This window comes from Pedobacter suwonensis, assembly GCF_900111825.1.
In the GTDB taxonomy this organism is placed as follows: domain Bacteria; phylum Bacteroidota; class Bacteroidia; order Sphingobacteriales; family Sphingobacteriaceae; genus Pedobacter; species Pedobacter suwonensis.
Genome location: NZ_FOJM01000012.1, coordinates 115,344 through 217,455 on the forward strand (window position 1 = coordinate 115,344; position 102,112 = coordinate 217,455).

General features: G+C 39.1%; 83 protein-coding genes (1 of these 83 running past the window's edge). 46 read left to right on the top strand and 37 right to left on the bottom strand.

From position 1 onward, the window contains the following. The 7 genes from BM107_RS16115 to BM107_RS16145 all read right to left on the bottom strand — a co-directional run. On the bottom strand, nt 1–471 hold the 5' end (the start) of the coding sequence (locus BM107_RS16115) for a Gfo/Idh/MocA family protein (protein ID WP_090985176.1). Its footprint begins 723 nt before the window's first position; the window shows 471 of its 1,194 coding nt (coding positions 1–471); the start codon lies at nt 469–471; its stop codon lies off the left edge, out of view. Nucleotides 472–794: 323 nt separating this feature from the next. Then, nucleotides 795–2,159: a 3-keto-disaccharide hydrolase gene (locus tag BM107_RS16120; protein ID WP_090985178.1), complete on the bottom strand. Its 1,365-nt coding sequence runs from the start codon at nt 2,157–2,159 to the stop codon at nt 795–797. 95 nt (nt 2,160–2,254) lie between these two features. Beyond that, complete coding sequence (locus tag BM107_RS16125) at nt 2,255–3,610, bottom strand: Gfo/Idh/MocA family protein (protein WP_090985180.1); 1,356 nt, start codon at nt 3,608–3,610, stop codon at nt 2,255–2,257. A 226-nt stretch (nt 3,611–3,836) separates the two neighbouring features. Beyond that, nucleotides 3,837–6,515 (bottom strand): valine--tRNA ligase, encoded by a 2,679-nt coding sequence (locus tag BM107_RS16130; protein WP_090985182.1) that lies wholly within the window; start codon nt 6,513–6,515, stop codon nt 3,837–3,839. A 250-nt stretch (nt 6,516–6,765) separates the two neighbouring features. Beyond that, nucleotides 6,766–7,401, bottom strand: coding sequence for a Uma2 family endonuclease (locus tag BM107_RS16135; protein WP_090985184.1), 636 nt, complete (start codon nt 7,399–7,401; stop codon nt 6,766–6,768). Nucleotides 7,402–7,440: 39 nt separating this feature from the next. Then, complete coding sequence (locus BM107_RS16140) at nt 7,441–8,079, bottom strand: Uma2 family endonuclease (protein WP_090985186.1); 639 nt, start codon at nt 8,077–8,079, stop codon at nt 7,441–7,443. Between the two features lie 168 nt (nt 8,080–8,247). Next, entirely contained in the window at nt 8,248–10,239 is a 1,992-nt protein-coding gene (locus tag BM107_RS16145; protein WP_090985188.1) for a heavy metal translocating P-type ATPase, read from the bottom strand. A gap of 360 nt (nt 10,240–10,599) precedes the next feature. Between BM107_RS16145 and BM107_RS16150 the strand changes: the two genes are divergently transcribed. Then, nucleotides 10,600–12,633 carry a M13 family metallopeptidase gene (locus BM107_RS16150; protein ID WP_090985189.1) on the top strand — a complete coding sequence of 678 codons (2,034 nt, stop codon included), beginning with the start codon at nt 10,600–10,602 and terminating at the stop codon, nt 12,631–12,633. A 314-nt stretch (nt 12,634–12,947) separates the two neighbouring features. Beyond that, entirely contained in the window at nt 12,948–13,748 is an 801-nt protein-coding gene (locus tag BM107_RS16155; RefSeq protein WP_208864398.1) for a DUF2625 domain-containing protein, read from the top strand. Between the two features lie 63 nt (nt 13,749–13,811). On the opposite strand, the gene BM107_RS16160 is transcribed toward BM107_RS16155, so the two are convergent. Next, nucleotides 13,812–14,150: an MmcQ/YjbR family DNA-binding protein gene (locus BM107_RS16160; protein ID WP_090985191.1), complete on the bottom strand. Its 339-nt coding sequence runs from the start codon at nt 14,148–14,150 to the stop codon at nt 13,812–13,814. A 230-nt stretch (nt 14,151–14,380) separates the two neighbouring features. Between BM107_RS16160 and mnmD the strand changes: the two genes are divergently transcribed. The 6 genes from mnmD to mazG all read left to right on the top strand — a co-directional run bounded on the left by mnmD (nt 14,381) and on the right by mazG (nt 19,099). Then, nucleotides 14,381–15,046, top strand: coding sequence for a tRNA (5-methylaminomethyl-2-thiouridine)(34)-methyltransferase MnmC2 (gene mnmD / locus BM107_RS16165; protein ID WP_090985194.1), 666 nt, complete (start codon nt 14,381–14,383; stop codon nt 15,044–15,046). A gap of 329 nt (nt 15,047–15,375) precedes the next feature. Beyond that, the gene (locus BM107_RS16170) at nt 15,376–16,323 is read left to right on the top strand and encodes an aldo/keto reductase (protein ID WP_090985196.1); all 948 of its coding nucleotides are present in this window, start codon (nt 15,376–15,378) and stop codon (nt 16,321–16,323) included. Between the two features lie 30 nt (nt 16,324–16,353). Beyond that, nucleotides 16,354–17,511, top strand: coding sequence for an AI-2E family transporter (locus tag BM107_RS16175; protein WP_244278835.1), 1,158 nt, complete (start codon nt 16,354–16,356; stop codon nt 17,509–17,511). Between the two features lies 1 nt (nt 17,512). Then, nucleotides 17,513–17,809 (top strand): hypothetical protein, encoded by a 297-nt coding sequence (locus tag BM107_RS16180; RefSeq protein WP_090985198.1) that lies wholly within the window; start codon nt 17,513–17,515, stop codon nt 17,807–17,809. A 13-nt stretch (nt 17,810–17,822) separates the two neighbouring features. Next, a complete protein-coding gene (locus BM107_RS16185; protein WP_090985200.1) occupies nt 17,823–18,272 on the top strand; it encodes a DoxX family protein in 450 nt (149 codons plus the stop codon). A gap of 20 nt (nt 18,273–18,292) precedes the next feature. Beyond that, nucleotides 18,293–19,099 carry a nucleoside triphosphate pyrophosphohydrolase gene (gene mazG, locus BM107_RS16190; RefSeq protein WP_090985202.1) on the top strand — a complete coding sequence of 269 codons (807 nt, stop codon included), beginning with the start codon at nt 18,293–18,295 and terminating at the stop codon, nt 19,097–19,099. A 126-nt stretch (nt 19,100–19,225) separates the two neighbouring features. On the opposite strand, the gene BM107_RS16195 is transcribed toward mazG, so the two are convergent. Beyond that, complete coding sequence (locus BM107_RS16195) at nt 19,226–19,609, bottom strand: YchJ family protein (protein ID WP_244278836.1); 384 nt, start codon at nt 19,607–19,609, stop codon at nt 19,226–19,228. 73 nt (nt 19,610–19,682) lie between these two features. On the opposite strand from BM107_RS16195, the gene truA reads away from it, so the two are divergent. Further along, complete coding sequence (truA, locus tag BM107_RS16200; protein WP_090985204.1) at nt 19,683–20,489, top strand: tRNA pseudouridine(38-40) synthase TruA; 807 nt, start codon at nt 19,683–19,685, stop codon at nt 20,487–20,489. Between the two features lie 416 nt (nt 20,490–20,905). Here the strand turns inward: truA and BM107_RS16205 are convergent, their stop codons facing one another. Further along, nucleotides 20,906–22,126 carry an ABC transporter permease gene (locus tag BM107_RS16205; RefSeq protein WP_090985206.1) on the bottom strand — a complete coding sequence of 407 codons (1,221 nt, stop codon included), beginning with the start codon at nt 22,124–22,126 and terminating at the stop codon, nt 20,906–20,908. 170 nt (nt 22,127–22,296) lie between these two features. Here BM107_RS16205 and BM107_RS16210 point away from each other — a divergent pair, with 170 nt between their 5' ends. Continuing rightward, on the top strand, nt 22,297–23,565 hold the full coding sequence (locus tag BM107_RS16210; protein WP_090985208.1) for an exo-beta-N-acetylmuramidase NamZ family protein: 1,269 nt from the start codon (nt 22,297–22,299) through the stop codon (nt 23,563–23,565). A gap of 152 nt (nt 23,566–23,717) precedes the next feature. Continuing rightward, nucleotides 23,718–23,924, top strand: coding sequence for a hypothetical protein (locus tag BM107_RS16215; protein WP_090985209.1), 207 nt, complete (start codon nt 23,718–23,720; stop codon nt 23,922–23,924). 40 nt (nt 23,925–23,964) lie between these two features. Here BM107_RS16215 and BM107_RS16220 read toward each other — a convergent pair whose 3' ends face one another. Then, the gene (locus BM107_RS16220; RefSeq protein WP_090985211.1) at nt 23,965–25,815 is read right to left on the bottom strand and encodes a PAS domain-containing sensor histidine kinase; all 1,851 of its coding nucleotides are present in this window, start codon (nt 25,813–25,815) and stop codon (nt 23,965–23,967) included. 32 nt (nt 25,816–25,847) lie between these two features. After that, a complete protein-coding gene (locus tag BM107_RS16225) occupies nt 25,848–26,891 on the bottom strand; it encodes a DNA topoisomerase IB (RefSeq protein WP_090985213.1) in 1,044 nt (347 codons plus the stop codon). A gap of 89 nt (nt 26,892–26,980) precedes the next feature. Between BM107_RS16225 and fmt the strand changes: the two genes are divergently transcribed. After that, complete coding sequence (gene fmt / locus BM107_RS16230; RefSeq protein ID WP_090985215.1) at nt 26,981–27,889, top strand: methionyl-tRNA formyltransferase; 909 nt, start codon at nt 26,981–26,983, stop codon at nt 27,887–27,889. A 621-nt stretch (nt 27,890–28,510) separates the two neighbouring features. Here the strand turns inward: fmt and BM107_RS16235 are convergent. Next, nucleotides 28,511–29,350, bottom strand: coding sequence for an aminotransferase class IV (locus BM107_RS16235; protein ID WP_090985216.1), 840 nt, complete (start codon nt 29,348–29,350; stop codon nt 28,511–28,513). A 3-nt stretch (nt 29,351–29,353) separates the two neighbouring features. After that, nucleotides 29,354–30,382 (bottom strand): RluA family pseudouridine synthase, encoded by a 1,029-nt coding sequence (locus BM107_RS16240; RefSeq protein ID WP_090985218.1) that lies wholly within the window; start codon nt 30,380–30,382, stop codon nt 29,354–29,356. 104 nt (nt 30,383–30,486) lie between these two features. On the opposite strand from BM107_RS16240, the gene BM107_RS16245 reads away from it, so the two are divergent. After that, complete coding sequence (locus BM107_RS16245; protein ID WP_090985219.1) at nt 30,487–31,518, top strand: DUF6588 family protein; 1,032 nt, start codon at nt 30,487–30,489, stop codon at nt 31,516–31,518. Nucleotides 31,519–31,537: 19 nt separating this feature from the next. Further along, on the top strand, nt 31,538–32,455 hold the full coding sequence (locus BM107_RS16250; RefSeq protein ID WP_244278837.1) for a 1-aminocyclopropane-1-carboxylate deaminase/D-cysteine desulfhydrase: 918 nt from the start codon (nt 31,538–31,540) through the stop codon (nt 32,453–32,455). A gap of 10 nt (nt 32,456–32,465) precedes the next feature. On the opposite strand, the gene BM107_RS16255 is transcribed toward BM107_RS16250, so the two are convergent. Further along, nucleotides 32,466–32,858: a winged helix-turn-helix transcriptional regulator gene (locus BM107_RS16255; protein ID WP_090985221.1), complete on the bottom strand. Its 393-nt coding sequence runs from the start codon at nt 32,856–32,858 to the stop codon at nt 32,466–32,468. A gap of 97 nt (nt 32,859–32,955) precedes the next feature. Between BM107_RS16255 and BM107_RS16260 the strand changes: the two genes are divergently transcribed. The 3 genes from BM107_RS16260 to BM107_RS16270 all read left to right on the top strand — a co-directional run bounded on the left by BM107_RS16260 (nt 32,956) and on the right by BM107_RS16270 (nt 35,442). Continuing rightward, nucleotides 32,956–33,486 (top strand): NAD(P)H-dependent oxidoreductase, encoded by a 531-nt coding sequence (locus tag BM107_RS16260; RefSeq protein WP_090985223.1) that lies wholly within the window; start codon nt 32,956–32,958, stop codon nt 33,484–33,486. A 220-nt stretch (nt 33,487–33,706) separates the two neighbouring features. After that, the gene (gene lat / locus BM107_RS16265; protein ID WP_090985349.1) at nt 33,707–35,038 is read left to right on the top strand and encodes an L-lysine 6-transaminase; all 1,332 of its coding nucleotides are present in this window, start codon (nt 33,707–33,709) and stop codon (nt 35,036–35,038) included. 2 nt (nt 35,039–35,040) lie between these two features. After that, nucleotides 35,041–35,442, top strand: coding sequence for a hypothetical protein (locus tag BM107_RS16270; RefSeq protein WP_090985225.1), 402 nt, complete (start codon nt 35,041–35,043; stop codon nt 35,440–35,442). A gap of 625 nt (nt 35,443–36,067) precedes the next feature. On the opposite strand, the gene BM107_RS16275 is transcribed toward BM107_RS16270, so the two are convergent. From BM107_RS16275 to BM107_RS16305, 4 genes are all read right to left on the bottom strand, one after another. Beyond that, on the bottom strand, nt 36,068–37,429 hold the full coding sequence (locus BM107_RS16275; protein WP_090985227.1) for an acyl-CoA dehydrogenase family protein: 1,362 nt from the start codon (nt 37,427–37,429) through the stop codon (nt 36,068–36,070). Nucleotides 37,430–38,791: 1,362 nt separating this feature from the next. Continuing rightward, nucleotides 38,792–39,508 (bottom strand): bacillithiol biosynthesis deacetylase BshB1, encoded by a 717-nt coding sequence (gene bshB1 / locus BM107_RS16295; protein WP_090985235.1) that lies wholly within the window; start codon nt 39,506–39,508, stop codon nt 38,792–38,794. A 108-nt stretch (nt 39,509–39,616) separates the two neighbouring features. Continuing rightward, nucleotides 39,617–40,129, bottom strand: coding sequence for a glutathione peroxidase (locus tag BM107_RS16300; protein ID WP_090985237.1), 513 nt, complete (start codon nt 40,127–40,129; stop codon nt 39,617–39,619). A gap of 6 nt (nt 40,130–40,135) precedes the next feature. Then, entirely contained in the window at nt 40,136–40,750 is a 615-nt protein-coding gene (locus tag BM107_RS16305; protein ID WP_090985239.1) for a DUF4294 domain-containing protein, read from the bottom strand. A 109-nt stretch (nt 40,751–40,859) separates the two neighbouring features. Here BM107_RS16305 and BM107_RS16310 point away from each other — a divergent pair, with 109 nt between their 5' ends. The 4 genes from BM107_RS16310 to BM107_RS16325 all read left to right on the top strand — a co-directional run bounded on the left by BM107_RS16310 (nt 40,860) and on the right by BM107_RS16325 (nt 46,682). Beyond that, on the top strand, nt 40,860–43,067 hold the full coding sequence (locus BM107_RS16310; protein WP_090985241.1) for a RelA/SpoT family protein: 2,208 nt from the start codon (nt 40,860–40,862) through the stop codon (nt 43,065–43,067). A 177-nt stretch (nt 43,068–43,244) separates the two neighbouring features. Then, a complete protein-coding gene (locus BM107_RS16315; protein WP_090985243.1) occupies nt 43,245–43,742 on the top strand; it encodes a Fur family transcriptional regulator in 498 nt (165 codons plus the stop codon). A 38-nt stretch (nt 43,743–43,780) separates the two neighbouring features. After that, nucleotides 43,781–45,061: an adenylosuccinate synthase gene (locus BM107_RS16320; protein WP_090985245.1), complete on the top strand. Its 1,281-nt coding sequence runs from the start codon at nt 43,781–43,783 to the stop codon at nt 45,059–45,061. 361 nt (nt 45,062–45,422) lie between these two features. Next, nucleotides 45,423–46,682, top strand: coding sequence for an anthranilate synthase component I family protein (locus tag BM107_RS16325; protein ID WP_090985247.1), 1,260 nt, complete (start codon nt 45,423–45,425; stop codon nt 46,680–46,682). A gap of 173 nt (nt 46,683–46,855) precedes the next feature. Here BM107_RS16325 and BM107_RS16330 read toward each other — a convergent pair whose 3' ends face one another. The 4 genes from BM107_RS16330 to BM107_RS16345 form a co-directional block, all read right to left on the bottom strand. Then, complete coding sequence (locus BM107_RS16330) at nt 46,856–47,662, bottom strand: M48 family metallopeptidase (RefSeq protein ID WP_090985249.1); 807 nt, start codon at nt 47,660–47,662, stop codon at nt 46,856–46,858. Between the two features lie 101 nt (nt 47,663–47,763). Further along, the gene (plsY, locus tag BM107_RS16335; protein WP_090985250.1) at nt 47,764–48,411 is read right to left on the bottom strand and encodes a glycerol-3-phosphate 1-O-acyltransferase PlsY; all 648 of its coding nucleotides are present in this window, start codon (nt 48,409–48,411) and stop codon (nt 47,764–47,766) included. 49 nt (nt 48,412–48,460) lie between these two features. Next, the gene (nadC, locus tag BM107_RS16340) at nt 48,461–49,303 is read right to left on the bottom strand and encodes a carboxylating nicotinate-nucleotide diphosphorylase (protein ID WP_090985252.1); all 843 of its coding nucleotides are present in this window, start codon (nt 49,301–49,303) and stop codon (nt 48,461–48,463) included. 129 nt (nt 49,304–49,432) lie between these two features. Then, nucleotides 49,433–49,831: a DUF4783 domain-containing protein gene (locus BM107_RS16345; RefSeq protein ID WP_090985254.1), complete on the bottom strand. Its 399-nt coding sequence runs from the start codon at nt 49,829–49,831 to the stop codon at nt 49,433–49,435. Nucleotides 49,832–50,003: 172 nt separating this feature from the next. On the opposite strand from BM107_RS16345, the gene gpmI reads away from it, so the two are divergent. Then, the gene (gene gpmI / locus BM107_RS16350) at nt 50,004–51,527 is read left to right on the top strand and encodes a 2,3-bisphosphoglycerate-independent phosphoglycerate mutase (RefSeq protein ID WP_090985256.1); all 1,524 of its coding nucleotides are present in this window, start codon (nt 50,004–50,006) and stop codon (nt 51,525–51,527) included. Next, complete coding sequence (locus BM107_RS16355; RefSeq protein WP_090985257.1) at nt 51,527–52,057, top strand: hypothetical protein; 531 nt, start codon at nt 51,527–51,529, stop codon at nt 52,055–52,057. The genes gpmI and BM107_RS16355 overlap by 1 nt, the downstream gene beginning before the upstream one ends. 55 nt (nt 52,058–52,112) lie before the next feature. Here BM107_RS16355 and BM107_RS16360 read toward each other — a convergent pair whose 3' ends face one another. Further along, a complete protein-coding gene (locus BM107_RS16360) occupies nt 52,113–52,733 on the bottom strand; it encodes a tetratricopeptide repeat protein (protein ID WP_090985258.1) in 621 nt (206 codons plus the stop codon). Between the two features lie 319 nt (nt 52,734–53,052). On the opposite strand from BM107_RS16360, the gene lon reads away from it, so the two are divergent. Both lon and BM107_RS16370 read left to right on the top strand, forming a co-directional pair. Then, entirely contained in the window at nt 53,053–55,524 is a 2,472-nt protein-coding gene (lon, locus tag BM107_RS16365; protein ID WP_090985260.1) for an endopeptidase La, read from the top strand. An 83-nt stretch (nt 55,525–55,607) separates the two neighbouring features. Next, the gene (locus tag BM107_RS16370) at nt 55,608–56,558 is read left to right on the top strand and encodes a lipid A deacylase LpxR family protein (protein WP_090985261.1); all 951 of its coding nucleotides are present in this window, start codon (nt 55,608–55,610) and stop codon (nt 56,556–56,558) included. Nucleotides 56,559–56,654: 96 nt separating this feature from the next. On the opposite strand, the gene BM107_RS16375 is transcribed toward BM107_RS16370, so the two are convergent. Both BM107_RS16375 and arfB read right to left on the bottom strand, forming a co-directional pair. Beyond that, a complete protein-coding gene (locus BM107_RS16375; protein WP_090985263.1) occupies nt 56,655–57,689 on the bottom strand; it encodes an MAC/perforin domain-containing protein in 1,035 nt (344 codons plus the stop codon). 128 nt (nt 57,690–57,817) lie between these two features. Continuing rightward, nucleotides 57,818–58,225 (bottom strand): alternative ribosome rescue aminoacyl-tRNA hydrolase ArfB, encoded by a 408-nt coding sequence (gene arfB / locus BM107_RS16380; protein ID WP_090985265.1) that lies wholly within the window; start codon nt 58,223–58,225, stop codon nt 57,818–57,820. A 74-nt stretch (nt 58,226–58,299) separates the two neighbouring features. On the opposite strand from arfB, the gene cmk reads away from it, so the two are divergent. The 6 genes from cmk (at nt 58,300) to BM107_RS16410 (ending at nt 67,439) form a co-directional block, all read left to right on the top strand. Next, nucleotides 58,300–58,980, top strand: a complete 681-nt coding sequence (cmk, locus tag BM107_RS16385) for a (d)CMP kinase (protein WP_090985267.1) — start codon at nt 58,300–58,302, stop codon at nt 58,978–58,980. A gap of 255 nt (nt 58,981–59,235) precedes the next feature. Beyond that, nucleotides 59,236–60,066 (top strand): 3-keto-disaccharide hydrolase, encoded by an 831-nt coding sequence (locus BM107_RS16390; RefSeq protein WP_090985269.1) that lies wholly within the window; start codon nt 59,236–59,238, stop codon nt 60,064–60,066. Nucleotides 60,067–60,114: 48 nt separating this feature from the next. Then, entirely contained in the window at nt 60,115–61,611 is a 1,497-nt protein-coding gene (locus BM107_RS16395; protein ID WP_090985271.1) for a TPM domain-containing protein, read from the top strand. Between the two features lie 188 nt (nt 61,612–61,799). After that, on the top strand, nt 61,800–62,777 hold the full coding sequence (locus BM107_RS16400; protein WP_090985273.1) for an SH3 domain-containing protein: 978 nt from the start codon (nt 61,800–61,802) through the stop codon (nt 62,775–62,777). A 690-nt stretch (nt 62,778–63,467) separates the two neighbouring features. Continuing rightward, on the top strand, nt 63,468–65,402 hold the full coding sequence (gene rpsA / locus BM107_RS16405; protein ID WP_090985274.1) for a 30S ribosomal protein S1: 1,935 nt from the start codon (nt 63,468–63,470) through the stop codon (nt 65,400–65,402). A gap of 369 nt (nt 65,403–65,771) precedes the next feature. Then, nucleotides 65,772–67,439 carry a beta-N-acetylhexosaminidase gene (locus BM107_RS16410; protein ID WP_090985276.1) on the top strand — a complete coding sequence of 556 codons (1,668 nt, stop codon included), beginning with the start codon at nt 65,772–65,774 and terminating at the stop codon, nt 67,437–67,439. Here the strand turns inward: BM107_RS16410 and BM107_RS16415 are convergent. Further along, nucleotides 67,436–68,362 carry an AraC family transcriptional regulator gene (locus tag BM107_RS16415; RefSeq protein WP_090985278.1) on the bottom strand — a complete coding sequence of 309 codons (927 nt, stop codon included), beginning with the start codon at nt 68,360–68,362 and terminating at the stop codon, nt 67,436–67,438. The two genes, BM107_RS16410 and BM107_RS16415, sit on opposite strands and share 4 nt — an antisense overlap. Before the next feature lie 330 nt (nt 68,363–68,692). Between BM107_RS16415 and BM107_RS16420 the strand changes: the two genes are divergently transcribed. The 3 genes from BM107_RS16420 to BM107_RS16430 all read left to right on the top strand — a co-directional run bounded on the left by BM107_RS16420 (nt 68,693) and on the right by BM107_RS16430 (nt 71,072). Beyond that, nucleotides 68,693–70,198, top strand: coding sequence for an aldehyde dehydrogenase family protein (locus BM107_RS16420; protein WP_090985280.1), 1,506 nt, complete (start codon nt 68,693–68,695; stop codon nt 70,196–70,198). Between the two features lie 152 nt (nt 70,199–70,350). After that, complete coding sequence (locus BM107_RS16425; RefSeq protein WP_090985283.1) at nt 70,351–70,725, top strand: DUF779 domain-containing protein; 375 nt, start codon at nt 70,351–70,353, stop codon at nt 70,723–70,725. A 140-nt stretch (nt 70,726–70,865) separates the two neighbouring features. Continuing rightward, nucleotides 70,866–71,072: a hypothetical protein gene (locus BM107_RS16430; RefSeq protein ID WP_090985285.1), complete on the top strand. Its 207-nt coding sequence runs from the start codon at nt 70,866–70,868 to the stop codon at nt 71,070–71,072. Here BM107_RS16430 and BM107_RS16435 read toward each other — a convergent pair. Next, on the bottom strand, nt 71,069–71,470 hold the full coding sequence (locus tag BM107_RS16435) for a thiol-disulfide oxidoreductase DCC family protein (RefSeq protein WP_090985288.1): 402 nt from the start codon (nt 71,468–71,470) through the stop codon (nt 71,069–71,071). The two genes, BM107_RS16430 and BM107_RS16435, sit on opposite strands and share 4 nt — an antisense overlap. A gap of 268 nt (nt 71,471–71,738) precedes the next feature. On the opposite strand from BM107_RS16435, the gene pyrR reads away from it, so the two are divergent. From pyrR to BM107_RS16455, 4 genes are all read left to right on the top strand, one after another. Beyond that, a complete protein-coding gene (gene pyrR, locus BM107_RS16440) occupies nt 71,739–72,293 on the top strand; it encodes a bifunctional pyr operon transcriptional regulator/uracil phosphoribosyltransferase PyrR (RefSeq protein ID WP_090985290.1) in 555 nt (184 codons plus the stop codon). A 93-nt stretch (nt 72,294–72,386) separates the two neighbouring features. Then, the gene (locus tag BM107_RS16445) at nt 72,387–73,316 is read left to right on the top strand and encodes an aspartate carbamoyltransferase catalytic subunit (protein WP_090985292.1); all 930 of its coding nucleotides are present in this window, start codon (nt 72,387–72,389) and stop codon (nt 73,314–73,316) included. Between the two features lie 354 nt (nt 73,317–73,670). After that, nucleotides 73,671–76,694 carry a tetratricopeptide repeat protein gene (locus BM107_RS16450; protein ID WP_090985295.1) on the top strand — a complete coding sequence of 1,008 codons (3,024 nt, stop codon included), beginning with the start codon at nt 73,671–73,673 and terminating at the stop codon, nt 76,692–76,694. 5 nt (nt 76,695–76,699) lie between these two features. After that, complete coding sequence (locus BM107_RS16455) at nt 76,700–78,397, top strand: TonB-dependent receptor (RefSeq protein ID WP_090985297.1); 1,698 nt, start codon at nt 76,700–76,702, stop codon at nt 78,395–78,397. A gap of 61 nt (nt 78,398–78,458) precedes the next feature. Here the strand turns inward: BM107_RS16455 and BM107_RS16460 are convergent, their stop codons facing one another. From BM107_RS16460 to BM107_RS16490, 8 genes are all read right to left on the bottom strand, one after another. After that, on the bottom strand, nt 78,459–79,598 hold the full coding sequence (locus BM107_RS16460) for a vWA domain-containing protein (RefSeq protein WP_090985299.1): 1,140 nt from the start codon (nt 79,596–79,598) through the stop codon (nt 78,459–78,461). Nucleotides 79,599–79,607: 9 nt separating this feature from the next. Further along, nucleotides 79,608–81,830 carry a DUF5682 family protein gene (locus BM107_RS16465; RefSeq protein WP_090985302.1) on the bottom strand — a complete coding sequence of 741 codons (2,223 nt, stop codon included), beginning with the start codon at nt 81,828–81,830 and terminating at the stop codon, nt 79,608–79,610. 1 nt (nt 81,831) lies between these two features. Beyond that, entirely contained in the window at nt 81,832–82,914 is a 1,083-nt protein-coding gene (locus tag BM107_RS16470; RefSeq protein ID WP_090985304.1) for an ATP-binding protein, read from the bottom strand. A 12-nt stretch (nt 82,915–82,926) separates the two neighbouring features. After that, on the bottom strand, nt 82,927–84,387 hold the full coding sequence (locus tag BM107_RS16475; protein ID WP_090985306.1) for a DUF5691 domain-containing protein: 1,461 nt from the start codon (nt 84,385–84,387) through the stop codon (nt 82,927–82,929). After that, a complete protein-coding gene (locus tag BM107_RS16480) occupies nt 84,384–85,574 on the bottom strand; it encodes an SWIM zinc finger family protein (protein ID WP_159435256.1) in 1,191 nt (396 codons plus the stop codon). The genes BM107_RS16475 and BM107_RS16480 overlap by 4 nt, the downstream gene beginning before the upstream one ends. Continuing rightward, the gene (locus BM107_RS24720; RefSeq protein WP_159435257.1) at nt 85,520–85,693 is read right to left on the bottom strand and encodes a hypothetical protein; all 174 of its coding nucleotides are present in this window, start codon (nt 85,691–85,693) and stop codon (nt 85,520–85,522) included. Before BM107_RS24720 ends, BM107_RS16480 begins: the two co-directional genes overlap by 55 nt. A 378-nt stretch (nt 85,694–86,071) precedes the next feature. Continuing rightward, complete coding sequence (locus tag BM107_RS16485; RefSeq protein ID WP_090985310.1) at nt 86,072–87,574, bottom strand: outer membrane beta-barrel protein; 1,503 nt, start codon at nt 87,572–87,574, stop codon at nt 86,072–86,074. Beyond that, nucleotides 87,571–88,146, bottom strand: coding sequence for an RNA polymerase sigma factor (locus BM107_RS16490; protein ID WP_090985312.1), 576 nt, complete (start codon nt 88,144–88,146; stop codon nt 87,571–87,573). The genes BM107_RS16485 and BM107_RS16490 overlap by 4 nt, the downstream gene beginning before the upstream one ends. A 163-nt stretch (nt 88,147–88,309) precedes the next feature. Here BM107_RS16490 and BM107_RS16495 point away from each other — a divergent pair, with 163 nt between their 5' ends. The 8 genes from BM107_RS16495 to BM107_RS16535 all read left to right on the top strand — a co-directional run bounded on the left by BM107_RS16495 (nt 88,310) and on the right by BM107_RS16535 (nt 100,714). Next, nucleotides 88,310–89,212 (top strand): class I SAM-dependent methyltransferase, encoded by a 903-nt coding sequence (locus BM107_RS16495; RefSeq protein ID WP_090985314.1) that lies wholly within the window; start codon nt 88,310–88,312, stop codon nt 89,210–89,212. Nucleotides 89,213–89,865: 653 nt separating this feature from the next. Then, a complete protein-coding gene (locus tag BM107_RS16505; protein WP_090985318.1) occupies nt 89,866–91,680 on the top strand; it encodes an HU domain-containing protein in 1,815 nt (604 codons plus the stop codon). Then, nucleotides 91,680–92,384 carry a MotA/TolQ/ExbB proton channel family protein gene (locus tag BM107_RS16510; RefSeq protein ID WP_090985321.1) on the top strand — a complete coding sequence of 235 codons (705 nt, stop codon included), beginning with the start codon at nt 91,680–91,682 and terminating at the stop codon, nt 92,382–92,384. The genes BM107_RS16505 and BM107_RS16510 overlap by 1 nt, the downstream gene beginning before the upstream one ends. Beyond that, on the top strand, nt 92,384–92,785 hold the full coding sequence (locus BM107_RS16515; protein ID WP_025144642.1) for an ExbD/TolR family protein: 402 nt from the start codon (nt 92,384–92,386) through the stop codon (nt 92,783–92,785). Before BM107_RS16510 ends, BM107_RS16515 begins: the two co-directional genes overlap by 1 nt. Beyond that, nucleotides 92,785–93,624, top strand: coding sequence for an energy transducer TonB (locus BM107_RS16520; RefSeq protein WP_090985324.1), 840 nt, complete (start codon nt 92,785–92,787; stop codon nt 93,622–93,624). The genes BM107_RS16515 and BM107_RS16520 overlap by 1 nt, the downstream gene beginning before the upstream one ends. A gap of 350 nt (nt 93,625–93,974) precedes the next feature. Beyond that, nucleotides 93,975–95,264: a bifunctional folylpolyglutamate synthase/dihydrofolate synthase gene (locus tag BM107_RS16525; RefSeq protein WP_090985326.1), complete on the top strand. Its 1,290-nt coding sequence runs from the start codon at nt 93,975–93,977 to the stop codon at nt 95,262–95,264. A 67-nt stretch (nt 95,265–95,331) separates the two neighbouring features. Further along, nucleotides 95,332–96,990 carry an alkaline phosphatase PafA gene (pafA, locus tag BM107_RS16530; RefSeq protein WP_090985327.1) on the top strand — a complete coding sequence of 553 codons (1,659 nt, stop codon included), beginning with the start codon at nt 95,332–95,334 and terminating at the stop codon, nt 96,988–96,990. A 328-nt stretch (nt 96,991–97,318) separates the two neighbouring features. Then, nucleotides 97,319–100,714, top strand: a complete 3,396-nt coding sequence (locus tag BM107_RS16535; protein ID WP_090985329.1) for a methylmalonyl-CoA mutase family protein — start codon at nt 97,319–97,321, stop codon at nt 100,712–100,714. 63 nt (nt 100,715–100,777) lie between these two features. Here BM107_RS16535 and BM107_RS16540 read toward each other — a convergent pair whose 3' ends face one another. Next, nucleotides 100,778–101,758 carry an acyl-ACP desaturase gene (locus BM107_RS16540; protein ID WP_090985332.1) on the bottom strand — a complete coding sequence of 327 codons (981 nt, stop codon included), beginning with the start codon at nt 101,756–101,758 and terminating at the stop codon, nt 100,778–100,780. Nucleotides 101,759–102,112 lie beyond the last annotated feature (354 nt).

The following is a 102,112-nucleotide window of genomic DNA, read 5'->3' on the forward strand; positions in this document are numbered from 1 at the left end:
GTACTGATAACCCACCTGAAAAACCTGATTAGGATGTTTTTTAACCAGTTTCTTAAGTTCGAGTGCCTGGGCAATGTTATAAGTCATGGTTTTTTCCACATACACATGCTTGCCGGCCAGCATTGCATCTTTTGCAATTCTAAAATGTTCGCTTAAAGGTGTGGCAATAAAAACTGCATCGATTGTTTTATCATCTAAAACTTTGCGATAATCTTTTATCGCCCTTGCTTCAGCAGGAACATATTTTTCAGTTTCCTTTAGCCTAAAATCGAGAAGATCGCAATAGGCTTTAATTTTATATTTTGCAGACATAGACTTAATGACCGACAAAACACCTTTGCCACGATCTCCACAACCGATCATGGCCACATTAACAACTTCTTCAGCTGCTAAACTGGCGAAACCCTCATGGCCTAAAAGTAAACCAGAACCTACTAAAGCTGATGTTTTAACAAAAGATCGACGATGCATGATATCTTAATATTTTATTCTTTTAATGTTGATTTGAAGCGCTAACTACTGTTGCTATTAAAGGTAGTCCCGCCAATGCTGCAATCTTTTTGTTCAAGGTAGCTGCTGTATGGCCTAACATGCAACAAAAAGTATTTCCGCGTATGTCGGGGCTAATTACCATCCGTCAGTGCTCATAGGCTTGTTTCAAGGCACAAACGTTAATGATAAACCCGATCCCAGCTACCAGATGAGCTAAATAGCCCACAGCGTAGCGAGGACTATAAGTGAAAGCGGGACTGCAGGCCGCCATACTGAACCAATGCCCGTTTTCAGATCAAAACTTATATTTTTTTGATCTTAATCGTTCTGAAATCTACTTTGTTACCATGATCCTGCAGTAGGATATGCCCTTTTGGCGCCTCACCAAAATTTTTCCAGTTTTTATACTTACTCATAGCAACGAGTTTTTTAAACTCTGCTGAACCACGGGTATATTCCAGCACTTTTACGCCATTTAAATAATGCTCTACCCGGTTATCCGGATAAACCACTACACGTCCATTGTTCCAGCTGCCGATTGGGCGCAGGTAACGGGCTTCTTTTTTCGAAGTGATCAAATCGTATAAAGAGGCCAAAGTACGGTTTCCATCTCTGCCCAATTTAGCGTCAGGATGTAATTCATCATCCAAAACCTGGTACTCCAAACCAATGGCCGAACCTGAATTGTTTTCACTTAAAGTAACAAAATATTTCACACCGCTATTGGCTCCGGGCGTCAGCTTAAACTCAAATGATAAGTCAAAAGCAGCATATTCATCCTTCGTTACAATATCTCCTCCATTAGTCGATTCTGCACCTCCTGAAGGTTCAACACTGATGATACCATCCGCAATCTTCCATCCTTTGGCAGGGAAAGCAGTTTTATAGGCACCAACCCAGCCTGCATTGCTTTTACCATCAAATAACAGTTTATAACCTTCCGATTTTTCATAAGCTGATAAGGCATTTGGCGTTAAGTTAACGGTGTAAATGCCTTTTGGAAAAGCTTTGGCTTTCAAGCCTTCAGTTTGGATATTGATATTTTTAAAATAAACTTTCTTGCCATCGTTATCCAGGTTGTTGCCAATACCATGAACCTGTAAGCCAATAAAGCCAGATTGGTCCAAAGTATCGATCACATAGGCAACGGGCGTTCCGTTTACCCAGGTTTTGGTTTCATTACCAATACATTCTATTCTGTAATGGTTAAATTCATTCTTTTTATACAATGGTTTGGCCGATGGGTTAAGTTCTAAAGGATAAAGCCACAACCTTCTGGCTTCATCATAAATTCCTCCCGTCCACGCCCGCGGTGAAGGGTCTATTTCTACCTGCCTGCCAAAAACCAACCCTTTACCGCCGTTCCCTTCGGGTTTAATATGGCTACGGGTTTGCACACCCGAGTTGGTCGTTTCGCCTTCCAGCTTCACATCCAGTTCTAAAATGAAATCGCCGTATTCTTTTTCGGTAATCAAAAATGAGTTGGGTGTGCCTTTGGTCATCGTTCCCACAATCATTCCATCTTCAACCTTATATGGAGCAGCACCTGCAACGGCTTTCCAGCCGGTAAGCGTTTTACCATCAAATAATGGTTTTGCTTTTTGGGCAGCTGCTGATAAACTGATTAGCGAAAACGCCAGAATACTATATTTTTTTAAATTTAACATGATAGGTTTTTCTTGCCGTCATTGCGGGTAAGAATGACGAAGCGATCTTTTTGCAAAATAGATGGCTTGTACCTCGCAATAACGATATTTTTATTTTAATACTTAAATACTTTTCCGTTCGCCATTACTTCCTGTTTTCCTTCATCGAAAATGGCTTTTGCACCTGTGTGTACCGCAGCATTGGTCATGATATTAGCAATAGAATGCGAATAACCTGCTTCCACAGGCGCATTTGGTGTTTTACGGCTGCGCACACATTCCATCCAGTTGCGCATATGACCGGAGGTTAAGCTATCACCACCCATATTGGCACCGGTTGCGGCTTTAATTTCGGTTTTACTTAAATCAAATTCAGGCAAAAGATTGGCTTTCAATCCCATGGCTGCAGCTTCTTTTTCCCTTAAACCACCCTTTGGCGATACTTTATTGGTTATCAGGTTGAGTTCACCACCATTCGAGTAATAAACTTCACCTACATCACCAACACTGTTCTGCATCCTTGAAGTAAAGGTAACCTGGAAACCATCGGTGGTATCCGGCTGGCCGTAATCAAATACAGCTACCATCGAATCCCAGTTCCTCCTGCCGTCTTTCCAGGTGTAAATGCCTCCGTTTGCCACTACGCTACGCGGGTGTTTTAAATTGGTAAACCAATGCACGGTATCAATCTGGTGGCTCATCCATTGCCCGGGCATTCCTGATGAATAAGGCCAGAATAAACGATATTCCAGGTATTTTCTTGGATCAAAAGCTTCCTTTGGCCGATTAAGTAAAAATCTTTTCCAATCAATATCTTCTTCCTTTAATTTAGCCACTAAATCCGGTCTACGCCATCTGCCGGGCTGGTTTACATTCCATACCAGATCTACCGCAGTGATGGGCCCGAATTTTCCATCCTGGATAAATTTTGCAGCATTGATATAATTTTCACCGCTCCTTCTTTGGGAGCCAATCTGTACAATCTGCTTGCTGGCTTTAACCGCTTTAAATGCAGCTTTAGCGTCATCCATCGTCTCAGCAAACGGCTTTTCCACATAAGCATCGCAACTGGCTTTTACCGCCTCAATGGTGTGTAGCGCATGCTGAAAATCGGCTGTACTGATAATTACGGCATCCAGATCTTTTGTGGCATAAAGCTCATCATTGTTACGGCAGGCTTTAATATCATGCCCGAATTTTTCTTTTAAATGGGCAATTCCTAAATCTCTTCGGTAGTTCCAAAGATCGGAAAGACCTACGATATCGAAGTTAAGTTCTTTATTATGGTTCAGAAAGCAAGGCAGAAGCGTATCTTTAAAACGATCAGAAAATCCAACAACACCAACTCGTACCCGATCATTTGCGCCAATAATACGGCCATAACTTTTAGCACTCATACCCATGGTACCCGCATAGGTTGCTGCAGCAAATATTGCTGATTGTTTTATAAACTTTCTTCTGGAATTTTCCATAGAATATAACGGTTTAATAAGGTTAGATAGATTGCAAGTTAAACGATTTAATGCACGTTTAACAGCATCCAAATTAGCGTTTCTAGTTTAATATAAGGCTACGCTTAGGTAACAATTTAGAAAGGAAGGTAGTAAGAGGGTGTATGATGGGAAATGAAAGGAAAAAGAAAATCCCTTTTTAAGACCTATAAGGTTTTGAAAACCTTATAGGTCTGAGAAGTTGTAACTAGCCTAAAACCGCTAAACTTTCTTCAATAATTTTGATTTTTGCCTCAGCATCGGCTTTTTTATTTCGCTCGTTGGCAATAATTTCAGGTTTCGCATTCTGCACGAAACGCTCATTGCTCAATTTGGCATCAACTGACTTCAAGAAACCCTGAAGATAAACCAGATCAGCATTTAGGCGTTGGCGCTCAGCCTCAACATCAACATTTTCGGTCAGTGGAATAAAGAATTCATCTTTACCTGCCATAAAAGCTGTTGCACCAACAATTTTATCATTTACAATCTCCGCTTCTGAAACATTGGCCAATTTGAAAACAATGTTTAACCATTTTTCGTAATCAAGTTCAGAATTTATTTTGATATTTAAAGGCAAGGCTTCTTTAGGAGAAATCTGTTTCTGATTCCTTACGTTTCTAATTTCGGCTACAACGGTTTTAATAACCTCTGCATCTTTCAATAATTGCTCATCAAAAGCCCCCCCTTTCGGAAATTCGGCCACAATACAGCAATCCATTTCTGCACGATCACCAAACAAATCATCATGCCATAATTCCTCAGTAATGAAAGGCATATTCGGATGCAATAACTTGATGATATTTTCAAAAAAGGCAATCGTAGCTTTGTAACTCTCCGCATCAATCGGCTGTTGGTAAGCCGGTTTAACCATTTCTAAATACCATGCACAGAAATCATCCCAAACCAATTTGTACGTAATCGTTAATGCTTCCGAAAGTCGATATTGCTTAAAATTGGCTTCAATTTCTACCAATGCCTCATTAAAACGGTTTTCAAACCAGGATATAGCCTGCGTATTCGGGTTTACCAGGTTTTCATCAACTTCCCATCCCTTTACCAAACGAAACGCATTCCAAATTTTGCTGGCGAAATTACGGCCTTGCTCACAATAACTTTCATCGAACATCAAATCGTTACCGGCAGGTGATGACATCAACATCCCAACACGAACCGCATCGGCACCATATTTTTCAATCAACCCGATCGGATCTGGTGAGTTGCCCAGCGATTTAGACATTTTACGGCCTAATTTATCGCGTACAATACCAGTTAAGTATACATTTGTAAACGGCTTTTTGCCCATAAACTCATGTCCGGCCATAATCATACGGGCCACCCAGAAGAATAAAATTTCAGGTGCCGTAACCAGATCATTGGTTGGGTAATAGTAATTGATATCTTTATTTTCCGGGTTTTTAAAGCCATCGAAAACAGAAATTGGCCACAACCATGACGAGAACCAGGTATCCATCACATCATCATCCTGCCTTAAAAATGGCGCTAACTGATGTTTGAATCCAGCTTTTTCCTCATCTGAACAATTTTCATCCAGATGTTTTTTCTTCCAGAATTCCTCTAAAGCTTCATCTTTGGTTTTGGCAACTACCCAGTTTCCTTTATCATCATACCAGGCCGGAATTCTTTGCCCCCACCATAACTGGCGACTAATGTTCCAGTCGCGCACATTCTCCATCCAGTGACGGTAGGTGTTTTCAAATTTATTGGGAATCAGGTTTACTTCGCCGTTCGAAACATCATCCAATGCCGGCTGAGCCATTTCTTTCATCTTCACGAACCATTGCATCGATAGCTTCGGTTCGATAGCGGCATCGGTACGTTCAGAAAAACCTACCTGTGATTTATAATCTTCTACCTTTTCTAAATGACCGGCCTCTTCCAACATTTTGGCAATTTTTTTACGGGCAACAAACCTGTCTTCACCTACTAAAATTACCGCCAGTTCGTTTAAGGTACCATCATCATTTAAAATATCAGTAACAGGCAAATTGTGCTTAACACCCAGTTCATAATCATTCAGATCGTGCGCTGGGGTAACTTTTAAACAGCCCGTTCCAAATTCAATATCTACATATTCGTCTTCAATAACCGGAATTTCGTGGTTAACCAAAGGCACAAAAACCTTTTTGCCTTTTAAATGTGTAAAACGTTCATCATTTGGGTTGATACAGATGGCTGCATCGGCCATAATGGTTTCCGGACGCGTTGTAGCAACAGTTAAATATTCAGGCTCATCCTGATTCTTGCTGCTTGATACCTGATATTTAATGTAATATAATTTCTGGTTTACTTCCTTACGGATTACCTCTTCATCAGAAACTGCTGTTTTACCAGCCGGATCCCAGTTCACCATACGGATGCCGCGATAAATCCATCCTTTTTTGTATAAATGGATAAATGAATCGATAACTGCCTCAGAAAGATCCTCCTCCATGGTGAAACGGGTACGGTCCCAATCACAGCTTGCTCCCAATTTCTTTAACTGTTCTAAAATAATACCACCGTACTTCTCTTTCCATTCCCAGGCATATTTCAAAAACTCTTCACGCGAAAGATCTTTTTTATCTATACCCTGCTCTTTTAACATGGCAACCACTTTTGCTTCAGTAGCGATAGAAGCATGATCGGTTCCGGGCACCCAGCAAGCATTTTTACCCTGCATACGGGCTTTGCGGATCAATACATCCTGAATGGTGTTGTTGAGCATATGCCCCATATGAAGTACACCTGTGACGTTTGGAGGCGGAATGACGATGGTGTAAGGTTCGCGCTCATCAGGTTCTGAGTGGAAAAACTTTTTAGATAGCCAGTAGCTATACCATTTATCTTCTGTTTCTGCAGGATTGTACTTGGTGGAAATGCTCATGAAAAATTGTTATAAAAGCCCAAAAATAGCTAATTAAGCGCAAAGCTGAAAGACTAAAGCAGAGAAAGCCAAAGACTAATACAGATGAAGTATGGATGTGCTTTATTTGGCAGATATAAGTATGAGTTTTTAGATAGCAGGTAAAGTATTTTATCTATCCTTGCTTTGTTCTACAATTCAGACGTCAAGCTGGGCTATCAATCAGTTTTGAAAAATTAGGCTGTACAAAATAAGACTGGTCATAAAGTTATTAATCCACATCTTCAAAAATATCATCCAATGCCAGTTCAAAACCTGGCAATACGGTTGAAGTGATTTTTTCGCTTAGGGCAAATATTTTAGAGGGCTCGAATTTACCCATCTCATTTAAGGTATAAATTAAAATACTTTGATCGCCATGGCTCACTACCCAATATTCCTTAACGCCAAATTCTTCATAAATGCGATATTTATGAAGCAATTCCGTTTTGGTATTGCCAGGTGATAAAATTTCGACAACCAGATCGGGCGCACCGATACAACCACGGGCATCCAGTTTGCTCTTATCGCAGATGACACAAATATCTGGTTGTAATACAGTATATACATTCTTATCAGCCTTGCTCTCTTTAGGAAAACGAACATCAAATGGAGCCGAATAAATCTTACACTGTTTGCCTTTTAAGAAGTTACCGATTTTCAAGAAAATACGACCAGCGACTTCCTGATGTGCTCTTGATGGCGCTGGGCTCATCTTAAAGATTTTACCGGCGATCAGCTCTACCCTTTCAGGAAAAAGCCAGTTTAAATAATTGGCATAGCTATAAGTTAATGACGCATCAAGCTCATTGAACTGCCTTATAGGCTCATCATCATTTAAAACAGGATATGGAACTGGTTCAGACATAAACGAATATACTAAAAAAAGTAGCAATCCAAAAATTGTTTATGGATTTATATCTTCAAAAACATCATCCAAAGCCAGTTCAAAACCTGGTAATGTGATTGATGTAATTTTTTCGCTTAATGTAAATATTTTAGAGGGTTCAAATTTACCAATTTCATTTAAGGTATAGATCAAAATACTTTTATCGCCCTGGCTCACCACCCAATATTCCTTAACGCCAAATTCTTCGTAAATGCGATATTTATGAAGCAATTCCGTTTTGGTATTACTTGGCGATAAAACCTCCACAACCAAATCGGGTGCACCGATGCAACCACGGGCATCAATTTTACTGCTATTACAAACTACACATATATCGGGCTGTAGAACGGTAAAAATAGCTTCATCATTTTGACTTTCCTTAGGAAAACGAACATCAAATGGAGAGATAAAAACCCTGCAGGGTAGTTTTTCAAGAAAGTTACCTAATCTACGGTATATTTTGCCCAAAATCAATTGATGAAAACTTGATGGCGCAGGACTCATCTTAAAGATTTTACCTTTAATCAGTTCTACCCTTTCAGGAAAAAGCCAGTTTAAATAATTGGCATAGCTGTAAGTTAATGACGCATCAAGCTCATTAAGCTGCCTTACAGGCTCATCATCGTTTAAAACAGGATATGGAACTGGCTCAGACATAATCAAATATACTAATTTTTATAGTAATCTGATTTTCTATTTTTCAACATATCTTGCTAATCACCAATAAGTTTTTCAGTTGGCAATTAGCAGTTACTATTGAATCAGTGAAAAAATGTTTTATTCTGAAGACAGTTAACCGATTAACCAATTTAAACAATTAATCCATCAAAAAAACTTCATTTTCTGAATTCTCACTGCATTTAAAATCGCCAGGAGTGCTACACCAACATCAGCGAAAACAGCCTCCCACATGGTCGCGATTCCGCCTGCACCTAAAATTAAAACAATTGCTTTCACAGTAAATGCCAATATGATATTCTGGATCACTACATTTTTCGTGGCTTTACCTATTTTAACAGCGGTCGCAATTTTAGAAGGTTGATCAGTTTGAATGACTACATCTGCTGTTTCGATAGCTGCATCACTACCCATTGCACCCATGGCCATACCGATATCGCTGAGCGCCAATACCGGTGTATCATTAATTCCATCGCCCACAAAAGCCACAACCTTGCTTTTATCGTTTTTAATTTCTTCCAGTCTGGCAACTTTATCTTCGGGCAATAAATCTCCGAAATAAGTATCGATCCCCAAACTTTCGGCAACTTTTCTAACGATTGAGGTTTTATCGCCACTTAACATCACCACCTGTTTTATTCCGTTTTCGTGAAGCTGTTTGATGGCATCGGCGGCATCTTCTTTTATTTCATCTGCAATTAAAACATAACCCACGTATTTCTGGTCAATAGCAACCACAACGATACTTTCTTCTATCGAAGTAATTTTAGGATCAAAATCAATATTGTATTTCTCCAGAAGTTTAGCATTACCTGCCAGAACCTCTTTGCCATTAACCAAACCCTTTAAACCCATCCCGGCAATTTCCTCGATATTTTCGGCAGGATGGATTTCTTTCTGGCCTGCATATGCCACAATAGCTTTCGCAATTGGATGGGTAGATTTTGCTTCTACAGCCGTTAGTAAGCTTAAAAAATCTTTTTCATCTATACTGCTTTCTACTTTCTGAACATTAAAAACACCTTTTGTTAAGGTGCCCGTTTTATCCATCACAACAGTATTAAGCTTGGTAATTAAATCAAGAAAATTTGAGCCTTTAAAAAGAATACCATTTGCTGATGCTGCACCAATTCCTCCAAAATAACCCAGTGGAATAGAAATCACCAGCGCACATGGACAAGATATAACCAAAAAAACCAACGAACGATACAACCAGGTTTGGAAGTGATATTCACTTCCCAAAACCAAAATTGGAAGAGTGATCAGCGCAAGGGCCAAAAAGAAAACAATCGGCGTATATATTTTCGCAAATTTGCGGATGAAGAGTTCGGTTTTGGCTTTACGTGTAGTGGCATTCTGAACCATTTCCAAAATGCGCGACAATGCACTGTCAGCAAAAGCTTTGGTAACTTTAACTTCAATTACCTTTTCTAAATTAAGCATTCCGGCCAAAACCGATTCGCCTTTAACAATCGTGCGGGGTTTGCTCTCGCCCGTTAAGGCAGCAGTATTGAAACTGCTTTTATCGTTGATCAATTCGCCATCCAACGGCGTTTTCTCACCAGCCCTTATCTGTATCGTTTCACCAATCTCTACTTTTTCGGGATCGACATCTTCATATTTTCCATTTCGGAATACATGCGCCACTTCTGCCCTGACATCAAGCAATGCTTTGATATTTCTTTTTGCGCGGTTTACCGCAGCCATTTGAAACAGTTCGCCAATAGTATAGAAAAGCATAACCGTTACGCCTTCAGGATACTCGCCGATAGCAAAAGCACCAATAGTGGCAATAGACATTAAAGAGAACTCGGTAAAAAAATCTTTCGCCTTAAATGTTTCCCAAACTTCGCGTAAAACCGGAACACCTACGGGTAAATAAGCCACAATGTACCAGTAAGGACGAATGACCTGAAATGCCGGCAAATTAAAAAGGTTATCAAACGCAATTCCAACCAGCAGCATAACCAATGTTACAATAGCTGGCAAATAAGTTTTAAAGGCTGATGGATCACCCCCATGATCATGGTTATGCCCGTCACCCTCTTCGTGTGCATGACCATCATGATGTGCATGTTTTGATCCGGCATTTTCTTTACTGCTGCAACAGCTATCTTCGTTATCATGTGAGTGGGTCATTATATACTGTATCTAGTGCATTACCTTCTTAATTACTTACTAAACTTTGAAACTTCAAAAAACATGCTAAGTTTAATCAGTATTTCAAATTTATGGAAAATAATAGGTTTTATTCTGAATCATTCTTGATAGCAATATTTTTCACAAGCGCACAATAAATTTTGTTAAAAAATGTTAATAGTGATATAAAGATTTAAAATCATGAAATCTATCAAAATTCCTTTTTCAGCTTCCGACTTGATCAGACGTCTTGGCTTGGCAAAAATTTATTACTGGTTTAACAAGTAATATTCTTAATATATTACACCAGTATCAATTAGTATTTCCTAAATTTCGCATCATTATTAACTTATTAAGCGAATGAAATACCAAAATTTGAAAAGATATTTTGCGGCGCTGGGTATAATCGCTGCTGGCTTTTCTGCAAATGCACAAACGAAAAAATTTATCGACCCTGCTAATATGGATTTATCCGTTAAACCAGGCGACGATTTCTACACCTACGCGAGTGGTACGTGGATAAAAAACAATCCGGTTCCTGCTAAAGAAACGCGCTGGGGTTCATTTAACGAACTCCGCGATTTCAACATCAATGCTGTTAAATCTTTAGTGGAAGATGCAGCTGCCGATAAATCTGCTCCTGCAGGTTCGGTTAAGCATAGAGTTGGCGATTTTTATACAGCCGCCATGGATAGTGCGACCATTGAAAAATTGGGTTATACACCTATCAAAGCCGATTTAGCGAAAATCAAGCAAATCAAAAACATCCAGGGTGTGCTTGATCAGGTGGCCTACATGCGCACCAATGGTTTGGGCGGCGGAATGTTTGGTTTGGGTGTTGGCCAGGACCGCAAGAATGTGAACAAATACATGGTGAATATCAGTCAGGGTGGTACAACACTTCCTGACCGTGATTATTACCTTAAAGACGATGCGCGAAGTGTGAAGATCCGCGATGCTTACAACACCTATATGGTAACTTTGTTTACCTTAACAGGAAGTACCGCTGAAGAAGCCAGACAAAAAGCAACAACTGTTTATAAAATTGAAAAGCAATTTGCTGAAGCGCAGATGAGCCGTTTGGAAATGCGCGATCCTTATGCCACGTATAACAAACTTACCGTTGCAGAGCTGAACAAAAAAACACCTGACATTAACTGGACGACCTATTTACCTAAGTTCAAAATCAAAAATCAAGATACTGTTCTGGTTTCATCGCCTAAATTTATGGCAAGCCTAGATGGAATGTTGAAATCAATTCCTGTTGAAGATTGGAAAACCTATTTAGAATGGAATATTTTAAAAAGTTCAGCTTCTAGTTTAAGTTCTCCGTTTGTAAAGGCAAGCTTCGCTTTCACACAAGCTCAAACCGGTCAGAAAGTGCAAACGCCGCGTTGGCAACGCATGTCATCTCTAACAGACGGCACCATTGGCGAATTATTAGGCCAGCTTTATGTAGATAAATATTTTAAGCCGGAAGCTAAAGAACGCATGAACCAGATGATTGTGAACCTGCGTAAAGCATTCGAAATCCGAATTAAAGGTTTAGAATGGATGAGTCCTGAAACCAAACAAAAGGCCTTAGCTAAATTAAATGCATTTACACCCAAAGTGGGTTATCCCGAAAAATGGAAAAACTACGATGGTTTAGTGATCAATAAAGATACTTATTTCCAGAATTTACGCAATGCAAGCGTTTGGGGTTATAATGAAATGGTTAACCAGTTAGGTAAACCGGTTGATCGTAAACGCTTTGGCATGACGCCTCCAACGGTTAATGCTTACTACAGCCCTACATTAAACGAAATTGTTTTCCCAGCGGGTATTTTACAGTTCCCTTTCTTCGACCCAAATGCTGACGATGCCGTTAACTATGGCGGTATCGGTGCGGTAATTGGTCACGAAATGAGTCATGGCTTTGATGACAGCGGTAGCCAATATGATGCCGCCGGCAACTTAAAAAACTGGTGGACAGCTGAAGACAAAGCTAAATTTGATGCTAAAACCAAAGCTTTGGGCGAGCAGTTTGACGCCTATACGGTGTTAGATACGGTTCATGTAATCGGTAAGTTAACCATGGGCGAAAACATTGGCGATTTAGGCGGTTTAAATGCTGCTTACACGGCTTTTAAAATGACCAAACAAGGTCAAAGTAATGAAAAAATCGATGGTTTTACACCAGATCAGCGTTTCTTCTTGGCCTGGGCACAGGTATGGAGGGGTAATATTTTACCAGAAAGTGCAGCCCAGTTAATTAAAACAGATCCGCATTCTCCAGGTCCTTACCGTACCATTGGTGCGCCTGTAAATATGGATGCCTGGTATGAAGCTTTTGATGTTAAACCTAGCGATAAACTATACAAAAAACCTGAAGACAGAATCAGAATGTGGTAGATTTGAGGTTGAAGGCTGGAAGGTGTAGAGTGTAAGGCTTTTTAAGTTCGATCATTTAATAGAGGTTGAAAGTCGAATTTATAAGACTCTGCCTCCCTCAACTTTAAAATTTCCATTATCATAAATTTAAATATTATAAGCGCCCCGATTATTTCGGGACGCTTTTTTTTCAAATGCGGTGCAAGGTCGCCTTGGTTTGTGTCCCCACAAACCAATAACTAATTCAACACTTACCTCAATCAAAAATTAATCCTGCTCGTTTAAACAATTCTTAATTATCATCCTATCTTTGAAAAAACATAATTACCCTATCCATGAAAAGTCCAATTTCCTACCTCTTTATCTTTGCGTTATCCTTATTTTCCCTCTCAGGTTTTGCCCAGGAAAATAACATGATCAGTATTGAAAAATTAATCAACAAAACAGATCCTGCATGGCCATTGGTAAAAAAATGGATTGACTCTGCAAAAAACAAGGTAGAGGTTCTGCCCGTTGATTCTGCAAGGGCGAAGGAGGTTTTGTACCACTCGCAAATGACAACCTATGCCACACTTGGTTCGGTAATTTACAATACCGGAGGCATTATGGTAGATAACGGCTGGATTAGAATTTTAGGCTCCGGCAGTGAAAGATTAAACAGAAACGTAGCCGATTGGAACAAAGGGAAAACCTTAAAGGAGTATGGCGATAACATTCCCTACCTCTTAGTTGCCGATGATGCAGTAGGCGGTTTTTTTGCCATCAACTACGGCGGTTTGGGCAAAGACATTAAAAATGTGTATTATCTTGAACCCAATACCTTAACCTGGCAACCACTTGGAGCTGGTTATGGGGAGTTTCTCGTTTTTTGCTTCGACAGTGATCTTTCCAAATTTTACAAGGGATTACGCTGGAGCAGCTGGAATCAATTCATTGCCAATTTGGATGGGACCAAAACCTATAGCTTCCGTCCCTATTTATGGGAAGAAGGTACAGACATTGATAAATGCACGCGAAAACTGGTTGGTATTGAAGAAATGTACCGTTTTAATATTATGAAGTCGAAAGAACTGAATGCAGATAAAGGCAAAAAAAAAGACGAAACAACAAAAGAAGAAACTAAGGGCGAACAATAATTCCCAGTCAATTTACAGTATAATCCTGTACCTAATGCACGTGAAAGTTACTTAGCATAGATATTAAGCGTACTTTGCCTGTGTTTTCTTTGGTAATTTGGCTAACACCATCGCTCTTGAATCGGCCACCCTTCTTTTTAGCTCATTATCGTTCAATACTTCTAAATTCTCGATCTGGATCCATTGCCGCTTTGCCATATGATATGCTTGTGAAATGCCGTCTATCGCAGAAAGTTCGTCAAATTCATCCGGATCACATTTGATGGAAAATCGATTTCCCTCATCAATAGCGATAATGACATAAATTTTTTCTTCTATCATAAAACACAAATGCTCCCATTTCATGCCTTCTGTAGTACCGGGTAAACTTAAACAATATTCTCTGAACGATTCGATATCCATATTTGCTAGGGTTTAGGGTAAGATCAAAGCTAATCACAAAAGATTAAAAGTTAAAGACCAAAGATACTAGTAGCAAGATACAAGTAGCAAGATGAAAGTATAAAGACAGATAAGATCTTTAAATAATTCTTGATCATTGAATTGCTAATTGATCCTGAAAATCCAAAAATCCTATCCATCCTGTTCCTATATTTGCACCATTACCTTCGAAAATCAAATAATCCAAGCCCATGAATATTATAACGCCTACTGCCGACGGTTCCAATACACTTTATAACGAAACCATAGGCGAACACTACCACAGTAAACATGGTGCACTGCAGGAAAGCAAACATGTGTTTATTGATGCAGGTTTGAAATTTGCTTCCACCAACCAGGATGAAATTTCCATTTTAGAGGTTGGTTTCGGCACGGGGTTAAATTTTATTTTAAGTTTCGAATATTGTGCGGAAAACAATATAAAACTGAGTTATACCAGTATTGAAGCTTTTCCACTGACTACAACAATAATTGAGCAAACAGGTTATGCAGCATATGTTTCTGAAGAAATATGGACCAGTTTTATTTCCAACTACCCAGAAGCATTAAAAGGCCCTCAAAAACTATCACCACTTTGCACATTAGAAATTCCGTATACTACATTGGCCGAATACCGCGGCAATAAAAAATTTGACCTGATTTATTACGATGCATTTTCGGTACAGCACCAACCCGAAATGTGGAGTGATGAAATTATTGCACATGCCTGCAGTTTCTTGAAGCCTGGAGGAACTTTTGTTACCTACGCCATTACGGGAAAATTAAAAAGAGCGGTTAAAGCCTGCGGATTTAACATAGAAAAATTGCCTGGCGCCCCCGGAAAAAGAGAGATGCTGAAAGCGGTTAAAGGGATGTAAAAGATGGGAAATGGATGATGAAAATAGAGGATGTAAAATGAACGATGTGAAATGGAGGATGGATATGGAAGAAGTTGGGGTCAGAATGTCCGGAGATGGCATTGCATAAGAATAGTCTCCAAGTTCTGTGCTCTCCGTGCCTTACTCTTAGTGTCTTCATGCCTCGTGGTAAAAATATGCACAACAAGAACAGCCACCGAACTCCGTGTGCTCTGCGCCTTTCTCTTTGCGCACTCTGCGGTTAATCTATAACATCATTTTACATAATTTAGAGCACCTGCCAAACCAGTACAATCTAAATTTGTTAGATTAACATTAACATTCGTATCATGGAAAAAAGAATTTTAGGCAAAACAGATTTACATATTGCACCAATTGTATTCGGAGGAAATGTTTTCGGCTGGACGATTGATGAAAAGAAATCATTTGAAATATTAGACCAATTTTTAGCAAGTGGCTTCAATTTTATCGACACGGCAGATGTATATTCCCGTTGGGTGCCTGGAAATAATGGAGGCGAATCGGAAAAGATTATTGGTAACTGGCTGAAAAAACAAAACAAACGCCACGAAATTATTATCGCAACCAAAGTAGGTTCAGATATGGGACAGGGCAAATCGTTGAAGAAAGATTATATCATCAATGAAGTAGAACATTCTTTATCTCGCTTGCAAACCGATTATATCGATCTCTATTTTTCGCACTTTGACGATGAAACTACCCCTGTTGAAGAAACTTTAAATGCCTACGAAACTTTAATTAAGGCAGGCAAAGTCCGCTGGATCGGTGCTTCAAATTTTTCTGCCGATCGACTTAGGGAATCTTTAATTTATGCTACCGAAAATGGCTTGCCCCGTTATGAAGTCTACCAACCAGGGTATAACCTTTATGATAGAGTAGACTTTGAACAGGAACATGAAAAAATCTGCCTGGATTATGATTTGGGTGTTGTGGTTTATTATTCGCTTGCCAGTGGTTTCCTAACCGGCAAATATCGCAGCGAAAACGATCTGAACAAAAGCCAGCGTGGCGGGGGCGTAAAAAAATTCCTGAATGAACGTGGTTTTAAAATTTTAGCAGCCCTTGATCAGGTTGCAGCGCAACATCAGGTGGAGCCGGCTTCTGTAGCTTTGGCCTGGTTAATCAACCATCCGTCTGTTACTGCCCCAATTGCAAGTGTTACTGATTTAAACCAACTAAAGTCGTTTACTGAAGCTGCTAATTTGAAATTGTCAGCAGAAGAAATTTCTCATTTAGATCAAGCGAGTAGTTATTAAAAATATCTCTTATATTTAAATGCCCGATTAATGAAACAATTATTCGGGCATTTTGTATTAAACAGGATTTTAATAAATATGAAAGAAAAACTATCTTTTCTACCCAAACTGGCACTGGTTCTCTTCTGTTTAATCAGTTTAACCTACATTGCCATTTTAGGCCACTCTTTGCTGGCTCCTTTGCTTTTTTCTTTTTTAATGGCAATCTTACTATTACCTGTAGGCAATTTTTTAGAGCACCGTTTAAAATTCAAAAGAAGTTTGTCAACCTTACTATCGGTGATTCTGATGATTGCTGTTATTGGCGGAATTGTATACTTTTTTGGCAATCAACTCAGCGATTTATGGGCAGATTGGCCGTTACTTAAAGAGAAAGCAAACGTTTCCTATCACGAACTGCAAAAATGGATTTCGCATACTTTCGGCATAAATTCTCAGAAACAGCTCAGTTATTTAAACGATAGCACGGAAAAAGCTTTGGCTACCAGTGCTGCAATTGTAGCTACAACCCTATCAACCTTATCTTCTACCCTATTGTTCTTAGGTTTCACATTACTATTCACCTTCTTTATTTTAAATTACCGCAGGGTATTATTTACGTTCTTAACTTCTGTTTTTAGCGAAGAACATAAAGAAAAAGTCGCAGAAATTGTGAGCCAGATTCAGTACATCATTAAAAAATACATTATAGGTTTGTTCTTGCAAATGCTTATTGTTACGGTATTAATGATTACGGTGCTGAGTTTATTGGGCGTTAAATACGCTGTTCTATTGGGCTTGGTGGCAGGGATTTTCAATGTGGTTCCTTATTTGGGAATATTCTTCGCCTTACTGGTAAGCTGCCTGATCACTTTCGCTACCGCAGGTGCTGGTAAAGTACTGCTGGTTTTAATTGCGTATGTTGGGGTGCATGCCATAGATGGAAATGTGCTGATGCCATTAGTAGTAGGTTCTAAAGTAAAAATAAATGCTTTATTTGCTTTTATCGGTATCGTTGTTGGCGAAATGATCTGGGGTATCTCAGGCATGTTTTTATGTATTCCATATTTGGCCATCTTAAAAATAATTTTCGATAGAGTAGATGGCTTAAAACCCTGGGGCATATTAATGGGAGAAGAACACAGGCCCGATAAAAAGAAACGGGTTTACCGGATTACAAAAAAGATTAAATTAGAAGAAAAAGATTAAAATGGCCGAAAACAGATCGCCTCATATTTTAAGCACTTCTGCCAATCTCCTGGGTATTTGCTTTATTGTACTCACGTCTTTGAAAAAACTCGCACTCAACGATGGCTCCCTAATTGACGAATTTGCCGTAGCTGCGGTAATGTTTTTTATGACCAGCTGCATCTTATCTTTTATCTCAATGAGAAGACAAAAAACAACAAGCCAGCGGCTGGAAAAAGCCGCCGACTTCATCTTCTTATCCGGCCTTTTGGTATTGTTTGTTGCTACAATACTAATTGCATTTAATTTAATAAAGTAAATCGGTTAAATTAATGAAACCCCTATTTGTCCTGGTAATCGTTTATGTTGCGCTGATGGCTTTTGGCCAACACACCACCTTTGATAAAGGAGATATTTTTGCAGGTAATATGGCAATGGCCGCAATGCTGGTATTTACTGCTGTTGGCCATTTCAAATTTAAAACCAGTATGGCAGCAATGGTTCCACTATTCATTCCCAAAAAAGTAGAACTTGTAATGTTAACAGGAATGCTGGAAATCTTATTTGCAATCGGATTGGCGATACCAGGCACCAAGCATTTTACCGGAATAGCATTGATTATTTTTTACATAGCCATTCTACCTGCAAATATTTATGCAGCCAGACACCGCATCAATTACGAAAATTTATATAAACCAGGCCCCGGACCAAAATATTTATGGTTCAGAATTCCTTTTCAGTTTTTCTTAATCGCCTGGGTTTGGTACTTTAGCGTTCGATAAATCTATTTCAACCATAAAATATGCCTAACAATCCAATTCCTGCAAGCGCCAATAATCCAGCTGATGCCTTTACACGTTTACTTACCGTTTTAGATACCTTGCGCACGCAATGCCCCTGGGATAAAAAGCAGACCATGGAAACGCTGCGCCATTTAACTATTGAGGAAACTTATGAGTTAAGCGATGCCATTTTAGACGGCGATTTAGACGAAATTAAAAAGGAACTTGGCGATGTGATGATGCACCTCGTTTTTTATGCCAGAATTGCTTCAGAAACCAACGATTTTAACATTACTGATGTTTTAAACGGCGTTTGCGATAAACTGGTAAACCGCCACCCACATATTTATGGCGATGTTGAAGTAGAGAATGAAGAAGATGTTAAACGCAACTGGGAACAGATTAAGCTAAAAGAAGGCAACAAATCGGTATTGGCTGGTGTGCCCTCTTCACTGCCCGCATTGGTTAAAGCTGCCCGTATTCAGGAAAAAGCACGTGGAGTAGGCTTTGATTGGGAAGATAAAAACCAGGTATGGGAGAAAGTAGAGGAGGAATTGCAGGAGTTTAAAACTGAATTTAATGTAGCAGACAATACGGCAATCGATATCGAAAAAGCTGAGTCAGAATTTGGCGATGTATTATTCTCATTAATCAATTATGCCCGTTTTATCAATATCAACCCGGAGAATGCATTAGAGAAAACCAATAAAAAATTTATCAAACGTTTCCAATACCTGGAAAATAAAGCAAAGGAAAACGGAAAGGCCTTAGCCGATATGACACTTGCAGAAATGGATGTATATTGGAACGAAGCGAAGAAAATATAGCTAAAAAGAGTGAATTCGCAAATTTAATATAAATTTTGCGAATCGATTCGCAAAATTTATATCAAATTTGCGATTATGATTCAAGAGCAATAGCTGATTAAGCCCGATAACCTGAATGAATTTTTATCATGAGTAAAAATCCCCATCAACATAATACCATTTACCATCTTCTAACCTAAAGTTAGATTTTTCATGCAACACTTCGGTCTGAAATTTTTTGTTCAGATAGTAGGCCTTAAACTCTACCACATCAAAAGCGGAAAAAACAATCTCGAGCTTTAGCCATCTGGTATTTTTCGCACTGCTTAAATAACCCCTTCTAGAATGGTTCTTTCTTTTGCTGATATGCGTAGTTTCATAAAGATAATCTGCATCAGTGACTACAAAGGCCGAATATCTGGAACGCATTAAAGCCTCGGCAGTTGGCGCTGTTTTCGTTTTTAAGTGATAAGGCTGGCAACATTGCTGAAAAGTTATTCCGCTTCCACAAGGACAGTTTATTGAATCCATATTAAAATTTACAGCACAAAAGTATCATTTAATATTCCTGCTGCTAAAATTTCCGTAAAATTGCAGCAGAATAATGAGGTATTTCTTTCATATTGCCTATCAAGGCCAGCACTACAATGGGTGGCAAAAACAACCTGGTATAAAAAGCGTTCAGGAAGTTATAGAACAAACCCTGTCGAAGATTTTAAAATCGCCAATTGCCATTAACGGCTGCGGCCGTACTGATGCACACGTGCATGCCAGTCAGTTTTTCTTCCATGCTGATATCGAAAAAGAGATCAATCCCAATCTGCTTTACATTTTGAATAAAGCTTTACCTTCCAATATCGCCGTGTTCGACATTATTAAAATGGAAGGCAAGCCGCATGCCCGGTTTGATGCTGTACAGCGTAAATATGACTATTTTGTCCATACCTACAAAGATCCTTTTTTAACTAACCAAAGTTCTTTTTATCTATTAAACGATTTAAATTTTGATAAAATGAAAGCTGTGGTAAAATTATTACCTCAATATAAAGACTACAGGGCTTTTTGTACGCATCCGGATAAATATGAACATACCATCTGCAACGTAATGGAAGCCGATTTATTTGTAAACCCAAAGGGCGACAGATTAAGGTTTCATATTGCCAGCAACCGCTTTTTGGGTAAAATGATCCGCTTGATTATGGGCAAAATCCTGATGGTAGGCAAAGGACAGCTCAGTTTTGATGAGTTTGAAAGCGAACTCATTACCCTTAAACCTTCCAAAATATCATTACCTGCCCATCCCACCGGTCTATATCTTTCCAAAGTTACTTATCCCTATCTAAACCTCGAACCACGGACTGAATTTATCCACAGTACACAAGGTACAGAATGGATTTCGATTGGAGTGTAGCGTTTTTATTATCAACTCCGTTTAAGGGGTATGAATGTCCAAATCTGTATTGTCCTTTTCATCCTCATTCTATCTTTAGGCTCAAAAAAAACACCAATGTAAATGTTTATGGAGTGGAGTATCGATGATCACGATGTTTGCACCTGAAATCAGCCGGTTGCATTATGGGATGGAAATTCAATATTGCACCAGATGCCAATTTACAAATCTTTGAAAGGAATCCATACTTTCAAATATGACCTTGGCAATTTGAGGATATCAGTGTATGGACAGCAGCTTTTGACTGGAATATGATTTGAGACGGGGTTCTTCATCAGAAATGTAATATTGCACAAGCCGTAAAGGTGTGAGTAAGCAAGGGCATAGTTTAGGTTGCTTGGGCATCGGGAAATGATCTGTCCGGTGTCCCAAGTTTTTTATTTAAACCGGATTGCCTTAAGTGGCGAAACCTTACTCACCAGCAACGAAGGAATAATCAAAACGGCTAAACAAACCACTACCGTAACGATATTAAGCAACAGCACATCAATAAAATGAAACTCTATGGGTGCATACGCTAAAAAGTATGAGGCCTGGTTAAGCTTAAAAATGTGCGTAGACTGCTGTAAAAACCCAAGACCTAAGCCCAGAATATTCCCTAATAACAATCCTATACCGATTAAATAAGCCGCATTGTAAAGGAAAATTTTCATAATGCTCCAGTTGCTTGCCCCGAACGACTTTAACATACCGATCATGTTGGTCTTTTCCAGAATCATAATCAACAAGGCTGTAATCATATTAATTACACCTACTATGAGCATCAGAATCAATAATACTTTGGTATTTACATCAAGAAGGCCTAACCAGGTAAAAATATTAGGAAAATTTTCTTCAATGGAATATGAGCGTAAACTACGCGGGAGACTTTCATAAATATGATCGGAAATGGGTTTAAGTCTGCTGAAATCCTTAATCCTGATTTCTACGCCACCAATTTCATTAGCTTTCCAGTTATTCAGGCGTTTAATGATATTCAGATTGCCCAGTACAAAACCCTTATCAATATCTTCAACACCAATATCGTATATACCTACAATTTTAAATTTACGCGGGCGTAACTGGTTTTGAACAAAGTACATGATAAAATCATCGCCTGTTTTAAGTTTTAACCGGTTAGCTGTGTATTTCGAAATCAGTAGCTCCTGCATGGCCGCCGTACTATCAGAAAAATCGATAATGGTGCCGCTGATAATATGCTGTTTAATGTAATCCCATTTATAGCTTTTATCTATCCCCTTAAAGTTTATGCCCTCAATTTCATTATTGGCCGATAGAATACCAGGTTTTGTAGCAAAAGGGTAATAATATTCAACATCAGGATTATTTTTGAGCATCTTTTCCGTTTCCCGGTCTAAAATAAAGGGAGAATGCTCAAAAGAATTATTCAGATCGTAGCGGGTAATTTGTATATCGCCTAAATATCCCCTCACTTTATCCTGAATTTCAGTTTTAAAGCCCTTGATAATGGCTATGGAAAGAATCATAACAGCCAGGCTCAACATCACGCCTGCTATTGCAATACGTACAATGAGTTTTGAAAAGGTACGTTCAGATTTAATGGCTATCCGCCCTGCTATGAAATATTCGAAGTTCAATTTAATCGGTTTGTATTAACAAAAATGCTCAATTCCTTTTTAAAAATGGCATTTTCGAAAATAAATAACCAACTTTAAATATCAATCGTTAACTTTTAAAAAGAAAACGCCAATAGCATAATTAAAATATGCTGTAAATTGTTTTATTATAATATCCAGAATACACTAAAATGAAAAAATACATCAGCTTTACGTTAACCAGTTTAATTGCTTTATCTGCATGTGGGCAGCCCAAACCGCAGGAGCAAGAGGTTTTAGGCAAGAATAGCCCTGAAAACAAAAAACTGATGATTAAGACAGCAAAGTTACCAACAGCCATTAAAACCGGTGCAGAGCAAACCGAAAAATATCTGCCGTTGTTAAAGGGTAAACGTGTTGGCATGGTGGTTAATCCGACCTCTGTTATTGGTACGCAAACATCAGTTGATAGCCTTTTGAAAAGAGGAGTAAAAATCCAGAAGATATTTGGTCCTGAACATGGTTTTAGAGGCAATGCCAGCGCTGGTGTGAGTGTTAATGATGATATTGACACTAAAACAGGAATAAAAGCCGTCTCCCTTTATGGCAAACATAGTACGCCTACAGCTGAAGATTTAACTGATATTGATATTATGGTTTTCGATATTCAGGATGTAGGTGTGCGTTTTTACACCTATATCAACACTTTGCAGCATGTGATGGAAGCCTGTGCCGTAAACCATAAGCCTTTACTGATTTTAGACCGACCAAATCCAAACGGTTATTTAATCGACGGACCGATTTTAGATCCTAAATTTAAGTCGGGCATTGGCATACAACTTATACCTATTGCGCATGGTTTAACAGTTGGAGAATATGCACAGATGTTAAATGGCGAAGGCTGGTTGAAAGATAAGGTGAAATGCAAAATTACCATTATCAAAAATGCCAATTACGATCATAACATGGAATATACTTTACCGGTTAAGCCCTCTCCTAACTTAAACACGCAGCAATCTATTTTACTTTATCCATCTACCTGTTTATTTGAGGGAACTTACCTAAATCATGGCCGTGGAACCATGTTTCCTTTTACTATTGTTGGGGCGCCTTACCTAAAAGGTAAATTCGATTTCAGTTTTACCCCAAAAAGCATAAAGGGGATGGCAGAAACACCATTATTTCAAGATCAGGTTTGTTATGGCTTAGATTTAAGAACTTACGACACAGCCGAACTGCGCAAAGCCAAACAGATTAATTTATCATGGTTAATTTCATTGTATCAGGCATCGCCCAAAAAAGATGATTTTTTTAATACCAAACTGAGTAAAGAAATGGGCGTTATTGAAAGACTGGTGGGCGTAGCTGATTTCAGGCAGCAGATAATTGACGGTAAGAGTGAAGCAGAGATCAGAGCCAGCTGGGAACCAGGCTTAAGTGCGTATAAAACCATGCGTAAGAAATACTTGCTTTATAATTAATGTGAGAATGATTGAATGAGGGCGTGAGAGAATGAAAAAATGATAAATTTTAGAAGATTTTAAACTTAACGTATTCTGATTTGTTATGATTTAAAGGGATAAAGATTTTCTTTATTCAATCATTCAAAATTCATTCATTCAATCATTATAACATGAGCGGTCCAAAAGTTAAAAGCGATAAACCAGGAAGCAATTACGAGAAAGAGGTGCCTAAAGGAAGGGAGCCTGTTGACCATAAAACCGTCAGACACGAAAACGACAGCACCCCCAACAAGCCGGTTCGCACCAATAATCCCGCTAAACACCGCGAAAACGAAGAGCAACCGGTACAGCCGATCAAGAAAGCACCTAAAGCATAAATTATCGTTCAGACTCCATCTGATGGTATGAGCTGAACGATTATTTTATTTTTAAAGCAAAGAAAAAAGTGGCACCCTCTCCAGCAGTGCTTTCTACCCAAATCCTGCCGCCCTCACTTTTTATAATTTCAGCTGAGATGTAAAGGCCTAAGCCCAAACCCGGGTAGGTATGTTGCAAGTTACCATCTACACGGTAAAACTGGTCGAAAACCAGGTGTTGCAAATCCTCTGAAATACCAATACCATAATCCCTGACACTTAATATTACTTCACCGTTTTGGCTATAGGTAGCAACATCTATTTCATCGGCATCGGTGGAGTATTTAATTGCATTAGATAAAAAATTAGTAATAACCTGTCCAATGCGTTCTTTATCAGCGAAAACGATGGCATTACTTTCCAGGTTACAAATGATCTTATGTTTTGAACTGATATGCTGCATTTCATCTACAATATCTTCAACAACAGCATCAAAATCAAATTCAATTGGGTTGAAAGTCATTTTACCGGATTGAATTTTGGTTACATCAAGTAAATCGCCGATCAGGCCCGTTAACCGGTTCAGCTGCTGGTCCATTTTACGTACCATTGTCGCCTTTTTTTCGTCTCCCTCACTCCTGATCATGCGTTCAAGCACCTGGGCATACGCTTTGATACTGGTTACGGGTGTTTTTAACTCATGACTGGCGATCCCTAAAAATTCATCTTTTTGCTGTTGCAGCTGCACTAGCTTTGTCACATCCGTTGCAGCGTGGATAATGGCATACACTTGCCCATTAGCATCTTTTATCGGTTTATAGGTAAAGCTGAACCAGCGCTTTTGTTCTTTACCATCAATAATCACCAGGAATTCTTCCTGATCAGCATGGTAACTTATTCCTGTTTGATATACCTTTTTCAAAGTTTCAACTGATGGCTGTAAGTTTAATTCAGGTATGGCCTCAGCAACGGTTTTACCGATTACGCTTTTATCCTTTCCCCAAAACCGGAGCATTTCATCGTTCGCAAGGCTGATTACCATGTTTTCTGTTTCATAGTAGGCCGTGGCCATCGGTATATCATACATAAAGTTGCGAAAGCGTTCTTCGCTTTTAGCAGCCTCCATTTTTGATACAACCTGTAAGGTAATTTCGTTAGCGACTACCATAATGCCGGTAACCTCTCCATCCTGACCAAATATTGGATCGTAAACAAAGTTGAAATAAAAATCATCTTCAACCCCGTTATGCTCCAATCGGGCTTTCGTTTCGTAGCCATAGTGAGCAACACCGCTGTTGTAAACCTGCTGTAACAATTCTGGAAAAGGCTGGTTGGCAATTTCAGGCAATCCATCTAAAAGTTTTAAACCGATTACAGCTTTACTTTTCCTCCATATCTTTAACAGATCATCATTGGCATCTTCTATAATCAGGTCTCTGCCTTTTAAAATTCCAATAGCCACAGGCGCATCGTAAATCATCTGCCTTAACAAGGCTTCACTCTGCTCTACTTTAAACTTTGCATTTACTAATTCGGTCACATCTGTAGCATTATTTAAAATACCCCATACATTACCATCTGAATCAAGCAGCGGTTTATAAGTAAAATCGAAATAAAAAGTTTGGAGTACATTATCATTTAATAGCACGGCCTTGTCTTCTTTAGCTTCATAAGGCATGCCGGTACTTCTTACCTGTTTAAGAATATCAAGAAAGGGTTGATCTTTCAACTCCGGCAGCGCAAGAGCCAATTCTTGACCTATTACAGATGCGTCTCTTCCCCAGGCTTTAAGCATAGCCTTGTTGGCTACCTCTATAATCATATTTTCTCCGGTATAAAGCGCAATGGGCATTGGAGACTCCTCTATAAGCGTATTAAAAATATTGGCTTTATCGGCGAGATTAGTTTGCATAATTGGGATAAAAGACAAATATAGTTGCTTTTTTACTTGCTACCAGATTTTAAAAAAGATAATAACACCTTTTCATTATGCTCTAAACTCACCTTTCCTTTAAGTGCATGGTTATTCATTTTTTTAAGGTATTTTTCAAGCTGATTATTCTCGTAAGCCGTAAGCAAAAGCGGATAAACGTAAGAGCTTTTACATACCGCCCGGGTGTTACCTAATTTTTTGGCTACACAATCTAAAACGGCAACAATTTGTTTTTTACTATTTAAACCTGCATTTTCATTCACCTGGCATTGGGCAAACTGCCGAAGGGCTTCGAGGGTACCTCCCCAGGTTCTGAAATCTTTCGCCGTGAAATCATCGCCTGTAATTTCTTTAATATAGGCATTTATTTTACCGGAATCGATGCTTTTATGTTCGCCATCAGGTGTATAAAACTGAAAAAGCTCCTGACCAGGAATATCACGGCATTTTTTAACGAGTTTTGCCAGCGAACGATCGTTAAGTTCCAGTTTTTGCTGCACGCCTTTTTTTCCCACAAAATCCATGGTAATTTTACTTCCGTTTATTTTTACATGCTTATCACGTAGGGTGGTAAGGCCAAAAGATCCATACAGCTGTTTGTAGCTTTCATTTCCTACCCTGATTAATGTTTTTTGAAGTACATCTACCGAAATAGCCAGTACCTTCCGTTCGTCGAAATCTTTGCGGCGGAGGTCTTTCTGTAGATTTTTCCTGGCTTTTGGCAGAGATTTCCCAAACTCAAGCAGGCGGAAATATTTATCCTCCGCACGTCGGCTGGTCCATTTTGCATGGTACTTGTATTGTTTTCGTCCCGCAGCATCAATTCCCGTCACCTGTAAATAAGCATTGGGTTTATTGGCAATCCATACATTTTGCCATGCTGGCGGAATAACCAGCGTTTTAATACGGTCCAGGTGTTTGTCATCTGTAACTTTATTACCGTCTTTATCTACATAATAAAATTTTCCTGGTTTTCCTTTACGGTAAATACCAGGCATGGCATCAGTTACATATACCAATCCGCTCGCTTTTACAACATCTTTACCTTGTACCATTTTTTGGCTATAAGTATGGGTTTATTTTTAGTTATTTTGCAAAACTAAACGTGGATGACCACGTTATTTCAGAAACACAACACTTTCATATGAAAATAGTTTTTATGGGTACGCCCGATTTTGCGGTAGCCTCTTTAGATGCCTTGGTACAAGCCAATTTTGATGTGGTTGCAGTGGTTACTGCGCCAGACAAGCCTGCAGGGCGTGGGCAGAAACTAAGTGAAAGTGCGGTAAAAAAATACGCGGTAGAAAAAGGGATTCCTGTTCTGCAACCCGAAAAATTAAAAAATCCTGAATTTATTGAGCAACTCAAATCATATCAGGCAGATTTACAGGTAGTGGTGGCTTTTAGAATGTTACCAGAAGTGGTATGGAATATGCCGCCAAAAGGAACCATTAATCTTCATGGATCGCTCTTACCGCAATACCGGGGTGCGGCTCCAATAAACCACGCCATCATAAATGGAGAAAAAGAGAGTGGCGTAACCACTTTTTTCCTCACACATGAAATTGATACCGGCAATATTATCCTAAGCGAAAGTACCCCAATCGCTGATAACGAAACCGCTGGCGACCTGCATGATAAACTGATGCACATTGGTGCTAACCTATTAGTAAAAACGCTTAAAGCCATTGAGGCCGGTGAGGTTAGCGAACAACCGCAGCCACAAAGTGGCAACTTAAAACATGCGCCGAAAATTTTTAAAGAAGATTGCAAAATCGACTGGAACAACCCGGTACAAATGATATATAACTTAATCCGCGGGTTAAGCCCATATCCTACCGCCTTTACTTTTTTAAATGATAAAACCTTAAAAATATTTAAGGCCGAAATAGAGCATAAAGAACCAGGTATTGTTGCCGGAGGCTTTTTAACCGACGGCAAAACTTTTTTAAAATTCGCCGCTAAAGATGGTTTTATCAAACTATTGAATATTCAGTATGAGGGCAAAAAACGCATGCCGATAGAAGATTTTTTAAGAGGAATACGGTTGTAGGTAGTCCTTAGTCTAAAGTCTTTAGTCCGAAGTCATCAGTCTGGAGTCGAATAACTTATATTACATGTCATCCTGAATGCAATGAAGGATCTTTTAAATAAAGCTAGATTTTTTATTTAAGAAATCATACTTCGATCATCCGCCTGCAACGGGCAGCGTTATCCCGATTAGGAACTGTTTATCCTGAAGGAAATTTTATCGGGATTAAGCAAAAGGCGGGACTAGCGGAACCGAAGCACCACAAACATTGCTTTCTAAAAAAGAAGTGGGATAAACCTGTGCATGAAGACCTTAGTTCATTATTCTTTTTGGAAAGCAGTAACAGTAGCTTTTACGTTAATACAGCCCCGCTCCCGCTTCTGCCAATTTGAAGGAATTGGCATCCCGCTTTGATCGGGTTTAGGTGGCGCAATCTGTGCATGGTCCAAAGTCAAATAAACCCGACCGACAGCGTTATCCCGATTAGGAACTGTTTATCCTGAAGGAAATTTTATCGGGATTAAGCAAAGGGCGGAACTAGCGGAACCGAAGCACCACAAGCTTTGCTTTCCAAAAAAGTAATGAGTGCTTCAGTAAATAAACAACCAAACACAAATAAATCAATGACTAATGAACTTATAACTAAATGGCGTTCAGCTTCTCCGACAAAAACTTCGAAACCTCGTTAAAATAACGTTTCCTACCATAGCCCATTACCCATTGTATGCCTTGCGTAGCATTGGTAATAAAAACTTCTTCAGCTTCTTTTAAGATTTCCGGATTGATCTGCGCCTCAATCAAAGGCATATCGTTCATTTTGCACAACTGCATAATAGCTGTACGCATTATGCCGCTGATGCAACCTTCGGCAAGGGCTGGTGTATAAATCTGTTTGTTGTACACCACAAAAACATTTGCACTGATGCTTTCGCAAAGAAAACCATATTGATTCAGGATCATGGCCTCATCCAGGCGGTGCTGACTTTTAAAAAGCCCGGCCATAACATAAAGCAGTGCATTAGCTGTTTTAAAATTCGAGAGTTTATTAACTGGTTTGGTCATTTCGTCAAAAACATCAATGATCAAGCCTTTGCTGTTTAACTCGTATGTAGAGGCTTTTAGCGGAATACCCTCCAGAATATAACCAGCTTTATTAATTTCAGGTGTGTATACTCCAGCCCCTCCCCTGTAAACAGAAAGTCGGAACCGAACATTGCCGTTCCATTTGTTCCTTTTTGTCAAATCAGCTGTTTTCTGGCGCAGAAAATAATCGTCCATCAAAGCATGTCCGTCTATTTTTAGTGCTTTCATGCCAGCACTTAACCGATCAGCATGTAAGTCCGCAAATTGCAGCTTATTATTGATCATGCGCATACTTTCAAACAATCCATCGCCAAATTTGAAACTTCGGTTAGCCGCTGTCAAAATTGGGGCATCAACCGCCTGAAATTCATCATTAAATAAGAGGTACTCTTGAAGCATATTTTATGATGTTGCGATATAATTTTCCCATTTGGTTAATCCGGCTTTAAAATCGGGTGGTAACGGCGATTCGAAATACATGTACTCTTTAGTAGTGGGATGGATAAAACCCAAACTTTGCGCATGCAGGGCCTGACGGGGCAGCAATTCAAAACAATTATCTACAAACTGTTTGTATTTATTAAACGTAGTACCTTTTAAAATCTTATCACCACCATACATGGCATCGTTGAACAAGGGATGACCAATGTGTTGCATGTGAGCCCTGATCTGGTGCGTACGACCAGTTTCGAGTTCGCAACTGATCAAAGTAACATATCCCAACCGCTTTAGTACTTTATAATGCGTTACAGACCATTTGCCTTTTTCTTCATCATCGTAAATATCCATTACACGGCGATCCTTTACACTACGGCCAATATAACCTGTAACGGTACCATCATTTTCAATATCGCCCCAAACCAACGCAATATATTTACGGGTAATGCTGTGATCGAAAAACTGGCGCGCAAGGTGTGTAATCGACTTTTCATTTTTACTGATCAACAGTAAGCCTGAAGTATCTTTATCAATGCGGTGCACCAGGCCCGGGCGGCCGTCATTTCCGGGTAGCTGAGGGAGTTGCTCAAAATGGAATGCCAAAGCATTAACCAATGTTCCGGTATAATTATTGAAACCAGGATGTACAACCATCCCGGCAGGCTTGTTTACCACGAGTAAATCACCATCCTCGTAAATAATATCCAGTGGAATATCTTCGGGATAAACTTCTGTATCTCGTGGCGGATGAGGTAAAACGATAGATATTTCATCAAAAGGCTTAACTTTATAACTGGCCTTTATCTGTTTCTGGTTAACCAGTACGTTTCCTGCATCAATTGCATTTTGAATACGGTTTCTCGAGGCATTTTCTACACGTACCATCAAAAATTTATCGATACGCAGTAACGACTGCCCTTTATCCACAATAATTTTTAAATGTTCGTATAATTCCTGTTCTTCTGATTCCTGCAATCCAGCCACATTTTCCATGGCGCAAAAATAAACTTTTAACTTCAAGATTTTTTTAATGATTGCAGTTTTCGCAAAAACAGCATTATATTTACTAACAATGAAAATCTTTTAAATCTTCCTCTATGAAAAAACACTACACCTTAAAGGCGATGTGTGCCTTAATGTTATTGATTACGGCTCAAAAGGCTAATGCACAACAGAATGTTGGAGACCTTTTTAAGTCTGGTCCCGCCGATGCGACTAAATTAATCAATGCTTATTTCGATCCCTTATACAAAGGTTTGGGCATTGGCTTAACGGATGGCTGGAGTAATACCGCAAAATCTAAAGGTTTGTTAAAATTCGATGCCCGCTTTTCGGTTTCCGGCGCCTTTGTGCCACAATCAGCCCGCAGCTATGATGTAAATACGCTGGGCCTGAACAATATCAGGCCGGCAGTTGGTGCGTCGTCTATAGGGCCGACTGCTTTTGGCAATGACGAGGTTGGCGGAAAGATGCAGATCTATACCAGTAACGGAAATAAAACAAACTCATTTTTCAATCTTCCAAAAGGTTTAGGCTTTCACGTTGTACCTGCGGTACAATTACAGGCTACTTTGGGGCTACCCAAAAATATTGACATTACCTTACGGGCAATGCCAAAGATTAAATTAGGAAATGATTTGGGTAATTTATCAATGATCGGCTTTGGTGCAAAAGTAGAATTGCTGCCACTTTTTATGGGTTCGACTACAGAGAAATTAATCCCGGTTGATATTGCTGTAGCAGGAGGATTTACCCAATACAAATATAATTTGCCGTTGAATATTAATAATAACGCAAATTCAGACCAACGCATTGATGCCAAGTTCAATGGTGTAAATTTTGACGCCATCGTATCGAAACAAATTCTATTCTTTACGCCATTTGCAAGTGTCGGGTATCAAACGTCGAATACAGATTTAAAGGCTTTGGGTACCTACTCTTTTGATACCGGTGATGACCAATCAGTAAACTACACCGACCCGATTGCTGTAAATCAAAGGGATATCAATGGCGTAAGAGCAAGTTTAGGCTTTCAGCTAAAGTTTGGTTTCTTTAAGTTTTACGGTTCCTATACGCAGGCCAAATACAGCATGGTTAATGCCGGTATCGGTTTAGGCATTGGCAAATAAAAAACTTACAGGCATAATAATGGTTCAAAAACACCTGAAATATTTCAGGTGTTTTTTATTTTTACACGTGTTTGAAGAAATATATAGCCCGGTACAGAAAATAGCATTTCCACCTTTAAAAAACCTGTTCGTTAAAAGGGATGATCTTATAGACCCTTACATTTCGGGCAATAAATGGCGTAAACTCAAACATATTCTAGCTAAAGCCAAAGCCGACCGCAAGACGCACCTTGTTACTTTCGGTGGTGCTTACTCGAATCACCTGGTCGCTACAGCAGCTGCAGCATCACGCTCAGGGTTTACATCAACCGCTTTTGTACGTGGGGAAGAAGTAAAAAATGAGACGTTATTGCTTTGCCGGTTATTTGGGATGAAACTCATTTTCACCGACCGTGAAAGTTATCGGGATAAGCATAATTTGTTTAATTCAAATTTTGCTTCTGATGAACAGGCTTATTTTGTAAATGAGGGAGGCGCCTCTATGGAAGCCACTATTGGCTGTGCAGAGATAATTAACGAATTAACAGTCCCTTATGATCACATTTTTTGTGCTGCAGGAACGGGAACCACAGCGGCAGGGCTGCTGCGCGGAATTCAGCGGCATGGATTAGACACAAAACTACATATCATCCCTGTGTTAAAGGGGGCCTCTTTTATTCAGGAAGAAATTGCAAAATACACACCAGTGTCTACTCATCTCAAACTTCATCTTGATTATCATTTTGGTGGCTATGCCAAAACCACTCCCGCACTGATTAGTTTCATCAAGAACTTTACGGCAAAAAGCGGACTGCTTTTAGATCCGGTTTATACGGCTAAAATGTTTTATGCCATCCGGGATTTAGCAAAACAAGGCATTATTGGCAAAGAAGAAAAGGTATTGGCTATTCATACCGGCGGCCTGATGGGCCTTTTTGGAATGAAGGACAAGTTTTAGAAAGTCCTGCTTACTTAAGAGTTTTGGTCATTTTTGAGCGGCTTGCAGAATCCAGTGCCTTGTGCTTCTCTCCCCAGCTTTCCAGTTGTTTTATAATGGCTTTAAGTTCGTAACCTATCGGTGTGAGTTCGTATTCTACGCGTGGTGGTACTTCAGCATAAACCGTTCGCTTAACAATTTTGTTCTCTTCCAGTTTTCTGAGTTGAAGAGTCAACATCCGTTCGGTAATATTAGGTAACAATTTTTTCAGTTCACCAAATCTGAGTTTGCCGTTAATTAGCCAGGAACAGATGACCAATGCCCACTGCCCGCCAATAATATTGGCCGCATAAACCTCTGGACATTCCTCGGCCAATGCCTGTTTATTGGCGTAATTAGTCGATGTTTCCTTGATTTTATACATTACTTACATTTTTTATAGTACCATACAATTGGTAGCCAATATACATATTCTATGTAAGCTACCTTATTTTTGTGGTTAATAATTTAAAACTACTAAAATGAAAACACTCATTATCGTCATTCATCCTGATATTCAAAACTCTGTTGTTAACAGAAGGTGGATCGAAGAACTTGGTAAATTCCCTGATAAATTCCATGTGCATCAATTGCATGAAGTTTATCCTGATGAGAAAATTGATGTGCCTGCTGAGCAAAAACTGATCGAAGCATATGAAAAGATAGTATTTCAGTTCCCTTATTATTGGTTTAACTGCCCGGCCTTTTTTAAAAAGTGGCTAGATGAGGTCCTTACGCATGGTTGGGCATATGGAAGCAAAAGCGGCTACAAGGTTGCGGGAAAGAAAATTGCACTGGCCATTTCATTAGGTGTAGATCAGGAGGAACTCAGTTCTTCAGGTATTTACAAATATCCACTTGAAGAACTCACACGTCCTTTTGAGCTTTCTTTTGAATATGTTAAGGCCGATTATAGACCATTTTTTGCCTATTATGGAATTGAGCACAATGCTTCAAAAGAATGGGTTGAAAAAAGTGTTCCGCTGTACCTGGATTTTCTTGACAAATTGTAAGATATCATTCATATCTCTCAATTTAAGAGTAAAAGATGTATTGCTCAAATGCGATTTTACCGAAAAAGTTTTCCACATCTGTGAAGTCCAAAATCGGTTTTTGTCTATAATCATACTTTAAACTGTTTAAACCTATTTTTTAGGCAAAGTGTAGAAAAAGTGCTTAAATTTTGATTTTAGGCACATTTAACTAAATTTGGATTATACCAAAACCAAGTTTATGTATCAATTAACAGTACCTGCAGATCGCGTTAACGAATCGTTAAGTAAACACATTTTGGCCGATGGTTTCGACCTGACCTATGATATGGAAAAAAGCCATGGCGCTTACATTTACGACTCTAAATACAATAGGACTTTACTCGATTTTTTCACTTGTTTTGCTTCCGTTCCTTTAGGTTACAACCACCCAAAAATGGTTGATGATGAAGCTTTTAAAAAGAATCTTTTACTGGCCGCTCTGGCCAATCCATCGAATTCCGATGTTTACACCCAGCAGTATGCACAATTCCTGGAAACATTTTCCAAAATTGGCATTCCTGATTATCTGCCCCATGCTTTTTTTATTGCAGGTGGAGGCTTGGCGGTAGAAAATGCCATTAAGGTTGCCATGGACTGGAAAGTTCAAAAAAACTTTGCCAAGGGATATACCGAAGAAAAAGGTTTCAAGGTTTTGCACTTCGAAAAGGCTTTTCATGGCCGTACGGGTTACACACTGAGTTTAACCAATACTCTGCCAGATAAAACAAAATGGTTTGCCAAGTTCAATTGGCCAAGGGTAGCTGTTCCGGAAGTTAGCTTTCCACTTTCCGGAGATAACTTAAATCATGCCATTGCAACTGAAGAAGCCTCGCTCGCCCAGATTAAAAAAGCCTTTGCAGAAAATAAAGATGAAATCTGTGCCATTATTATAGAACCGATCCAATCAGAAGGTGGAGATAACCATCTGCGGGAAGAGTTTTTAATCCAGCTTAAAACATTGGCCGATGAAAATGATGCTTTTTTGATTTATGATGAAGTACAAACCGGTGTGGGGTTAACCGGTAGATTCTGGTGCCACCAGCACTTTAGCGAAAAAGCCCGGCCAGATATTATCGCTTTTGGCAAAAAAATGCAGGTTTGTGGCATTCTTGTTGGTAATAAGGTAGACGAAATTGAAAGCAATGTATTTAAAGTACCCAGCCGGATTAACTCAACATGGGGAGGCAATTTAGTGGACATGGTGCGTTCTTCCCAGATTTTACAGATCGTGGAAGAGGATCAGCTATGTGAGAACGCAGCAAAAGTAGGCAAATACTTAAAAGATCAATTAGAAAACCTGGCGCATAAATTTGATCAGATGACAAATGTACGCGGAAGAGGATTATTATGTTCTTTCGATTTCCCGACAAAAGAAATGCGCAATGCCTTTATTGGCAAGGGGCTGGAAAACAATGTGATGTTTTTAGGCTGTGGTGAGCGAACCATCCGTTTCCGCCCGGCACTTTGCATTGAGCAAAAGCATATTGACGAAGGCCTGACCGTTATGGAAAAAATATTGCCTTTATTGTAAGCATGAAGCGAAAATCGTTTGTTTATTTCCTAATTGCAGGAGTTTTAGTATTGATCTTTTTTATGGTTAAAAATGTTTTTGATCAGCCAGGGATTAGTGATATGAAAGCTGGCTTTAAAGAAGTGATTAAGTATAGAAATGACAATAACACTGGCCCAATACAACGGATTTACGTGGTGACAGTTAAAGATTCCATCTGGAAAGAAATGAAAGATTATGGTAATTTAATGCCACATACTAAATACGGTAATACCAAAGTGTATTTTTTCATGCAACATGCAAATGTTCCAGAAAGCTTACAACCCGGAGCCGTAAATTTCGATCCGGTTTTTAACAAGGACTGTATTGCATTATATGAAAAAAGTGCAATGAGCCAGGTGGCCTTTAATAAACACCCTTATTAAACAGAACATCCGGCACATTAGTTAGCAAAAAAATTAAACCTTATTTATTTGGAAATGAAGGGTTCTGAGCATTTGGCATTTTCAGTCCCGCTTTCCCTACTGCCAATTTGAAGGAAATTGGCATCCGTTCCAATCGGGTTTATATACAAAGTTTTGTGTCACAGAAAACAAACTCTCCTAATTTGCCCAGGATCTTTGTCTCGATATGCTGTCCGTAGAGTTCTGAAAGGCTCTACGGGATTAACAAATGGGAAGGGCCTACAACTCGTTTTTCCAATAGTGAGTTAAAAAAACTTAATTCCATTAGCCAATTAGTGGAGACGCTGTGCTTAACTCTACGAAAAGGATATGGATGTATCCAAAGAACCTTTGTTCAATAAACCTGACAGCAGCGGCAGCCCCGATTTTTCCATCGGGCTACAGCGAATGGCAGGGCTGTAGCACCTATGAAACACTGACGTTCATTTCCTAACCCTAAAAAATCCTGCAATTTATCATCCTTACATCAGTTTTCGACTACGCTCAGACTGACAAGTATCTAATATAATTTAGCTCGGACCCAACATTAAACTCACAAATTTTCCCAGCGCATTAGCCCTTTAAATTTCGTGAGTTTTCCCAACCTCTAAACAAAAGCTGAAAAGCCTGTTATGGCCCTACCTACAATCAGTGTATTAATTTCTTTGGTACCCTCATACGAATAAATGGCTTCAGCATCAGCCACAAAACGTGCTACATTGTATTCGAGCAAAATACCATTTCCGCCCATTACTTCTCTTGCTTTGCTTACTACATCGCGCGTTCTTAATGAACAGAAAACCTTGGCCAGCGAAGCATGTTCATCTTTTAATAAACCTTGGTCTTGCAGCTGTGATAAACGGAAACAAAGTGTTTGCATCGCCGTTAAATTCGATAACATTTCTACCAGGTGATTTTGAATCAATTGAAAAGATGCAATGGGTTTACCAAACTGTTTTCGGGTGCGTGTATATTCCAGGGCATTTTCATAAGCGCCTCGCGCACAACCTACTGCCTGCCAGGCTACTCCTGCACGTGTCATTTGCAAAACCTTTGCCGTATCTTTAAATGAGTTTGCATTTTGCAGGCGATCGGCTTCATCTACCTCACAGTCGGTTAAGGTAATCAAGCCATTCTGTACAATTCTTAAGGCCATTTTATCCTGCATTTTCTCTACAGCAAAACCCGGATTATCTTTCTTCACGATAAACCCTTTTACCTCCCCGCTTTCTTCATCACGTGCCCAGATAATTAAGATATCTGCAAAAGTAGCATTACCGATCCATTTTTTCTGACCGTTTAATATCCATTTGCCATTTACTTTTTTACAGGTTGTGGTTAGTCCGCCGGCAGCAGCAGACCCTACTTCGGGCTCAGTTAACCCAAATGCGCCAATGATTTTAAATTGTTGCATCAGCGGCAGCCACTGCTGTTTTTGTTCCTCCGAGCCACATAAGTATATTGAACCCATAGCCAGGCCACTCTGTACACCAAAAAAAGTAGATATCGAGGTATCGATTCGGGCCATCTCCATTGCTAAAATGCCCTCCATCAAATTGGATTTCCCCGGACAGCCATAACCTTTGTAGGTTAAACCACAAATATTGAGCTCGGCAAGTTTTGGAATAATTTCAAATGGAAACTCGGCTTTGTTCCAGTATTGGTTAACGATGGGTTTCACTTCCTGTTCCAAAAAAGCACGTACCTTCAACTGGAGCGCACGGTCCTCATCTTTTAGTGCTTCATCGCCCAAATGATAAAAGTCTCCTTCTATAGGCGGCAACGCTTTCTTTTTGCCAGATCCGCCCATCATTTTCATCATTCCCTGAATCTGTTTATCATCCAGGCTCGAGATCGTCTCGACCATTTTGGGTAAATCGACTTTTTTTGATAAAGCTTCCAGCTTATCGAAATCTACATGTTTAAAAAGACGGTAAGCGTTTTTGAGAGATGAAAATATATTCGCCATTATTATTCATTTTGAGAATAACAAATGAAGGGCTGTTTTGTTGGGCTGTCAAAATAACCGCAAAGGGCGCAAAATTTTTCCGCAAAGAAACGCTAAGCATCATTTTATTTTTACCACAGAAGGCACTGAGGTTTGCACAGAGGAACACGAAGATTTTAACCGCTAAGGTCACAAAACTTTTTCACAAAGACATTTGAGGTTTCAAGTCATTAAAAAATGACCCAGCTCGATGCTCTTTGTGCCTTTCTCTGTGAGCCTCTGTGGTCAAGATCAAAGCATTATTTCAGTGGATTCGATTTTCCGCAAAGGGCGCAAAGTTTTTCCGCAAAGAAACGCAAAGCATCATCTTATTTTTACCACAGAAGGCACTGAGGCTTGCACAGAGGAACACCGAGATTAACCGCTAAGGGCGCAAAACTTTTTCACAAAGACACTTGAGGTTTCAAGTCATTAAAAAATGGACCCAGCTCGATGCTCTTTGTGCCTTTCTCTGTGAGTCTCTGTGATTAAGATCAAAGCGCGATTTCAGTGGATTCGATTTTCCGCGAAGGGCGCGAAGTTTTTCCGCAAAGAAACGCAAAGCATCATTTTATCTTTACCACAGAAGGCACTGAGGTTTGCACAAAGGAACACAGAGATTTTAACCGCTAAGGGCGCAAAACTTTTTCACAAAGACATTTGAGCTTTCAAGTCATTAAAAAATGGACCCGGCTCGATGCTCTTTGTGCCTCTCTCTGTGAGTCTCTGTGGTTAAGATCAAAGCGCTATTTCAGTGGATTCGATTTTCCGCAAAGGGCGTAAAGTTTTTCCGCAAAGAAACGCAAAGCATAATTTTATTTTTACCACAGAAGGCACTGAAGTTTGCACAGAGGAACACAGAGATTTTAACCGCTAAGGGCACAAAACTTTTTCACAAAGACATTTGAGCTTCCAAGTCATTAAAAAATGGATCCAGCTCGATGCTCTTTGTGCCTTTCTCTGTGAGTCTCTGTGGTTAAGATCAAAGCGCGATTTCAGTGGATTCGATTTTCCGCAAAGGGCGCAAAGTTTTTCGCAAAGAAACGCAAAGCATCATTTTATTTTTACCACAGAAGGCACTGAGGTTTGCACAGAGGAACACAGAGATTTTAACCGCTAAGGGCGCAAAACTTTTTCACAAAGACATTTGAGGTTTCAAGTCATTAAAAAATGGACCCAGCTCGATGCTCTTTGTGCCTTTCTCTGTGAGTCTCTGTGGTTAAGATCAAAGCACTATTTCAGTTTTTCCACAGAGGGCATTGAAGTTTAAACGAATCAAGAAAAATGTGGCCAGCTTGGCGCTTTTTGCACCTTTCTCTGCGAGCTTTGCGGTCAAAAAAAGACCTACCTTAAATCAAACAAATTATCCACACCCAACAATTTTCGCGAAGTAAAGCCTTCGCCAAAAGTGGCGCCTATGCTTTTACCAAACTCCCTTGAACGACCGATTACACTTTCAAAAAACTCTGGGGAGGAGATATAGGTCTGTTGACCTTCAACATCGGGATTATAAAACTGTGTTTTAAAAGCCTTAATGGATTCGATTTTTTTATCCATATGATCAGATACATCTACAATAATATCAGGCTTTAAATACCGATCTTGAATGAACTGCAATAACAATCGGGGGCGGTGTGCTTCTTGCTTAATTCCATCTATTGAGGTTTCTACTTTTGGCAAACCTGATAAAAAAACGGAATCGTAAACCAGGTCACCGGCCCTTCCATGATCTGGGTGGCGATCCTCCAGCGCATTACTCAAAATAATCTCTGGTTGATATTTTCTGATGGCTTTAATCACTTCCAAACGGTGATATTCATCGTTCTGAAAAAATCCATCCCTCATCCTTAAATTTTCACGAATATGCAATCCTAAAATCTTGGCTGAATCTGCCGCTTCTTCATCTCTTGTTTCTGCTGTCCCCCTTGTACCAAGTTCACCCCTGGTTAAATCTACAATGCCCACTTTTTTACCCAGGGCAATATGTTTTAAAATCGTACCTGAACAGCAAAGCTCCGCATCATCAGGATGCACAGCGATTACTAAAATATCTAAGTTCATCTGTGTTTTCGTGTTTTTTAATTGTCAGATGGAACCTTTGATCATTAAAATAATCATTATCCATCTGGCCTAATGATTATTTTAATAATGTCGGTTTCACTAATTCAATTATCGGGCATTTTGACTCAGCAACTGCTGAATTTTCTTTTTAATTTTCGTATTCAAAGGCTTGGTGAACGGGAAGAAATAATCTTCCAGCTCGCCATTTCTGTTCACAATATATTTATGGAAGTTCCACCGGGGTTTCGAACTTAATTTGGCATTTTGTTTTTTGTCACTCAGGAATTGATAAAGTGGGTGAGCATTTTCCCCGCGAACGACAATCTTATCAAAAACCGGAAATTTTACACCATGATTGATCTCGCAGAAAGATGCAATATCAGTTCCGTTCAAAGGTTCCTGCTTTCCAAAATCATTAGAAGGGAAACCCAGGATTTCAAAATCGGGGTTATTAATCTCATCCTTAAGTTGCTGTAACTCCTTTAACTGGGGTGTTAAACCACATTCTGATGCGGTATTTACAATTAAAACAACTTTGTTTTGATAAGCTGATAACGGTTGTTCTTCGCCGTTAACTTTCTTCACCTTAAAGGAATAAATATTGGGTATGCGATCCTGCATTGTATGTTATTGATAAAATCCCGAAGTACGGATAATAGATTCTATATCCCTATCTGTATTCGGATCGTAAGTGCTTTTTAAATTATGTCCTACCACACGGGCTACAATCTGGTACGAAAATGCTGCGAAACCGCCTTTGGTTTGTTTTACAATATCATAGGTTGTTCTGCCCACTTCACGGTCGATCAGTTTCGTTAAAATCTGGCCTTGTGTAATCGTCAACTCTTTTATCTCGCGGTTAAACATGTCTTTTATTTCTTTATCACATTGTTTAACCAATTGTTTCTGTTCTTTTTTCTCTGAAGTTTTGGCTAAATCCTGCTCCAGCTGTTCGTAACGGCGTTTGGCAAACAAGGCATAAGGCATTACTTTTAATACGTTATACCGTAAACGGTTATAAGCGGCCTGCTCTGCCGGCGATTTCCAGATTCTGGCCGCATAAATGTTAACCTCGTTCAGTTGCATCCATGGAATCATCACGCCGTTATCATTTGTGGAGGCTACTCTTATCGTATCGCTTTTACCTAATTTAGGGAATACAGGGACAGTTGGTTCCTGTGCATGCAGTGAAACACCATAAATCATTACAATACAAAGAAAAAATAGCCCTTTAAATTTCATAAATTTATACTTTTACAAAGTTAGGTGTTATTTCATATATTAGTTGTTTCACAGAACTAATATAAGTTTTATTCATAAATAAGACGCAATTTTTACGCAAAAAATACAAATGAAAACAGAGTTAGTGATTGATTTAGAGGCGGAAAAGCAAGAGATTCTAAAAAGATACAGGGCCTTACTTCGGGCAAGTAAATCTACCTTACAGAAAGGGGATAAAAAAGAAATCCGAAAAGCTTTTGATATGGCACTCGAAAGCCATAAAGATATGCGGCGCAAATCTGGCGAGCCCTATATTTACCATCCAATTGCCGTTGCGCAGATTGCTGCTGAAGAAATTGGACTCGGAACCACTTCCATTGTATGCGCCTTATTGCACGATGTGGTAGAGGATACTGACATCACTTTAGAAGATATTGAACGCGAATTTGGCAAAAAAACCGCTAAAATAATCGATGGCTTAACCAAAATATCAGGTGTTTTTGACACCAACAGCTCTTTACAGGCAGAGAATTTCCGTAAAATGTTGCTTACCCTGGCTGATGATGTAAGGGTAATCCTGATCAAACTCGCCGATCGTTTGCACAATATGCGTACAATGGATTTTATGCCCCGCCACAAGCAGCTTAAAATCGCTTCAGAAACTATTTATTTATACGCTCCCCTTGCCCACCGTTTGGGTTTATACGCTATAAAATCAGAGCTGGAAGATCTTTCGATGAAATATCTCGATCCTGACACCTATAAATTCATTGCAAAAAAATTAAATGAGAAAAAGGCAGAGCGTGCACTTTTCATCAAAAAATTCGTAGAGCCTATTGACGAGATTGTGCACGAACAAGGTTTAGTGGCTGATGTTTATGGCAGGCCTAAGTCGATCCACTCCATCTGGAATAAAATGAAAAAGAAAAATATCCCTTTTGAAGAGGTTTATGATCTTTTTGCCATCCGGATTATTTTGGATTCGGCTCCAGAAAATGAAAAGGCTGATTGCTGGAAAGCATATTCCATCGTAACCGATTTATACCGTCCAAATCCAGATCGATTACGCGATTGGGTATCATCTCCAAAAGGAAATGGATACGAAAGCTTGCACACCACGGTAATGGGACCGCGCGGGCAATGGGTGGAAGTACAGATCCGTACGCAACGCATGAATGAGATTGCAGAGAAAGGTTTTGCAGCACATTGGAAATACAAAGAGTCGAGCAATGACAACGGCCTCGATCAGTGGATCCAGAAAGTACGCGAAATGTTGAGTAATCCTGAAGCCAACGCTTTGGATTTCCTCGATGATTTTAAAATGAACCTTTTCTCAGATGAGATTTTTATTTTCACACCAAAAGGTGCTTTAATCCAGCTGCCTTTAGGTGCTACAGCATTGGATTTTGCTTTCGAGATCCATACCGATGTAGGTGCAACCTGTATTGGAGCCAAGGTTAACCACAAGCTGGTTCCTATTTCATACAAACTTCAAAATGGCGATCAGGTAGAGATCATCACCTCGAGCAAACAAACCCCAAAAGAAGATTGGCTGAATGTGGTGGTTACGGCTAAAGCCAAATCGAAAATTAAATCATCACTAAAAGAAGAAAAACGGAAAATTGCAGAAAATGGCAAGGAGATTTTAGAAAGGAAGCTGAAATCGCTTAAAATCACCTACAATACCGATAACATTCAGAAACTGAGTTATTTCTTTAAACTACCATCTACCCAGGAACTCTTTGTAAATGTTGCCCTCGGTAAAATAGAACTAAAAGATATTAAAGAGTACCTACTAAGCGGAAAAGAAGTTGAACACCGTAGTCCCGAACGCCCTGAAAATCTTTCTGTTGATGGAATAAAGAGCAAAATTAAAGGAGGAGATTCTGACATCTTACTCATTGGAGAAGATATGCAGCGTATTGATTATACGTTGGCAGCCTGCTGTAACCCCATACCTGGCGATGACGTTTTTGGATTCATCACCGTGAGTGAAGGAATAAAAATACACCGTACCAACTGCCCGAATGCCGCGCAGCTAATGGCCAATTATGGCTACCGGGTGGTTAAAGCCAAATGGAATAAACAACAGGAATTAACCTTCTTAACCGGCTTACGTATTGTAGGTATTGATGATGTTGGCTTAATCAACAATATTACACGCGTGATTTCTACTGATTTTAAAGTAAATATGCGCTCAATTACCGTCGATACCAATGAGGGGATTTTTGATGGTTCGATTATGATTTTTGTAAATGATACCGAACACCTGGAAAACCTGATTAAAAATTTATTAAAAGTAAGGGGTGTTACCGGAGTAACCAGGTTTGACGCATAGGTAGTCGGGAGTCTGTAGACCGAAGTCCGAAGTCTGGGTTTAGAGTCTAAGTTGCAGTCTATTTGCGATTTCAACTTCCGGATCCAGACCTCAGAACTCCGACTTTGACAACATTTAAACAATCTAAGCCTCGAACAATCAAACTAATTAACTACCTTTGAATGGAGTTTAAAAACTATGTCTGAACAAAAAACAAATGAGCTCGTCCGTAAGATTTTTGAGGCTTATTTAGAGAACAAAAATCTACGTAAAACACCAGAGCGCTTCGCTATATTGGAAGAAATATATTCAAGAAACGACCACTTTGATGTAGAAACCCTATATATCCACATGAAAAACCAAAAGTACCGCGTTAGTCGTGCTACGGTTTATAATACGTTGGAATTATTGGTTTCCTGCGACTTGGTTACCAAACACCAGTTTGGTAAAAACATGGCGCAATTCGAAAAATCATATGGTTACCGCCAGCATGATCACGTGATCTGTATCGAGTGTGGTAAAGTAGTAGAATTCTGTGATCCCCGCATCCACCAGATCCAAACGATGGTGGGTGATCTGTTAAAATTCGATGTTAAACACCATTCGCTAAATCTTTATGGTTTCTGCTCTGATTGCAGCATGGCTAGGAAAGTAAATGAAAGTGTAGCAACAGCCGAAAAAATCGAACAAAATTAAATCAAAATACAAATAAAACCAGCTTAATTTATTAAATAATGACGCAAGTAGATGTACTTCTCGGCCTGCAATGGGGTGATGAAGGAAAGGGAAAAATCGTTGATGTACTCAGTCCAAAATATGATCTTATCGCCCGTTTTCAGGGTGGCCCAAATGCCGGACATACTTTAGAGTTTGATGGCAAGAAATTCGTTCTGAATACCATTCCCTCAGGAATTTTTAACGAAAAAACCATGAATCTTATTGGAAATGGTGTAGTAATCGACCCTATTATCCTAAAAAGAGAGTTAGATAATTTAAAAAAAGCTGGTCATGACCCAATTGCCGATGGCAAATTAGTGATTGCCCGCAAGGCACACTTAATTTTACCTACCCACCAATTATTGGATGCAGCTAACGAAGCACGCATGGGTAAAAATAAAATTGGATCAACCTTAAAAGGTATTGGCCCAACTTATATGGATAAAACCGGCCGTAATGGTTTACGTGTTGGCGATACTACACTACCTGATTTCAAAGAGCGTTATGCTAAACTGGTAGAAAAACATACCGAAATCCTTTCTCATTACGAAGGTTTTGAATATGAATTAGCGGAGAAAGAAGCATCGTTTTTTGAGGCCATCGAATTCCTAAAAACCATTCCTCATGTAGATAGCGAACATTATGTGAATGGTTTCTTAAAAGAAGGAAAAGCGGTTTTAGCAGAAGGTGCACAAGGAACGTTGTTAGACGTTGATTTCGGTTCATATCCTTTCGTAACATCAAGCAACACTACAACAGCAGGCGCTTGTACCGGTTTAGGTATTGCCCCTAATAAAGTAGGTGCTGTTTATGGTATCTTCAAAGCATATTGTACACGTGTTGGTGGCGGCCCTTTCCCTACCGAATTAGATAATGAGGTTGGTGAAAACCTGCGCGCATTAGGTCATGAGTTTGGTGCAACTACCGGTCGTGCCCGCCGTTGCGGCTGGATTGATCTTCCTGCTTTAAAGTATGCCATCATGTTAAACGGTGTAACCGAATTAATTATGATGAAAGCTGATGTTTTAGACACTTTCGATACCATTTATGCCTGTACTCACTATGAATATAATGGCGAAACCATCGATTACATGCCTTATGATATCATTTCTATTGAACCAAAACCAGTATTGAAAGCCATTGATGGTTGGGCTACCGATGTAACCAAAATCACCTCTGTAGATGAAATTCCGGCTAAACTGACTGAATATATTGCATTCTTAGAAAAAGAATTGGAGGTGCCTATTAAATTCCTTTCCGTTGGTCCGGATAGGGCACAAACTTTAGAATTACGCTAAAATATAAGATTCGTCATGCTGAATTATTTCAGCATCCATTTAATCTATTAACACTAATAGCCCCTGAAATAAATCCAGGGTGACGATCAATTAAAGAAAGGCAATCCATAGCGGATTGCTTTTTTGTTTCTTAGTTATTCATTATAAAAAATCTTCATCTAGACCGTAGCAAAGCACAGTGCCTGCCTGTAAAGGCGGGGAGAGATCTATCTAAACAGATTTACCTTCGCTGAGCACTTCGTGGTTCCCGACTGCGTTGCCCTCCCCTCGAAATGGCGATATTCCTAATTAAGAAACCGTAATCAAAAGATAAAAATTAATTTCTTACAATTATCGCTGTGATTTTTACCTTTGCGGCAGCTTGAAAACCATTCAAAACATATCTGATTTTAAACGAAAAGCGCTACACTGGGCCAACCAGTTTGAAGTTTGTTGCTTTTTAGATTCAAACGATTATAAAGATGCTTATTCTGTTTACGATTTCATGATCGCTGCAAATGTACATGAAGAACTAAACTGCTCGACATGCAATGGTTTTGATCAGTTAAAAACTTTTTATGCTAAGCACAAACAATGGGTTTTCAGCTATTTCAGCTACGATTTAAAAAACGAAATAGAAGATCTTCAATCTAATAATCCCGACGGTTTAAACTTCCCGGATTTATATTTTTTTGTTCCAAAATACCTAATCGCTTTTAAGGATGGTAAAGCTGAAGTTCTTATTGGTAATGAGTCTGTTTTAGATGATATCGAATCTTTATCCTTTGAAAATAAAAAACAACTTAGAGCGATACAGATCTCACATAGATTATCTAAAGATCAATATATAGCTAAAGTTGAGGCTTTAAGGAACCACATCCATAGAGGGGATATTTATGAAGTCAATTTCTGCCAGGAATTTTTTGCAGAAAATGCCGAAATAGGCCCCGTTCATACTTTTGAGGCATTAAACCAGATTTCGCCCACACCATTTGCAGGCTATTTCAAGATTTACGACCAATATATTTTATCTGCCACACCAGAAAGATTTTTGTGCAAACGCGGATCGAGACTCATTTCACAACCCATCAAGGGCACAGCAAAAAGAAGTTCGGATCCGGAAAAAGATAAAGCTGTAAAATTGCAGCTCCGAAACAGCATTAAAGAACAGGCAGAAAATGTAATGATTGTAGATCTGGTACGCCATGACCTCACTAAATCTGCAGTGAAGGGATCTGTTAACGTTGATGAATTATTTGGCATCTACAGTTTCACACAGGTTCATCAAATGATTTCGACCGTGAGCTGCGAATTAAATCCTGATATCCACTTTATCGATGCCATTAAAAACACTTTTCCAATGGGTTCTATGACAGGTGCCCCAAAAGTTAAAGCCATGGAATTGATTGAAGAATATGAATTAAGCAAAAGAGGTGTTTATTCTGGCTCATTTGGATATATAACACCTGATGGCGATTTCGATTTTAATGTGGTGATCAGAAGCATCTTATACAATAGTGATAATCAATACTTATCATTTCAGGTGGGAGGAGCGATCACTTATGAATCAGATGCCGAAAAAGAGTATGAAGAGTGTTTACTCAAAGCCAGTGCAATTTTGCAGGTATTAGGAGGCCATTAACCTCCCCTAGTTTTAGCGCTCCGCTAAGACTTAATGAATATCCTTAAAAAGAGTCTGTCATCCGGGACGCAATTGATATTTTTTTGAAACAAAAAAGGCCTTAGCGAGACGCTAAGACCGGATATTTTGCTTTAGACTAAACCTTCCACTTTTCAACCTTCATGCCCTCTACCCTACCTTTTATAATACTGTTTCGCTTCAGGCAAATATTTTTGGATCTGTGCTATCCGTGTTGCATCGCTTGGGTGGGTACTTAAAAATTCCGGTGGCCTTTGTGATCCTGCTGACGCGTCTGACATCCTATTCCAGAAAGCAGTAGCATTTTGCGGATTATATCCGGCCATGGCCATAAAAATCAGACCTAAACGATCGGCCTCCAATTCCTGGTTGCGGCTAAATTTCAACATCGCAACAGGTGTACCTACACCATACAATGTATTAAAAATAGATTGGGTTTTTGGATTTTTAGAAAGCGCCACACCTGCAGCAGCACCTATGCCCTGCGCTACCATTTCTTGCGACATCCGTTCTGCTGAGTGACCTGCAATGGCATGGGCAATCTCGTGTCCCATAACTGTCGCTAAACCAGCATCGTCCTGTGTAATGGGTAAAATACCTGTGTAAACCACAATCTTACCACCAGGCATACACCAGGCATTTTTTTCATTGTTCTGCACTACGTTAACTTCCCATTGATAATCAGCAATCAGATTACCATAGTTATTGCTGTTCATATATGACTTTACTGCAGTAATTAACCTGTTTCCAACGGTTTTAACTTTCAAAGCCTGAGCATTGGACGCCGGCAAAACGGCTGATTTATTTTCCGTTAAAAAAGTATTATAAGCCTGGAATGCCATTGGCAAAACCTGGTCGTTACTTACCAGATCAAATCGACTACGACCCGTTAAAGGAACAGTAGAACATGAGTTAAATAATAAGATCCCAGCAACACTTGCTGCTAAAAATATTTTTTTCATAAATGCGATTTTTTTTAAATGATTTTGTAAAACTGATAAGCAAAAGCCGTTGATTAAACATCAAGCCTATAAATAAGTTTTACAGAAATGTGTTTTGTTGGTTAATTCGTTTTCTTTCTAAACAAATACACTTTTGATTCTTTGCCTTTCAGCAATCTTTCGAGATTTTTCTGGTGCGTAACCAAAATTAAAATACAAACCACCATACCATAAAGCACTTCAGATTTAATGGAAACCTGAAACAGGAAAACCACACTTAACGGAAAGGTAAATCCTGCACAAATGGAACTTAATGAAACGTATTTAGTTAATAGCAGTACCACCACAAAAACCAGAACGCAAAGCATAGATGCTTCGAAGTTAACTGCTAAAACCATTCCAAAAAGTGTAGCCACTCCTTTCCCTCCCCTAAAGCCAGCAAAAACAGGAAACAAATGCCCCATTACTGCAGTTACCCCCAAGGCGAGCTGGTAGTTAACAAAAACAACTGAATTCTGGGGGCCGGTTACCGACATGCCAATGAGATAGGCTAAATTAGTTGCAGTATAGCCCTTTGCAATATCAATGATCATTACGGCAATTCCGGCTTTTTTGCCTAACACCCTAAAGGTATTGGTTGCGCCAGCATTACCACTTCCATATTCCCTAACGTCAACACCATAAAAGGCCTGACCTAGCCATACAGCCGTTGGGATAGATCCGAAAAGGTAAGCAATTATTAACGCGCTGAGAGAATAAACCGTAACCATAGCCTACAATGTTACAAAAAATAAGCTTTTAATTTTAGAGCAAATCAATTTAGTATGCTTTTAAACTCATATCCAGGCTTTTCACAGAATGTGTAAGCGCACCCATCGAAATAAAATCTACTCCACAAGCTGCATATGCTGCAACGTTTTCCTCAGTAATCCCTCCGGAAGCCTCGGTAATAAATTTTCCGTCAATTAGTTCCACTGCGGCTTTTAAGTCTTCAAAACTGAAATTATCAAGCATAATCCGGTCCACACCACCTACAGCAAGAACCTGCCTTAACTCTTCCAGGTTCCGCACCTCGATTTCGATCTGAAGTGATTTATTTTGATCTGCAATATATTGCTGAGCAGCTGTAATGGCATTTGAAATCCCTCCTGCATAATCTACATGGTTGTCCTTAATCAGGATCATATCATATAAACCTATGCGGTGATTTACCCCTCCACCAATCCTTACCGCCCATTTCTCTAAATAGCGCAAACCAGGGGTGGTTTTACGGGTATCTAAAATCCTGGTTTTGGTTGTTTTCAACAGTGAGACAATGCGCCGTGTTTTAGTAGCAATGCCACTCATACGCTGCATGCAGTTTAACACCAGTCGTTCGGCAATTAGAATAGAATGTGTACTTCCGGCAACGGTTAGGGCTATATCTCCGAATTTAACCGCAGCACCATCTTGTAGTAATACATCGACTTCCAAACCGGGATCAACTTCCTTAAATATTTCGATGGCCAATTCAATTCCAGCTAAAATCCCATCTTCTTTGATGATGAGTCTGGCTTTTCCCTGTGTTCCTTTCGGGATTGTAGAAAGTGAAGTATGATCTCCGTCACCCACATCTTCAGAAAGGGCATTTTTGATGAATTGCTGTATCAGTTGATTATCCAAAATATAGATTTTAATGCCGCAAAAATAATAATTATTTATTAGCAGACAATTCCCCAAGGGTTAATCTGAATCGTTAAGCCTAATTTGGTTTCTGACTAGAGAAGCTCAATTACACAAATTGCAACTTCATTAATCCTTCGCAGGCTCTATCCGTAACTCGGTAATAGAAAAACTGGTGTTGAATTTTTTCATGGTGATCGAAACCCTGAAAGTTTCTTTTGCAGTGCTCAACATGATTACACCAAAACGATAATTTGGGTTGGTATTGATTTTATGAAAAATACTTGTTTTTATTGGTGGATGTTTGATAAAAAAATCTCTTAAAATCTGTTCACCCTGTGCTTTAGAGTATACATCTTCTTCATCAATAATGATCAGTTCGATAGTTGAGGCAAAATCTTTAGCGATTTCCTTTGAGTTGCCAGCCTTAAAATACGACGATAAATCATCGATTATATCGGCCTGAAAGGCATTTGGGTGATATAACGACGATAAACTAATTATGAATAAAAATAAGCTCCGGATCATTTCTGTATTTTATACAGAACCCTATAGCTAAAATTATGCCATTAGCATATCAAAAAAAGGATTTCTTCATTTGGATACGCTTCAATAAAGTTATATTTGCCATGTAAACAAAACACTAAACATGTTATACATGAAAATGTTTTGACAAAGATCAATAAATTTTACAATAAAAATGGTAAACGATAAAAAACTCGCGCTTATAATTCTAGATGGCTGGGGCTATGGAAAACAAGATAATTCTGACGCCGCATACGCTGCCAACACTCCTTTTTTCGATTCGTTATTACAGAAGTACCCAAATTCTAGGCTTGAGGCATCTGGCGAAGCAGTAGGCTTACCTGCAGGCCAAATGGGCAACTCAGAAGTCGGACACATGAACCTGGGTGCAGGAAGGGTAGTTTATCAGGAGCTTGGAAGAATTAATAAAGCTATAACCGACAGGGAGTTGCACAACAACCCGGTTTTAGTAAGTGCCTTTGATTATGCCAAACAGCATAATAAAGCAGTTCATTTTATCGGTCTGGTTTCAAATGGTGGAGTACATGCACACATTGAACATTTAAAAGCTTTATGCGATGCCGCAAATGAAGCAAATGTTCCAAATTCTTTTGTCCATGCTTTTTTGGATGGCCGTGATACGGATCCAAACTCCGGTTTGGGTTTTATTACCGACCTGGAAAACCACTTACAAAATTCCAATACTAAACTGGCAACTATGGTTGGCCGGTATTATGCCATGGACCGTGATAACCGTTGGGAACGTGTAAAGCAAGCTTATGATGTAATGGTTAATGGAATAGGCGAAAAAACCGAGGATGCTTTAGCTGCAATCAAAAAATCATATGCGGATGGTATTACAGATGAGTTTTTAAAACCTATCGTATTAACGCAGGATAATGCTGCTCCGGTAGCCACTATCCAGAATGATGATGTGGTAATCTGTTTCAATTTCCGTACTGACAGGGGGCGTGAGATTACAACAGCCTTGACCCAGAAAGATTTCCCGGAGCAGCAGATGCATAAACTGCCATTGTATTACGTTACTATGACAACTTACGATGAGAGTTTTGAAAAAGTAAATGTAATCTTCACCAAAGATGATTTAACCCAAACTATCGGGGAAGTACTGGCGAACAATAATAAAAACCAGATTCGTATTGCCGAAACCGAAAAATATCCGCACGTTACTTTCTTCTTCTCTGGCGGTAGAGAGGCCGAATTTACCAATGAGAAACGCATCTTAATTCCTTCTCCAAAAGTTGCAACTTATGACCTTCAACCGGAAATGAGTGCTGCAGGCATTACGGATGCCATTACTAAGGAAATGGAAACAGGATGGGCTGATTTTATCTGCTTAAACTTTGCCAATCCAGATATGGTAGGTCATACAGGTGTTTTTGAGGCCGTGGTAAAAGCAGTAGAAACGGCAGATAAATGTGCCGAAACTGTAGTGAACAAAGGTTTGGAAAACGGCTATTCCTTTATTCTTTTAGCTGATCACGGAAACTCTGAGTTTATGGTGAATGCCGACGGATCTGTCAACACTGCGCATACAACCAACCTGGTTCCTTGCATTTTAATTGATAAAGACTACAAAACCATTGCAGACGGCAAACTAGGTGATATTGCCCCTACTATTCTAAAAATATTAGGCGTGGATATTCCGGCAGAAATGACAGGAAACGTTTTAGTATAATGATCAAAAAACTTTTTATCCCCGTATTTGCTTTGGCTTTATTTTCCTGTAACCAGCGAAAAGCAGCTGAAGCAAATACCAATTTGGCATATTTTGATATAAAAGGATATTTTGAGAAAGAAATTTCACGTTTACAAAAGCTAAACCCCGTTGTAAATAAAACCGTAAGCGTAGATGGGACGGTTGAAAACAAAAACGTTAAAATTTCTGACTGGACAAAGGAACTTGCCATTTTTGTTAATGCAGATATTAACAAAACATCATGGAAAGGAAGTTTTGAAACAAACCAGGAAAACGGAATTGATATTTATACTTCTGACCATAAAAAAATCCCAATAAAGAAGGTTTCCATTACCTGGAAAGGTCAGAAAGCAGGTAAAATAGAGATCATTATCGATAATAAAAATATCCTCTATCAATCTCAGGATACGCTAACTTATTGTCCCGACAGCTTATACAGCATCAAAAAGCACCAGAAAATCAGGCTATTAAAGGATAAAAGATACTCCGTGGTCGGAAAACTGAAATAGAAAAAAAGGGATCCGAATATTATTCAGATCCCTTTTCCATTTCAATGATTTTTTTTTATTTAAGGCTGGCAATCTGCGCCTTATCATAAGTTACCCAATCGATAATATCCTTTCTTAACGGCTGAAGCGTTAATACCTTTTGAAAATCAGCAATAGAGTTATTGAATAAAGCAATACAAGCTGCTTTTTCTTCCTTTTTCTTTGCTTTGAAAGACCTGAAAATTGCATAATCTTTATAAGCTAAGCCACGGTTCTGAAACATCTGCGCATCTTCATCTCCGTTAATCTCAATTGCTTTTGTAAAATCTTTTAAAGATGCCTGATAAAAATTTTCACGCATCGTGTTTAACGATTCTTTAGGATCATTAGCAATTTTTAACCTCGCTATACCACGATAATAATATGCCGAAACCTCAGTAGGCTTGATGTTCAGCAATCGGCTGTAAGTGGCGATACATTTCTCGTATTCGTGATTTTGGAAGTAAGAATAACCAAGCATCTGGAGTACACGAGCATTATCAGGAGTTTTAGCCTCAGCTTTTTCTAATTGCATAGCAGCGGTTTTGTAATCACCCTTCATCATCGCCTGCATGCTCCTCTCGTAATTGCTCTGCGCGAAACTAGCGGTTGATGTAAAAATCATTAATCCTAAAATCGCTTTCTTAAAATAGTCCATGTATGAATAATAAGTGTAACAAATCTAACCCCTAATCAAATTTTATAGGAGAAATTTTTTGCAATATAATCCTATTCTGATAATTTAAAAGTTTTTAATTTTTCTTTCATTAAAAACCGCTTGCCCTGAACATTAGCTTAAACGCTAAAAAATGCTTTATATGATATGGGCGAAAATATTTATATTACTCTGCCTTTTTAACATATCATTAATATTATTTTTATTTTGGCACAAGAGTTGAATTTATGAAGGGAATACAAAAATTAAACAAATTAAATACGACTAAACTGCCAGTTTGTCGTTAGCGGAAAATGTGATAATGAGTAAACAAGATATATTTGATTTCCAAACAGCAATGCCAATCATAAATGAGGATACAGAGTTTTTTCCATTAATGTCTCAACAGGACGAAGATGAAATGAACAATGAAGAAACGCCGGAAACCCTGGCCATATTGCCTTTGCGAAATACCGTTTTATTTCCTGGAGTAGTTATTCCTATTACAGTGGGAAGGGACAAATCGATTAAGTTGATTAAGGAAGCCTATAAAGGAAATAAGATTATTGGGGTGGTTTCTCAAAAAGATGTTTCTATTGAAGACCCTACTTTTGAGCAGCTTAACACCGTTGGTACCGTTGCCAACATCATTAAGCTATTACAGATGCCTGATGGAAATACAACCGTAATTATCCAGGGTAAACAACGCTTCAGTTTGATTGAAGAAGTGCAGAACGAACCTTACATTAAAGCGGTTGTTAAAAAGTTTGTAGAACAAAAGCATAAGGCAGATAAAGAGTTTAAAGCCTTGATTGCCTCTATACGGGAGATGTCTGCACAAATCATCCAGCTTTCGCCAAATATCCCGAGCGAAGCCAGCATCGCACTTAAGAATATTGAGAGCAATTCATTTTTGATCAATTTCATTTCATCAAACATGAATGCCGAAATGGCCGATAAGCAAAAAATCCTTGAAATGGATAAATTGCAGGAAAGAGCGCAAAAGGTAATGGAACTTTTGATGGTGGAATTGCAGATGCTGGAATTGAGAAATCAGATCCAGTCAAAAGTACGTACCGATTTAGACAAACAGCAACGTGATTATTTTTTAAATCAACAGCTAAAAACCATTCAGGAAGAACTTGGCGGTAATGCTGCCGATTTAGAATTTGACGCTTTACAGGAAAGGGCTAAAAAGAAAAAATGGACCCAGGCGGTTGCCGATCATTTTGATAAAGAGATAGACAAGTTAGGTAGAATGAATCCTGCTGCGCCAGATTATTCGGTACAGTTAAACTATCTGGAATTACTGTTGGATTTACCGTGGAACGAGTTTACAAAAGATAATTTCGACCTAAAAAGAGCACAGCGCATTTTAGATAAAGATCATTTCGGTTTAGAAAAAGTAAAACAACGTATTATTGAATACCTGGCTGTACTAAAACTAAAACGCAATATGAAAGCGCCTATTTTATGTTTGGTTGGCCCTCCGGGAGTCGGCAAAACATCACTCGGCAAATCGATTGCAAAAGCATTAGGCCGTAAATATGTGCGCATGGCTTTAGGCGGTATCCGCGATGAAGCAGAAATCCGCGGCCACCGTAAAACTTATATCGGTGCCATGCCGGGACGTATCATTTCTTCCATTAAAAAAGCCGGCGCAGATAATCCTGTTTTTGTGCTGGATGAGATTGATAAGGTTGGTACTGATCACCGTGGAGATCCATCATCAGCTTTGCTGGAAGTTTTGGATCCTGAGCAGAACAATGCCTTTTACGATCACTATGTAGAAGTGGATTATGACTTATCAAACATCCTGTTTATTGCTACAGCTAACTCGTTAAGCACTATTCAGCCTGCGTTGTTAGATCGTATGGAGATTATTGAAGTAAACGGATATACCATTGAAGAAAAAATAGAGATTGCCAAAAAATACCTGTTGCCAAAACAGAAAGAAAATCATGGTTTGCAGACCAAAGATATTTCCATTAAACCTGCCCTGATCGAAAAAGTAATTGAAGATTACACCAGAGAATCAGGTGTGCGTGGTTTAGAGAAAAAAATAGGCTCTCTGGTACGTGGCGTGGCCACTAAAATTGCCATGGAAGAAACCTACAACGTAAATTTAGACAATGATGATGTGGAGCGTATTTTAGGTGCTCCTATTTACGACAAGGATTTGTACGAAGGCAATGAAGTAGCCGGAGTTGTAACAGGTTTAGCCTGGACAAGTGTTGGTGGAGATATTTTATTCATCGAATCGAGTTTAAGTCCGGGGAAAGGAAAATTAACCTTAACAGGTAACCTGGGCGATGTAATGAAAGAATCGGCGGTGATTGCACTGGCTTATTTACGTGCACATGCTGCAGAATTTGGCATTGATTATACTTTATTTGATAATTGGGATGTACATGTACACGTTCCGGCAGGCGCTACGCCTAAAGATGGTCCATCGGCCGGAATAACCATGTTAACGGCATTAACCTCGGCCTTTACCCAACGTAAGGTAAAACAACATCTAGCCATGACGGGTGAGATTACTCTTCGCGGAAAAGTGCTTCCGGTAGGTGGTATAAAAGAAAAAATCCTGGCCGCCAAAAGAGCCGACATTAAAGAAATTATCCTGTGCAAGAGCAACCGTAAAGATATTTTAGAAATCAAAGAAAGTTACATCAAGGATTTAAAATTCCATTATGTAACCGAAATGAGCGAAGTAATTGATTTGGCACTGACTAAAAACAAGGTAAAAAAACCTTTGGATTTAAGTATTAAAATTGCACCGATTGTAAACTAATTTATAATCTTTTAACAGAGAACAATCAAAAATCCAATTACAATAAATACTTTTATAGTCCCGGTAATTATCGGGACTTTTTTATGAAATCACTTTTATTTGCACTATTTTTTTGTTTGGCTGTATCAACTGGTTTTGCCCAATCTTTTAAAAACGAATTTGGTTTTAAAACCGAAAATGATGCTTATCTGGCTACTTTAAATGATCGTTATTATACCAACGGCTTATTTATTTATTTCAGAAGAGCACTTAATACCGAAAAGTTATCAGATAAGATCGAAAAGAAGACCTACGAAATTTCTGCAGGTCAAAAAATGTATACCCCATATTGGGGTCAGGTACCGAAAAAAGAAGATCAGGACAGACCTTTTGCAGGTTACCTGTATGCCGGTGGTGCCTATTCGGTTTTCTACAAAAACGAAAGTGTTTTAAAAACCAGTTTAGAATTAGGTACAGTTGGTCCTAACTCACTTGCACAGGATGCACAACGTTTTCTCCATAAAACGGTTGGTTTTTACACGCCAGCAGGTTGGGATTACCAGATCAAAAATGAACTGGCCGTAAACCTGGCTGCCAATTACAGTAAATTGCTCTTTAGGCCTGAAGACCCAATTGCAGATATCAGTGCCCAGGGTTATGCCAATTTAGGCACCACTTTTTCGGGTTTGGGCACATCAGTACTTTTCAGAGCCGGCAAAATCAATCAATTGTTCAATAGTGCTTACCATAATGCCGTAATTGGAAATTCGAAAACCAAAAGCCTAAATAATGCTGAATTTTTCTTTTATGTAAAACCGCAGCTTAATTTTGTCGCTTACGATGCCACCATCCAGGGTAGTCTTTTCAACAATAATAGCCCGGTAACGTTTGGTGTAAAACCATTCGTTTTTGAACAACAGTTTGGTGTAAATTACAGTTCAAAAAGATTTACAGCCGATTTTAACGTAATTTTTAAAACAAAAGAAGTTAAAAGTGTAGCGAAAGCACAGAATTATGGTGGTTTAAGCTTATATTATCGATTTGGGAAGAGTTAGGTTAATTGTCTAACTGAAAACTGATATTAGAACCTGATCAATAATAACTTTAGATACAATAAAGGGACAGTTAAACTGTCCCTTTATTGTATCTATTTAATTTGTCAGTTTTGCTACCTTATCGGCATAGTACTGATCCAGGTAAGCTTTTACTTCAGCTTTTTTAGCTGCATCATCAATAAAGTTATATAGTGGGGCCAAACCGTCTTCAGCAGCACCTATAAAAGTTGCTTTATCCTCTGTCGTAGAACCAACCCAGTTGGTAAGGTTCACAATAACTCTGTTGTTTATGGTTTCGGGCTTTAATTTGCTAATGTCACCGCCTGTTGAACTATAGTAGATCTGGGCAGAAGTATTATCATTTAGATTGCGTAGGATAGGCTCATCCAGGTAGCCCGTAGGCAAGCCAAATGTCCTTTTTAATGTATAACGTAATCCTTCCATCACAATCGCCCCCCTTCTCTCGTTCTGAGGTGCTTCTGCCTGGTAAATAACGTCAAATTTAGAACCTATTTTTATGTTTGTTAATACATGAGTTCCATATTTACTAACAAGTTCCTTAGCAGGTAACAAAGTAATATCTTTCTTAAAATCTGCTGTTAAAAATTTATTTACTCCCTGGTCATAATAAAACTTATATAACTTCAAGATTATATAATACGAATAGTGTCCATAAACATATTTTTTATTAGTCGCATCCGTTCCTGGAAATCCCTGATTAATGGTATTTCCAAAGAGTTTTAAGCTCTTGGTTGCATTATATGAATTAGAAAATTTTGTTGATAAATCAACGGCATTTTCAGCCAAAGTAGTCCTCCACGAAGATTGTGTACCCCTTACAGGAATAACATTATACGATCCGTCAGCAGCATAAGCAGAAATATCGACTACATTGCCTCTTACAGAAGCCAGATCATTAAACTTATCTGTAACATCATATCCAAACCCTAAAAAGTTGAAGGTTGCAGATGGTGAATGTAAAGGCTGAGTATCTTGGGTTGCTCCCTTAACCGTATAGGCAATATCAGGTGATAATTTTTCTTCAGGAACAGAATTTGGAGTTTCTTCTGGATTTTTCTTGCAGGCAGCAAGTGTAGCCATAAAGGCCAGCGCTAAAATAGTTCTTTTCATTTGGTTTAATTATTTGTGTGAGTGCACACCAGTGTCAATTTTGGTGCCACTTATACAACAAATTTTAATGTTTAATGTGTAAAATCAAATAACAACTAAAAAGATAGTGATAGTGCGGCCATAAATCATTACAAATCAACCACTTTCCTGTTTCTCTTTTTCTCCGCTGTTGAGGCTTTATTTTTTAACCTTTTTTCGATAACACCTTTTGGGATTTTGGTTGGTTTTCTTTTTTTTTGAACCATCAATGCTTTTTTAAGCAGATCGATCAGCTTGATGATGTTTTTTTCTTTATTGAGCAACTGGCTCCTATCCTCTTGCGAAACAACATGCAGCAGACCTTCACTATCCATGCGGTTCTGCAGCTTAATTTTAAGCTGTGCTTTTTCCTCATCAGAAAAATATGCAAATGTTTCTACATTAAAAACCAGTTCTACCTTACTCGAAACCTTGTTTACGTTCTGTCCGCCTTTACCCCCGCTACGCGATGTTTTAAAAATGGCTGATCGTAAAATTTCTTCTCTGTTAGGTAACATCAGGCAAAAATACAAAGAATATCGATCTAAAAAAAGTTAGCAAACCCATCGGCTTTTTTTACCTTTGTAGCAGAATGAAGAAAAACTTGGTTATAGCTATTGACGGCTATTCATCTTGCGGAAAAAGTACATTAGCGAAAGCACTGGCTAAAAAATTAGGTTTCATTTATGTAGACAGCGGGGCCATGTACCGTGCGGTTACCCTATATTTTTTACGCAACAGCATAGATGTGAGCAATGATACCCAGGTTGAAGATGCCTTGCAACACATCGAACTCAATTTCCATTCGCGCGATTATGAATCGCACATCACCCTTAACGGTGAAGAAGTTTCAGACGAGATCCGTTTGATGCCGGTTTCAGAAAATGTAAGTGAGGTTTCTGCGCATAAAATTGTCCGCCATGAAATGGTGAAACAACAACAGCGTATGGGGAAATCTAAAAACATTGTAATGGATGGCCGCGACATCGGCACCACCGTTTTTCCAAATGCCCCTGTAAAATTCTTTATGACCGCCGACCCGAAAATCAGGGCCGAACGCAGGTTTAAAGAACTGGAGAGCAAAGGCAACAACGAAACGACTTTAGAAGAAGTTTTTGAAAACCTTGCCCACAGGGATTATGCCGATACTACCCGAAAAGAAAGTCCGTTGGTTAGGGCCGATGATGCCATTATTTTAGATAATACCGATCTTACACAGCAGGAACAATTGGATTTTGCGCTGGAGAGAGTAAATCCTTTTTTGGTACATTAGTTCATTGGTATATTAGTTTATTGGTCATTGGTTAATTAGTTATTGGTTAATTAGTCATTGGTACGGTGGTCATTGGTTAATTAGTCATTACGATCAACATATTCTGACAGATGTTTATCATCTCGACTGTTGCGAAGCTTAATGAAGAGGTCTATATAGATGTTCAATCCAGGCTATCGATTATGAACTATCCGGCTATTGAACATTGACTTCAGGAAAAAATTTATATTTTTAGCACCAAAACCAAATGTTGCTATGAAATTAAAATCAATTTACCTTACTGCATTATTTCTATCCTTCTTTATTTTAAATGCAAATGCCCAAAAAGGCTGGATCAACCTTTTCAACGGAAAAGATTTAAAAGACTGGAACATTAAAATTGCCAAACACGACTACAATGAAAATTATGCGAATACTTTCCGTGTAGAGAACGGTGTAATGAAAGTAAGTTATGATGGCTACAATGAGTTTGACCAGCAATACGGACACATTTTCTATAAAAAGCCTTTTTCAGCCTATCTTTTAAAAGTAACCTATCGTTTTGTAGGCGAGCAGGCTAAAGGTGGCGAAGGTTGGGCTACCCGTAACAGCGGCGCTATGTTGCATTGCCAGGACCCGGCTACCATGTTAAAAGACCAGGATTTCCCGATCTCTATCGAAGGACAGATTTTGGGTGGAGATGGTGAACATGAACGCCACACCAGCAATGTTTGTACTCCCGGAACCCTGATTAATTATAATGGTAAATTGTTTACACCACACTGTTTGGATTCTAAATCCAAAACTTATGCTGGCGACCAATGGGTGACCGCAGAATTTTTAGTTTTAGGCGATTCTGTGATCAAGCACATTATTGATGGCGAAGTGGTTTTAGAATATACCAAACCTCAAATTGGCGGTGGTAATGTTTCAAATTTCGACCCAAAAGTTAAAACAGATGGTAAAGCCTTAACATCAGGTTATATTTCATTACAGAGCGAAAGCCACCCGATAGAATTCAAAACAGTACAGCTTTACAATTTGGAGGCTTATATGAAAGATAAAGCAAAACTGGATAAAGTATTGGCAAAAATTTTAAAAGAGTAAACCATACCGCCAACTGTTTGTTAAATGATGAGGCCATAAATTTATACGATGCTCAATAAACATTTAATAAAACCTCTCGCCCTCTTCATTTTCCTTTTTTTAGGCAATTTTGTTTTTGCGCAAACGGCCTATCAGGTAAGAGATATACCCGATCCGAAAAAAAATGGAGGTGGCTATGTTAGCGACCCCGATAACATTTTGGGTGCCGGAGCAGTAGCACAGCTCAACAATACCATTGCCGATTTTGAGCGTGAAACTAATGTGCAGGTGGCGGTTGTGGTGGTTAATGATTTTGACCATGATCAGGAAGATTTCGACTTTGCATACGAATTGTTCAATACCTGGGGAATCGGCTCAAAAACCAGCAACAATGGTTTATTGTTATTTATTTCGAAAACGCGGCGAAAGTACAGGTTTATTACGGGCACAGGCGTTGAAGGTGTTCTGCCTGATGTAAAGCTCAAACATATTGCCGAACAGCAACTTTTACCTGCTTTTAGGGAAAATGATTTCGCCACAGGAATTACCAATACCATCAATGCCATTGGAGCAATCATTTTAAATCCTGAAAACAAATCAGAGCTCAATCAATTGTTCACCCCCAAAAAAAGCAACAGTGATTTTGAAAACTTCTTACTACCTACCGGGATCATCCTGCTGCTTTTTTGGGGTGCATTTAAAATTGTAAACCGGCAGGCAAAAAAGGTATTAAAAGATAAACCTCAATCAGATGGGAAGCAATATGAAAAGATAGGAAAAGGCTGCGCGGTGGCTATGATGGTTATTTTTGTAGCTGTTTTTATATTCATCTTTTTTAATGGCTTCAGCTTAGTTGAAAAAATAAGACCAGAAAATATTCCGGTTATTTTGTATGTTATTTTGGCGCTTGTACTTTTAGGCAGGTACCTTTTCCACATTTCAGCGTTACGGAGTATCCATAATGACGATAAAAACTTTTTTAATTCGGTAAGTAGCTTCCATAAAAAAAACTTTTGGTTGATCATCTTTTCTCCCTTTATTTTAATCAGTATCCTGCTTTATTTATTTAAAAGGGTAAAGAATATTAATCGGTTTAAAGCTGTACTGGATAGTAAGGGACGGGAAATGGTGCGTTTGGACAGGGATATTAATATTGAAGGTAAGCCTTTTTTAACAAAAGGCCAGCGTCAGGAGGAAATAGTAAAAGCCTATGATTATGATATATGGGAAAGTGTTGATCATCAGGAACATCTTATCAAGCCATGGCCTGCAGAAGCTTATAATAATTATACTGAATGTCCTGATTGTTATTTCCGTACCTACGAGCTCAACAAACAGGTAACCACTAAAAAGGCTACTTACAGCCATGAGGGACAAGCCAAAATCATAAACGAGTGCAGCTTCTGTAAAAAAACAGAGTTTATTAAATGGATTACCTTAGCGATGCTGATTGAATCGGGTTCGTCGTCCGGTTCGTCTTCATCTGGCAGCAGTTCATCATCTTCCTCTGGCAGTAGCTGGGGCGGTGGCAGTAGCAGCGGTGGTGGCACTGGTGGAAGCTGGTAATTTAGCTTATGTGATTGCCAAGAAAACATCAGACTGCATAAAAGAAGCTTTCTGAAGAAAGATAATTCCTTTTTTCAAACTTATCCCTAGCTATTAAAAGTATTTTCTAATTTTGAAACACTTAGCACGGTGTTTGCTTATAGCGTGTTTGCGATTACTTATTAAACTGTTCGCAGAAACTTATACTTATGACTAGAATTTTCTTCCTCCTCATTGCTCTTTCTTTTTTTGCTAATCGTTTAAGCGCACAAGATTTGTATCGTGTAAAGGCCGATCAATTGCGTGTTAGGGAAAGCAGCAATCCTAAAAGTAAGATTATTGGAAATATAGCTCAGAATGAAAAAGTTACGGTTTTAGATGCCAGTGATGCCAAATTTTACAAAGTAAAGTTTAAAAACCGCGAAGGTTGGGTGAGCAAAGATTTCGTTGAAAAAATTGCCCCTGCTGCTAAACCTACAACACCACAAGCAACTGCTGCGCAGCCTGATGCCGCTCCGCAAACAACAAGTGCCGACATGTATCGTGTAACTGTTGACGATTTGAGGGTTAGGCAACAAGCTGATCCGAAAAGTAAAATTGTTGGTTACCTGCCTAAAAATGAAAATGTTGCCGTAATCGATTCTTCTAACACCAGTTTTTATAAAATTAAAGTAACCAATGGTGAAGGATGGGTTAGCAAAGAATTTTTGATCAGGATTTCGCCTGTAAAGGCAAAAGTTGAAAAAACAGGCATCACGGCATCTGTACCTCTGGAAAAAAAGGATTATACGAACATTATCTTTTTTGCTGTGGTTGCCTTAATACTGATTACCATATTATACTTTTCGGTTAAATATGCCAGTGGCAATAAGTTTCTGATCGGTTTTTCGGTAATTGTAATTTTGGTAATCGGGTATTTCTGTTATATCACTTTTATACAGGCAAAAGTGGTAACAGGTACCTTTGCCAGCAATGAAGATATACAGTATAAAACTTTCAATTTTAAGTCAAAAGATTCAGTAACCGTTACCGATGCCTATACCGATTCTGTGTTTACCTCAAAATATGTAATTGATGGCGATATGATTAAATTATACGATCAGCAGAACACCATTATGCTTTTAATCAGGGATGAAAAAACATTAATTGGAGAAGGTTTTACCAGGGGAACTTTTACGAAAAGATAGCAGCAAATCGTCATTCTGAAGTTGTTTTACAAGTAGAAATAATATTTTCAATGGCCTTGTAGCTACTTCGTGGTTAGAATCTTTTGGAAGGGTAAGCGATCGTCCTTCGAAAGGCTATCAATGAAAGATTTAAAAAATCTCCGTCATTTCGACTGTAGCGCAGCGAAATGGAGAAATCTTTGAACTAGAATTGCAATAAATCTTTAAACTATGTTAAAAGATTTCTCCACTGCGGTCGAAATGACGAGACTTCGATTCCATTAAAATTCTTTATCAATCTGTCTATTCATTATTGATTTTTGAACAATAATTATCACTCAGAATGACATTTTTTTTTATTTTTTACTTTAGTAAGCTTTCCGTGGAAATGTTTGGTAGATATTTGTGCACAGTCCCTTGTTTATAAACCCGATAAAGCGGAATAGCCCGGAGCGCAGCGAGGACTATAAGCGATAGCGGGACTGCTGCCCCCGATAAAATACGGTACGCTCATTTTCAAATCATTATAAAAAATCAATCTATAAAGTTATAGGCCTCTTCGCCCAGATCCTGAAATAAATTCAGGATGACGGACCGATATATTATAATCAGCTAAAAATCAGCAAGATTTATTAAAAAAATCTTTTCTATTAATTAAAATATTTTTACCTTTGCAATCCCTAAATAGGGAAAAAAGGAGACAATTAATTAATGGCTAAAAAACAAGTAGCAGAAAAAGAATTAGCGGCTAAAACAGCTGAACTTCAGGGAGAAGGCGGACGCCTGACTGAAAAAGAAACAATTGAATCAGAAGCTGATTCAGTTTCGATCGAATCGATCAAATCATCATTAGCAACACCAAGCGAAGATTTCGACTGGGATGCAGATGAAAAAGTTTTTGGTAATTACAATGAAGCAGACCGTAAAAAGTTTGAAGATATGTATGCCGGAACATTCAACCAGATCACTAAAGGTGAAATCATCAGCGGTATTGTTGTTTCAATCAACAACAAAGATGTAGTATTAAACGTAGGTTTCAAATCAGACGGTTTGGTTTCTACTTCAGAATTCCGTGATACACCAGATCTAAAAATCGGCGATTCAGTTGACGTTTTCGTTGAAGCACCAGAAGATGCTAACGGTCAATTGATCCTTTCCCGCAAAAGAGCAAAAACCCAAAGATCATGGGAAGCTATCAATGAGGCGCTTGAGAACGACAGAATCATCAACGGTTTCGTTAAGAGCCGTACTAAAGGTGGTTTAATTGTTGATATCATGGGCGTTGAGGCTTTCTTACCAGGATCTCAAATTGATATTAAACCTATCCGCGATTACGATGTATACGTGGGTAAAACAATGGAATTTAAAGTTGTTAAAATTAACCATGAGTTTAAAAACGTAGTTGTTTCTCATAAAGTGTTAATTGAAGACGATTTAGAAAGTCAAAAAGTAGAGATCGTTTCTAAATTAGAAAAAGGTCAGGTATTGGAAGGTACTGTTAAAAACATCACTGATTTCGGTGTGTTCATCGATTTAGGTGGTGTTGACGGTTTACTTCACATTACCGATATTTCTTGGGGCCGCATAGAGCATCCGAAAGAAGTATTATCATTAGATGAAAAAATCAACGTAGTTGTTTTAGATTTCGATGATGAGAAAAAACGTATCGCTTTAGGCTTAAAACAATTAACTCCACACCCATGGGAGAATTTAAGCACTGACATTCAGGTTGGTTCTAAAGTAAAAGGAAAAATCGTAACTGTTGCAGATTACGGTGCTTTCTTAGAAATCATCCCTGGTGTTGAAGGTTTAATCCACGTTTCTGAAATGAGCTGGTCACAAAACTTAAGAAATCCACAAGAATTCTTAAAAGTTGGCGATGAGATCGAAGCTGAAGTTTTAACTTTAGACAGAGACGAACGCAAAATGAGCTTAGGTATTAAACAATTATCTAACGATCCATGGCAAGAAGTTGCTGCTAAATTCCCAGTTGGAAGCAAGCACCAGGCAACTGTTAAAAACATGACTAACTTCGGTGTATTTGTTGAAATCGAAGAAGGTATTGATGGTTTAATCCACATCTCTGACTTATCATGGTCTAAAAAAGTAAACCACCCTAACGAATTCACTAAAGTTGGTGATGTATTAGACGTTGTTGTTTTAGAATTAGACGTTGATAACCGTAAATTAAGCTTAGGTCACAAACAATTAGAAGAAAACCCTTGGGATACTTTCGAAACGATCTTCACTTTAGATTCGGTTCACCAGGGTACTGTTGTTAAAGTAACTGATAAAGGTGCTGTTATTGCTTTACCTTATGGTGTAGAAGGTTTCGTACCAACTAAACACATGGTTAAAGAAGACGGTACTTCAGTTAAAGCTGAAGAAACCAATGACTTCAAAATCATTGAATTCAACAAAGAAGCAAAACGTATCGTAGTGTCTCACGCCCGTATTTGGGAAGAGGTTAAAGCTGAAGCTGTAGCAGAAGAAAGAAATGCTAAGAAAAAAGAAGCTAAAGCTGCTGTAACTGCGGTTAAAAAAGTTAAAGATTCTGTAGAGAAATCTACTTTAGGAGACTTAGACGTATTGGCTCAATTGAAATCGCAATTAGAAGGCGAAGAAAGTAAAGCTAAAAAAGGCTAGTTCTTTTTAACTGAAATATTAATCCCGATAGCGAAAGTTATCGGGATTTTTTTTTGCCCCATCCTGTAAGGTTTCAAAAACCTTACAGGATTATTTTTTACCCTACAACCTATAGCAGCCAAGGAAACACGGAGCTAGGGGATTTTCTTAATAAATCGTTAGTAGTTAGGAAGTTACCTCGAAACGTCATCTCGACTGAAGCCCAGCGAAACGGAGAGATCTATTGAGACAGATTTCTCGACTGCGTTGCACTTCGCTCGAAATGACGTCATTACTTTTATGTAACAAAATAATCCATTCTCCTCTACTTATTCTGTACATCCCTCCTATTATCACTACTTTTGAAAAGCTTAACCTAGTTTTTTCAGCATGAAAAAAATTATCTTTTTGTTTCTGATCCTTATTTCGTTTAAACTTGCTGCGCAGGAGATTAATATTATCCCACAGCCTGTACAATTGAAACCCAATCCGAATGAGCTGCCATTTAAAATAGATAGCACTACAGTATTATATTCAAACGATTCTTCTGCCACTGCATCGATAGAATTCCTACAGAACTATCTTAGTTTAAACTATAAATTCAAACTCAAAACAACTAGAATTCCGGACATAAACCGAACCAACGCTATAAATTTGATACTAAGTGATAAAATTTCTAATCCAAAAGAATACATCTTAACGGTTACGAATAAATCAATTATTATAGGCGGTAGATCTGACACAGCCATCTTCCAAGGTATCCAAACCTTGATTCAGCTATTGCCAACTTCAAAACACTTTCCGCTTCAAATTCCTGCGGTTTCTATAACCGACTACCCCCGCTTCGACTACCGTGGCATGCACCTTGATGTAAGCCGTCATTTTTTTGATGTTGCCTTTGTAAAACAGTACATTGATTATTTAGCAATGCATAAAATGAATTATTTCCACTGGCATTTAACCGATGATCATGGCTGGCGGATTGAAATTAAAAAATATCCTAAACTAACCGAAATTGGTGCCTGGCGCAATGGGAGTATTATTGGCTTATGGCCAGGAAAAGGCAACGAAAATATTAAATATCAGGTACTGACCAACGAAATTAAAATCACACCAAAAGATGCTGTAATTAAAACTGACGGCATACGCCATGGTGGTTTTTATACCCAGGAACAGATTAAAGAAGTAGTAGATTATGCGGCTAAACGTTACATCACTATTATCCCGGAAATTGAAATGCCTGCGCACAGCATGGCTTTACTGGCAGCCTATCCGGAATTAGGCACCGAACCCAACAAAAAGTACACCGTAGCCGAAACCTGGGGCATGATGAACAAATACAACAATGTACTGCAGGCTTCTGACACTACCTTTAAGTTTTTAGAAAATGTTCTAACAGAGGTGATGGATTTATTCCCCTCTCCTTATATCCACATTGGCGGTGATGAAGCTGCTAAAGTATGGTGGAAACAATCAGCTGTTTCTCAACAGATCATGAAAGCCAACGGCTTAAAAACCGAGAGTGAACTGCAAAGTTATTTTATCCGCAAGATGGAGAAATTTGTAAACAGCAAAGGTAAAACCATTATTGGCTGGAACGAGATTTTACAGGGAGGCCTGGCACCAAATGCGGTGGTGATGAGCTGGCAGGGAGAGAAAGGAGGCATTGAGTCGGCCAGGCAAAACCATAAAGCCATCATGACGCCAGAAAATACCATGTATTTTAACCACAGACAGTTCGTAAAAGAAGATAGCCTGGCTGCAAATAAGTTTTCGCCCCTGATTGATGTTTACAATTATGAACCCATACCTACTGAATTAAATGCCGAACAGGCAAAATACATTTGGGGTGCGCAGGGCTGTTTATGGACCGAATACATCACCACTCCTGCTAAAGTACAATATCAGCTTTTCCCAAGGTTAGATGCCCTGAGCGAAATTTTGTGGAGTCCAAAAGACAAACTCAATTATCCGGATTTTCAGAAAAGATTAAAAACGCAGTTTAAACGATACGATTTAATGGGAATTACCTATTCTAAAAGGTATCTGGAAAATTAGTGGATGATCTGTTTTGCTAACTGTACCTGATAAGTGCCAGGTGTGATGCCGACGATCTTTTTAAATGTCCTGATAAAATAATTGGCATCGTTAAAACCCAATTCATAACTTATCGAAGCCACTTTTGCACCAGGCCGGGTAAGTAAGATCTTGGCTTTATTAATTTTCTCTGCCAGGATAAAATCATTGGGACTAATGCCCAGCTCGCGTTTAAACAAGCGGTAAAACGTGGCCTTGCTCATACAGGCCTTATCGCTCAAGCTATTGATGCTGATCTTCTCGTTCAGGTTAGTTTTAATATAGTTCAGTACAAAGGCCAATGGATTTTGATTGATGTTATAACCTTCATCGCTGACGGTTTTAAGATTTTGAGTCTGCATAATGCGCACCAGCAATTCTTTTAAGGTTAAGTCGGCCAGCACATCTTTTTCCTTGCTACGTTCGGCGCAAATCCGGATGACTTTATTAATGAGGTAGGCAATTTCTTCATTGTTGTAAAAATGGTATTCATCATAGTTCAGCAACCATTTTTCGTTACTTCCCTCCTTTGGGAAAAACTCGTTTAAATAAGCAATCGTTTTTTGGATCTGTTCCTGGTCAATAGCAAGGGCAATACATTGCGTAGGATTTTGATTAGTGGCTTCCGGAAAATCAATCTCCATGGTAACCGATGGAGGAACAATAACGGTCTGACCCGGAAAATAGTCAAACCCCTCTTTATCAAACAAATGCATCACCTTTTTGCCCCTCAGCATGCTCGTAATAACAAAATCGTTAAAAGTGAGGGGAACCTTATAAGATTGGGTATAAGTTTCGAAAACATTTAATTCACAGCGCTCCAAGGTATAAGAAGTTCTGTTCTCTACCAAAGTTTGCAAGGTTTCCGATGCACTGAGATTTACCTGATCTAATGTATGTTGCATAAACCGAAATAATTTGGTTAGACTATTACTATAATCAAATATAGTGATTTCCAGCTTTTCAAACGGTCATCCGAAAGCCTTGTTATCCGGCAATATAACATCATTTCCACTGGCTGACCTTTAAAGCAGGTCGGGTTATAAAATGGTTACAAAACCTGAAACAATAATGCTATCAATTGATTCGATTATCCTATCTGTACCACCCAATTTGCCATTAGGTTTGTATCAGCCAAATCTTATTACCGTAAAATCATGATGAGCCATACCATTAAAAACCCTATATCAAACCCGCTCAGAATGGTTTTTAAAATTTAATTATCAATAATAATTATGGAAAATTTAATTGAGAAACCTTCATTCAAATCCCACTATGATAACTATATAGGGGGAAAATTTGTAGCACCGGTTAAAGGTGCGTATTTTGATAATATATCGCCGATCGACGGTCAGGTTTTTACCAAGGCGGCCCATTCTACGAAAGAAGATTTAGAATTAGCCGTTGATGCTGCGCATGAGGCTTTTAAAACCTGGAGCAAAACCTCTTCTACCGAAAGAAGCATTATCTTAAATAAGATTGCACAAAGGATGGAGGATAACCTCGAATACCTGGCCACTGTCGAAACCATCGACAATGGAAAAGCGGTTAGGGAAACTTTAGCTGCTGATTTACCGCTTGGCATAGACCATTTCAGGTATTTTGCCGGTGTGATCCGTGCAGAAGAGGGTTCATTGTCAGAACTTGATCAAAATACAGTTTCCTTAATCGTACACGAGCCTATTGGCGTAGTGGCACAAATTATTCCCTGGAACTTCCCTTTGTTGATGGGTATCTGGAAACTGGCCCCTGCGCTGGCCGCAGGTAACTGTGTGGTATTAAAACCTGCAGAAAGCACACCTGTTTCGATTATGGTTTTAATGGAATTAATCGGTGATTTACTGCCTCCGGGTGTGGTTAACGTGGTAAACGGCTTCGGATCAGAACTTGGTCGGGCATTGGTTACTAATCCTAAAATTTCAAAAGCAGCATTTACAGGTTCTACCCCTACCGGAAGATTGGTGATGCAATATGCTACTGAAAATATCATCCCTGTTACCCTGGAACTTGGTGGAAAATCGCCAAATATCTTTTTTAGCTCGGTAATGGCAGAAGATGATGCTTTTCTAGATAAGGCAGTGGAAGGTGCGGTGATGTTTGCCTTAAATCAGGGCGAGATTTGCACCTGTCCCTCGCGTTTATTAATTCAGGAAGATATTTACGAAAAATTTATCGCAAAAGTAATCGAAAGAACCGAAGCAATAAAAATTGGTAATCCGCTGGATAGAACGGTGATGATGGGGGCGCAGGCTTCGAAAATCCAATATGAAAAAATTGCACAGTACATCAAATTAGGTAAAGAAGAAGGTGCAGAAGTATTAACTGGTGGAGGGGTAAATGAACTACCTGGCGAACTGGGTGGCGGTTACTATATAAAACCAACGATTTTTAAGGGTCATAATAAAATGCGGATTTTCCAGGAAGAGATCTTTGGTCCGGTGTTGGCGGTAACGACCTTTAAAACCGTTGAAGAAGCCATTGAGATTGCAAACGATACTTTATATGGTTTAGGCGCAGGGGTATGGACACGCGATGCTCATGAACTTTACCAGGTACCAAGAGCTATTCAGGCAGGTCGTGTTTGGGTAAATCAATATCATTCTTATCCAGCAGGTGCTCCTTTTGGTGGCTACAAACAATCAGGTGTAGGCAGGGAAAACCATAAAATGATGCTGGGCCACTATCGTCAGACTAAAAATATGTTGATTTCTTACGATAAAAACAAATTAGGTTTCTTTTAGTTAGATCATAGTGGATGGTTTGCTGGTTCATAGCTTAGTGTTTCATCAAAACTAAATACTGAGATAAATGAAACAAATATAAAGTCTATCAACCACCTGACCATCAACCATAAAAATCTCTGCTTCTAAAAATCAATTATAAAATTAACTTCATGATCGAGCGAATAGACAGTACACAAAAAGCAAAGGAGCTGATTGCAGTACTTAAAGAAAAGCATGGAGAACTCATGTTTTACCAGGCTGGTGGCTGTTGTGAAGGTACACAGCCTCAATGCTTCGAAAAGGGAGGATACTACCTGCGGATGCGCGATGTTTGTTTGGGTGAAGTAGAAGGCTGCGAATTTTGGGTAGACAGGGATCTTTTTGAATACTGGAAATTTTCGCACTTTACGTTAGATGTGCTGGATGGTTTCGGCGTAGGTGGTTTTTCTTTAGAAACTCCAATGCAGAAAACCTTCAAAATACATTACCGGTTATTCTCTGAAAAAGAGTTAGAAAATTTAACTCCGGTTAAAACAGCCGAGTAATTTTTGTGTATTTGGTAAACACAGGTCAGCCTGGAGTAATCCGGCTGACTTTTTTTGTTGACTGTTCAGCCATGCTGATTTAGGCCAGCATCTTTCCTGTTTCTAAAAATTTATGCAATCTTTGCATTCAAAACAAAATTATGCGTAAACTATTTGCTGTCCTTTGTACCATCATTACCCTATTTGCCATTAAAGAAGCAATATATGTTTTCCTTTCTCAGGAAGCAGATATGGTTAAACAGCGCCCGATCCTTATTGTCATTTCGTTAAGCATCTGTATCCCACTGATTGTGTTATCGCTGTGGCTGTGGACACCGCGTGGAAAGAAAAACAATCAATCAAATTAAGCAATAAACTTACCTTTCAATTCGGGCGTTGGCACCCAACAACTCTCCTGCTTTCCCCACCACTTGTAACGGTTTTTAGCTATCCTGTCGTAAACCCAATCACGAATGAATTTGGGAACGATGATAAATGTATAAAGCAAGGGAATTAATCCATTCATTTTGCGGGCCACCCGCAGTGCCGCTGATGATTTGGTATAGAGCTTTTCATCCTCCAGCAATAGAATGGTATTCAACTTTTCCGGATCTGCATTAAATTTTGGCAGCATTTCTTTGGCATAATCACCCTGTAACGCCGAAAATTTAAATTGGTTCTTTTGATCATGCGCGATAACAAACTGTACAGATGAATTGCACAAGTTACAAACGCCATCAAAAAAGATTACAGGTTGCCGGATCATAGACTATAAAAATAATGTTTTAAATGCAAAAACAGCCATAACTCCGATCAAAATTTAAGCGAAAAGCAGAAAGTCTAAACCTTAAGTCGAATTACTCCTGTCGGACTAACTTCACCCTTTTTGTGATTTACCATTTCCATCCACATAAAATTATTTTTTTCCTTTTACTTTTTGATAACGAACATTTTAGCCGCAGAATCGTTAAAACAATCAATGTTCAACTTTCTTAGCTTAAAACATTTTTATATATTTGCCCAATCCTTCTTCAATGCAAAAGAAAACACTTCTTGACGGACAAAAAATTCAGATTACAATTAAGAGGCTCTGCCATCAATTAATTGAAAACCACGACGATTTCGCAAATACCGTTTTAATTGGCATCCAGCCAAGAGGTATCTTTTTGGCTGACCGCATTCATCAGGATCTTCAACAGATCTTAAAAAACAAGAAAATTTTAAAGGGAAACCTTGACATTACTTTCTTTAGAGATGATTTCCGACGAAAAGACGGATTGGTTACCGCGAGCAGCAACTCGATGGATTTCATTATTGAAGGCAAAAAAGTAATCCTGATTGATGATGTACTCTGGACAGGCAGAACCATTAGGGCAGCGCTCGACGCCCTGCTTGCTTATGGCCGCCCTGAAAAAGTGGAGCTCTTGGTTTTAATAGACCGGAGGTTTAGCCGACACTTACCTATAGAACCTGATTACATTGGTCATCAGGTAGACAGCTTAAATTCACAACAGGTAAAAGTAACCTGGGCCAGCGAAGGAAGTGAAGATAAAGTGATTTTAATATCAGAACCGCCCCTTCCAAAATGAGCCTAAATACCTTACAATAGGAATATTTGGCATGGAAGCGCTATCTGACAATTAAAACCAAATAATAAAACAGAGAAAAACAATAAATAAAAAATGGCAGCAGAAAAATTATCAACCCGACATCTTTTAGGCATTAAAGATATTAACCGGAATGATATCGAATTGATTTTCGAGACTGCAGATAATTTCAAGGAAGTGATTAACCGACCAATTAAAAAGGTTCCTTCACTTCGTGACATTACGATTGCCAATATCTTTTTCGAAAACTCTACCCGCACCAAACTTTCTTTCGAACTTGCTGAAAAAAGACTTTCGGCTGATGTGATTAATTTTGCAGCCTCCTCATCATCGGTAAGTAAAGGAGAAACCCTCATCGATACGGTAAATAATATCTTATCCATGAAAGTTGATATGGTAGTGATGCGTCATCCTTATGCCGGGGCAGGCCAGTTTTTAAGTAAACATGTAAAAGCCCAGATTGTAAATGCAGGAGATGGCGCGCATGAACACCCTACCCAGGCCTTACTCGACGCCTTCTCCATCCGCCAGAAATTGGGCGATGTGGCTGGCAAAAAAGTGGTTATCGTAGGGGATATTATGCACTCTCGTGTTGCGATATCCAACATTCTTTGCCTGCAGCGCTTAGGTGCAGAGGTGATGGTTTGTGGCCCTACCACCTTAATCCCCAAACATATCCATCAACTTGGCGTAAAAGTTGAACATAATCTGATTAAAGCGCTGAACTGGTGTGATGTGGCCAATATGTTGCGTATCCAGCTCGAGCGTCAGGATATAAAATATTTCCCATCTTTAAGAGAGTATGCCTTGATGTATGGCTTAAATAAACAGATCTTAGATAACCTTGATAAAGAAATCATCGTAATGCACCCTGGTCCGATAAACAGAGGTGTGGAAATCACCAGCGATGTGGCCGACAGTAAACAATCGATTATTTTGGAACAGGTAGAGAATGGAGTGGCCGTCCGAATGGCCGTGTTGTATCTGCTAGCCAGTCAGGGATAAATTAGTTTGGAGTTTGGAGTTGTTAGTTTGGAGTCCTGAGTCGGGAGTCTATTTTTTTCCTGCAATTAACAGATTTAAACAACTAACCAATTAACCTTCTACGCGAATTTCTACATAGATTTGATGGAGGGAATAATAAACCAATGCCAATCGGCCACTGAACCGATACCGGATGCGGCGATATCAATGACGAATGGACTGACGACCATTGAACCTAACTTTTCCACATTCGATCGCCCTTTAATACCAAACCAAGAATCCCGTCGTTAATTTGTGTTATTAACAGATGTTAATTACTTCTGTTGATAAGCTCTGATACTATTTCTAATTTAGTACCAACCATATTTGAAACCGATGCAGAAAAAATACTTACTAATTCCGCTAATTTTAGCAGGAAGTTTTAGCACTTATGCGCAAGTTAGTGCAGTGCAAAACCTCAACAAAAACTATCAAACGGGCTTAGAATTATTAGACAAAGAAAAATATACGGCAGCTGCGCAACAATTTAAACTCGTTGAGCTGCAACGTTATAAACCTTCTACCCAGACAGAAAGCAATGCCGAACTGTCGTTACTTAAGGAAAACGCAAAGTTTTATGCAGCTGTTTGTGCATTGGAACTGACCAATGCCGATGCCGAGAGTCTGTTTCAGGCATTCATCCGCGATTATCCGTTAAATCCGAATACCAAACTGGCTTATTTCTACGTTGGAAAAACTTATTTCAATCAAAAAAACTACAAAAAAGCGTTAGAGTGGTTCGAAAAAACCGACCCTTCTACTCTTTCGGGCAAACAAAGAAATGAATACCAGTTTAAGCAGGGTTATGCCTATTTTGAACTTAAAGACTACGATAAGGCAGAGCCTTTATTCGAAAAAGTAAAAAAAGAAGAAGGTGATTTTCAGGAAAGTGCCACTTACTACTTCGCCTACATCAATTACTTAAATAAAGAGTATAAAACGGCATTGGCCAACTTCGAAAAGCTGAAGGGCTCACCTACCTATGAGGCGAGTTATCCATATTATATCACATCAATGTACTACCTGGATGAGCGTTATGATGATGTGATCAGCTATGCGCTGGCAGCCATTCAAAAAACAAAACAACAGTTTGAACCAGAGATGCTGAGCCTGGTTGCGGCATCTTACTTTGCAAAATCTGAATTCAAAAATGCGGAAAAATATTTTGCAGAATATTATGCAAAAGACAAGAGCGAAACCAAAAACAACCTTTTTATTTATCAATATGGATACAGTCTGTTCCAGAATAAAAAGTACAAAGAAGCGGTTACCGTTTTAGAAAAACTGAATAACGATGATATTTACCTGCAAAACGGTATGCATACGTTAGGTAAGGCTTTTATCCAGCTGGGAAACAAACAGAAAGCACAAAGTGCCTTTTTCAGGGCTTCACGCTTGAGTTTCGATAAAAGTATACAGGAAGAAGCCTGGTTAAACTACGCTAAATTAAGCTATGAATTAGAATTCCACCAGCAGGCCCTTGAAGCTACACAGGGTTTCTTAAAAACGTTTCCAAAATCGCGTAAAATAAACGAAGCGAAAACTTTATTGGGCGAGGTTTTATTAACCACTAAAAATTATCAGGCCGCTGTAGATATTTTAGAACCTATTCCTGATAAAAACCTGGAGGCTAAAGAAGCCTATCAAAAGGTTACTTACTTCAGAGGATTGGAGTTTTACAACGAAAGGGCTTTCCCAAATGCCTTATCCATGTTTTTACGCTCCGACAAATTTCCGGAAGACAATGAGATTTATGCTTTAAACACCTATTGGAAAGCAGAATCGATGTACGAACTTCGTAAGTATGGAGAAGCAGTTAGCACTTTCGAGAAATTCCTGAAAATGCCGGATGCCGATAAGACAGGTGTATACAATTTTGCCAACTATGCTTTAGCTTATGCAGCTTTTGAAGATGAAAAATACAGCAAGGCGGCCAATTATTTCGAAAAATTCCTTGCAGGCAACGATAAAGATCAAAAAACCATTGATGATGCCACTATCCGGTTAGCCGATTCGTATTTCGTTAATAAGAATTATGGTGACGCGATGGCGAATTACAATAAGATCATCAACAGACATACCACTTCCGAGGATTATGCTACTTTCCAGAAAGGGATGATCCAGGGATTGGAAAATCAGTATGATGCGAAAATTGCAACCATGCAAAACTTATTGAAGGCTTTTCCAAACTCAAACTACGCGGATGATGCCGGTTTCGAAACAGCCTATACCTATTTCAATAAAGGTGATTTTGATAAATCCAAATCTGACCTAGTAGCTTTGGTTGCCAAATACCCACGAAGCAGCTACGTAGCTAAAGCACTGGTTACCATTGGTCTGGTTCAATATAATCAGGATCAGGATGATGCTGCTTTAGAATCGTTTAAAAAAGTAATCCGTGATTATCCAACTGCCGATGAAGCTAAACAGGCGATGGAATCAATTAAAAATATTTATGTAGACCGTGGTGATGCGGATGGCTTTATTGCGTATGCCACCACTACTCCACTGGGAAATTACTCTGGCGCAGAGCAGGATAACATTGTATTTGCTGCAGCTAACAATACCTATCTAAAAGGAGATGCAAACGGCGCTTTCCAGGCGATAAATGCTTATTTTGATAAGTTCCCTAAAGCGATACATGAAAAGGAAGCTAAATTTATCAGAGCTGAATCATTGGTTAAATTAGGTCGCCCGGATGAAGCCATTCCTGATTACGAATTTATCTTAAACGACTGGACAAGTGATTATACGGAGCGTTCATTGGTAAGTATCTCGCAACTGTTTTTAAACCAGAAAAAATACAATGAAGCCATTGTTTACCTGAAAAGACTGGAAACAACTACTGATTATAAATCGCATTATAGTTTTGCTATCAATAACTTGTTAAAGGCTTATACCGCCTTAAACATGCCTGATGACATGCTTAAGTACGCGCAGCTGACTAAAGAATCAGAAAAAGCATCGGAAGAAGAAAAAAACAGTTCCGGCTTATACTCCGGTAAAGCTTATTTACTAAAAGGCGACACTACAACTGCCATAAAAGAGTTTAAGAATGTAGTGGCCAAAACCAAAACTGTTGCTGCTGCCGAAGCCAAGTACAATTTAGCTTTATTGGAATACAACAAAGGTGATTTCAAAACTTCATCTAAAACCTGCTTTGACCTGATTAACAATATGGCCGCTTACGATTATTGGGTAGCGAAAGCTTTTATCCTTTTATCTGATAATTATGTAGCACTTAAAGACAATTTACAGGCGAAAAGTACACTTCTCAGTATTATTGATAATTACGAAGGCAAGGACGATATCATTCCGACAGCCAAAGAAAAACTAGAAAAACTAAACAAGAAGAAGTAGCAATTATGAAATCGATTAAATATATATATAGTTCGCTGTTTTTTGTAGCTGCCGGCTTAATGACCGCACAGGCCCAGGATAAAAAAACGGAGGAAAAAGGCGTAGTAAAAGAAGAGATTGAAGTAGTGCGCCCATACAAACCCATTTTGGCCGAAGCAGTAAAGTTGAGACGAAGCCCAAATTTGGATGACGTTAAAACATATAAGGCTAAATTAAACTACAGCATTATGGATAGAAAGCTGGAACTAAACAGTGATATCCAAAAATTACAGGCCCAGGCACTTGCCGAAGAAAAGGAAAGCATTTTAGTCAACAATTATGTAAAAGGTGGATTTGGTTCTTTGGCTACTCTTTTAGGAGAAGCATATTTCAACACTGGCAAAGATGAAGGATTACAGGTTGGTGGCTATTTTAAACACTTCAGTCAGGAAGGAAAGTTAAATAAACAGAACAGTAGCAACCAACAGTTAAGCGTTTTCGGTCGCAGTATTTTGGATGAGAATACAGTAAGTGGGCGCATTAATTTTGAGCGTAACGGCACTTATTTTTATGGGATCGACAACAGCAGGACTACGCTAAATCCCAATCCGGATAAACAGGCATTAACGACCATCGAATTAGAAGGCGAATTGGTGAAAAACTTCACTGAGGACGAAGATGCTTTTAGCTATGCCTTAAAAGCCAATGGCTATATCTGGAACGATAAATTTAGCGCTAAAGAAAATTACCTGAGTTTAAACGGTTATGTTAACAAGCGTATTAATTCTTTAAACCTTGGCTTAGCTGCGTCAACTGAATTTGGAAACACGAAAGATGCTTTAACGAGTGTTGGCAACAATTTGCTGCGTTTAAACCCTTATATCCGCTTACAGGTTAAGGGGGCTAAAATTACCGCAGGCGTTAATTTCGTTCAGGAATTTGGTGCCTATAGCAGCACGAAGGTATTCCCTGCGGTTACGGCCGACTTTACGCTGATTCCTGATTATTTACAGGTTTTTGGAGAAGTTAAAGGAGATGTAAACAGAAACTCGTTAAAAAACTTTACCGATGAAAATCCATGGCTAAACAGTAATATCCTGGTTAAAAATACTGTAGAAAAATTAAGTTTCAGCGCGGGTGTTAAAGGTACAGGCGGACCTGGTTTTGGTTACAAAGCCCGTATCTATGTAAAACAGTTTGATGATATGCCTTTGTTTGTAAACAACTTTACCGACTTTAATAAGTTCGATGTCATTTACGATTTCGGCAAAACAAAATTAACTGGTCTGGAAGGCGAAATTTCAGTTCAGGTAAGCGATGCTTTAAAATGGACCGGAAAATTAAACCTGGACGATTGGAAGCCGGCTTCTGAAACCTACTCCTGGTTTAAGCCGGGCTTAAAAGTGAGTTCGAACTTTATGTATACTTTCAACAAAAAACTAAGCTTTAATGCTGGAGTAGTCATTCAGGATGATGTAAAAGCTAAAGTATATACAGGTGCGCCGGTTCCTGCTTCACAATATGTAATTCCGAACCCGGGCATAGAACTTATTGAGACCGTTAAAGGATATGTAGATTTAGGCCTTGGTGCAGATTACAGGATCAATAAAAAATTCTCTGTTTTTGCTAAAGCGAACAATATTTTAAACAACAACTACAGCAGGTATTTATATTACCAGGCAAACGGATTTAATATTTTCGGCGGATTGACTTATTCTTTTTAAGCAGCTATTTAAGCGTACAAAAAATGCCTTTCCAAATCGGTAAGGCATTTTTTTTAGGGTTTTATTTGGCATGTACTTTAATATCATGATCGCCAGCCCATTGATTAATGTCTTGTTTATTCAACGCCGCTGCCATTAATTCGGGAAACAGATCAGGCGTACAGGCAAAAACAGGTACGCCCAGTGACGATAGAAATTCGGCATTGTGGTGATCAAAAGCTGTTGAGCCATCATCATTAAGCGCCAAAAGTGTAATCAATTGTACCCCATTGTTAACCAGCTGTGCAGCCATATTTTTCATTGCTTCCAAATTCCCGCCTTCGTATAAATCGGTAATCAGTATCAATACCGTATCCAACGGCTTTGTTATTATCTGAGCACAATAGGTTAATGCCTTATTGATATCGGTACCTCCTCCGAGCTGAACACCAAAAAGCAGATCAACCGGATCATGGAGTTCCTCGGTTAAATCAGCAACTTCGGTATCAAAAACCACCATTTTGGTATTAATTGCCGGAATTGAAGCCATTACGGCGCCAAAAATCCCCGAATAAACTACAGAGGTTCCCATCGATCCACTTTGATCCAAACAGAGCACAATGTCTTTCATTGATTTCCGTTTCCGTCCATAACCGATTCGGATTTCAGGAATAACGGTTTTATATTCAGGTTGGTAATGTTTAAGGTTCCGTTTAATGGTTTCGGCCCAGTTGATCTCGTTATGTTTGGGCCTTCTGTTTCTCGCTGAACGGTTAAGACTCCCAATGATGGCCTGTTGGGTTGGCGTCATTAATTTCTGCATCAGCTCATCAACTACTTTTTGAACCACTAAACGTGCCGTTGCCTTTGTTTTTTGAGGAATAGCCCGGCCTAAAGTCATTAAGTTTGCCACCAAATGAACGTCAGGAATAAGTGTTCCGAGTATCTCTGGCTCGTTGAGCATAGAAGTAAGATTGATCCGTTTAATAGCATCTTGCTGCATTACTTTTACCACAGTTTGCGGAAAGTATTCACGGATATCACCCAGCCATCTCGAAACATTTGGCGATGAAGGTCCTAAACCACCTTTCCGATCTGAGTTATATAAAGCCTCCAAAGTATTGTCGATGCCGGTTTCCTGCTTTGTGAGCACTACATCCAGCTCCTGCCGGGTTTGCCCGCCCAATATCAGCCTCCATCTTTTTTCTAGTTCTTCTTGCATAGCATAAGCTTAAAAACCAAGTATTTTTTCGAGTACAGGCAAAACCATTTCCGCCCGCGCTACATCAACTTCATCCTTCTGTGTAAAGCTTCTCCCTAACGTCGGTGCCTGCTTAACCTTTTGTGCAATACTATTTTTTTCGGATGGGGTATAAGCGGCAAAGGTTCTTCTCAACAGTGGAACAACCTCTAAAAATACTTCAGCACTTACTTCCGATAACCAGTTATTCAGAATTTCCCAAATTTCGTGGTCAAAGACTAAAACCGTTGCTGCATCTTTTAAAAAGCCTTCTATCCACAAGGCAGAATATGATGGATCATTACCCCCAGAAAGTGCCCTGCTAAATTTCAGGGCAGTTTCCTCTGTACCAATTACTTTTGAATCGTACAATAGTTTACAGCAGGTCCCATGAACCAGCGGTACCACATTTTTTTGTTTTAATACTGTGGCAAGGGTTTCGAGCCAAGCGTTTTTCATCATCTCATCTTCCAAAAACAAAATCGCTTTGTTTACAGCTTTGATCTTATCTGCAACAAGAACAGACTGCTCTTCATCAATTCCGAAACAGCTCGATGGCAAACCTGCATTTAAACGAAAAAAGATCGATTGTAGAATAGCACCTATGGTTTCCTGATCAGTTTTACGAACGTTGCCATAGCGGCTTACTTCCGTTAATGGGATAAATGCATCCATTAGCATGGCGATATCTGATGTCATCGCGGCCAGTTCATCCATCCTCGTCAACAATATTTGTACACCTTCGTGAAGATCAGCAGGTAGTGCTTTGCTTACCAGTTCAGTGATCTGGGCAAGGTGTCCACAGTTAGATGAAATATGTTTCAGGTAATGGTTACAGGCCGATTCAACCGTATTGCCCCAAGGTGCTTTTTCGAGTAGCGCAATGGACAGCTCGGGATACCAGAGCAATAGCCACTCTTCCTTAAAAGTACCTTTACCCGAAATATATCTTTGCTTTGCCCATTTAATATCCAATATCAGCAAGCGATGGAACAGGATACTTTTTTGCAGACCACTTGTTTCCCTTAAATCTAAATTAAGTATTTTTTCTTCGTTGATTACTTTTAGGCGCAGGCTTTTAACCTGTTGTTCAAAATCTTTCTGCAGGGGTACCTGTGGAATTCCCGCTGGTACAGATCCCATATCGTTACCGATAATCAGTTCCGATCTGATTAGTTGCATCTGAATATCATCGCCCATACACATTACTGTTTGGGTGGCTTCATTGAGTTCTTTTAAGCCAGCTTTGCTTAGATTTCTTAATGCTGCCAAGGTATTAGCCAGCCTTACAGCCTCAATAATGTGTGCGGAAGAGATGTCGATCTTGTTACTCCTGAAAACATTGGCACTGTAGGTTAACCACCTTGTGCCATCATCATTTTGGTTGTTCCAGATATGCTTGTACCAGCCAGGCGAATCCAAACCAGCACCATACCCACTTTCGAAAGCAAGGCGGTCATTCGTCCATGGAATCCATGTAGTTTCGATTTTAGTTTTAGGCAAATTTTTTAACAGTGCATCATCATCCTTTTGTTTGGGCATATTCTGTAAGGCAGGTACATGCCAAGCTCCACATATTACCGTAATTGAACTATACATTTCACGTTCTGCCTGCCTGATGCCTCTACGCATAAATGCCTCACGGATTTTTTCAACCTTGTTATTCTCTGTTAGCCCCTCCCTTAATGCGCCTATGGCCTCTCCTATTGATGCAAAAACATCTTCGGGTTGCTTTGCAATCTCGAAATGATGTTCCCACCACTCTTCCTGATCATCGAAACCAGCAATCTCAGCCAGATGGGATAACGGATTTTTAGTAACAGGAATAAAGTCCGCTACTTCATCTGCCATACCTATATCAGGTGTAGCATTTTCGGGTGATTCCTCTGCATGCACTTCTACCAGTTTATGGATAAGGGGCATATCGATAAACCTTACCGGAATTTTATTTTTCAAACCATAAACAATGGCCTGCCACTCTGGCGAAAATTCTGCAAAAGGATAAAACACGGATTGTTTCGGATTATCAGGCACATAAGCCAATAAGGCAACCGGCGGTTTCATTTCCTGATCGCCCACCCACTTTAAAATAGCCTCTCCCTCTGGTGGACCTTCAACCAATATCACATCGGGCCTGAGGTTTTGCAGTGCTTCCAGAACATGGCGGGCAGATCCGGGGCCATGGTGCCTGATTCCTAAAAGATGAACAGACATATTAAACGATATCTCTACAAGCCCTATAAATGTCTTTCCATCCGTCTTTTTGTTTCAGAACGGTTTCCATGTATTCCTGCATCACAATTTTATCTTGTACAGGATCTTTGATTACCGAACCGATAATACCGCTGGCAATATCATCAGCTTTTAAAGATCCGTCGCCGAAATGATAGGCCAATGCCAATCCATTATTCATTACTGAAATGGCTTCTGCCGTACTTAGCGTGCCCGACGGCGATTTCAGTTTGGTTTTACCATCAAGCGAAACACCGTTACGGAGTTCCCTAAAAATGGTTACGATCCTCCTGATCTCTTCGGTTATCGATTTTTGAACAGGCAGGTTAATTGACATGCTAAAACTGGCCACCCTTTGTTCAACAATATTAACTTCTTCCTCAATTGAAGTAGGTACAGGTAAAATAACCGTATTAAAACGTCTTTTTAGTGCGCTTGAGAGTTCATTTACCCCTTTATCCCGGTTATTTGCGGTTGCAATTACGTTAAAACCCTGCACCGCCTGCACCTGCGTATTTAGTTCGGGTATAGGTAACATTTTTTCGGACAGAATGGTAATCAGTGAATCCTGAACATCGGCTGCAATTCTGGTAAGCTCTTCAATACGTACAATCTTGCCTTCTTTCATTGCCCGCATTACAGGTGTTTCTACAATGGCTTCTTTAACCGGACCTGCTGATAATAACATGGCATAATTCCAGCCATAACGCACCGCTTCCTCACTGGTACCTGCCGTACCTTGTATCACCAGATTAGAATCGCCGGTAATCGCAGCAGTAATGTGTTCTGAAACCCATGATTTGGCCGTACCTGGTAAACCATATAACAATAAAGCCCTATCGGTAGTTAACGTCGCTACAGCGATTTCCATCAGCCTTCTGTTACCAATATATTTTGGGGTTACCTCAAAACCATTCCCCAGTTTTTTGCCCATTAAATAATCGATCACGGCATGTGGCGATAACTGCCAGTTTACAGGTTTTACATGTTTATCTTCCTTTTTTAACTCTTCAATTTCCTGCTTAAACTGTTGTTCGGCAGCTTGTCTTAATACGTTATTCTCCACGCTAATTAGATTTTAAAATTTTAGTGTTTGCCTCAACTCGATATAGCGAACCATCGCTACTACCTGGTTACTGAAATATTTTGCCTGATAATGGTCTGAAGCTGGTGTTTCGAATTTTTTCATGAGTGGTAACAGGCTATCAGGCATTGATAAAGCCAGCTTTTGATAAACGTTGGTCTGGATTGCATAAGGATTATCAGATAGTTTTTTAAAAATCCGTTCTGCAATAACCGTTTCTATAATATCATAACTTTCCAAAAGCAAATCCAATACCCTGTTGAAATCAGTTTCGAGTAGTTCTTTAATAAAAGTCGTCCGCTCTTTAGGATTAACATACTTTAGCAGTTCGATTCCATTCTCAATGCCTAATTCAAGCAGTTTTTTACTTAATAACCCATCTTTAAAATGAATTGCTGTATTTTTCAGAAAAGGTTTAAAAACCTCAGCATGTTGATCGCCTAATACCAGTTTCAGCCAATCTTCTACCGAAAGGTTAAATTTTGAAGCCAGCGTCCCGATATCGATAAACTCAAAAATCTGGGCCACCCAAAAAACAGCGTCATCAATACCTTTTTGTGAACTGATTTTCTCCAAACCATATTTAAACAATTCATCACCCGGTGTAACCCCAGGATCAATAGCCAAAACCTTTTTCTTTGCAATAAGCATTACCCGTTCTTCTTTAACGGAAAGGATATTGATAAGATAGTTTAAAAATAGCTGATTTACTGCGGTACCTGGCACTAATTTAAGCAGGTAAATAGCAATATCTCTTACTTTTTTGCTCTTATCGTTTAAAACTGACATTAAAAAAGTTTCGTCGTTGATGGAAAGATTGATTTCCAACAAAGCGATAAATTCGACCCTTACATTTGCGTTTTCCTGTTGCAGATCAGCTAATAACGCCAAAGCGTCTGATGGCGAATCTGCTCTTAAATCTGCAAAATAGTTTAGGCGCCATTCCAGGTTACCTGTTTCCCAATCCTGCCCTGACGAAACGGAATCAAAAAGTTCCGCCCAGTTTTTATTGATGCCTGCCAGCCAATTTCCCGTTTCACCACAGGCTGTTAAGACTGCTTCGGCTTTCCGTTTCTGTAATAAAGCTTTATTTAAAGCAATGGTAACCAGATCTGCACCAAATATTTTATTGGCCTGATTGGTTCGGTAAACCAAGTAATAAAATAACACATCGTCTTTTAACCGGAGTGCTGATTTGACCTGAAAACCAGTAAATGCATCTACTTCGTTTTTTTCTTCATCCGGACAACCTTGCTGAGCACCGCTATAAACATCAGGTATCCTACCTGATTCGTGATACAGGAAATTTACCGCAGCATTTTTCAAAAAAGCATCTTCCTTATCTATCTGCCCGGCTATAATTCGGTTACCTATTCCGACTAAATCGGGAATTGGATCAAAAGTCACTTTATCAGTGCCTAAAAGGGCTGTTTTTATAATTTTCTGATCGCTCATTTTATCGGGTAATGTTTATCATTTATAAAAACTGAAGCTAAGTTGATCTGCTCATTCTGATAAATACCAAAGCATACGAAAGAATTACCCTTGGTGATGGAAAGGATTAGCCAACATTCATCTTCAGAATTGCTCAATAAAATGAGTTTCTGATCCGAATCAACCAAAAACCACGTTTCTTTTTCAAAAACCAGCTTTACAGACGATAGTAAAAAAGGAATTTCTTCTGCAAACGGATTGATGGCTAATAAAGCCGAAACGTGCCTGAAAAGATCCGCAATATTACTTTGCGTTTCTGGAAAGAACTGAACATTCTCTTTTCGAACTTCACCTTTAAATAAGGCCCTTAAAGGTGTGGGCGAAGGATAAAATGCAAGCGCTGCATGAACAACATCTCCCGGTATTAAATTATTGGCATTAGCCTGAATCGTAGTATAGAAATTAATAATAAGTGCATAACACTTGGTTTTTTCACCGTAAAGCCAGATTTTCTCCGTTTTCAGATTATTATCTTCGGTAGTGTCAATCGATAGTACACACCAATCGTCAGTTATACCTGTGTTCGCCAGTATTTCCTCTTTTGATATATTCCACCCAACCAGCGACCTTACTTCCTGTTTAAGATCTTCCGGAAGCAGTTGCTGATTTTTATAGGCCTCTGTAAGCAGGTAAGTTTTGCTTAGCGATTTGATCAGTGCTTTTTGCCAACCCTCTTTGTAAAAATTAATATTATTCAATCTTTTAAGGTTATTAGCTAAACCACCAGCCTGTGCATCTACCATCCTTGCAACTATATTTTTGTTAAAATCATAGGCATTCTGTGGAATATGCATGATACCGCTACGCACTAAATCTTTAATCCACAACCTAAGTTCCTCAATACCTGAATCAACTTTTTTAGTCCTCGCTTCTAGTCTCTTTTGCTGGGCTTTCTCATCTACTACTGCATCTTCTTTAGGTCTTTTTTCTTCCTGTTTCGCAGAACGTTTATTGATCCACTCTTCTACATGTGGCGCCATATTCTCTTCACAGGAAAAAACAGATGAATTAGAAACATATAGAAAAAGTAGCCCCAAGCCGTGTTTACAAGGAAATTTCCTGCTGGGACAAGAACACTTAAAAGCAAGATTAACTAAATCGATAATGGTTTTATACGGTGTTTTACCACTCCCCTGACAATCCCCCAAAGTGCTTTTTCGTGAGCAGCCGTAACTACCCATTTCGATGGCGTAGCTAATGCTTTCCCTGCTTTTACAGATGCATCATCGGGAGCAAACTTTAAAATCTGTTCGTGCGTAAACTTCATCCTTCATTAATGAGGTTATCCGGATGCATTCTGGAAATCGAGGATTGGGTTTTACTGTATATTTTTTTCATTTGAGCGTTCCATCTATTTAGCATAAGTTAAAACCAAATATAAAAATTACTTATAATCCTTAACATGCCTCACTAAAAATTCATCAAAATATAATACATCAAGCGTATTTGTTTATTTTTAGTAGACGATTATTCGTTATGTAAAAGAAAAGGAGCTATTAGCACGAAGCTAGATATAAGCAAGTTGAGGCAGATTTTTTGAATTATTTGAATTTTTATTGCAGCTCAATATTTAAATGTAAAAAAATCTGACTGGCAGCTACTTATCCCCTTGTAAAACCACACCCAAAGCCTATTTTTAACGTGTTTACCGAAACCTGTACCCTACTCCAATCCTAAAAAAATGATTACGCTGTTTAAAAGAACCCAAACTATTATTTAGATTGTATGGGGTTAACCATTGGTAGCTGGCATTAACATCAAATTGTTTAATATGAATGTTGATGCCCCCTGTAATTCCGATGTTTACCCTATTGTTTACGGTATTGGTATTAACTAAGATAGAGTCGATTTGCTTGCTATGGTATAACGTATCGCTCGGATTGACTATTGGATTTAATTTGGTGATTCCTATAGATTGCTTGCCTACAAAACTAACTATCGGACCAGCTTTCAAATCGATATGTTTTGATAACTTATACGCAGCAGCTAATGGAATATCGATTGTAATCAATTTTCGCGTCGTAGCAATGATAAGCGGTGGTACCGAGTCTGGTCGGTAATAACTCGGATGTGTAAATTCCCCTGCAATTTTTTGGTTACTGTTGGCATTTAAACCAACTGTAAGTTGCCAGTTTTTATTGAGTGCATAGGAACCAAATAAACCTATATAAAAACTATTATTTCCTTTTTGCACATTCATCCCGGAGTTTAAACCATAACTATACTTTGAAGCAATAGAACCGTTTTGTTTGGTTTTATTCGTTCTGATTTTAGGCAAGCTGATATTTGTTTCCTTTTGATTTTTACCATTAGCAATACGTTCAGCTTTTTTATCATAATGCCGTGTTCTGTTATCTTGATTCCCTGATAGATTTTGAAAGTCATTAGCTTTAACTACCGGTATTGCTATACGCTGAATTTTTAGGGGAAGATCAATATAGGTAACTCCTTGTTGATATTGCTTTGGCCACGATAATAATTTGCCGCTCTTCCCAAATAAGCTGTTCTCCTTTTGATCAGTATTGCTGATGACTTCCACTTTTGAACTGGATTTCAGGTTTATCTTATTTAAATCTTCAATTGATTCGACTTGACTAGACTCTTTTGCAACAAAATATTTGTTGTTTAAAGGAGTAACTGCATTTGCTTTCATGGTTGTTGAAGCGTTTTTCTGCATTTGCCGGGCCGGTTTTTCCAGCTCAGAAGCATTATCGCTAACAAATTTATTTTGCTCCACATTTGCATTCAATGAATCCTCTGCGCCATTGAGGCTATCTCTGATTATCGTACTGTCAGCTATTTCATTATAATTTAATACCTTATTGCTATCCACAAGCATCGAATCCGAAAAGACCGATTTAACTTTATTTTCTATTTCATTCTGCTTATTGTCCGATTTTTTAAGTGTGAAGTAGCCCACAGTGGAGGCTGCAGCAGCTACAGAGAAGGTATATCCTATTATTTTAACTACTTTTAATAGTTTGGTGCCTGTTGATAAATGTGGTCCGTGGCCACCACCCGTACCGATTGGCATTTTTTCATTGAGCAGTTTCTGCATACCTGTCCATGAGGCATCAGCAGCATCCTTGACAGGCAAACCATCAAATTTATCGCGCCAGAGTTTATGATACCATGCTGAATTTTTCATTTCTTTTTCGTTTTTTCAGTTGGTTTATCAATGGCTGAGGACGCTAACATTTCCCTCAACTGTTTCTTCGCTTCAGAGAGATGCCACCTTGAGGTGCTCTCGGTAATATTCAGATGTTCCCCTATCTCCTTATGCGAATAGCCATCTATAATCGAAAGGTTAAAAACCAGCTGCGTAGCGGCTGGCAATAAGCGTATCAATTTGAGGAGATCCTCAACAAAAAGTTTATCTAATACTGAGGGTTGAATAAAGATTTCTTCTATTTCATCCGGACTAACGGTTTCATTAAACTTGGCTTCTCTTCTGCCAATATCAATGCATGATCTCACCATGACCGTTCTGATCCAGGCTCCAAATTCTCCTTTTTTTGCATCGAAGGTTTGGATGTGCTGAAAAATCTTCAAAAAACCGGTGTTTAGTGCATCTTGTGCCAAATCATCAGATTTTAAATAACGGAAACATATACGCAGCATATCGGCATAGTAAAGTTTATAGAGCCTCTCCTGTGCTTGCCGCTCATTAGCTTTACAGCCTTTGATCAGTTTAGTATCTTGCTTAGAAAAAAGGTTCATCCATTTGGTTCGGTAAGCGGTTTTTCTTCATCGTGTTGTAAGAGGATTACGAGATGAATATGAAAAACGCTGGGTTAAAATTAATTTATTTTTTGCTACGCTATTTTATTTTCGACCAAGCGTTTATAATAATGCCTTCGTATAAGTTTATAAAACCTGTTATATGCACCATACCGAAAGCTACAATAGACATGATGAATGGTATAACACACATTTCCCATCTGAAAGTGCTAAAACCGTTTTTTATGAACGAGCCATGGCCACCGGTAAAGATAATATAGCTTATTGGCTTCAAAAACTGTTCTTTAACTGTATTGATCCGCTTTTAACAAAAAAGAAACAAAGTTGGCTTACCATAGGTGATGGTTATGGATTTGATGCGCAATACATCCTTAGTTCAGGCAACATTGTATTAGCAACTGATCTCAATACAGATTTTCTAAATATTGCACTAAAAAGAGGGATTATTGATGCCTGTGCTGCGGAGAATGCAGAAAAACTTACACAAGAATACAATAGTTTTGATTTTGTACTTTGTAAAGAATCCTATCACCACTTTCCAAGGCCCTATGCTGCCATGTACGAAATGATCAGGGTAGCCAAACATGGCGTAATCGTTATAGAGCCACAAGATCCGGTAATCAAGATGCCACTGCTATTGATGTTAAGCAATCTTCTGAACCGGAATGCGCATTTTTTAAATAAATTATGGAATAACCGCTTTTCATTTGAGCCGGTCGGAAATTTTGTTTATAAGGTTTCGGAAAGAGAATTTGAAAAGTTAGCAGCTGGTTTAGGCCTGCCTCTAATCGGCTTTAAAAAGATTAATCCAAATTACTGGTTTAAAGGAGCAGATCTGGTATCAACCGAGCGCTATAGTAAAAAGTTTTTCTTTATCAGATTAAAGAAGTTTATCCTTGATGTTCTTGTCAGGATAAAAACCATGCCCTCGCAGGTATTAGCCACCGTTATTTTTAAACAGTTGCCGGATGAGTGTACAATAACTCTCCTCAAGGAGAATGGATACCATCTGGTTTACATTCCACAAAACCCATATTTAGATTAAGCCCAACACTTCCAACCATTACCAAAATATGAGAACCAAAACAACCGTAATAACCCTTTACATCTGCTCCTTTTTAACTTTAGCAGCTTTTTTACTGCTCACTTACTTTTATTATCCGCTTATAAACTGGGGCGATTTTTTTACTGCCGCCAGCCTGTTTCTTCCCGTAGCAACCGGATTGCTTGTTTCAGCATTACTTCTATTCCTGGGTATATACCTGGCTATTAAAGCAATTAATTATCGAAAGGAAAAAAAACATGTGAGATACTTTTGAGCAAGGATGCGATTTACATGATTAATATTTGTATGCGCTGTGATTTTTAACCTGATAATTTTTACCCCTAAAAACAACATTTGAGCAGGCTAGCCTCGGTTCTCCTGCTTTTTTTACTATCATTACATCACAACATTAGGCCATTAACCCGGTTATATTGATCTTGTCATTTGCTTACTCGCATACCATTTCTATCTTTGTAACCGTTATCTTTGCACGGATACAGCTATACCTTTAAAGGACTGTAGTTTCTTCATAGTTGAAACAACAATCTGTACCGGTTTTTGTCCCCTTTTAGAATAGGATGTATAATAGCATCCACAGACACTATTTGAAGGTAAAATATAATTTTTAATTTAAAACGCTTAATTTTACCCGAATGGATATCTTATCATACCTGTTGGCACTCTTGCAGCAACGCAAAGAAGTTGGTATTACCGGCTTGGGCACCTTTTATAAGAAAAAATACCCTGGAAGATACGATAAGGAAAAGCAAACGTTTTTGCCTCCAGGCTATACGCTCCGGTTTTCCGAAGAAGTAACCGAACAGGAAGCTTTGGCTAACTTTATTTCAACTAAACTCAATATTACAAATGAAGATGCCCTCAATCGCATTGCAAAGTTTGTTGAAGTAGTAAATGAAAAACTTGAAGTAGACCACGAGGCCGAACTTGAAAATACCGGACGCTTATTTTTTACTGAACAAGGTTTAGCTTTCGAACCAGTTAAAGACATGAATTATGGTTCGGAATTTTACGGACTTCCACCGCTGGAAGAAACGATCGTTGAAGAGGTAAAAACAGATTTACCAAAGAACGAAGAGGAAGAGGTTTATGACGAAATTGCGGAGGCGCCAGTTGCACCATCTCCTTTTGAGAATAAGTCATACCAGGCTCCTGTAATCGAAAATGTAGAACTGGATGAAGTAAAAGACGATCTTAAAAACACCTTAAAACATACAAGAACCGATACATCAGCAATTACTGAAGCACCCGAATTTATTAAGGAACAGCATGAAGAACATCCAAACCGTTTTGGCCATACACCAGAATCGGAATTAGAAAATATTGCTGCTGATCGGCAGATCAGTAAAACGCAAGAACCTGCTGAAACAGAAGAAACGGTAAACATTACTAGGGAAGTAGAGGTCCCTGAATCAGTTATAACGCAACACGAGGAACATCCCAACCGTTTCGGTCATGCACCAGAATCAGAGGTAGAAAATATTGCTGCTGAGCACCGTGCTGTTGAAGATAGTCAAACGAATAAAACCGAACAGGTAAAAGATACCGGCGTAACCAGCCCGGTTGAAGACGTTAACCAGGTTGGTGTTCCTGCATCGATAGTAGAACAGCACGAGGAAAATCCTGACCGTTTTGGGCATAGACCAGAAGCAGAAAAAAATGCAGAAGCAGCAGGCCCTGAACCGGTTCTACCCCCACAAGATTATTCGGGCCGTTTTTCATTGAGGCCAGAAACGGATGAGCCAAAAACATATATTAATTTAGAAGAGGAAATTAAAAATGAAGAGCCCGTAATTGAGGCACCAGCTTTTATAAAAGAACAGCATGCTGAGCATCCAAACCGTTTTGGCCATGACCCGCTCGAACACAGCAATGAAGCTAGGCAAGGTATGTCTGCCTGGTTAATGATTACGATTGCAATTGTGGCTTTGCTTGTGGTTGCGGCAATAACCTTTTTGATTAAGCCCGAGTTATTTACAGGAGAAACAACCGGTACTGAGAAACCTGCACAAGTAATTATTGATTCGCCTAAGGTTGCAGTGGATACTTTGAAAGCGAAACAGGATTCAATAGCCAAAACCGATAGTATATTAAAGGCTAATCAGATTCAGCAAAAAACAGATACCGTTAAAAAAGAAGTGGTTAAACCTGTGGCTAAGCCAGCTATCGAAACGCCTAAAGAAAACAAAGTTGTACCAAACACTGGTCCTTCTACGTTCTATGTTATCGCAGCATCTTTCCAATCAGAAAAAAAGGCGCTTGTTTTTATCAAACAAATGGAAAAAATTGGTTTAAAGGCCGAAATAGCATCTGTTCCGGGCCGTTTAAAAAAGGTGAGTATAGCAAGCTTCAGCACAGAAAAAGAAGCTAAAGAGCAAAAAGATATTTTAGAGAAAAAACTTAAAGGCAAAGGGTATTTCGTACAACAAAAACACAACACACAACCATAATGATAACTTTATTAATTCAGGACACCACACAAGCATTGCAAGACACAGCAAATGCAATTAACCAAACATTAACACAACCACAGCAAGAACTCCATTTTATCGATCTGCTTTTTAAAGGCGGATGGGTAATGATTCCGTTGGCTTTTTTGGCTTTTTTGGCTTTGATTATTTTTGTTGAACGTTATTTAACCATTAAAAAAGCCACAAAAGATGAGGCTAACCTTATGGCGCAAACCCGGTCTTATATCCAATCCGGAAATTTAGATGGCGCCATGTCGCTTTTAAGAAATAACAACTCCCCTCTTTCGCGCATGTTGCAAAAAGGTTTAAAACGCATTGGCCGCCCGATTAAAGATATTGAAGGCGCAATTGAAAATGTGGGCAAATTAGAAGTTTCTAAATTAGAGAAGAACATCAGTATCCTGGGTATTGTTGCAGGTATTGCGCCAATGCTCGGTTTCGTAGGTACAATTGTGGGGGTAATTACCATTTTCCACCAGGTATCGATTAAGGGAGCAATCGAAATCGGAACAATTTCCGGTGGTTTATATACCAAAATGATTACCTCTGCAACCGGATTAATTATCGGGATTATTGCTTATGTACTCTATCATATCTTAAATATTATGGTTGAGAAAATCATTCTTAAAATGGAGACCGATGCAATTGATTTTATTGATTTACTAGAAGAACCGGGCAAATAATGAATTTACGCAAAAGAACAAAAGGATCGGTAGAAGTACACACTTCAGCGTTGAACGATATTATGTTCTTCCTGATGCTGTTTTTCTTATTGGCCTCTGCAGTAGTCAATCCTACAGTAGTAAAATTATTGTTGCCACAATCATCAAGCGGACAGCAGTCTACCGCCAAAAAAGCAGTTACCGTTACGATAGACGAAAATTTAAAATATTTCGTTGAAAAGAAACCAGTGAGCATTGAGGAATTAGAGCCTACCCTGGCATCATATCAAAAGCTGGCACCAGATATGACCATACTTTTATATGTATCGCGCAATGTAACTTATCAGGATGGATTTGTGGTGAACGATATTGCCAATAAACTGAAATTGAAACTTGTTGTAGCCGTTGAACCAAAAAAATAATGAACTACAAAGCACAAAACGTACCTCAGGAGGAAAACAATTATCCAAAGGCCATTGCTATAGCAAGCGGTATTATGGGATTTTTGTTATTGATCAGCTTTTTTATTGTGATTGGTTCATTCCAACCACCTGAAGAAGTAGGTATGGGCGGCATGGTGGTAAATTACGGAACCTCGGCAGAAGGTATGGGCGATGATTATACCAGCATTGAAGAACCATCTGCGGATCCAAATGCGAATGGTAAAGCGCCTGAAAAGGTAACACCTGAAGAGAAGGTTACACCAAATACCGCCACCGAAAGTAGTGATAAAGAGGTACAAACACAGAATACAGAAGATGCCATTGCCGTAAATACCAAACCCACAAAAGCTACAACAACTGCACCTACGCCTGTTACAGAAGATAAACCTGCTAAGCCGGTAATTAACCAAAATGCACTTTACAAAGGCAAGAAAAATACCGGTCAGGGACAAGGAGACGGTACCGGAAAAACGCCAGGCAACCAGGGTGATAAAGATGGCGATCCGTTAGCATCAAATTATGGTGAAGGTGGCTCGGGAAATGGGAATGTACAGCTATCTTTAGCCAGCAGAAAATTTATCGATATCCCCAGGATACAGGATGATGGACAGAGTGCAGGAAAAATTGCCGTCCAGATACGTGTAGACAAAAATGGCAAAGTTGTACAGGCACGCGCCGGAGCTAAAGGTACAACCTTATCTGATTTAGCCCTCTGGAGAAAATGCGAGCAGGCTGTATTGGGTGCAAGTTTAAACAAACTGGAATCCGCTCCAGATGTACAAACCGGAATTGTGATGTTTAATTTTAAAGTTAAATAATTTTTATTGTGCTGTCAGATATTACTATCTGACAGACTATTTGTTCAAAAGCTTAATAGGATTTCTTAACGATTAATGATGCATGAGTATCATCTAAACTATAAGTCAGATGGCAACATCTGACGTCACCTACAAATAATTTATTGTGCTGTCAGATATTACTATCTGACAGACTATTTGTTCAAAAGCTTGATAGGATCTCTTAACGATTAATTATGCATGAGTATCATATAAACTATAAGTCAGATGGCAACATCTGACTTCACCAACAAACTTTTGAAATTGCTTCAACAAAATCTTTCTCATTTCATTTCATAATTACGCTAGTCAACCTATATTTGACGTATATTATGAACTACCAACAAACGCTTGATTTTTTATACAGTAAACTTCCGATGTTTACCCGCGTTGGCGCATCAGCATTTAAAAAAGATTTAACGAATACCATCATCCTTTGCGAAGCGCTGGATAACCCTCAACATAAATTTAAAAGCATCCATGTGGCCGGAACAAACGGGAAGGGTTCAACATCCCACATGCTCGCTTCCGTGCTACAGGCTCAGGGATATAAAACGGGATTGTATACTTCACCCCATCTGAAAGATTTCCGGGAGCGCATTCGCATCAACGGAAAAATGATCAGCAAAACTGAAGTGGTATCATTCGTAAAAGAACAACAAAAACTCATCGAAAAAACCGAACCTTCCTTTTTTGAAGTAACTGTTGCGATGGCGTTCGATCATTTTGCAAAACATCAGGTAGATGTAGCAGTAATTGAAGTGGGTTTGGGCGGGAGGCTGGATTCTACCAATATCATCACCCCGGAAATTTCAGTCATCACCAATATCAGCCTCGATCACATGAATATGCTCGGGAATACCCTTGCAGAAATTGCAGGAGAAAAAGCAGGCATCATCAAAAAGAGTATCCCAGTGGTGATTGGCGAAACGCAAGAAGAATCTGCGCCAGTTTTCATTAAAAAAGCCAACATTGAACAAGCGCCGATTGTTTTTGCCGACCAGGTACTAACCACACAGGATCTTAAAGTCAAAAACAGTAAACTTTCCGTATCCGTTTATCAGGGAAGAGAAATCAAATATAAAGATCTTCAAAGTGATCTTACCGGAATTTATCAGCATAAAAATATATTAACCGTTCTCCAAACCCTGACTGTGCTGAACGAGAAAACCGAAATAAAAACGGATCAGCAAAGTGTTTACAAAGGCATCAGCCAGGTTAAAAAGCAAACTGGTTTACAGGGACGTTGGCAAACTTTAAGCAGAACGCCCTTGGTAATCTGCGATACGGGACATAACGAAGCTGGCATTACTGAGGTGATTAAAAATATAACACAAACGCCTTACCAGAACCTGCACATTGTTTTCGGCATGGTTAACGATAAAGACATTTCGAAGGTATTGTTGTTAATGCCAAAAAATGCAACTTATTATTTTTGCAAACCCGCTTTAGAACGCGGTTTAGATGCAGATCGCTTAAAAGAACAGGCTGCCGCACATGGCCTAACAGGAAAAAGTTTTACTTCAGTTCTTGAAGCAAAAGCAACTGCTATTCAATCGGCAAGCCCTAAAGACCTGGTTTTTATTGGTGGAAGCACGTTTGTAGTGGCCGAAGCGATATAAAATCTTTACATTAACTTCAAAGTAGCTTTATCTAAATTCATTACTTTAGCCCTTTAACTAAAGCATAATGAATAAAATATTCCGTTTAATCTTTACCGTTTCTATTTTTTCGATCTCATTTTCATCCGCCCAAACCAAAAAAACAAGCACAACATCTGCCAAAGCATTTCCTGCGGAGGTTGCACGTCCAAAATTGGTGGTAGGTCTGGTGGTCGACCAAATGCGCTGGGATTATTTATACCGCTATTATAACCGCTACACTAATGGTGGTTTTAAAAGGCTGATCAATGAAGGTTTTTCTGTTGAAAACACCTTTATTCCCTATACACCGACATATACTGCATGTGGTCACACTTGCATCTACACGGGTTCAGTTCCAGCTGTTCATGGTATTATCGGTAATGACTGGTACGATCCTGAAACCAGAAAAAGTGTTTACTGCACAGAAGATTCTTCGGTTTCTACAGTGGGCAGTACACCTTCATCAGAAGGCAATATGTCGCCAAAAAATATGCTCACCACAACCATAACTGATGAGTTGAGACTGGCTACAAACTTTAAAGGGAAAGTAATCGGTATTTCTTTGAAAGACAGAGGTTCCATCCTTCCTGCTGGTCACGCCGCAAATGCAGCGTATTGGTACCAGGGTAGTACCGGAAACTGGATAACCAGTACCTATTATATGAAAGAGGTTCCGGGCTGGATTGCCGATTATAACAAACTGAAACTCGCGAACAAGTTTTATGCAAAAAACTGGGAAACGCTATATCCGATCAATACCTATGTAAACAGCACAAAAGATGAGAATGCATATGAAGGTAAATCAAGTACATTTCCACACCAGCTAACACAAAACATTGATAAAAATTTCGATGCCATCAGAAGTACACCTTATGGCAATACCATCACTTTAGATTTAGCTAAACTCGCTATTCTTTCCGAAGACCTGGGGCAAGACAACATCACCGACTTTTTAGCAGTAAGCTGTTCTTCTACAGACTATATTGGTCATGCTTACGGACCAAACTCTATTGAGGCTGAAGATACTTACTTGCGTTTGGATAAAGATTTCGAAGAGTTTTTCAACTATCTGGATAAAAAGGTAGGTAAAGGAAATTATACTGTATTTCTAACGGCCGACCATGGCGCTGCCCATGTACCTGGCTTTATGCAAGAGAATAAGCTACCTGCCGGTGTGGTGAGCGACAGAGAAATCGCAAGTAAATTAAATACCTATTTAAACGATAAATTTAAGTTAGACAATGTCGTATTAAAATCGATGAATAACCAGATCATCTTTGATCATGACAAGACAGACAAAGCAGATATCAGCTTCGATGTGATTAAATCCGCCTCGGTTGAATTCTTAAAAAGACAGGATGGTTTTCAGAATGCGGTAGATATTGCGAAAGTATCGCAGGCAACACTTCAGGAGATCCAGAAGAAAATGATTACCAACGGATACAATGCCCGTAGAAGTGGCGATATTTATTATATTTTACAACCGAACTGGTTTAATGGTGGCAGCACGGGAACCACACATGGTAACTGGAATCCTTACGACTCGCACATTCCTTTGGTATTTATGGGTTGGGGAATTAAGCCAGGTGCCACCAACACCACGCATTACATGACAGATATTGCACCAACATTAGCGGCTCTACTGCATATCCAAACCCCGAATGGAACAGTAGGTGAACCGATCACTGAAATCATCAACAAATAATTTTAAAAAAACTATGCCCGCCAGCATAGTTTTTTTGTTATTAATTCAATCGTCTCGACTGAAATACAGTGGAATGGAGCGATCTGCCTCAATAGATTTAGCTCCGCTGAAAACTTTTTGGTTCTCGATTGCAGTATGAGACCGTTTATCATTAACCACAATAGCGGTTATTTACTTTAATTTAGGTAAAATTTATAGCTGAACCAAAAGCCATAACGGTATAGGGTATTCGTGCTTTAAGCAGCATAATTTAGTACATTTGCATACCAAATATTTTTGGAAACAAGGATTGGTTACCAGAGCATGCCAGTCCTTTAAATCCCATAGTATGCAACCAGTAGAAATCTATAAACCTAAAAATAAAATCCGTTTTGTAACCGCTGCGTCCCTTTTCGACGGACACGATGCCACCATTAACATCATGCGCCGTATCCTGCAGTCATCAGGAGCTGAGGTTATCCATCTTGGCCACAACCGTTCGGTTGAAGAGGTGGTGAACTGTGCCATTCAGGAGGATGTACAAGGTATTGCCATGACCTCCTATCAGGGCGGACATATTGAATATTTTAAATATATGTATGATCTTTTACAGGAAAGAGGATCGGGTCATATTAAAATATTTGCAGGTGGCGGCGGCGTGATTCTACCTTCAGAGATTGAAGAATTACAGGCCTACGGAATTGCCAGAATCTACTCTCCTGATGATGGACGTAAAATGGGGCTGCAAGGCATGATTAATGATATGCTGATACAAACTGATTTTGTAACCAAAACAGACATTGGCAATGATCTCAAAAGCATCTCCACGGAAGATATCAAAGCTATAGCTGGTGCCATTACTGTTGCAGAAAATGATCCTGAAGCTGCTCAAAAATTTGTTGACGAATTAAAGCGTTTATCTCGGAATAATAATGCTCCTGTTGTAGGTATTACCGGAACCGGTGGTGCAGGAAAATCATCCTTGGTCGATGAATTGGTCCGTCGATTCCTGGTTGAAGTAAAAGATAAAACCCTGGCTATCATTTCGGTCGATCCTTCAAAGAGAAAAACAGGAGGTGCCTTACTTGGCGACCGGATCCGCATGAATGCGATTAATAATTCAAGGGTTTACATGCGCTCATTGGCAACCCGACAGGCCAACCTGGCTTTATCAAAAAACGTACAGGAAAGTATCGATATCTGTAGGGCTGCAGGTTATGATCTGATTATTGTAGAAACCTCGGGCATTGGCCAGTCGGATACTGAAATTACCGAACACTGTGATGTTTCATTATATGTGATGACACCTGAATTTGGGGCAGCTACACAACTCGAAAAAATCGATATGCTAGATTTTGCTGATCTGGTAGCGATTAACAAATTTGATAAACGAGGGGCTTTGGATGCACTAAGGGATGTGCGTAAACAATATAAGCGCAACCATAACATTTTCGATGCTAAAGACGATGAAATTCCAGTGTATGGTACTATGGCTTCCCAATTTAATGATCCGGGAATGAATAACCTGTTCGTCGCTTTAATGGATCAGATTAAATTAAAAACCGGAATTGATTTTAAGGCAAAAATGGAATTAACCTCCGATCAGTCAGAGAAAATTTACATTATTCCTCCCGATCGGATCAGGTATTTGGCAGAAATTGCAGAGGCAAGCCAAACATACAATGATTGGGTAGAGAAACAGGTTAGCATCGCCCGTAAAATGTACCAGCTTAAAGGGGTAATAGACTTATTAGGTGAGACTAATCCACTATCTTTAGAAAAAGATTCTCAGAATGAGATATCAAATAACCTAAAGGCAAGCTATGAATTCTTCGAAGAGCAATTAGATGGCGAATGCAAACGCCTATTGCGCCAATGGCCAGAAACCAAAAAAGCATACAAAGAGGAGTTTTTCATTTATAAAGTCCGCGATAAAGAAATTAAACAGCCTTTATTTTACGAATCACTTTCAAAACTAAATATCCCAAAGGTATCTCTGCCAAGATATGAAGACTGGGGCGATATTTTAAGATGGTTGTTAACCGAAAACCTTCCGGGTGAATTCCCCTATGCGGCAGGCGTTTTTCCTCTAAAAAGAGACGGTGAAGATCCTACCAGAATGTTTGCCGGAGAAGGTGGCCCTGAACGAACAAATAAACGTTTTCATTATGTATCATTAGGTCAACCGGCACATCGCTTATCTACCGCTTTTGATTCCGTTACACTTTATGGAGAAGATCCGCATATCCGCCCCGATATTTACGGTAAAATCGGTAATTCCGGTGTAAGCATCGCCACTTTGGATGATGCCAAAAAACTATATTCCGGTTTTGACCTATGTGCACCCTCCACGTCAGTTTCAATGACTATTAATGGCCCGGCACCAATGTTATTAGGTTTTTTCATGAATGCGGCGATTGATCAGCAATGCGAAAAATACATCATTGAAAATGGTCTGACAGAAGAAGTAGAGGCTAAAATTGTTTCAATCTATAAAGTCAAAAATATAGAAAGACCATCTTATAATGGCGCATTACCGGAAGGAAATAACGGCTTAGGTTTAATGCTTTTGGGTGTCACTGGCGATCAGGTTCTTCCTGCCGATGTTTATGCCACTATTAAAGCTAAAGCCATCAGTTCAGTACGGGGAACGGTTCAGGCTGATATTTTAAAAGAAGATCAGGCGCAAAATACCTGTATCTTTTCTACAGAGTTTGCTTTAAGAATGATGGGCGACATTCAGAAATACTTTATCGATGAGAAAGTGAGAAATTTCTACTCGGTATCTATTTCCGGCTATCACATTGCAGAAGCGGGTGCCAATCCTATTTCTCAGCTGGCATTTACCTTAAGTAATGGATTTACCTTTGTTGAATATTATTTAAGCAGGGGCATGCATATTGATGACTTTGCGCCTAACCTGTCTTTCTTCTTCTCCAATGGTATCGATCCTGAGTACGCCGTTATAGGCCGCGTAGCCAGAAGAATTTGGGCTAAAGCCATCAAAAACAAATACAAAGGAAACGACCGCTCGCAAAAGCTTAAATACCACATTCAAACTTCAGGCCGTTCATTACATGCTCAGGAAATCGATTTTAACGACATCAGAACTACGCTACAGGCACTTTACGCCATCTACGACAATTGCAATTCCCTTCATACTAATGCGTACGACGAAGCCATCACCACCCCAACGGAAGAATCGGTAAGGAGAGCCATGGCCATCCAGTTGATCATTAACAGAGAATTAGGTCTGGCTAAAAATGAAAATCCGCTACAAGGTGCTTTCATTATTGAAGCATTGACTGATCTGGTTGAAGAAGCTGTTCTATCCGAATTTAAACGAATCAACGATCGTGGTGGTGTTTTGGGCGCAATGGAGACGATGTATCAACGTGGAAAAATCCAGGAAGAAAGTTTGTATTACGAAACGCTCAAACATACAGGTGAATACCCGATAGTAGGTGTGAATACCTTTCTCAATAAAAATGGTTCACCTACCATTGTTCCGGGAGAGGTAATTCGTGCAACGGAGGATGAAAAACAATACCAGATTGCTGCATTACAACAATTTCACAACCGTAATGAAGACCGTGCAGCGGATTTGTTAAAACAACTTCAAAAATCAGCCGTAGCAGGTGATAATATTTTTGAGCAACTTATGGAAGTGTGTAAAATATGCTCATTAGGCCAGATTAGCAATGCCCTTTACGAAGTGGGTGGCCAATACAGAAGAAATATGTAAGGGAATAAGCCAAAAAAAATCCCTCGATTTACATCGGGGGACTCCACATATTTTTTTAACCGACTATCCGGCAATCCAGCTAAATTTATAATCAATCGTTGGATTTTTCATACGTTCTGCAACACGTAATAAACGCGAAGGCAATGCCATAATATAATCACGTGCTTTTTCACCTGCTTCATTTAAATCACGCATGCCTTCAATTTTCCAGTCCTCGATTAACTGCTGCATAATTTCAACATAATCAATTGCCGTGTAAACACCTAAACGTTGCGCAGCATCTGTAAAGTGACCAAATGTTTGACCTATTTTTAAACCTACCTCACGTAAGAAATGTGCAGGCATGACAATTTTTTTACGCATCATGTCTTCAAAAGCCAGCATGGCTTCATTAGGATCAACCTCGAAAATACGGTTCATAAAATCCTTATAAGCTTTGGCGTGCCTTGCCTCATCAGAAGCGATTACACCACACATTCTCGATAATAAAGTATCACCATCTTTTTTGGCTAAAGAAGCTACCCTTCGGTGAGAAATATTGGTTGCCATCTCCTGAAAAGAGGTATAAATAAAGTTGCGATAAGGGTCATGACCAGTACCAATATCGAAACCATCGGCAATCAGGTATTGTGTAGAGATTTCCATCTGGCGCATATCTACGCGACCAGACAAGTATAAATATTTATTCAATAAATCACCATGGCGGTTCTCTTCAGCAGTCCAGTGTCTGTTCCATTTCATCCAGCCACCATCTTCTTTCATACTCGGCCCCTGCACCATTGATAACCACGATTCGTAAGTAGGCAAAGCTTCTTCAGTAATCGTGTCGCCAATCAATACCGCTACAAGATCGTAAGAAAGGTCCTTTGCATTATCCCTTAAAATTCTGATATCTTGATAAAATGTTTCGCTCGTAGAGTCAGGAAGGAAATCAGATGGTTGCCAGTTCGTATCAATTGGTTTAAGATAGGTATCCATCATCTCCAGCATATACGTTTCAATATGCACCATTACTTCCCTTCTTTTATCTGCAAAAAAACTCATTACTTATGATTATATTTTTAATAAGAACAAAGATAACCAAATATTGTGGCAAACCTTGTGATATTAAACATATTTAGTATTAATCAGTTTTAAATTTAACCACAATTGGCAACCTTAAGAGAAATAATTTTAATCTCCAGTCCAAAAGGTATGCCGCAACCATCGGGGCTATTTAATCAGGAACATAACGTAAAATATGGAAGATGTAAAACGGATGATGGAATGGTCTCTGCGAAGATCAGCGTTTTCTGCGGGAGCACAACCTTAACTTTTCTCAACTCCTTAATGGTTTAAATACCTCTTGGTCTTGGAGCGCAGTGTCCCGAGCATTTGGGATAGGTCCCGTCCTGCTGT

What these genes read in the sequence shown, in the direction of transcription:
- BM107_RS16120 (WP_090985178.1), bottom strand. Translation starts at nt 2,159, where the DNA reads ATGTTAAATTTAAAAAAATATAGTATTCTGGCGTTTTCGCTAATCAGT.
- BM107_RS16125 (WP_090985180.1), bottom strand. Translation starts at nt 3,610, where the DNA reads ATGGAAAATTCCAGAAGAAAGTTTATAAAACAATCAGCAATATTTGCT.
- BM107_RS16130 (WP_090985182.1), bottom strand. Translation starts at nt 6,515, where the DNA reads ATGAGCATTTCCACCAAGTACAATCCTGCAGAAACAGAAGATAAATGG.
- BM107_RS16135 (WP_090985184.1), bottom strand. Translation starts at nt 7,401, where the DNA reads ATGTCTGAACCAGTTCCATATCCTGTTTTAAATGATGATGAGCCTATA.
- BM107_RS16140 (WP_090985186.1), bottom strand. Translation starts at nt 8,079, where the DNA reads ATGTCTGAGCCAGTTCCATATCCTGTTTTAAACGATGATGAGCCTGTA.
- BM107_RS16145 (WP_090985188.1), bottom strand. Translation starts at nt 10,239, where the DNA reads ATGACCCACTCACATGATAACGAAGATAGCTGTTGCAGCAGTAAAGAA.
- BM107_RS16150 (WP_090985189.1), top strand. Translation starts at nt 10,600, where the DNA reads ATGAAATACCAAAATTTGAAAAGATATTTTGCGGCGCTGGGTATAATC.
- BM107_RS16155 (WP_208864398.1), top strand. Translation starts at nt 12,948, where the DNA reads ATGAAAAGTCCAATTTCCTACCTCTTTATCTTTGCGTTATCCTTATTT.
- BM107_RS16160 (WP_090985191.1), bottom strand. Translation starts at nt 14,150, where the DNA reads ATGGATATCGAATCGTTCAGAGAATATTGTTTAAGTTTACCCGGTACT.
- mnmD (WP_090985194.1), top strand. Translation starts at nt 14,381, where the DNA reads ATGAATATTATAACGCCTACTGCCGACGGTTCCAATACACTTTATAAC.
- BM107_RS16170 (WP_090985196.1), top strand. Translation starts at nt 15,376, where the DNA reads ATGGAAAAAAGAATTTTAGGCAAAACAGATTTACATATTGCACCAATT.
- BM107_RS16175 (WP_244278835.1), top strand. Translation starts at nt 16,354, where the DNA reads ATGAAACAATTATTCGGGCATTTTGTATTAAACAGGATTTTAATAAAT.
- BM107_RS16180 (WP_090985198.1), top strand. Translation starts at nt 17,513, where the DNA reads ATGGCCGAAAACAGATCGCCTCATATTTTAAGCACTTCTGCCAATCTC.
- BM107_RS16185 (WP_090985200.1), top strand. Translation starts at nt 17,823, where the DNA reads ATGAAACCCCTATTTGTCCTGGTAATCGTTTATGTTGCGCTGATGGCT.
- mazG (WP_090985202.1), top strand. Translation starts at nt 18,293, where the DNA reads ATGCCTAACAATCCAATTCCTGCAAGCGCCAATAATCCAGCTGATGCC.
- BM107_RS16195 (WP_244278836.1), bottom strand. Translation starts at nt 19,609, where the DNA reads ATGGATTCAATAAACTGTCCTTGTGGAAGCGGAATAACTTTTCAGCAA.
- truA (WP_090985204.1), top strand. Translation starts at nt 19,683, where the DNA reads ATGAGGTATTTCTTTCATATTGCCTATCAAGGCCAGCACTACAATGGG.
- BM107_RS16210 (WP_090985208.1), top strand. Translation starts at nt 22,297, where the DNA reads ATGAAAAAATACATCAGCTTTACGTTAACCAGTTTAATTGCTTTATCT.
- BM107_RS16215 (WP_090985209.1), top strand. Translation starts at nt 23,718, where the DNA reads ATGAGCGGTCCAAAAGTTAAAAGCGATAAACCAGGAAGCAATTACGAG.
- BM107_RS16220 (WP_090985211.1), bottom strand. Translation starts at nt 25,815, where the DNA reads ATGCAAACTAATCTCGCCGATAAAGCCAATATTTTTAATACGCTTATA.
- BM107_RS16225 (WP_090985213.1), bottom strand. Translation starts at nt 26,891, where the DNA reads ATGGTACAAGGTAAAGATGTTGTAAAAGCGAGCGGATTGGTATATGTA.
- fmt (WP_090985215.1), top strand. Translation starts at nt 26,981, where the DNA reads ATGAAAATAGTTTTTATGGGTACGCCCGATTTTGCGGTAGCCTCTTTA.
- BM107_RS16235 (WP_090985216.1), bottom strand. Translation starts at nt 29,350, where the DNA reads ATGCTTCAAGAGTACCTCTTATTTAATGATGAATTTCAGGCGGTTGAT.
- BM107_RS16240 (WP_090985218.1), bottom strand. Translation starts at nt 30,382, where the DNA reads ATGGAAAATGTGGCTGGATTGCAGGAATCAGAAGAACAGGAATTATAC.
- BM107_RS16245 (WP_090985219.1), top strand. Translation starts at nt 30,487, where the DNA reads ATGAAAAAACACTACACCTTAAAGGCGATGTGTGCCTTAATGTTATTG.
- BM107_RS16250 (WP_244278837.1), top strand. Translation starts at nt 31,538, where the DNA reads ATGGTTCAAAAACACCTGAAATATTTCAGGTGTTTTTTATTTTTACAC.
- BM107_RS16255 (WP_090985221.1), bottom strand. Translation starts at nt 32,858, where the DNA reads ATGTATAAAATCAAGGAAACATCGACTAATTACGCCAATAAACAGGCA.
- BM107_RS16260 (WP_090985223.1), top strand. Translation starts at nt 32,956, where the DNA reads ATGAAAACACTCATTATCGTCATTCATCCTGATATTCAAAACTCTGTT.
- lat (WP_090985349.1), top strand. Translation starts at nt 33,707, where the DNA reads ATGTATCAATTAACAGTACCTGCAGATCGCGTTAACGAATCGTTAAGT.
- BM107_RS16270 (WP_090985225.1), top strand. Translation starts at nt 35,041, where the DNA reads ATGAAGCGAAAATCGTTTGTTTATTTCCTAATTGCAGGAGTTTTAGTA.
- BM107_RS16275 (WP_090985227.1), bottom strand. Translation starts at nt 37,429, where the DNA reads ATGGCGAATATATTTTCATCTCTCAAAAACGCTTACCGTCTTTTTAAA.
- bshB1 (WP_090985235.1), bottom strand. Translation starts at nt 39,508, where the DNA reads ATGAACTTAGATATTTTAGTAATCGCTGTGCATCCTGATGATGCGGAG.
- BM107_RS16300 (WP_090985237.1), bottom strand. Translation starts at nt 40,129, where the DNA reads ATGCAGGATCGCATACCCAATATTTATTCCTTTAAGGTGAAGAAAGTT.
- BM107_RS16305 (WP_090985239.1), bottom strand. Translation starts at nt 40,750, where the DNA reads ATGAAATTTAAAGGGCTATTTTTTCTTTGTATTGTAATGATTTATGGT.
- BM107_RS16310 (WP_090985241.1), top strand. Translation starts at nt 40,860, where the DNA reads ATGAAAACAGAGTTAGTGATTGATTTAGAGGCGGAAAAGCAAGAGATT.
- BM107_RS16315 (WP_090985243.1), top strand. Translation starts at nt 43,245, where the DNA reads ATGTCTGAACAAAAAACAAATGAGCTCGTCCGTAAGATTTTTGAGGCT.
- BM107_RS16320 (WP_090985245.1), top strand. Translation starts at nt 43,781, where the DNA reads ATGACGCAAGTAGATGTACTTCTCGGCCTGCAATGGGGTGATGAAGGA.
- BM107_RS16330 (WP_090985249.1), bottom strand. Translation starts at nt 47,662, where the DNA reads ATGAAAAAAATATTTTTAGCAGCAAGTGTTGCTGGGATCTTATTATTT.
- plsY (WP_090985250.1), bottom strand. Translation starts at nt 48,411, where the DNA reads ATGGTTACGGTTTATTCTCTCAGCGCGTTAATAATTGCTTACCTTTTC.
- BM107_RS16345 (WP_090985254.1), bottom strand. Translation starts at nt 49,831, where the DNA reads ATGATCCGGAGCTTATTTTTATTCATAATTAGTTTATCGTCGTTATAT.
- gpmI (WP_090985256.1), top strand. Translation starts at nt 50,004, where the DNA reads ATGGTAAACGATAAAAAACTCGCGCTTATAATTCTAGATGGCTGGGGC.
- BM107_RS16355 (WP_090985257.1), top strand. Translation starts at nt 51,527, where the DNA reads ATGATCAAAAAACTTTTTATCCCCGTATTTGCTTTGGCTTTATTTTCC.
- BM107_RS16360 (WP_090985258.1), bottom strand. Translation starts at nt 52,733, where the DNA reads ATGGACTATTTTAAGAAAGCGATTTTAGGATTAATGATTTTTACATCA.
- lon (WP_090985260.1), top strand. Translation starts at nt 53,053, where the DNA reads ATGAGTAAACAAGATATATTTGATTTCCAAACAGCAATGCCAATCATA.
- BM107_RS16370 (WP_090985261.1), top strand. Translation starts at nt 55,608, where the DNA reads ATGAAATCACTTTTATTTGCACTATTTTTTTGTTTGGCTGTATCAACT.
- BM107_RS16375 (WP_090985263.1), bottom strand. Translation starts at nt 57,689, where the DNA reads ATGAAAAGAACTATTTTAGCGCTGGCCTTTATGGCTACACTTGCTGCC.
- arfB (WP_090985265.1), bottom strand. Translation starts at nt 58,225, where the DNA reads ATGTTACCTAACAGAGAAGAAATTTTACGATCAGCCATTTTTAAAACA.
- cmk (WP_090985267.1), top strand. Translation starts at nt 58,300, where the DNA reads ATGAAGAAAAACTTGGTTATAGCTATTGACGGCTATTCATCTTGCGGA.
- BM107_RS16390 (WP_090985269.1), top strand. Translation starts at nt 59,236, where the DNA reads ATGAAATTAAAATCAATTTACCTTACTGCATTATTTCTATCCTTCTTT.
- BM107_RS16395 (WP_090985271.1), top strand. Translation starts at nt 60,115, where the DNA reads ATGCTCAATAAACATTTAATAAAACCTCTCGCCCTCTTCATTTTCCTT.
- BM107_RS16400 (WP_090985273.1), top strand. Translation starts at nt 61,800, where the DNA reads ATGACTAGAATTTTCTTCCTCCTCATTGCTCTTTCTTTTTTTGCTAAT.
- rpsA (WP_090985274.1), top strand. Translation starts at nt 63,468, where the DNA reads ATGGCTAAAAAACAAGTAGCAGAAAAAGAATTAGCGGCTAAAACAGCT.
- BM107_RS16410 (WP_090985276.1), top strand. Translation starts at nt 65,772, where the DNA reads ATGAAAAAAATTATCTTTTTGTTTCTGATCCTTATTTCGTTTAAACTT.
- BM107_RS16415 (WP_090985278.1), bottom strand. Translation starts at nt 68,362, where the DNA reads ATGCAACATACATTAGATCAGGTAAATCTCAGTGCATCGGAAACCTTG.
- BM107_RS16420 (WP_090985280.1), top strand. Translation starts at nt 68,693, where the DNA reads ATGGAAAATTTAATTGAGAAACCTTCATTCAAATCCCACTATGATAAC.
- BM107_RS16425 (WP_090985283.1), top strand. Translation starts at nt 70,351, where the DNA reads ATGATCGAGCGAATAGACAGTACACAAAAAGCAAAGGAGCTGATTGCA.
- BM107_RS16430 (WP_090985285.1), top strand. Translation starts at nt 70,866, where the DNA reads ATGCGTAAACTATTTGCTGTCCTTTGTACCATCATTACCCTATTTGCC.
- BM107_RS16435 (WP_090985288.1), bottom strand. Translation starts at nt 71,470, where the DNA reads ATGATCCGGCAACCTGTAATCTTTTTTGATGGCGTTTGTAACTTGTGC.
- pyrR (WP_090985290.1), top strand. Translation starts at nt 71,739, where the DNA reads ATGCAAAAGAAAACACTTCTTGACGGACAAAAAATTCAGATTACAATT.
- BM107_RS16445 (WP_090985292.1), top strand. Translation starts at nt 72,387, where the DNA reads ATGGCAGCAGAAAAATTATCAACCCGACATCTTTTAGGCATTAAAGAT.
- BM107_RS16450 (WP_090985295.1), top strand. Translation starts at nt 73,671, where the DNA reads ATGCAGAAAAAATACTTACTAATTCCGCTAATTTTAGCAGGAAGTTTT.
- BM107_RS16455 (WP_090985297.1), top strand. Translation starts at nt 76,700, where the DNA reads ATGAAATCGATTAAATATATATATAGTTCGCTGTTTTTTGTAGCTGCC.
- BM107_RS16460 (WP_090985299.1), bottom strand. Translation starts at nt 79,598, where the DNA reads ATGCAAGAAGAACTAGAAAAAAGATGGAGGCTGATATTGGGCGGGCAA.
- BM107_RS16465 (WP_090985302.1), bottom strand. Translation starts at nt 81,830, where the DNA reads ATGTCTGTTCATCTTTTAGGAATCAGGCACCATGGCCCCGGATCTGCC.
- BM107_RS16475 (WP_090985306.1), bottom strand. Translation starts at nt 84,387, where the DNA reads ATGAGCGATCAGAAAATTATAAAAACAGCCCTTTTAGGCACTGATAAA.
- BM107_RS24720 (WP_159435257.1), bottom strand. Translation starts at nt 85,693, where the DNA reads ATGAAGTTTACGCACGAACAGATTTTAAAGTTTGCTCCCGATGATGCA.
- BM107_RS16485 (WP_090985310.1), bottom strand. Translation starts at nt 87,574, where the DNA reads ATGAAAAATTCAGCATGGTATCATAAACTCTGGCGCGATAAATTTGAT.
- BM107_RS16490 (WP_090985312.1), bottom strand. Translation starts at nt 88,146, where the DNA reads ATGAACCTTTTTTCTAAGCAAGATACTAAACTGATCAAAGGCTGTAAA.
- BM107_RS16495 (WP_090985314.1), top strand. Translation starts at nt 88,310, where the DNA reads ATGCACCATACCGAAAGCTACAATAGACATGATGAATGGTATAACACA.
- BM107_RS16505 (WP_090985318.1), top strand. Translation starts at nt 89,866, where the DNA reads ATGGATATCTTATCATACCTGTTGGCACTCTTGCAGCAACGCAAAGAA.
- BM107_RS16510 (WP_090985321.1), top strand. Translation starts at nt 91,680, where the DNA reads ATGATAACTTTATTAATTCAGGACACCACACAAGCATTGCAAGACACA.
- BM107_RS16515 (WP_025144642.1), top strand. Translation starts at nt 92,384, where the DNA reads ATGAATTTACGCAAAAGAACAAAAGGATCGGTAGAAGTACACACTTCA.
- BM107_RS16520 (WP_090985324.1), top strand. Translation starts at nt 92,785, where the DNA reads ATGAACTACAAAGCACAAAACGTACCTCAGGAGGAAAACAATTATCCA.
- BM107_RS16525 (WP_090985326.1), top strand. Translation starts at nt 93,975, where the DNA reads ATGAACTACCAACAAACGCTTGATTTTTTATACAGTAAACTTCCGATG.
- pafA (WP_090985327.1), top strand. Translation starts at nt 95,332, where the DNA reads ATGAATAAAATATTCCGTTTAATCTTTACCGTTTCTATTTTTTCGATC.
- BM107_RS16535 (WP_090985329.1), top strand. Translation starts at nt 97,319, where the DNA reads ATGCAACCAGTAGAAATCTATAAACCTAAAAATAAAATCCGTTTTGTA.
- BM107_RS16540 (WP_090985332.1), bottom strand. Translation starts at nt 101,758, where the DNA reads ATGAGTTTTTTTGCAGATAAAAGAAGGGAAGTAATGGTGCATATTGAA.